Raw genomic sequence first — 111,306 nt, 5'->3', positions numbered from 1 at the left:
CGTCGACAACCTCGGCGGGGCGACCGTGTGCACGGACCGGCCCCTCAAGGACGAGAACTCCGGTCTCGACATCGGCGCCGGCGTCCACCACACGGACGGAAACAGCACGCTGCGCTACGTCCGGGCCCGGCACGTCAACCTGCGGCCCGGGGACCTCGGCCGCGTCCGGCGCCAGCAGCGCGTGGTCACCGACCTGCTGGGCCGCCTCACCGCCGAGGGCGCGCTGGACGGCCCCGTGAACACGGCGCGCACCGCCCGGGCCCTGCTGAAGTCCGTACGCACCGACGAGGGCACGGACCTGCGGGACCTGGTCCGCATCGGCTGGGCGCTCGGCCGTCTGCGTGCGGACCGTACCGAGTTCGCGACCGTCCCGATCCGGCTCTTCGACCACCGCGTACCCGGTGTGGGCTCCACCCTGGTGTGGGACGAGCCGCGATCCGCGGCGCTGTGGCAGGCCCTGGGCGCGGACCGCCCCATCACCGGCGACGCCCGCATCCAGCCCGTCCCGGAAACCGCCGCCGCGACCAATCCGACCGGGATCGCGGTCCGTGTGGACGACGCCGCGGTGGCCGCGGCCCTGCGCGGCAGCGGGTTCGTCGTCACGGACACCTCGAAGTCCGCGCCGGCGGTACGTCCCGCCGGCCCGCCCGTCATCAGCTACCCGGCCGGCCGCGAGGAGGACGCCGCCACGCTCGCGGCCGCCCTGCCCGGCTCCCGCCTGCGAGCCGTCCCGAAGGACGACAAGTTCTTCGACGTCACCGTCGGTACCCGGCCCGTCGTGGTCAAGACCGTCACCTACGACCGCAACGTCGCCGACGGCGCTCCCGTCACCGCCGATCGCCTCCGCTGCGCCGGCACACCGGCCCGGCCGGAGCCCGCCCTCGCATCTCAGACGGGGTCAGTGGCGAAGAGCTCCAGGTGACCGCACCGCTGACAGCGGTAGGCCTCTATCTGCCGGCGCGGCTTCCCCAGCCGCTTCGCCCCGCCGAACAGCCCGCGCTCCAACGGCCCGGCGATCCAGCGGGCATAGCCGCGGGCCCCCTCAGCGTTGTCCTCCACGAACCCCGGCTCAAGGCCGACGGTCCCGCAGTACGTACACTTCACGTCGCTCACCGTACGAGTGTACGAGTGCACGTGCGGCCCGTCCCCGGCCGGTGTCCGGAAGGGTCCGGGGCCTTCTCCCGGCCGCCGGGGAGGTCAGGAAACCGCGGAGTCGCCGGCGCGGACGATGCCGTCGAGTTGCTTCTCGATCCAGACCCGTTCGGCCTCGCGCGCCTGGTGGGGGTGGGTGTTCTCCACGACGGCCCAGCCGCGGGCGCCGTCGGGGGCGGCGAGTTCGACCAGGCGGTGATCGAGGTGGCCCGTGATCATCACCGCCATCAGGGACAGGTACTCGCGTTGCAGGTCGGGGGCGAGCTCGCCCTCTCCGGGGACCTCGAGCACGGCCTGGTGGCCGTCCCCCAGCAGCGCGCAGGTGATCTGGACCGCGCGGATGAGCGCTTCGAACCGCTCCCCGTTCAGGCGCGCGCGCAGGACCTCCAGGTAGGGACCCAGGACATCGGCCTCGCAGTCGTCGCCCGGGCCCGCCGGATCGCTCTCGCGCATGCTCCCACCCCTGCCCGGACTGCCGTGTCCAGTCGCAGTGTAGGCAGCGCCCGGCACCTCCACGGCGCTCTTCGGCCACCCGCCCGCCCCTCCGCGTGCCCGCTCGCCTCGATGCCCACGCTTCTCATCCCGTATGCGAACAGCGGTGTTCTTCGGGCGAGTTAACACCCCGGGACGGGCAACACCCCCTGACCGCACCGTTTCTGGCGTGAGCCAGTGGCCGGAAGAGGCCTACGGCCAGTCGGTGGCGTGGGGCTTCGCCCCCGACTCCCCTTCCGGGGAGGGCTCGCGTGCCCGTCGGCAGCCGCCCTGGAGGGCCCGCATGGCACCGACTATGCCGACCGCATATTCTGAGCGAATACACTTTCGGAATTTTCCGGATGAATTCAGTGTCTCCTCCCGTCCTACATTGACAGTGCGCTGCGCCCTGAGAGTTAATTACTTCACGGGTGGCCTGATGTGGTCGCGCGTCGGCGGAATCTGGTCGCTCCACGACCGGTTCATTCCGAGAGCCGTAGCGTACCGCTGGGACGAAGCCGCAGCAGAGGGGTGTGTGACGAGTCGTCGCGACAATCGCGATTGCGAATTGAGCGGGTATTGGCGAAGCAGACTCTTTACGGGGGATCAATGACCCAGCTCAACTCTTTCTCTGTTCCCGACTTTCACCTTCCGTTCGGGAACTCGAAGCATCCCCGGGCCGCGCAGGCCAACTCCGAGGCCACCGCGTGGGTGGTCCGCCACGAACTCGTGACCGACGCCGTGGAGCAGTTCGCGGGGATCGGATTCGGCCACCTCGCGGGCCGGGTGAGCGGCGAGGTCCCGTACGAGAGGATCGTCCTGCTCGCCGAGTGGATGGCCTGGTCGTTCGTCCTGGACGACCAGCACGACCACCTCATCAGGACCGGCGAGCTGGCGGCCTGGGGCCCCGTCGCCGACGCGATCACCGAGTATCTGGAGACGGGAAGGGCCGACAGGGCGTCATCGCAACCGAACCCGCTGGTGACCGGGTTCATCGACCTCTGCGACCGCATCCTGGCCGGGATGTCCGAGGGAACCGCAGCCCGCTACCGGTCCCACGTGCCCCCCATGCTGCGCTCCTTGGACCAGGAGGCGGGCAACCGCGGGGCCGGCGGACGTCCGGCGGTCCAGGACTACGTCCTCATGCGCCGGCACAGCTCCCAGCTGCTGCCGATGATGGACATGGTGGAGGCCGGGCTGGGCATCGACCTGCCCCAACGCATCCATGACCTCCCCGAGTTCCAGCAGCTCATGGCGAGCGCCGTGGACGTCATATCATGGGGGAACGACGTGTTCTCCCTGCCGAAGGAGCACTCCTGCGGCGACAACAACAACCTCGTCTCCCTCATCTCCTCCTGGGAGCGATGCTCGCTCGCCGACGCGGTCCGCGCGGTCGAGGGCCGCATCCAGGTGCGCATAGAGGAGTACCTGGCCGACGAGCGGAGCCTGTTCCAGGCCTTGGACGCCCGCGGGGAGACGGACCCGTCGCTACGGACGGCGATATCCCGCTGTGTGCGGAGCTACGAAGACTGGATGATCGGCGCGGATCTGTGGCAGCGTTACGAGTGCACGCGGTACAGCGACGAACGGTTCGCGGCCGGGCTGGAGTCTGCGTACATCCGCCCGGGCCTCGTCTCAGTGGCATGACAGGGAGTCGGTCCATGGAGCAAGCGGAACACCCCGGCCCCGTGGTCCACGCCCCCGTGGCACCGGGGCGGTTGCCGCTCCTGGGCCACGCGCTGCAACTGTGGCGGCAGCCGATCGCGTTCCTGGAGTCCTTGCGGGACCACGGCGAGGTCGTACGGCTCGACATCGGCACCTGGCCGGTCCACGTCCTCACGAGCCCGGACCACGTCCACACCGTACTGGTCCAGCAGGCGCAGCGGTTCGGCCGCGGCCGGGTCTTCGACAGGCTCCGCCCCATGTTCGGCAACGGCATCGTGACGACCGACGGCGACTTCCACCGCAAGCAGCGCCGGATGATCCAACCCGCCTTCCACCGGAACCACATAGCCGAGTACACCGAGGTGATGTGCCGGCAGGCGGAGGCGATGTCCGCGTCGTGGACCTCGGGCCGCGAAGTCTCGATGGTCACCGAGACACGGCAGTACGCGCTGTCCTCGGTCGCCGAGATGATCTTCTCGGGGGACCTGAGCCGGCCCGCCGTCGCCGAGGTGCACCGCTCGCTGCCCATCGTCCTGGAGGGCATGCTCCTGCGCGCGGTCATGCCCAAGTCCCTGGACCGGCTGCCCATCCCGCTCAACCGGCGGTTCGACACGGCCGCCGCACGCCTGCGCCAGATCATCGACCAGGTGATCGCGCAGTACCCCACCGCGGAGGAGGGCCGTACCGCGGAGGAGGAGCGTCACGACCTCCTCTCACTGCTGCTGTCCAGCGTGGACCCCGAGACGGGCGCGACGATGAGCGCCGAGCAGGTACGGGACGAGGCGATCGCCATCATGTTCTCCGGTACGGAGACCTCGGCGACCACCCTGGCCTGGATCTTCCACGAACTCGGCCGCCACCCCGAGGTGGAGAAGCGCGTGCACGCCGAGGTCGACGCGGTGGTGGGCACCCGCCCCGTCCGCCCCACCGACCTCTGCGAACTGACGTACACGAACCGCGTGTTCCAGGAGGCACTGCGCCTGCACTCGCCCCTGCTCTTCACCCGGCGCGCCCTGGTTCCCGTCACCCTCGGCGGCGTCTCGATCCCGGCCGGAGCCGAACTCGCCTACAGCCCGTACGCGTTGCACCGGGACCCCGCACTGTTCCGCGACCCCACGGTCTTCGATCCGGACCGGTGGCAGGAGGGCGCGGAGCGGCCGCGCGATCACAGGTACGTCCCGTTCGGCGCCGGCCAGCACAAGTGCATCGGCGACTCGTTCGCGGTGGCGGAGCTCCTGACCGCGGTGGCGAGCGTGGCGTCCCGGTGGCACCTGGCCCCCGCGCCGGGCGTCACGGTGCGCGAGGTTCCCGCGGGCATCCCCCAGCCCAGCGAGCTGCCGATGATCCCCGTCGCGCGCCGTTGATTCCTTAGCACCGCGCCGCGATGAAGTCGACCGAGGGTACAGCATTGTCCCCGTACGAGTGGCGAGATACCCCAATATCATCTTTACTCGGCGACATCCCAGCCCCGGCCCGTACACTCGGCCGCACGCGCAGGAGGGGGCAGGAATGTCACATGGCACGGAATCGCGGGGATGGGCTTCCCAGCCTCCGCTCGAACGGGAAACCGAAATTCTGGCGATCCACCGTGCGGTGGACGATCTCTGCGGGGCCTCGGACAGCGGTGCGGTCACCCGCCGCGGGGGCGTACTGACCTTCGCGGGGTCGGCCGGCATCGGCAAGACCACACTGATCACCGAGGCCCGTCGGCTCGCCGCCGAGCGGGGCTGCACCGTACTGTTCGCGCGGGGCGGCGAGCAGGAGAAGCAGGTGCCGTTCCATGTGATGCGGCAGCTCATACAGCCGACCTTCGCCGCCATGAGCCAGGACGAGCGGCTCGACGTCCTCGGCAACTGGTACAGCATCGTCGCCCCGGCGCTCGGTCTGACCGCCGCGCCGAACGGCCCGACGGCACCCGACCCGCAAGGCGTGCGGGACGGACTGGACTGGGTCGTCACGCATTTAACGGTACGGAGCGCCCCCGTCGTCCTGGTCCTCGACGACGCGCACTGGGCGGACGCGGAATCCCTGGCGTGGCTGACCGCCTTCGCCGCACGGGCCGAGGAACTGGCCATGCTGATCATGGTGGCCTGCCGGCCGGACGAGATCCCCGCCGACGCCGCCCCGCTGCGCGCCCTGATGGGGCGTCAGGGGACACGTCCGCACGAGCTTGCTCCCCTCACCACGAGCGCGGTGGCGCGCATCGTGCGCGACGCCCTCGGTGAGAGCGCCGACGACATGTTCTGCCGGGAGTGCTGGGCGATCACCGGCGGAAACCCCTTCGAGGTGGTCGAGTTGGCCATGAAGGGCCGCGACCGCGGGCTGAAGCCGCACCAGGACAACATCCCCCAGCTGCGCGATCTGGCCTCCGCCGTCAAGGGCAGCGGCCTGATCGACCGCCTCGAACAGCTCGGACCGTCCACCGTCCGGCTCGCCTGGGCGGCCGCGGTACTGGGCACGGCGGTCCCGACCGGCATCGTCGGAAGCGTCGCGGCCCTCGGCGAGGCGCAGACCGCCGACGCCATCGACCAACTGCGCGCCGCGCGCATCCTGACGGTCCTCACCAGCGTGCGGCGCAAGGAGGTCGTGGAGTTCTTCCACCCCCTCATCGCCACCGCCGTGTACCGGTCGATTCCGCCCGGTGTGCGCGTCGCCATGCACGGCATGGCCGCGCAGGCCCTGGTCGACGACGGGCACGGCCCGGCTGCCGCCGCCCGTCACCTGCTGGAGATGCACCCCGAGGGCGACCCCTGGGTGGTGCAGCAGCTGCGCCAAGCCGCACGGGACAGCTTCTCCGCGGGAGCGCCCGACGCCGCACGGCGCTATCTGGCGCGGGCGCTGCGCGAACCGCCGGAGGTGGAGGACCGGGCCGAGGTGCTCTTCGAACTCGGCTCCGCCAACCTCCTGCACGATCCCGTCACCACCATCAACCAGCTCAGGACCGCCCTGGAGGAGCCCAAGACCGAGCAGGGCCTGCGGGAAGCGATCACGTACCGGCTCGCGCAGGCCCTCGCCCACACGGGCCAGCTGGCGGAGGCCGCCGGGCTGCTCGCCGACGAGGCCCGACGTGCCACGAGTTCCCGTACCCGGCTGCGCATGCAGGCCGAGCAGTTCAAGTGGAACTCGGTCCGGGTCGACGAGGACAACTCACCGGCCCGCTCCCGGCTCCTCGCCCAGTTCGCCAAGCGGCTCGCCGGCCGCGGTCTGGCCGAGCGGCACATCCTGGGCCTGCGGGCCTGGGACGCCGCCCTGCGCGGCGAACCGGCTGCCACGGCACTGGAGTTCGCAGAGCAAGCGCTGGACGGAGGCATGAGCTGGACCGACCAGGACTTCGGCTTCGAGGTACCGGCCGTCGTGGCGGTCACCCTCATGTACTGCGACCAGCCGGGACGCGCCGAGGAGCTCTTCAACACCGGCATCGTCGAGTTCGAGGCGAAGGGCTGGCGCGGGGCGCACCTGTCGTTCGTCTACACCCTGCTGGCCTACGTCCGTTACCGGCGCGGACGTCTCGCCGAGGCCGAGGACCTCGTACGCAACGGCCTGCAGATCGCCGACCGCATCGGACACGGCATCCCGGCCCAGTGGTACGCGATCGGCACCCTCATCGAGACACTGCTCGCCCGCGGGAACGTCACCGAGGCCAAGCAGGTCGCCCGTACCTACAAACTGGCGGAGGGCTTCCCCAACGCCGTCGTCTACCCGGACCCCCAAGCCGTATGGGGCAAGCTCCTGCTGGCCCAGGGAAGGATCAAGGAGGCGGAGCAGCACCTCGCCGCGGCGGGCAAGCGGCTCGACCTCCGCGGTACGCGGAACCCCTCATGGAGCCCTTGGCAGCTCGACCTGGCCCTCTCACAGGTCACGCACAACACCGAACTGGCACGGGCCACGGCGGCCGAAGCCGTGGCGCGCGCCCGCGCGTTCGGAGCGTCCAGCGTGATCGGTCACGCCCTGCGCGTCTCGGCGGCGGCCACGGACCCGTCCCAGGCGGTCGGCCTGTTGCAGGAGGCGGTGGACCACCTCGAACAGTCCCCCGCCGCCTGCGAACTCGCCCACGCGCTCATCGACCACGGCACCGCCCTGCACGCCATCGGTGACCCGCACCAGGCGGCCCAGCAGCTCTACCGGGGCATGGAGACCGCCGCGGCCTGCGGCGCCGACGCGCTCGCGAGCCGCGCCCGCGCCCAGCTGGCGTCGGCCGGCCTGCGGCCGCGCCGTCTGCACACCTCCGAGCAGGACACCTTGACGGTCGCGGAGAACACGGCGGCGCGTCACGCCGCGCTCGGCCTCGACAACTCGGCGATCGCCAAGGAGATGCACACCGACATCCAAGGGGTCTCGGAACTGCTGTCCGCGGTCTTCACCAAACTGGGCACCGACCGGCTCGGGCTCCGCAGGGCCCTGGGAATCTGACCACCGGCCGCGCCGCGCGGGCCGTTGCGAACGCCGCAGCGGCCCGCGCGGTGTGCGCGGGCGCGTCTCAGGCGCGGCGGTCGGTCGCGTCGAAGCGGGCCAGGGTCAGGGCTCCGGCGCGCAACGACCCTTCCAGCGCACGGTGCGTGGCCCCGTCCAGACCGCCCAGCGTCTCGGCCGCCTCCTCGGCGGCGTCTCGGGCGATCTCGGCGGCCAGGTCCTCCGGAGGGGTACGGGGACCCAGCTTGCTCACGGCCGACGCGGCCCGGGCCGGGGTGAGCAGGCCGGTGCCGTGGGCGAGCAGCCAGCCGGGGACGCCGGCCGCGCCTCCGGCGGGCGCCTGGTAGGGGCGTGAGCCGTTGAACCGCTCGTCCTCGGCGAAGGCGGGCTGCTTGAACTTGGCCATGTGCCGTGCGGGCCCCCGGGATTCCCCGGCAGGTTTGACGACCAGGCCCTCCGCGAGGTTGTCCGGCAGCGCGGGCAGGCCCAGCAGGCCGGGCAGCCGGGTGGGGAACACCACCGGCAGCTCCTGGAGCCTCGCGATCGGGCCTTCGGCCAGCAGCGGGGCACAGAGCAGACCGGCCGCGTCCGCCGCGGCGCGCAGGGTCCGGTCGGAGACCCAGCAGGGGCCGCCTTCGGCGGTGACGGTCGCGTCGAAGGGCAGCCAGAGCAGCTCGGGGGCGTACCAGACGCCGGTCTGCACGGGCTCCGCTCCCGGGGACGGCGCCACGTCGGGGTGGGGGTAGCGGCCGCCCGCGAGTTCACCGTAGACGGTCACGACCGCCGAGGCCGCGGCCCCGGTGTGCTCGCGCAGGGTCCGAGCGCATCGGGTCGCCGCGACCGCCAGGGCGGGCCAGATCCGGCCGACGCCGAAGAAGTCGTCCAGTCCGCCGTCTCCGAGCAGCTCGCGCCGTTTGGCGGGGTGCGCGCCCGCCTCGTCGCACACGACCGCGAAGTTGGCCCCGTGGATCTTCTCGTGGGCGACCCAGCTCCGCCCGCCCACCTCTCCCAGGCGGCTGTTCGCCGGGATCTTCGGATACGGGGACCAGGGACGGGGTTCGGGGTGCACCGGGCGATGGTAGCGGGCACGACGGGCACGGAGCAGCGGGTTTCCGCAGGGCACATCAGACGTCGACTGTCCGGATGCGGGGGTGGCCCGTCCCGCCGGGAGGTACCGGGATTCCCGACGGCACGTACACCGCGCCCGCCCGGACCGCGGTCCAGGCGGGCGGAGCCCGGTCAGTCGACGCCCAGCAGGCGCCTCCGGTCGTCGGGTCGGGACCGGAATTCCGTACACGTCGCCCGGTGGACGACGCGGCCCTTCTGCATGACGGCCACGTCCTGGGCGACGGAGAAGGCGAGCGCCAGGTTCTGTTCCACGAGGACCACGGACATCCCCTGAGCACTCACCTCACGGATGACCTCCCCCACTTGGGAAACGATGGCGGGAGCGAGGCCGTCGGACGGCTCGTCGAGGAGCAGCAGGCGCGGATTGCCCAGCAGGGCCCGGGCGATCGCGAGCATCTGCTGCTCCCCGCCGGAGAGTTCGTCACCCCGGTGCCCGAGGCGCTCCCCCAGCCTCGGCAGCAGGTCGAGGACACGGGCCGGGGTCCACGGCCCCCGTGTGGGGCGGCGGGAGGCGATGGCGAGGTGCTCGGCCACCGTCAGCGGCGCGAACACCCGGCGCCCCTGGGGCACGATGCCCACCCCGGCCCGGGCGATCACGTCGACGCGCGCGCCGGCGATCTCCCGGCCGTCGAGGGTGACGCTGCCCCCGTACGGCCGGACGAATCCCATGACGGTCGACATGAGGGTGGTCTTGCCGACCCCGTTGCGCCCGAGGACGGCGACGATCCCGCCCGCGTCGAGGTCGAGGTCGACGCCGCCCAGGACGACGCCGCCCGCGTAACCGGAGCGCAGTTCGCGCACGCTGAAGAACGGTTTCACGAGGGGACCTCCGCACTGCCCAGGTAGGCGCTCTGCACTGCGGCGGACGCCCGCACGTCGTCCGGGGAGCCGGTCTTCAGATGTCTGCCGAGGTGCATGACCGTCACCGTGTCGGCGAGCTCGAAGACCATGTCGAGATCGTGTTCGACGAGGAGTACGGTCACCTCGCGGGGCAGCGCGGCGACCAGTTCCGTGAGCCGCGCCGTCTCCGCCGGGGACATCCCGGCGGCCGGCTCGTCCAGCAGCAGCAGCCGGGGTTCGGTGGCCAGCGCCACGGCGACCTCCAGCTGCCGGCGCTCGCCGTGCGAGAGCTCGGCGGCCACGACCTCGTGCCGGGTGGGCAGGCCCACGCGCTCCAGCAGGCTCCGCGCCTGCTCGATCGCCCCGGCCCGGGCGCTCACCTTCCGCCGGCCGCCGAGTCCGGTACCGGCCCGGCGCAGCGCGGCGAGCAGAACGTTCTCCAGCACGGTCTCGCGCAGGAAGAGACTGGAGTGCTGAAAGGTCGCGGCGACACCGAGCCCGACCCGCCGGTCCACGGACAGCCGGGTCACGTCCCGCCCGTCGACGAGGACGGATCCGGCGGTGGCAGACAGCGTTCCGGAGATGAGGCCGAACAGGGTCGACTTGCCCGCGCCGTTCGGACCGATGACCGCGTGCCGCGCGCCCGGCCGCACGGTGAGGGAGACGTCTTCCACGGCCGTGAAGGACCCGAACTTCCGTGTCACCTGGCGTAGTTCCAACAGGTCTCGTTCTGTCACGCCGTCCTCTTCCGGGCCAGCTGGGGCGGGAGCCGTACGCCGGCCAGCCCGCGGGGCAGTGTGTACACGGCGATGACGAAGAGCAGTCCGAGCAGCAGCGGCCCGCGTCCGGCGACGGCTTCGAGGTTGCCGAGGTAGTCGCGGGTGAGCCAGACGAGCGCGGCGCCGGCACAGGCCCCCCACATCGAGCCGGAGCCGCCGATGACTACGGCCAGCAGAGCCAGGGCGGCGATCTCGAATCCGGCGTCGCCGGGCGAGACGAACCGCTGCACCGAGACCCACAGGGCCCCGGCGGCGCCGGCCAGCGCTCCGGCGCCGCAGTACACGGTCAGGGCGTACCGCCGGGTGGGATACCCGATCGCCCTCATCCGGGGCTCGTTGTCGCGGATCCCGCGCAGGGCGAGGGCGAACGGTGTCGAGCCCAGGCGGGTGACGGCCGCGAAGAGCAGCAGGAACACGGCCAGGACGTAGAGGTAGACCAGTCCGTCGAGCTCCAGCGCGGGCATGCCGGGCAGCGGTACGACGGGCGGGATCCCGGACACCCCGTCGGTGCCGTTGGTGAGCGACTTCCAGTTGACCGCGGCGCTGTAGACGATCTCGCCGATGGCCAGCGTCAGCATCAGGAACACCACGCCCCGCGCCCTGACCGCCAGCCACCCGGTCGGTACGGCCACCAGCGCGGAGACCCCCGCCGCGATGAGGAGTTGGAGTATCCCGATGTCGGTGAGCCGCGTCGCCACGATCGCCGCCGTGTAGGCGCCGACCCCGAAGTACGCCGACTGGCCGAGGGTCGGCAGTCCGGTCAGCCCGGTGAGCAGGTTCACGCTCAACGCGAGGAGGGCGAACACCAGGATCCGCGACAGGGTGCCGACGGCGTACGGGCCGAGGGCGAAGGGGGCCGACACGAGCCCGACGACCACGGCGGTCACCGACAGCCGCCGGGCGGCGGATCCGGCGGTCGTACGCGGGCTCATGTGCGCACCGCCGAAGAGACCAGGCCGTTCGGGCGGACCACGAGCACGGCCAGCATGGTGCCGAACAGGAGGAAGGGCGCGTACTCCGGGAGCAGCGCCACTCCGAGCGTCTGCACCTGACCGATGAGGAGCGCTCCGGCGAGTGCGCCGCGTACCGACCCGAGACCGCCCACGACCACGACCACGAGCGAGAGGACGAGTACGGTCTCGTCGACACCGGGCCCCGGGCCCAGGATCGGAGCGCCGAGGACGCCACCCACCGCCGCCAGGGCCGCGCCGGACGCGAAGACCCCGTAGAGGACCTTGCGGATGTCGACACCCAGCGCGCGGACCATGTCCCGGTCGGCGACGGTGGCCCGTACGAGTGCTCCGAGCGAGCTGCGTTCGAAGACGAGGTACACGGCGAGCGCCAGCCCGGCCGCGACGCCGATGAACACGAGCCGGTAGACCGGATACGCGTGGCCGAGGAGGTCCACCGTCCCGCGCAGCGAGGTCGGCGGGTCGGTGGGCAGCACCTCGCCGCCGAACGCCGCGGCGAGGAGATCGGCGACGACGAAGGTGATGCCGAGCGTCAGTACGGCCTGGTCCAGGTGCCCGCGCCGGGCCAGCGGCTGGGTGAGGAACGTCAGCGCCGCCCCGCCCATCGTGCCCACCAGGGCGCCGGCCAGCAGCGCGAGGAGCAGACCCGGCAGGCTCCCGTCGGACAGTGCGTAGGCGACGTAGGCCCCGGCGAGGTAGAGCGTGCCGTGAGCCAGGTTGAGCACGTCCATCATCCCGAAGACCAGGGAGAGGCCGACCGCGATCGTGAACAGCAGCAGACCGAAGGCGACCCCGTCGACGACGCTGACGAAGTTGCCGTCCAACCATCCGGACATGTCAGCCGCCCAGTCTGCCGAGCTCGGAGCTGACGGTGTTGGCACCCTGCTTGACCTCGCGCAGGTACCAGGGCTGGACGGGGGTGCCGCCGGCGTTGAAGCGCCACGTACCCCGCGGGCTGTCGATGTCCCCGACCGTGGAGATGGCGGCGTTGACCGATTCGGAGGTCACCGTGCCTCCGGCCGCCCCGGCCGCCTTGATCGCCTTGTCCAGGACCTGCGCCGCGTCCCACGACGCCATCGCGTAGGTGGTCGGGGCCGACCCGTAGGCGGAGGTGTAGGCCGGTGCGAACTGCTTGTTGGCGGCGTTGTCCAGGTCCGCGCTGTAGTTGAGCGCGGTGAGGATGCCGGTGGCCGCCTCGCCCTGCCCCTTGAGCACGCCGCCCTCGGTGAGGAAGCCCGGCGCGTAGAGCGGGATCTTGCCCGCCAGTCCGAAGTCCCGGTACTGCTTGACGAAGTCGACGGCCGCACCGCCGGCGTAGAAGCAGAAGACCGCCTTCGCGCCGGACCTCTCGATCTGCGCGAGGTACGGCTGGAAGTTCTTGGTCCCGGGGAACGGTGTGTAGACCTCCTCCCCCGCGATCTCGCCACCCGCGGGGAGGAACGTGGACTTGAAGCCTTCGATCTCGTCCTTGCCCGCCTGGTAGCCCGCGGCGACGAGGAAGACCGGGCCGCCGGCCTTCTCGGCCACGTGCTTGCCCAGCGCCTTGCCCGGCTCGTCGTTGACGTACGAGGTGCGCCAGACGTACGTGGTCCCGGTCAGGGTCGTCGGTGAGGCGTTCGAGCCGACGAGCGGGATCTTGCTGGTATCGAACAGGTCCTTGACCCCGTTGATGGTGGCCGAGCTCACCACCCCGCTCACCGCGAGCACCCGGTCCTGCTTGACCAGCTTCTCCGCGGCCGCCTTGCCGGAGTCGGCGGTTTCCCCCTCGTCGGCGATGACGATCTCCACCTCGCGACCGCCGAGTGTGCCGCCGTGCTGCTTGAGGTAGAGCTCGAAGCCCTGCTTCATGTCGTCGCCGAGCGCCTTGTAGGTGCCGGACTGCGGAACGAGGAGCCCGATCTTCACGGGCCCGCTCTGCTTGTCTCCGTCGCCGGTCCCGAGGCTGGCACCACCGCATGCGGTGGCCAGCAAGAGGCCGGTGGTGACGGCTATCAGACCAACGGGACGAAACCGACCTGCCATGGAAACTCCGTACGTAGTCGACCGGCCTTGAGGTGACACGTGTCTATCGCGTCATTCCGACGCTCGTCAAGGCTTCGCGAGATCGCTTGTTCTACGCCGGCCGCACCCCTTGACCCGGTCGCGAGATATGCCGTAACACTGACCCTCGTCAATTTCACGCTATACCAGCCGGGGAGTGAAGGCACGATGACCGACGATCCATCACGGCGCAAAGTCCTCAGGAACAGCGGGGTGTTGGCCGGCGCCGCACTGCTCGCCGGCGTGCCGGGCGGGCACACGGCACAGGCCGCCCCACGAGCGGACCAGCCCTCGCCCGTCGTAGAGCTGCCCGCGGGCCGGCTGCGCGGAGGCATCGAAGGCGGCCTCGCCGTGTTCAAGGGTGTGCCGTACGCGGCTCCCCCGGTCGGCGCTCTCCGGTGGCGGCCCGCCCAGCCCCACCCCGGATGGCAGGGAACGCGCGACGCGACCGCCTTCGGGCCGAGCGCGCCACAGCCCTACCGGGAAGGCGGCGACCAGGTCCTCGGAACCCACGGCTCGCCCCCCTTCGACGAGGACTGCCTCACGCTCAACGTCTGGACCCCGGGAACCGGCGACGCCAAGCGACCGGTGATGGTCTGGATCCACGGCGGCGGCTTCATCTCCGGATCCGGATCGATGCCCAACTACTCCGGCGAGACCTTCTCGCGCGACGGCGACCTCGTGGTCGTGACCGTCAACTACCGGCTCGGACCGCTGGGTTACCTCTACTTCGGCGAGGACGGCGCCGGGGGGAACTTCTGGCTCACCGACCAGCTCGCCGCGCTGCGCTGGGTACGGGACAACATCGCCGCATTCGGCGGCGACCCGGACGACATCACCGTCGCCGGCCAGTCCGGCGGCGCACTGTCGGTCGCGGCGCTGGCCGGCGCCCGGCCCAAGGGCCGCCCGCTGTTCCGGCGCGCCATCCTGCAGAGCCCGCCGCTCGGACTGCAGATCCCCACCCGCGCCGAATCGCTTCAGCGCACCGCCACCTTCCTGGACGTCCTCAAGGCCAAGGACGTGTCGGAGCTACGGACCGTCCCCTGGCCACGGCTGATCGCCGCCACCTTCGAGATGTTCGGGCGCACCGGCCGGTGGGGATACTGGTCCACCCCGTTCCTCCCCGTGCTCGACGGGGTCACGCTGGACCGCGACCCGGCAGATCTGCTGCTCGGCGGCGCCGGGGCGGACATCGACGTCCTGATCGGCTGGACCCGGGAGGAGGCCAACTTCGCCTTCGCGCTCAATGAGCCGTACGCCGCGGCGACCAAGGACCAGGTGCTCGCGCGAGCCCGGGACACCTTCGGGAACCGGGCGGCCGAGGCCTACACCGCTTATGCGGAGGCCCGGCCGGGCGCCCGCCCGGTGGACGTGCTCATGGACCTGATCACCGACGACCTGTTCCGCATGCCCGCCCTGGCGCTGGCCGAGCGGCGGGCGGCCCGCGGGCGTCCGGTGTGGGCGTACCAGTTCAACCTCCCGACGCCCGCCCACAACGGTCGGCTGGCGGCGGCGCACTGCCTGGAGCTGCCGTTCGCCTTCGACAACTTCGACAAGTGGTCGCACGCACCCTTCCTCGCCGGGCTCGATCCCCGGGTCCGGGACGGTCTCGCCGCGACCATGCACGCGTCGTGGATCTCCTTCATCCGCACGGGCGACCCCAACCACCACCCCATGCCCCGCTGGGAGCGCTACGGCCGGGACTCCCGCACCACGATGACCCTCGACTCGGTCACCACCGCCGTCGACGACGTCGCCGGATACTGGCGCCGGCTGCGCCATCCGGCCTCGTAGCCGGTCCACCGGCCCCCGGGGGCGCTCCAGGCCGGTCCGGCGGCCTCGGGGCGCCCCAGCTGGATCCCGGACCAGCCGTTTCGACTAGGGTCGTCGGGACAGCGCACCACCCGCCACGAACGACCACGAGGAGCAGCAGTGAGCCAGCCGGCGTCCACCGCCCTGCAGCAGGAGATCGCCCTGGAACTCCAGGTGACGCAGACCTTCGACGCACAGCGGGAGATCGAGCGCCGCGTGGCCTTCCTCGCCGAGCGGCTCACCTCCACCGGCCTGCGCTCCCTGGTGCTCGGGATCAGCGGCGGCGTGGACTCCACCACCGCCGGCCGGCTCTGCCAGCTCGCCGTGGAGCGGGCCCGCGCGGCCGGCCACGACGCGACCTTCTACGCCATGCGGCTCCCCTACGGTGTCCAGGCCGACGAGAAGGACGCCCAGCTCGCCCTCGGCTTCATCGACGCGGACCGGGTGCTGACCGTGGACGTCAAGCCCGCGAGCGACGCCGCGCTGGAAACCGTCCTGGCCGGCGGCGCCGTCTTCCGGGACGCCCACCACCAGGACTTCGTGCAGGGCAACATCAAGGCCCGCCAGCGCATGATCGCCCAGTACGCGGTGGCCGGCGCGCACGACGGCCTGGTCGTCGGCACCGACCACGCGGCCGAGGCGGTGTCCGGCTTCTTCACCAAGTTCGGCGACGGCGCGGCGGACCTGGTCCCGCTGACCGGCCTGACCAAGCGCCGGGTGCGCGCCGTCGCGGACGCCCTGGGCGCCCCCGCCGAGCTGGTCTGGAAGACCCCGACGGCCGACCTGGAGACGCTGGACCCGGGCAAGGCCGACGAGGACGCGCTCGGTGTCACGTACGACGACATCGACGACTTCCTGGAAGGCAAGCCGGTCGGTGAGCGGGCCTTCGACACGATCGTGCGCCGCTACCGCCTGACCGACCACAAGCGCCGGCTGCCGATCGCGCCGTAGGTGTCACGCCGCCGGTGTCCGGCGGCGTGGCGGGGTCGTCTCCAGCAGCGCCCACACCCGGCGCCCGTCCGGCCCGGCGTCCGTACCGCAGCTCGATACACCCGGCACGGCCGCGAGCCGGACGAGGACGTCCTCGTCCGGTTCCGCCGCCGTGTGGCTGAGGACGACGACGAGCAGCATCTCCTCCTGGTCGGCCACGTGCAGGCTGATCCGCTTGCCCTCGTCGGCGACGGCCGCGCCGACGAGCAGCCGCACCGTCTGTTCCATCGCCACGTCGTCGGGCCGGGTGTAGCCCCAGCTCCGGGCGGTCTCCAGGACACGGCTCACGGCCTTCTGCGCGGCCCAGCGGTCCCCGGTGAGCGACCAGTTGGCGACGCGCCGGTTACGGATGGCCATGCGCCCCCGCGTGAGCGTCCCGACCTTCCCCGCGCCGGGCGGGGGCAGTTGGAGCGACGGTGGCAGCTTCGGGCCCTTTGCCTCCATCGGTTCTTCCACTCCGGCCTCCTCGTCGCGGGCGCACATCAGGACGTCCCCGTCCCTCTACCCATCCTGGCAGAGCCGAGTGCTTTCTTAGCGGAACGTTAGATCTGGGTGGCGGACCTTGTCCGGGTGCGGTGGCGGACGCATGCTCTGGGAGCTTGCCCAGCGCCGGAGCGCGCCGGGGCAATTCCCCTTCCCTCACCAGGGACTTCCGTCTGGAGCCGCCATGACTTCGTCCGCCGCCCTGCCCGGATCGCCGCCCGCGGAGGAACGCGGGAAGCGCCGTCTCGCCCTGATCGGCGGATCGCTCGGCAATCTCGTCGAGTGGTACGACTGGTTCGTCTACGCCAGCTTCGCGATCTACTTCGCCGACTCCTTCTTCCCCGGCGACAACCCGACCACGCAGCTGATGAACACGGCGGGGATCTTCGCGGTCGGCTTCCTGATGCGGCCCGTCGGCGGATGGATCCTCGGCCGCGCCGCCGACCGGCACGGACGCAAGAGCGCGCTCACGCTCACCGTCACCATGATGTCGGTGGCGGCCCTGCTGATCGCCGTCGCCCCGACCTACGGCCAGGCCGGCTACTTCGGCGCTCTGGTGCTGCTGCTCGCGCGGCTGCTCCAAGGGATGAGCATCGGCGGCGAGTACGCGGCCAGCGCCACCTATCTCACCGAGGCGTCGGCCCGCGACCGGCGCGGCCTGGGCTCGTCCTTCCAGTACGTGTCGATGACCTGCGGGCAGCTGCTCGGTCTGGGCATCCTGATCACGTTGCAGCACACGCTGACCACCGCCCAGCTGGAGAGCTGGGGGTGGCGGATCCCGTTCGTCGTAGGGGCGTTGTTCGCTGTGGTCGTGTTCTGGCTGCGGCGGCGGCTTCAGGAGACCGACGCGTTCAAGGAGGAGTCGTCGGGCGAGGACGCCCAGGACGACAGCACGCGCGGCACGCTCAAGGTCCTGTGGCAGCACAGGCGGCAGGCGGGCCTGGTCATGGCGCTCACGCTCGGCGGCACGGTCGCGTACTACACGTACACCACGTACCTCACCAAGTACCTGGTCGGGAGCGCGGGCATGGCGAAGACGACCGCCACGCTGGTCAGCTTCACCGCTCTGACCCTCTTCGCCGTGCTCCAGCCCTTCGCCGGAATGCTGTCCGACCGGATCGGCCGCCGTCCCCTGCTGATCACCTTCGCGGTGGGCTGCACCGTCGGCACGTACCCGATCATGACCGCCCTCGGCTCGGCGTCCTCGTACTGGTCGGCGCTGGGGCTGTCCCTGCTGGCGCTGGTGATCGTCACCGGCTACACCTCGATCAACGCGGCGGTCAAGGCCGAGCTGTTCCCGACCCGGGTGCGCGCCCTGGGGGTGGCGCTGCCGTACGCGATCGCCAACGCGCTCTTCGGCGGTACGGCGGAGTACGTGGCGCTGTGGTTCAAGAGCAGTGGCCACGAGACGATGTTCTTCTGGTACGTCTCCGGGTGCGCGCTGATCTCCCTCGTCACGTACGTGCTGATGCCGGACACACGCAATGCCGCGCTCAGCCGCGCCGAGGCGGACGCGGACGCCGCCCGGGAGCAGCCCGAGGCGGCTCCCGTAAGCTGATGCCCCGGGTCACAGGTGGCGAGGGAACTGTCTATGCACGCGCTTCTCGTCGAGGACGACGACCGCATGGCCCAGGCCCTCGGCACCGCGCTCGCCCAGCGCGGGCACACCGTCCGCAGGGTGGGCCGCGCCCTGGACGCCCTGCGGTTCGTCCGCGAAGCCGAGTTCGTCCTCCTCGATCTGGGCCTGCCCGACCTGGACGGGCTGGAGCTGCTGCGGCGGCTGCGTACCGTCTGCGACGCGCCGCTGATCGTGGTGACCGCGCGGTGCGAGGAGCGCGACATCGTGCAGGGGCTGCGGGCGGGCGCCGACGACTATGTCGTCAAGCCGTTCCGGATGGCCGAGCTGATGGCCCGCATCGACACCGTACGCCGCCGGACGGGCGCGTCCTCCGCCCGTCCGGACGCCCATACGGCCGACTCCGCCGCCACCGGGGGCCGGCCCGTGCGCAGCGGGGACGTCGAGGTCGACCTGGCGGGGCGTACGGTCACGGTGGCGGGGGCCGAAGTCCGGCTGACCCGGCGGGAGTTCGACGTACTGGCCTTCCTGGCCGCGCGCCCGGACGAGGTGCATTCCCGCGAGGAGATCCTGGACCGGATCTGGGGTGACGCCTTCCTCGCCGCCTCCCGCTCACTGGACGTGCACGTGGCGGGCATCCGCGCCAAGACCGGCCGTTCCGGCCTGGTGCGTACCGTCCGCGGGTTCGGTTACCAGCTCGGATGCCCGACCGGGCGGGGCGGCGAGCGGGACGGCGAGCGGTGAGGCGCAGGCTGCTCGCCGTGCTGATGGTGCTCATGGGGGCCGCGGCGCTGCTGCTCTGCGTCCCGCTGGCAGACGCCTACGCGCGAGGGCGGACCGAGCACCTGCTCCTGCAACGGCGGTCGGAGGCGGCGAGGTTCGCCGATCTCGCCGACCGGATGCGCACCGACGCCGACCGGTCGGAGCTGTCCGCCGAGATCAGCCGGTACGCCCAGCTGTACAGAACCGGAGTGGTCGTGGTCGACACGGCGGGAGCGACGGTCGCGCGGGCCGGAGCGGGGCCCTCCGCCGACGTGGCGGAGGCCCGCAACCGCGCACTCACCGGCCGCTCCACGGACCGGCTGCCCACCGTTCGCCCCTGGGGCCCGTCGACCGTCGTGCTCGCCGAACCGGTGGGCCGGGACGAGCGGGTCAGCGGGGCGGTCCTGATGGCCGTACCCACCGACGCCGCGCGCCGGGACGTGACGGTCCGCTGGTCGCTCATCGCCGCCGGGGCGGCCGCCGCCTTCGCGGCGGCGGCCCTGGTCGCGGCGGGGATCGCGCGCTGGCTGATGCGTCCGGTCCTCGATCTGGACCGGGCGGTGGAGGGATTGACCGCCGGCAGCCTCCAGGCCCGGGCCGTCTCCGATACCGGACCGCCGGAACTGCGCCGTCTGCGGCGGCACTTCAACACCATGGCGGAGGCCATGGCCGACTCCATCGGCCGCCAGCGCGACTTCGTCGCCGACGCCTCCCACCAGCTGCGCAATCCGCTGGCCACGCTGGTACTGCAGCTGGAGAACGTCGAACCGCACCTCGCCCCCGGGCCCGGCCGGGCCGAGCACACCCGCGCCCTGGACGAGGCGGAACGCCTGGAGGAGCTGCTCGACGGCCTGCTGGCCCTGGCCCGGGTGGAGTCCGGCACGGCGGAGCTGACGGATCAGGACGTGTCGCGGGCGGTACGGGAACGGGTGACGGCCTGGACTCCGGTCTTCGGCCACGCCGGGCTGGAACTGACGGCGACCGGCCTCCCGGAAGGCCTGCGGGCCCGCGCCCTGCCCGACGCGGCGGGCCGGATCCTGGACGCGGTCCTCGACAACGCCGTCAAGTTCGTGCCGCGCGACGGCCGCGTCGAGGTGCGCGCCACGCACGGCGCGGACGGGACTGCCGTCGTCCGGGTCGCCGACGACGGCCCGGGCGTGCCCGAGGACCAATTGCCCCTGCTGCTACGGCGTTTCACGCGTTCCCCCGAGCACCAGAACGTGCACGGCAGCGGTCTGGGACTGGCCATCGCCGACGAGATCGCCCGCATCAGCGGCGGCCGGCTCGACCTCAGCGGCAACACGCCGCACGGCCTGGTCGTGGAGCTCCGACTCCCGCCCCCGTGACCCGCTCCCGTGACCCACCTCCGTGACCCGCCGACAACTCGCTCAGCTGATCAGCCGGTCCCGATCAGCCGTACACCGACCGGTAGTGCGCGACCGCCCCCGGGTGGAGCGGTACCTGCCCGGTCGAGATGGCGAACCGGGGCTCCAGCCGCGCCCCCGCCGTCACCTCTCGCAGCAGGTCGCGCCACCGGTCGAACACCACCTGGAGCAGTTCGCGCACGGCACTGTGCGGTACGTCGTCCCGGGCCAGGAGGTAGTTGCCGACCCCGATGGTTCCCACCGGCTCCGTCAGCCCGTACACGGCGGCCGGAAGCGTGACCTCCGTATAGACCGGGCCATAGCGCTGCCGCAGCGGGCCCACGTAGCCGTCCAGCGGCAGGAACCGCAACGGCAGCTCGCGCGCCAGCTCCGACACCGCGGTGGTGGGCACGCCTCCGGACCAGAACAGCGCGTCGACCGCGCCCTCGCGCAGCGCCCGCGCCGACTCGGCGAGGCCCAGTTGCCGCTCGTCCGCCGCCGAGGGGCCGCCGCTCAGCCCGGCCGCCTGCAGCACCCGCCCCGCCACCACCTGCACGCCCGACCCCGCCGCACCTGCCGCGACCGGTCGACCGGCGAGCTGGTCGACCGACTTCACCGGTCCGGCCGCCGGGACGAGGAGGTGGGTGTAGTTCACGTAGACCCGTGCCAGCGCCGTGACCGCGGCCGGGCGGGTGAACGACTCGCGTCCCAGCACCGCGTCCTCGGCCGCGTCCGCCATGGCCAGGGCCAGCTCGACCGATCCGTCATCCAGCTTCCGCAGGTTGTTCACGCTCGCCGCGGTGCTCACCGGAACGATCTCCAGCCGGCGGCCGCTCGCGGCGACGGCCTGTGCCAGGGCCTTCCCGAACGCGTTGTACGGACCGCCTTCCGGCCCCGTCGCGAGCCGCAGCCGCCGCACCGGGGCCGAGCCCCCCGAGCAGCCGGCCGCCAGGGCCACCGCGCACGCGTGGAGCCCGGCGCCCATCACCCGTCGACGGCTCACCTCCACACTGGTCACGGCGGAAGCCTAACCAGCGCCGGGGGCCGCCTGCTCACCCACCCGTGATACCCGCCTACACTCATTCAGCCCGGCTGCGGGCACCGGCCCGAGAAGGGGAGCCAGACCTTGAGCACTGCCAATGAAGCACCGATCTACGCCCAGTTGATAAGGGAACGCGGCGACGTGCCCGGTCAGACCCGCCGGGAGGCGGAGCAGATCCACCGGGAGCTGGCGCGGGTGCTCGGTCCAGCACCTTGGACGGCGGCCGGCGGCGGCCTTCGGTAGGCCACGACGCGGAACTCGGCGACGGATGCCCGCACCTCAGCGTTCGGAGGGCCCGTCAGCCGGCTTCGCCGTGCCGGGGCCGTCGGCGGCGGCAGGTGCCTCGGCCGCCGCCGGGTCCAGGACGCGGTCGAGGAAGTTCCGGGTCCGCTCATGCAGCGGACGGGCGATCACCTGCGCCGCCGGCCCCTGCTCGACGATCACTCCGCCGTCCATGAACACGACGCGGTCCGCGACCTCGCGGGCGAAGCTCATCTCGTGGGTCACGACCATCATCGTCATGCCCTCGCTCGCCAGCACCCGCATCACCGACAGCACTTCGCCGACGAGTTCCGGGTCGAGCGCCGAGGTCGGCTCGTCGAAGAGCATCACCTCCGGCCCCATCGAAAGGGCACGGGCGATCGCCACCCGTTGCTGCTGACCGCCGGACAGCTGCGCCGGAAAGGCGTCCGCCTTCTCGGCGAGGCCCACGCGCTCCAGGTTCTCCCGGGCGATGGCGGCCGCCTGCGCCTTGTTCGTGCCGAGCACCCGCCGCTGGGGCAGCGTGAGGTTCTCGGTGACGCTCACGTGCGGGAACAGATTGAACTGCTGGAAGACCATGCCGATGCGGCGGCGCACGGCGTCGATGTCGACGTCGAGGTCGGTGACCTCCGTACCGCCGACGAAGACCTGGCCCTCGTCCGGCTCCTCCAACAGGTTCACGCAGCGCAGCAGGGTCGATTTGCCCGAGCCGGACGGCCCGATGACACAGACCACCTCGCCGCGGGCGATGTCCAGGTCGATGCCCCGCAGGACATGGTTGGCGCCGAAGGACTTGTGCAGCCCCCTGATCTCGATCTCCGGGCGATCTGCCGCCGTCATGTCCACCGCTCCCGTTTTCTGTGGCATCTCGTCCTCACGTGGCCTTGTCCGCGCGGGCCTCCAGACGGCGCACCACGAAACTCAATGGCACGGTCACGAGGAGATAGCACAGACCCGCGACCAGGATCGGGGTGGAGTTGGCGGTCTCGCTGGCGAGGTCCCGGCCGAATTTCGTCAGTTCCCGCTCCTGCAGCGTCACGCCCAGGAACAGCACGAGTGAAGAGTCTTTGAACAGCAGGACCAGTTCGTTGGTGAGCGGGGGGATGACGATGCGGAATGCCTGCGGAATGACCACCGAGACCATGGCCCGGCCGTGCGAGAAGCCCAGCGAGCGGGCCGCCTCCATCTGCCCTTTGGGCACCGCCTGGATGCCGGCCCGGATGGTTTCCGCCATGTAGGCGGCCGCGACGAGGCCCAGACCGAGCGCGACCTTTCCGTACGTACCGCCGGGGATCTCGGTGCCGGGGAACGCCAGTGGCACCGCCACACCCACGAAGATGAAGATCAGCAGGGCGGGCAGGCCCCGGAACAGTTCGATGTAGACACTGGCGACCCACCGGTAGGGTGCCACCGACGACAGCCTCATCATGGCGATGACAAGACCGAGCACCAGGCCGAAGAGGAACCCGGACGTCGTGTACACCACCGTGTTGCGCAGGGCGACGGTGATGATCCTCGGGAAGAGCCGGAGGGCCAGATCCGTCTGTGCGAACTGGTTCTGCAGCCGGTCCCAGTCGGCCAGGACACCGATCAGGACCAGCACGGCCACGAAGATCGCGTACTGGATGCCCTGCGAGACGCGGCGTCGCTGGCGCCGGGTCAGCCGAGAGGTCACGACGTGGCCTGGGGCAGTGGCCCGATCCACTGCTCGTAGATCTTCTTGTAGGTACCGTCGGCCTTGGCGGCCGTGATCACCTTGTCGATCTCGGAGAGGAGGGCGGTGTTGCCCTTCTTCACCGAGAAGCCGTACTTCTCGCCGGTCTCGATGTTCTGCCCGAGGACGAACTCCGAGGCGTTCGCCTTGTCCTTGAGCCAGCCCTGGACGACCGGGTAGTCGATGACGACCGCATCGACCTGACCGGTGCGCAGCCCGTTGAGCACCGCGTCCGAGCTCTCGAAGGCGACCGGGTTGAAGCCCTGGGCCTTGGCGTAGCTCTCGCCGGTGGTCTCGGCCTGCGCGCCCAGCTTCTTCCCCTTCGCCTTGACGTCGGCGAGCGAGGTGACACCGCTCTTCTTGGTCGCGAGCAGCGCCTGGGTCGCGTCGAAGTAGGGGACGGAGAAATCGACGTTCTTCTTGCGCTCGTCGGTGATCGTCATGCCGGCTGCGGCGAGGTCGCACTGGCCCGAGTTCAGGAACGCGCCGGTCTTGAAGTTCTCGAACGGGGTATCGAGGATCTCCTGTTCGACCTGCAGTTTCTGCGCGACCTGGTCGATCAGGGCCACGTCGAAGCCGACGACCTTGCCGCTCTGCTCGAACTGGAAGGGCGGGTACGGCAGATGGGTGCAGGTGGTCAGCTTGCCCTTCTCAACGACAGGGACACCTCCGGCCGCCTCTCCCGGGCCGTCGTCGCCGGAGGAGCAGCCGGCGGCGAGGAACATTCCCGCGGCGGCGGCAGCGCCGACCGCGGCACGGATGCGGTGGCTGCTGCGGCGAGTGCTGCGTCCTTCGGCCGTCCAGAACACGGTTGACCTCCACGGTTGCGGGGCTGGCGGCGGTCGCGGGACGAGACCGTCCGTCGCGATCGTAAGCCCCCGGTGGCGCGCGCCGACGGATCATCGGCAATGCGGCGCAGCCGCCGCCCCACTCCGGCCGGATCCCGTCGCCCGCCACCCCCGCCTGATCGAATCTTGAGGGTCCGCCTCCGATGCTCTGTTTCGAACAACGCCTGTGTCAAGAGCAACAGTTGGGAAACCTTCCCATTGCGCCAAGTTGGTCCAGACCAGTTGACGGCGGTGCATCCGGAGGCATAAGTTCCCGGCCACGCCGCACGTCACGTTCCGGGCTGCTCACCTTCCCCCCACGATGGAGGCACTCCCATGCCCAACCGCACCGGCACCACCCGTACCCGTATGACGACCCGTACCCGTACCAGTACCCGCGTGGTCTGTGGCCTCGGCGCCACCCTGCTCGGCGCTGCCGCCGTGCTGACTGCCCCCGGAGCCGCGTTCGGCGCCAACCTCCTCACGAACGGCGACTTCGAGGGCGGCACACCGGCCGGCTGGTCCTGCAGCGGTGGCCTGGGCTCCGTCGTGGGTTCCCCCGTACACAGCGGCAGCAAGGCGCTGGCCGGCGCGGCCAGTGCCTCCGACAACGCCAAGTGCACCCAGAGCGTCGCGGTCCGGCCCAACACCTCGTACACGCTCTCCGCATGGGTCCGCGGCAGCTACGTGTACCTCGGAGTCACCGGCGGCGCGTCCACCTGGACGCCCTCCGCCACCTCCTACACCAAGCTCACCGTGGCCTTCACCACCGGCCCCTCCCAGACCAGCGCCGAGATCTACCTCAACGGCTGGTACGGGCAGGGAACCTACTACGCCGACGACGTCACCCTGGAGGGCCCCGGCGGCGGGACCGACACGGTCGCCCCGACCACACCGGGCAGCCTCACCTCCACCGGCAAGACCTCCTCCAGCGTCTCGCTCGCCTGGACGGCCTCCACTGACAACGTTGCCGTCACCGGCTACGACATCTACCAGGGCGCCGCCAAGGTGGCCACGTCCACCACGACCGGCGCGACGGTCTCCGGGCTGGGCCCCAACACCGCGTACACGTTCACCGTCCGCGCCCGTGACCTGGCGGGCAACACCTCACCGGCTTCGAACGCCGTCACCGTCACCACCGACAACGGGACCACGCCGACCGGCTTCAAGCAGGCCGCGCCGTACCTCTACCTCGGGTGGGGCAACCCGCCGAGCGCGACCACGGTGATGAACGCGACCGGCGCGAAGTGGTTCACCATGGCCTTCATCCTCTCCTCCGGCGGATGCAGCCCGGCCTGGGACGGCCAGCGCCCGCTGACCGGCGGGGTGGACCAGAGCACCATCAGCTCGATCCGGGCGGCGGGCGGCGACATCGTCCCGTCCATCGGCGGCTGGCAGGGCAACAAGCTCGGCCCCAACTGCTCCACCCCCGAAGCGCTGGCCGGTGCGTACCAGCAAGTGATCGACGCCTACGGGCTCAAGGCCATCGACGTCGACATCGAGAACACGGACGAATTCGAGAACGCCGTGGTCCAGGACCGGATCCTCGGCGCGCTCAAGATCGTCAAGCAGAACAATCCCGGCCTCAAGACCATCCTGACCTTCGGGACCAGCACCACGGGCCCCACCTCGTGGGGCAACCGCCTCATCGACCAGTCGAAGGCCCTCAATGCCGGCATCGACGTGTACACCATCATGCCGTTCGACTTCGGCAACGCCTCGACCGACATGTACGCCAGCACCGTCAGCGCGACCGAGGGCCTCAAGACCAAGCTCAAGTCCACCTTCGGCTGGGACGACGCCACCGCCTACTCCCACATCGGCATCTCCGGCATGAACGGCGTCAGCGACACCCAGGAGACCACCACCGTCCAGAACTGGACCGACATCCGCAACTGGGCCAACTCCCACCACATCGCCCGTCTCGCCTTCTGGTCCGTCAACCGCGACCGCGGCTGCGCCGGCGGCGGGCTGCAGGAGACCTGCTCCGGCATCGCCCAGAACGACTGGCAGTTCACCTCCATCACCGCCGGCTTCACCGGCTGACGGGCGCGGCCCCGGAGGCTGCCGACGGCTTGCGGGCCCGGACGGCGAGGACTCCCAGGGGGAAGGAGACACGGTCCGGGTCTCGCAGTGCCGCGAGGGCGGAGTCGATCCCGGCTCCGGTCATGGAGCCGTGCTCCCGCAGGCGGGGAGCGAGGGCGGCCACCGTCCGGTACCAGAAATCGGTGATCGGGGCGCCCTGCCGGAAGGCCGGCAGGGCGATCTCGGCGGCGATCTGCTCGTACCCCTGCCGGTGGAGCACATCGGGCGCGCGCAGGCCCCAGTCCGGCTCCATTCCGTAGGAGTCGGCGAGCAGGGCGCAGATCCCTTCGACGGAGCGGCGGACGGGATCGCCGGGCGGGAGGCCCGTGTGGGGGAAGTGGACCACGTCCTCCAGCAGGAGGGTGCCACCGGGAGCCAGCCAGTCCGTCATCCGCTCCACCACGCGCTCGCGTTCGGGCAGATGCAGCAGGACGCAGCGGGCGTGGATCAGGTCGAAGGATCCCGTGGGAAACGGGTCGCGGGTCACGTCGTGGCGGAGCACCCGCACGTGGCCGGGCAGGCCGGCGGGCAGGTGGGTGGTGTCGAGGTCGGTGGCGGTGACCAGTCCCCGCGGGCAGCGCCCGGCCAGCCACGCGGCGACCGTGCCGGTGCCGGCCCCGACTTCCAGGACCCGCGCGTCGGGCGCGGGGAGGGCGGCGTCGAGGCGGCGCATCGTATCGGCGTCGAGGGCGTCGGTGAGTGCCCGCAGCCGGGCCGTCTCCGACGGGTTGGTCCGGCCGAGCTCATCGGCGTAGCGGCTGTCCGGGGCGGTCGGCACGTCGTGCCTCCTCCTGTCCAGGGGCGTGAACGGGCGAAGGTGACGATACGTCAAACGCACAGCCGTCACGAGAGGGCGCCGCCTTCGCGGCGGTGAGCAGCCGCCGACACCCGCGCCGCAATGCCGCACCGCCGCCGCCGCGCGCCGGATGTTCGGGCCGGATGATCGGGCCGGACAACGGGGCGGGGCGACGACGGACTCGGAGAGCCGATGCGACAGCGAACCGCATTCCTGGCCCGGGAAGCGCCTGGCAAGCCAGACCCCGCATCTGCCGGCCACCGGAAGCGATCACTACGTACAGGTTCACGACCCCGGCCTGACCATCAGCGCCGTCCGCCTCACCGTCGGCCGCGTCAAGGCCTGGTCGTAGGGCGGACCCGCAGGGCTCACAGGCAGGCGGACAGGACGGCCGCAGCCGGTTTCCCGAGGCGGGTGCACGGGGCCGGGCCGCTGACGTGGCCGCCGCCCGGTTCGGCGTCGGCTCGGGCCCCGGCCGCGAGCGCCGCGCTGACCAGGGTGGCCAACAGGTCGATGTCGGACCCGATGTCCAGGCGCAGTGTGACCCATTCGGATCCGGCTCGCAGGCGGATCGCGGAGGACCCGGCGAGCGCCGGCCGCAACTTCGTGATCATCTCGTGGGTCAGGTGGACATCGGCTTCGTGATCGCCGTGAAAGTGAACGATCTCCCGCAGACCGGCGTTCAGTCCGAACCCCGCGCCGCAAAGGGCCCGGCCTTCGCTCAGGGCGGACCAACCCATCAGCTGTTCACTGGCGAGCCTAGCTGTGTTCATCCCCCGAGCCTGCCCGCCTCCCGACCGGCACCACAAGGCCCTTGACCGAATCACACCCTCCGGTCTTCCTGGGCTGACCGTTACCGCCCGGTGGAGGAACGCTGTTCGGTCACCTTTCGTCGTCATCGTCCGAGGGCGGCGGGTGATCTTCGCGATCGGCTTCATCCAGTTCGCGCATGCGGCGTTCGACGCCTTCCTTCAGGCTCTCCCCCTCCGGCGGCTCGTCGTCCGCCTGGTCCGGCCCCGACGAACCGGGCGCGGGCCGGCGGAACCTCTGGCGCATTCTTTCCGCGCGAGCCTTGCGCTCCTGAGCGTCATCGCTCACGACGGCCTCCCTGACGGGCGGGCTGAGGGCCGTATCCGCTGACGGCCAACGTCACTTCCCCTTGCCCTTGCCCTTGCCCTTGCCCTTCCAGGCCTTTTCCGCGGGGTTCGAAGATTTCAGGCTCTCGATCTGGGCGCGCCACGCTTCGGCCCGGGCGCTGGTGGACTCCTTGACCTGCGCCGTAAGTGCCTTCGCTCTGCTGTAGGGCTTGGAGGCCGGACCGCTGGCGGCGAGGCGGCTGACCGTCTTGGTCTTGGCGTCGATGGCCGCGCGGAGGCTGCCGCTGCCGGTCAGCCGCCCCAGGTTGCGGAACTTCGGTTCGTTGCCCGTGAACCAGGTCTGCTGCCACCACTCGTCCGAGACCGGCTCGCGCCAGCTGATGTATCCGCCGCGCAGGACCTGCCTGGGCTTCTTGATGTGACCGCCGAAGCTGTAGCGGGCACCCTCGACAGCCACCGGATCATAGAACCTCGGGGTGAAGAAGTCCGAGACGAGCAAGCCGTTGATGGTGTAGCCGAACTCCTCGGCCTCCGAGGGGTCGGAGACCTCCACCAGGAACTCGACCTGGCCTTGGTCGGGATGAAGAGACTTGCCGGACACCAGACGGTTCCCGAACGGGTCGGCGCACATCTCCAGCATTTCGTGGCTCGTCGTCAGTGACCAGCTGTCGCCGAACTCGATGAGGGAGAACGGCTGTCCGTTCTCATCCGTGTGGAACCCAGCCGCGCCGGGGACGTCGTCGACCACGATCATCGGCCAGTACCCGACGGGAACGTCCTCCAGTCTGTCGAAGGCGTCCACGGTCGCGTTGACGTCCCAGATGGGCCCGAAATCGCGGGTCGCCTGTTTTTGCAGGGCAGCGGCGACCCGGGTGAGCTGTGAGGGGCTGATCTGGTTGGATTGAGTCTCTGAAACGAGGGCGAGCTGGACGATCAACATGGACGTTGCCGACCTTTCGTTGCGGGACAGCGGCGGCTGCCGGACGCCACGAGCTTCACCAAGAAGCGGCCCGATCATGCGCTTGTAGGTCCAGACGTGTGTGTATGCCAGTCGAACGGTGGACACGCATCCACCACCTGCCGCCGCGTGCCTCCCTGTGAGCCGCCACCCGCATAATCGTTTCTTCGAATCAGGCCAGCCAGATCGGGTTGGTCAACGCCGCGGGGGGTCCCGGCAGGGGCGGGATCTGGGGTGGACGGCGGACCTCCGCGCGGACGTAGCTCGCACGGGAGGCCGTGGTGCGCCACTCCAGGGACGTGGCCGCCGGAGCCGTGAAGGCAACGCCCTGGTGCGTGACCAGCCGCAGGTCGCATCCGTCGGCTCCGGTCACGCTCAGCCGGATCAGGATCTCCGTGTCGTCCGGGACCTGGAGCCGGTCGCCGATGCCGGCGTGTGCCCCGCGCGCGGTCACCGCGTCGAACGCCACGGAGACGGCCGAGGATTCGGCGGCGTAGCTGTGGCCGGCCCGCAGCCCGGCCAGGATCGCCTCGCGGGACAGGTCGTCGGCCAGGACCACCGTCTGTGGTGTGCCCACCCGGTCCGGATCCCGGTGGTAGTCGCTGGAGGCGATGGCCGGGAGCCACCGCTCTGTGCCGCCGCGCAGGGTCGCGTCCCACGACGCGAGGGCGACCTCGTCGTCCGGGGTCCACGGACCGTTCCACACCTCCACCGCGTCGGCTTCGCCGAAGCCGAACTTCCAGGCACAGCCGATGCACGTGGCGTGCGGGTGGGCGGGGACGACCAGTCCTCCGGCCTTGTGTATCGCGTGGGCGAAACGGCCGAAGCGGTGGTCACGGGCCCGGTAGCGCCAGTCCACGAAGGTACCCGGTGCGGTACCTACCGCGAGGACGTGGCCGGTGCGGGTGGTGACCTCCTCGCCGGTGAGTACGAGGAGTTCTGGCGCGGCCTCGGCGACCGGGCCCCAGACCGCGTGCGCCGAGTGGGTGTTGTGCTCCGAGGAGTTGATGAAGTCCAGGCCAGCCGCCCGGGCGAGCCCGGCGAGTTCGGCGGGGGTACGCCGGCCGTCGGAGTGCACGGAGTGCAGGTGGCAGTCACCGCGGTACCAGGCCCGGCCGCGGCCCCGGACCCGCTGCGGCGGGTAGGCCGGAACCGCGGGCGGGGCGGGGTCGCCGGAGGTGAAGGTGGCGGTGATCTCGTAGTCGAGGCCCCCGGGCGCGACCGTGTACGGGCCGAGCGCCACGTGCCAGCGGCCGGGCTCCATCGGGCCGGGCAGGTAGCCGGGGGTGGCGTCGTCCGCCCGGAGGAAGAACTCTGTGCGGGCGCCGCCGGACCAGCCCCGGAAACCGCGGCCGCCGACCGCGGTCCCTCTCTGGTCGAAGATGCCGATGTCGAGTGCGTTGCCGGGGGTGCCGGACGGCACGGGCGGCTTGTCGTACGCGTAGGAGATGCGTAACTCACGTATGCCTGGCGGGACTTCCAGGGGGACGTACACCCAGTCCGGGGCGCCGGGCGGGATCGTGCCGCGCAGGGTGCGGGTGGCGGTGTCCTGCCCGGTGGGGGTGAGGGGGCCGGCGGCCGCGGCCGCTCCGGTTGCCAGCAGTTCTCGTCTACTGATAGCCATCCGGCAACGGTGACAGCCGCTGGTGAACGGCGCCTGAAGCCCTGACGGCCACCTGGGCCGCTCGGTGGACCCGGGCCGCACGGGCCGCACGGGTCCACCGGGCGGCCCGGACGCGACTCACGGATAGCTGACCGAGTTGGCCACGTTGGTGGACGAGTTGGAAGGCCCTCCCCTGTCGTTGATGACGTGCCGGATGGTCCCGGTGCCGCCCAGCGAGACGGTCACCATGCTCTGGAAGCGCACGTTCGGATGGTGGGGGACCTCGAAGGCACGCTCGGCGGTCACACTGCTGTTGACGTTGAAGAAGCAGTAGCTGCCGAGCCCGAAGGCCTGATGGCTGGTCACGTGGTCGGCGACCTTGTACGCGGCGTAGCCCTGGGTGGAGCCGTTCATCCAGGCGGCCTGGTTCGGCGGGTCGTAGGGCATCTCGTTCTGGTAGAAGTACGTGCGCCCGCCGTTGCCGTTCCAGATGGTCTGATACTTCTGGTAGTGCTCGACGAACAGTCCGTACATGGTCACGTCGTCGCCGTTGACCACGAGTCCCGTGTCCGCCGTGTTGCTGTTCCATCCGATGCCGCTGCCGTGGTCGCCGCGCCAGATCCACATGTGGTCGCCGATGACGTGGTCGCTGTTGACGACGAGGCTCGTCGTCGCCTTGCCGACGGCGGCTCCTCCGACCCGGAAGAAGACGTCGTGGAGCGAGGTGGGGTTGGCCGAGTGACCGGCCGCGGATCCGGCCGGGCCGACCTCCATCAGGGTCTGCGAGTTGGTGGTGCCGGCGTCGAAGAGCACGCCCGCGACCTTGACCCCGTCGACGTCGGCGACCGTCATGGCCGTGACACCGTTGTCAGGGATGAAGGTGGCGAGGCCGAGCCCCAGGACGACGGTGTCCGGACGGGTGACCCGCAGGGTCTGGTTCAGGTGGTAGACCCCTGGCGTGACCAGCAGGTTCTTCCCCTCCGCCAGAGCCGCGTTGATCTGCGCGGCAGTCGCTCCCGGCTTGACGACGAAGAACCGGTCCATGCCGAGCGAGCTGCCCGCGGCGTTCCCGTTCGCCCAGCTCGTCGCCGAGGAGTTGGTCCGCAGCGAGGGTACGAACACCTGGTAGGCGCCCGCACCGTCCACGTACAGGAAGGGCTTCTCGCGGACCGTGGGGGTCTGGTTCACCGTGGTGTAGGGCGGATCGGGGAAGCTGCTGCCGGGCACGCCCTGGCTTCCGACGAAGACCATGTTCCAGTTGGCGCCGTTCCAGCTGCCGAGCTGGGAGTTGCGGGTCAGCCACTGCTGCTGGCTCCCTGACCGCACCTGGCCGTCGACCTTGCTGTCGGCCATGAACCCGCCGCTGGCCCAGCCGCCGTCGTCCAGCGCGAGATCGCCGCGGACGTGCATGCGCCGGTAGGGCGCGGCCTGGGACACCGCCCACCGGTCGGTGCCGCCCGTCGGGTTCACCGACAGGTTCTCGGCGCCGCGCCAGAAGTTCTGGGTGGCGTTGTGCGGCGGGAACCAGTCCGCCTCCACGTGCACGGCGCCGTTGATGGTGACCGCGTCGGGCGACTGCCCGAGGCCGAGGACCTGGGTGTAGAAGCCGACGTTGACGTCGTTGCCGTACGTACCCGGCTTGAACATCACGGCGTAGCGCTGCGCGCCGAACTGGTTGGTCTCCTGCTGCTGGAAGATCGAGTCCAGTCGGCTCTGGATCGTGGCGGAAGGCATCGACGGGTCGAAGACGACCACGTTCGGGCCGAGATCGACGTCCCCGGGCCCGGTGCTCACCGGCGCGACCTGAAAGCGCTGGGCCGCCGTGCCGTTGCAGGTGTACTGCACCAGCTGGACGCTGTCGGCGGTCGAGGCGGCGGGTACGTCCAGGCACTTGCCGCTGTGCCGGCTGACGAAGTGGTAGGCGCCGCCGCCCTCGTCGACGGCCTGCCACTGCTGGTTGTGGCCGCCGCCGTACGTCCACAGGTGCACGACGGCGTTGTCGGCTGAGGACGTGTTGCTCACGTCCACGACCTGGCTGGCGTCGTTGCGGTTGTCGATACGGACGAAGCCGTCGCCGGTCGGCGTGAAACTCCACTGCTGTGCGGTGCTGCTGTTGCAGGTGTACTGCTGCACCGCCGTGCCGTTCGCGGTGGCTGCCGACCGCGCGTCCAGACACTTGCCGCTGCCGGCGTTCACCACGGTGGACCAGCCCGCGGGCAGGGCGGCGGCCGCCGCCTCGGCCGCGGCCCGCGGGGTGGCCGGGGTGGCTGCCTGGGTGGGCTGGACGGCGGTGAGGACCGAGGCGGCCGAGGCCGCGGCCACGAAGGCCGTCACCCACGGTCCGGCGATTCGGGTCATCGGGTCACCGTCCACTTCTGGTTGGCGGCTCCGGTGCAGGTCCAAATCTGCAGCCGCGTACCGTTGGCCGAGCTGTTGCCCGCGGCGTCGAGGCACTTGTTCGCCTGTGGATTGACGATGTCGCGTGCGGCGGGAACGGCCCATTGCTGGGCGGCTGTTCCGTTGCAGTCCCACAACTGGACCTTCGTACCGTCGGCCGTGCCTCCCGATGCCACGTCCAGGCACTTGCCGAGTGCGCGGATCGTGCCGTCGCCCGCGACGCTCCACTTCTGGGCGGCCGTTCCGTTGCAGTCGTAGAGCTGTACTGGCGTCCCGTTGGCGGTGGCGGCCCCCGCGACGTCCACGCACTTGCCGCCGATGCCGGTGATGGCGCCGCCGCCGGTTTGGCCGCCGTCGGTGGTGACCCGGACGTAGTCGACCAGAAGTTGCTGGGGGAAGGCGGTGCTGCCGTCGGGGTCACCGGGCCAGTAGCCGCCGACCGCGAGGTTGAGGATCAGGAAGAACGGCTTGTTGAAGACCCACTGCCGTCCGCCGAGGTCGGCGGGGGTGCGCCGCTGGTACACGGTGCCGTCCACGGACCAGGTGATCGCATCCTGGCTCCATTCGACGGCGAAGGTGTGGAAGGCGTCGGCGAACGCCTGCCCGCCGGGCAGGGTGTAGCCGGCGCCGATGCCACCGGAGCCGGAGTACCCGGGGCCGTGGAGGGTGCCGTGGACCGTGGACGGCTCGAAGCCCACGTTCTCCATGACATCGATCTCGCCCGAGGCCGGCCATCCGACCTGGCCGATGTCGTCACCCAGCATCCAGAAGGCGGGCCACATGCCCTGCCCGCGCGGAATCTTCATACGGGCCTCGACGCGGCCGTACGTCGTGGTGAACCTGCCGGCCGTGTTCAGGCGGGCAGAGGTGTACTCGCATTTTCCGTACCAGCACTGGTAGTTGCCCGGATTCTCCCGACGGGCGGTGACGACCAGATGCCCCTGGCCGTCGAGGGCGGCGTTGCGGTTGTCCGGGGTGTAGTACTGCCGCTCGTGGTTGTTGACGTTGTCGCCGGTCTCGATCTGCCATTTCGCTCCGTTGACGGCGGCGCCCGCGGGCCCGTCGAACTCGTCGGAGAAGGTGACGGCGGCCGATGCGGACGGCGCGGCCGAGACGGCCGCGGGCGCGGGAGCGCTCCCCGCGGGCAGACCCTGCGCCGGTCCGGTGGACAACGACACGAGCGCGAGAACCGGGACAAGGGACAGCAGCGAGCGCCGGGTTAAGCGCGGGAAGTCCATGAATCTCCCTTCCTAGACATGTGCATGACAATCCATGCCACAGACCGGCATGCGGGGGTTCGAGGGGCCGACGGGCACTTAGTTCATTACGTGATTTAAGAAGTGAACAAATTCCCTGTCAAGAGCTCGCACATGGCTCACGTTCGTGAAGGCGCAGGAAATGGGTGGCTCCGGGCCACGCGCCACTGCCGTCAGGGCGGCTGACAGACCGTCCGAGGGGGGCGCAGGGGTGAAGACGTATCCATCATGACAGCTCAGACGGCGTTTTCGTAGGACGAACAGCACAGCCGAATGCCCTTGTTTGGGCACCTGTGCGGCTTTCAGAATCACCCTCATGAATCACACGGCGCACATCAATCACGACGCGGTACTGCGGGCCCGGGTGGCCCTCCTCGGATCGGGGACGCTGCCCATCCGGGAGCAGGTCGCAGCCTTTCGCGTTCTCGTCCAGGTGAGTCCGTTGGCGTACCTGCCTCTCCTGACGGTCGCTCTGTACGACTACAGCCGCCAGGAGTTCGCCCATCGGCCCGAGACGGCACTCGCCCTGCGGGCCGAGTCCGTCGCCGCCGCGCGCCGCATGCACGCGCTGGAGCCCGAGCGGGCGTCGCTGCTCGAAGCCGCGTTGATCCGCTGCGCGGAGCAGCTGAGCCTCATGGACCGCCACGACGAACTCGCCGCCGTGGAGCAGGAGATCGCCCTCCTCAGGTCGGGTCATGGCCCCGGCCTCGGCCGCTGACCCCGGCCTCGTGCGGCCCTGACCGCGCGCGGAATCCCTTCGCCGTTGATCAAGGTTCCTGAAAGGCTGACCGGCATGAACGCTGATCCTGTCGACCAAGCGCGACGCCTCGCCCGCGACCGTTTCCCCGACGCCCTCTCCGTGATCCTCGCCGGATCGACGGCCGCCGGACGGGCAACCGCCGGCAGCGACCTGGACATCGCCGTGCTCATCGGGGACGGCGGCGAAACAGGCCGGGAGACCATCCGGTTCGAGGGACGTGTCGTCGAGCTCTTCTTCCACACCCGCGCCGGTCTCGCGGAGCTCTTCGCCGCGGACGTCGCCACACGCCGTGCGGTCATGCAGAGCATGTACGCCACCGGGCTCGTCCTGGTCGACACGGACGGCGAGGCCGGGCGTGCCCGGGCGCTGGCCGAAGCGGACCTCCACCAGGGGCCGCCGACGCTGGATCAGCAGACGGTCGAGACCAAGAGGTACGGACTGACGGACGCGCTGGACGACCTGGCCGACGCGGACGACCGCATGGAGCGTCTCGCGGTGGGCGGGTACGTGCTCACCGCCGCGGCCGATCTGCTCTGCGACCACCACCACGCGTGGATCGGCGGCGGGAAGTGGATGCCGCGGCGGCTCCTGGAGGCGGACGCACGGCGCGGGGCCGACCTGCTCGAAGGGCACCTGTCCCTGTGCGCATCGGGAGACCCGTCACTCATGACCCGCGCGGCGTCGGAGGTCCTCGACCTCGTCGGCGGGCCGGTGCGGGAGGGGTACCGCCGGACCTGGCGCGGTGTCGTCGAATCGGCGGCCGCCCTTACCGGGCGTTGACGGGCCGCACAGTCCGAGGGACCCGGCCCGGCCGCGCAGGCGGCGGGGCCGGGTGCCGGGCCACCCCACCCGTACGCACTACGGAGGGGCTTCGCGGCTGCGGCTACTTCTTGACCTCGTTGATGCAGAGCACGAACTGCTTGCCCGAGCTCCGGCGGGAGCCCCGGGTCTGCTCGTGGTAGCCGATGTCCGACTTGCCCTCGCACTTGGAGGTGTCCAGCGTGTCGGGGATCACCGAGACCACCTTGTACTTGGCGTCGGCGCCCCCGCACTTCACCACCTGAAGGTCAGGAGTCACGGTGGACCCGTTGTTCTTCAGACAGTCCCCGACCTTCGCCTTGTCGGCGTCGTCGCGGCTCAGGAAGTAGCCCACCGCGCAGGCGATGAGGACGACCACGACGCCGATGATCTTGAGGATCTTCATGAAACCCAAGCCCCCGCTCCGGGACGGCGGCGCCGGTGCGGGCGCGGGCCCGGCCCACTGCTGGTGCTGAGGCGGCGGCGGCTGCATCGGCATCTGCTGCTGGGGCGGGTACATCTGCTGCTGCTGGTACCCAGGCGGCGGCCCCGGCTGGGGCGCATACCCCTGCGGCGGCTGCTGTCCGTACGGACCGGGCTGGCCGTACGGGCCGGGGCCCTGCTGCGGCGGATAAGTCATATGGGAAGTCCCCTGTGAGCGTGTACATGTCTTGTTGACGTGATCACGCTATATCAACAGGTCGCCGTGACTGAAAACGCTCAGATCAGCGCGTCCTTGTACGCGATGTTGACCCGGCGGTCGCCCGACTCTCCCGAGGCGAAGCCGAAGGTCAGCCGGGGCAGGAAGCTGCCAGGGCTGCCCGGATCAGGGACGAGCATGATGTTCATGCCCTCCGGCTCCCGGTAGACGAGGCTCTTCAGAGCGCGGGTGAGGGCGCGTTCGGAAACCCCGGTGTTCAGGTCGACCCGGGTGATGTAGGTGGTGCCTTCGTCCGAGGTGTCGGCCGGCCCGCCACTGGAATAGCTCTCGCCCTCCAGCATGTACATGTACGAGCCGTACAGGCAGAAGCCCTGCGCGTCGTACACGGACTTGGGCAGGTTCGCGAAGTGGTGCAGCGGAGCGCCCAGCGGGGCACCGACGGCGGTGTCCAGGTCCCAGACCGCGCACTGCAGCTGCCCGTTGCGGTTGAACCGCACCAGCAGTCGGCGGTGCTGCATGTCGACGACCGGCCGCGGCGCGGTCAGCGTGCTCCCGGCCCCCGGCAGCTTGAGCGGATCGGGCGTGCGGTCCTTGAAGTTCATCGCCGTACGGTCCGCCGGGTCGTCCCAGTGGAAACTGCGCGGCGACTCACCGGCTGCCGCCCCCGCGTACTTGATCCTGCACACCTTGGTGCCGAAGCCCGTCTCGTTCTTCGCGTCCGGCTCCGAGGCGTACTCGACCCAGATGTACGGAGCCGCGCCGACCGACGTCGCCTCGACGCCGAGCTGAGCGCCGTGCCCGAACCCGCGCAGGTACATCCGTCCCAGCTGGGTCGAACCGTCCTCGCTGAGCTTGGTGATGGCGATGTCGCCTTCGAGCTTGCGCGTGGCGTACGGCACTCCGTCGCTCGGGTTGTACATGACCTGGGCCACGTACCAGTGCTTGTTGAGGTGGTCGTACCCCGCGCACTGCATCACGGTGGGACACCAGGCCTGCTCGTGCATGAACAGCGCGTCCGACGAATCGGCCAGGTCGAAGGCCTTCGATCCGGGCAGCGCCGCGGCCCCGACGCTCCCGGTCACGGTGAGCGCCTGCGCGCTCGATGCGGTGGCGGCGCCCAGTACCAGTCCCGCCGCGGCGCCACCGCCCAGCCGTATGAGCCCCCTCCGACTGATCGGATCCACACGGAAGTCCCTCATGATGTCCCCTTCGCAAAAAGGCCCGTTGAAGGGAACAACCTACGACGCCGGTGGAACCGTCCCTAGACCGGCGTCACGTGCACGGGGTGATGTCGAGGCGGTCGCGCTGGAGCCGGCAGGCGAGGGCGCGACGCACCGGCGCCGATGCGGTGGTGGTCGCCTTCGAGGGGATGTCCAGGCCGCGGCTGATCTCGTCGTACGCGTCCCGGTAGCCGCCGGGGAGCTCCGAGTGGTGCAGCCTCAGGTCTTCTTCTACGAGCCGCCGCAGCTCGTCGACGTTCTGGGGCGTGAACCGCTTCCTGCCCCGGGCAATGGCGTTGAGGTAGGAGGTGCAGCGCGCGGTGTCGGGGAAGGACTCGGAGATCTCCTCGGCGAGGCCCCACAGGCGCCCTTCGAGCCACGGGGTGTCGCGCTGGTCGAGGGAGAGACCCATCGCGGGCTCCGGGTCGGCCGTCCGGTACTTCGCCACCTGCTTGGACACGGCGGGCTGACTCATGTCGGTGAGCCGGGCGATCTTGTCCTGGGTCCAGCCGAAGCCGGTGAACAGCTTGATCATCTCAGCCCGCAGCGCCCGCATCTCGTCGCCCGCGCGGATGATGTCGTTCATGCCGGCGAGCATCCGCGCGGCCTGTTCCTCGGTCAGCGCCTCGGGGTTTCCGGGCACGTTCTCTTCGGCTGCCACCACTCGGTTATACACCCGGACACCCCTTCACCACAACCAGGTTATACAACCTGGTTATAGATGCCCTGACCTGGCGATTCGCTTCTAATTTTCCACTTGTCCCGCGGGCGTGCGACTGACACCATCCACGCCATGCCCACCTTCACCGCACCTGACGGAACCCTGCTCGCCTACCGCGTCCACGGAGACGGGGACCCGGTCCTCTGCATCCCAGGGGGTCCCACGGACTCCCGCTATCTCGGCGACCTCGGCGGCCTGTCCGCGCACCGCCGGCTGATCGTTCCGGACCTGCGCGGCACCGGCCGGTCGGCGGTACCCGAGGACCCCTCCTCCTACCGCTGCGACCGCCTCGTGGAGGACGTCGAGGCGCTGCGGGAACACCTCGGGCTCCCCGTGACGGACCTGCTCGCCCACTCCGCCGGCGCGAACATCGCGACGCAGTACGCGGCCCGCCATCCGGGGAACGTCGGCCGGCTCGCCCTGATCACCCCCGGCACCCGGGCCGTCGGCATACCGGTCACCGCGGAGACGCGACGCGAGCTCGCGCTGCTCCGGAAGAACGAGCCGTGGTTCCCGGCGGCCTTCGCCGCCCTGGAGGCGATCACCGACGGTACGGGCAGCGACTGGGACGCCATCGCCCCCTTCTTCTGCGGCCGGTGGGACGCTCCGGCGCAGCGGCACCACGCCGCCGGCCGGCCGAGCAACATGGAGGCCGTCGCCCAATTCGGGGCCGAGGGCGCCTTCGACCCGGAGAACACGCGCGCGGCGCTCGCCGCCTGCGAGGTCCCGGTCCTGCTGCTCGCCGGGGAGTTCGATCTGAACAGCCCTCCTGGGACGGTCACCGAGTTCGGCCGGCAGTTCCCCGACTCCACGCTCGTCGTGCAGCCGGGGGCCGGTCACTACCCCTGGATCGACGACGCAGGCCGGTTCGTGGCGGCCACCACGGCGTTCCTCGGCGGCTGAGACCCGATCACGCCGCCGCGGGACGCACGTCTCATCCGACGTCGAGGACGAGATCCGCCCGGTCTCGACCGGGGGCGACGAGGCGGGCGTTGGCCTCGTCCGAGCGGGCCACCCAGGAGCGTGCGTCGGCGTGGTCCTTGCCGTGGCGCACGTGCCGGTCGACCAGCCGCCGGATCCGCAGGGTGTCGTCGGGGGCGAGGTACCACGCCTCGTCGAGCAGGGGGCGCACCCGCGCCCACTCCCCCGCGTCGTGCAGCAGGTAGTTCCCCTCGGTGATCACCAGGGGTACGGCAGGACCGACGGCGATGCTTCCGGCGATCGGCTCTTCGAGCGAGCGGTCGAAGGCCGGCGCGTAGACCGTACTGCCGCCCGGTGCGCGCAGCCTGCGCAGCAGGGCGGTGTACCCGGCCGCGTCGAAGGTGTCGGGGGCGCCCTTCCGGTCGGCCCGGCCGAGCCGTTCCAGCTCGGCCCGGGCGAGGTGGAACCCGTCCATCGGCACCACGACGGCCAGCGCCGGCCCCAGCGCCGCGGCCAGCCGCTCGGCGAGCGTCGACTTACCGGCCCCCGGCTGCCCGGCGATCCCGAGGATCCGCCGGTCGCCCCGGTCGGCCCCACCGGCCAGGGCGCGGGCCCGTGCTACGAGTTCCGTCGTGTCCACACCCGTATCCTGCCCCAGCGCCCGTCCGGGCGAGAGACCGGGCGTGGTTCAGTCGGAAGGCTGCCAGCCGGGATCCCGGCCGGTGGCGGCCAGCAGCTCCTCGAAGCGCGAGGCGTCCGTCGCGACCTGCTTGGGCTCGTCGAACATCCCCGCGTCGCGTGCGGCCGGAGCCAGGTCTCCGATCACCCCGGAGAGCACCTCAACGCCGGCCGGGTCGGGGGTGAAGTCCTGCCCCGTGGCTCGCGCGAGGTCCCATACGTGCACGGTCATGTCGAGCAGCACCATGGTCCCGACGGTGCGGGCGGGCTGGTGCATCCCGCCCGTGGTCCCCTCCTCGGCGCCCGGCTCGCCCCAGGCCGCGACCAGCCGGTCGACCTCTTCGACGAACAGCCCGCGCCAGTCGCCCGTACCCACGTAGTGCGGTTCCTCCTCGAAGCGGCTGGGCTGCTTCCGGGCGAGCCGGGTGAAGTTCACGACGACGTCGAAGAGGTGGTCGGCCAACTCCCGTACGTCATAACCGGCGCAGGGCGTCGGATCGCCGAGCTGCTCCTCCCGCACCGCCCGCACGACGGGCACGGCCCGCGCGGCGGCCGCGCCGAGCAGGGAGCTGATGCTGTTGTTGTCCATGCCCCGACCGTAGGGCTCCGCCCGGTACCCGACAGGGAGCCTCGCCCATCCGCGGACCGGGGCCGTCCGGGCCGTCCCGTCCTCACCCCCGGCACAGCCGGGCGACGCGCTCCAGCTCGTCGGCGAACACCGCCGGATCCCGGGGGCCGATGTGGGACGCGGCTACGGACCGCACGCGGAAACGGTTGCCCGGGGTCAGCTCGTCGGCATCCCTGATCATCAGGTCCTGCAACGCGGGCGGAATCGCGCGGTCCGCGGTGAAACGCAGGAACGTCCGCGGCACCCGGCCCCACGACTGCGGCAGGCCGCGGGCGTCACTGGCGGCGATCGCCGCCGATTCGTCCGGCTCCAGGATGTTGAGCAGCGCGCGGACCTCCGCGTCCGGCAGGTCGGCCCCCAGCACCTCCTTCGCCGCGCGGAGGAGGTCCGGGTCGCCGGAGCGCCAGTTGACCCGGGTCACCCCCAGCTCAGGGGACGTACGGACGACGGGGATCAGGGCGACGGCACTGGACGCCGCCTCGGGAGTCGACATCAGTTCCAGCATGGTGGCGCGCTTGGTGGGGCAGAACGCCGAGGCGTACACGAGGTGCGCGATCAGCTCCGGCACCGCGTTGGCCACGGCATTGAGGGTGACCCCGCCCATGCTCTGGCCCACCAGTACCACCGGTCCGTTGCGGTGCGCCCGCCGTACCACGGCGGTGACGTGCGCGGCGAAGTCGGCCAGGGTCACCTGGGAGAGCGGCGAGGGCTCGGTGCGCAGCGCTTCCAGATCCTGCGGGGCCTGGTAGGAGACCGGGAAGTACGCTCCGAGGCCGTGTCCGGGCAGGTCCACGGCCACCGCGCGGTGGCCGCGCAGGCCCAGCTCGCCCAGCAGCGCCGACCAGCCGAAGGAGTTGCTTCCCGCGCCGTGGACGAGCACGAAGGTCACCGCCCCGCCCCTCGGCCGCTCCCCCGCCACGGCCGCACCCGCTCCGGCTCCGGCTCCGGCTCCGGCTCCGGCTCCGGCTCCCACCATCGCGGCGGCCCCCGCACCGGCCACAGCGGCCCGCAGCACGCCCCGCCGCGACTGCTGCCGTCCCCGGCCGTCCTGCCCGCTCGTTCGCGTGTCATCCATGCTGTGGAGCCTAGGAGTCGGCGCAGCCGTGATCGTCCGGATTCGGCCGCCACCTGTGTGGCTGCCGTGCCCCCATGCGGTACGGCGCACCCCGGCCGTCAGATTGCCGTCGATCGCGGGATACGTGCCACACTCCCCGCATGCCGCCCTTCGTGAGTGTCGCCGCCTACGCCCCGCCCGGTGTCGGCATGCTCGCGGTCGGTGTCGTCACCGAGGTGTTCGCCGAGCGGGCGGGGCTGCCCCGCTTCGACTTCACCCTGTGCGGCGACCGGCCCGGGCCCGTTCCCACCGACGTCGGCGTAGCGGTCACGGTCGAACACGGCCTGGAGCGGATCGCCTCCGCGGATCTGGTGATCGCCCTGCCCTGGGCCGACTTCCGTACGCCGCCCTCGCCCGCCGTGCTGGAGGCGCTGTCTGCCGCCCACGAGCGCGGTTCCCTGGTCGCGGCGCACTGCGTCGGCACCTACGCGCTCGCGGCAGCCGGGCTGCTCGACGGGCGGCGGGCCACCACGCACTGGCGGTTCGCGGAACTCCTGGCCCGTCGCCACCCGGAGGTCACCGTCGACCCCCACGCCCTCTACGTCGACGAAGGCCGCGTCATCACGGGCGCCGGGGCGGCCGCGGGCTTCGACCTCTGTCTGCATCTGCTCCGGCGCGAGTACGGCGCCGCGACGGCCAACGCCATCGCGCGCGACCTCGTACTGCCCTCGCACCGCGAGGGCGGGCAGGCGCAGTACCTCGCCGCTCCCGTCCCCGAGGACTCGCAGGACGAACGCCTCACCGAGGTCCTCGCCTGGGCCCGCGAGCACCTCCACGAGCCGCTTCCCGTCGCGGAGCTGGCCCGGCGGGCCGTGATGAGCAAGCGCTCCTTCGCCCGCCGGTTCACGGCCGCGACGGGCACGACCCCGCACGCCTGGCTGGTCAACCTGCGCCTGAGTCGCGCCGAAGAGCTGCTGGAGACCACCGACCTGCCCGTCGAGGAGATCGCCCGCACGGTGGGTTACACGAGCGCGGCCGTCCTGCGCGAGCAGTTCGTACGCCGACGCGGGGTGCCGCCCCGCTCCTACCGCCGCTCCTTCACGCGCACCCCGTAGCGCGCCGCCCTCACCCGGGTCCTTCACCCGGGTCCTTCACCCGGGACCTTCACCCGGGACCCTCGCCGGGGGCTGCGCCTGTTTGTCCGATTCCATTGATTCTTGCATGAGCAAGCAGATAGCTTGACGCCATGGATGTGCCCCTGGAATCCGGGGAGTTGACCCCTCCCCCCGCCAGCGACGCCGAGGATGACCGCTGGTGCATGGCGGTACGGCTGCTGGGCCGGATGGAGCGTCAGCTCGACGAGGTGCTGCAACGCCGCCACACCCTGCCGCTCTCCGAGTACCGGGCCATGTGCGCGTTGAGCCGCCCCGAGAGCGGCGGTGCGCTGAGGATGGGCGAACTGGCCGAGCGCATCGGGATGAAGGACAGCTCGACCACCCGGCTGATCGCCCGCCTGGAGGCCCAGGGACTGGCCGAACGGACTCCCGGCGCCGGCGACGGCCGGGCGGTGACCGCCGCCATCACCGACGCCGGACGGGAACGCTACGCGGCGGCGGCGTCCACCTACCGGGCCGCCCTGGGCGCCGCGCTCGACGCGGCCCGGGCCAACGCCTACCTCGCCGACCTCGCCGACTGGGTCCGTACCGGAGAGACCCGACCGCTGCCCCACCACGGGAGTTCGTATGGCAACAGCGACCGACCACTATGAGGACCTGCTCGCGGACCAGTACACCTGGATGCTCGGCGGTGACATCGCCCCGCTCGCGCAGGAGCAGGCCGCGCTGCTGCGCGGCCTCGGCATCTCACCCGACGGACCCCCGGGGGACACCGCCATCGACCTCGGCTGCGGTCCCGGCGCCCAGTCGCTGGCTCTGGCCGGTCTCGGCTTCCGTTCCGTCACCGCGTACGGTCCACGCCGACATCCGTACCGCCCTGCCGCACATCGCCGCGCCTGGAACGGTCGGCGCGATCGTCTGCATGGGAGACACGCTGCCCCACCTCCCGGCCGCAACCGATGTGACGGCGCTGCTCGATGACGTCCGGAGCGTTCTCGCTCCGGGCGGGCACCTGGTGATCACCTATCGCGACCTCACCCGGCCGCTGGAGGGAACCGACCGGTTCCTGCCCGTGCGCAGCGCCGAGGACCGGCTGCTGACCTGTTTCCTGGAGTATGTCGACGAGGACACCGTGATGGTCCACGACCTGCTCCACACCCGGGTGGACGGCGAGTGGTCCCTGCGCACCAGCAGCTATCCGAAGCTCCGGATCGGCGCCGGCCGGCTGGCCGCCCAATGCCGTTCCGCGGGGCTGGAGGTCACCCACGAAGCCGCGGGCGCCCGGGGCATGCGCGTGCTGCACGCCCGCGGTTAGGCCGATCAGGAATGGAGCAACACATGGCGAACATCAACCGTACCGCGCTGGTCGAGGACCTGATGGGGCGCTTCCCGCACGTCCCGCGGGAAGCCGTGATCAAGGAGGACCTCCTGCGCGGTGGCATGGCCTTCGACGAGTCCGCGCTCAGCGGCACCGCCGACGGGGGATCCGGCGACGTCAAGCCGAAGTCGTACTTCATCTTCTCCTTCGACCACCGCACGCTGCCGGAGCTCGGTGCGGCCGCGCTGAACCGGCCTCCCGAGGAGATCGTGCTCACGGGCGGACCGTACGGGCTGCGCCGCACCGTCGTGTCCGTACGGGTCAATCCGGACTCCCCGTACGTCGTACGGGGCGGCGAGGACGGCACGCTCGGCCTGTACCTGGACGGCGTACGGATCTCGGACGTCGGGCTGCCGCCGATGCCGGAGTACTACCGGCACACGCTGTCGAACGGCAAGTCGGTGATGGAGGTGGCACCGACCATCCAGTGGGGCTACCTCGTCTACCTGACGGTCTTCCGGGTGTGCCAGTACTTCGGGGCGAAGGAGGAGTGCCAGTTCTGCGACATCAACCACAACTGGCGCCAGCACAAGGCCGCCGGACGGCCGTACACCGGGGTGAAGCCGGTGGAGGAGGTGCTGGAGGCCCTGGAGATCATCGACCGTTACGACACCGCGGGTACGTCCCGGGCCTACACCCTCACGGGCGGCTCGATCACCTCCCAGGTCGCGGGCCGCGACGAAGCCGACTTCTACGGCCACTACGCGAAGGCCATCGAGGAGCGGTTCCCGGGCCGCTGGATCGGCAAGGTCGTCGCCCAGGCCCTGCCCCGGGACGACGTGCGGCGTTTCCACGACTACGGCATCCGGATCTACCACCCCAACTTCGAGGTGTGGGACCGCCGGCTGTTCCAGCTGCACTGCCCGGGCAAGGAACGCTACGTCGGCCGCGACGAATGGCACCGCAGGATCCTGGACTCCACCGAGGTGTTCGGTCCGCGCAACGTGATCCCCAACTTCGTGGCGGGCATCGAGATGGCCGAGCCCTTCGGCTTCACGAAGGTGAGCGAGGCGATCGAGTCGACCGCCGAGGGCCTGCGGTTCTTCATGTCGAACGGGGTCGTTCCGCGCTTCACGACCTGGTGCCCGGAGCCGACGACGCCCCTGGGCAAGGCCAATCCGCAGGGCGCGCCGCTCGAATACCACATTCGGCTGCTGGAGACCTACCGGGCGACGCTGGAGGAGTACGGCCTCAGCTCCCCGCCCGGCTACGGCCCGGCCGGTCCCGGCCGGGCGGTGTTCTCCGTCAGCTCGTTCATGGACAGCCTGGAGGGGTTGGAGGAGACGGCTTCCTGACGGGCCCCCTCCTCGACCGGACCCGGCAGGGGCGCTCCGGCGGTACGAAGCGGACCGAATGGGCTTCGGCCGGGTCTAATGGGGGAGGCAGGTCATCACCGACGGCTTCTGTGGAGGGCCGGTATGCGGAAGATCATCGCAGGGCTGTTCATCTCGCTCGACGGCGTCGTGGAGGCGCCCGACCAGTGGCACTTCCCCTACTTCGACGACGAGATGGGGGCAGCGGTCGACGCCACTTTCGGCGGGGTCGACACGATGCTCTTCGGCCGCAAGACCTACGACAGCTTCGCGGGGGCCTGGCCCGAGCGGGAGGCGGCCGGCGGGGAGGACGCCGCCTTCGCCAAGGCCCTCGGCGATGTGCGCAAGATCGTCGTGTCGCACCAGCCGCTCGCGTTCACGTGGCGGAACTCCGAGCAGCTCAGGGGCGATCTCGTCGAGGCGGTCACCGCCCTGAAGAACGAGCCGGGCGCCGCCGCAATCGGGATGAGCGGCTCGGTCTCCGTCGTACGTCAGCTGCTGGCTGCGGGGCTGCTCGACGAGCTGCACCTGCTGGTGCACCCGATCGCCGTCCGCAAGGGCCTGCGGCTCTTCGAGGAGGACGGCGCTCCGATCCCGCTCAAGCTGATCTCCTCCGAGACGTTCCGGACCGGCGTGCTCAACCTCCACTACGCCCCTGCCGAACCTCCCCGCCAGGCAGGTTACGACGACGCCAAGACCCACCTGTCGCCGTCCGATCACTAAGGGCTGTCCCGTAATCCCCGGCGGGCGCACGACGCCGGCTACGGCACCTCGCTGCGCTGTCGGAACGCCCGAATACGCCCAGTATGGGGGCGCCCCTCCGCCTTGCGATGCACCGCATCTGACGCCGTGCGCTGATCCACCGGGGATTACGGGACAGCCCTTAGGCCGGTTCGACACCGACAACGGCCGGGCGGCTGCGGCCTCACCTTCGGCCTGTCCGGCGCCCGGTCCAGGACCGCTCCGGACCTGGCGCCGGGCGCCTGACGGCCAGGGCTTCGGGTTGAGGCTTCGCCCCGGCGGCGTAGCGTGGGAATCGAGGCAGTCCGGCGGCGGGCGAGGCAGCATGAGGCCGGCCGTCCGAGCAGGATCGGGCAGAGTCGGCTGCACCTCCACCACGCACACGAGGAGCGATCGCCATGGGCAAGCCCTCGATCGAGCAACTGCGGGAACGCGCACGCGGGGCCGTCGTCACCCCCGAGGACGATGCCTACGACGAGGCGCGCACGGTCTACAACGCGATGATCGACCGGAGGCCGGCCGTCGTCGTGCGCTGCGCCAACGCGGGTGACGTCATGGCTGCGGTCGACTTCGCACGGGAGAACGGGCTCGACCTCTCGGTCCGTGGCGGCGGGCACAGCGTGCCCGGCTTCGGTACCTGCGACGACGGCGTCGTGGCCGATCTGTCCGGGATGCGAGGGGTCCGTGTCGATCCCGCGCGGCGGACGGCGCGGGCGGAGGGCGGGGCGACCTGGGGCGACTTCAACGCGGCGACTTACCCCTTCGGCCTGGCCACGACCGGCGGGATCATCTCCACCACCGGTGTCGGCGGGCTCACTCTCGGCGGCGGCATCGGCTACCTGTCCCGCGGACTGGGCCTCAGCTGCGACAACCTGATCTCGGCCGACGTGGTGACCGCGGACGGCCGGCTCCTCGTCGCGAGCGAGGAGGAGAACCAGGACCTCTTCTGGGCCCTGCGCGGCGGGAGCGGCAACTTCGGCGCGGTGACGTCCTTCGAGTTCCGGCTCAGCCCCGTCAAGGACATCTACGGCGGGCCGATCCTCTACGAACTGGACGACGCCGGAACCGTCCTGCGTTCCTTCCGCGACCTCATCGCCGACGCCCCGGAGCAACTCGGCGGGTTCCCCGCCTTCCAGATCGCCCCGCCGCTCCCCTTCATCCCGGAGAACCGGCACGGCGAACCCTTCATCCTGATCGTGTCGTGCTGGTCCGGACCCGTCGACGAGGGACAGCGGGCCCTCCAGGCCTTCCACGACATCGCGCCGGTGGTCGCCGAGCACGTCGGCCCCATGCCGTATCCCGCGCTCAACAGCGCCTTCGACGCGCTCGTACCGCCCGGCCTCCAGCACTACTGGAAGGCCAACTTCGTGACCGAGCTGAGCGACGCCGCGATCGAGGCGCATCTCGTGCACGGGCCGCGGCTGCCCGCCGTGAACTCGACCGTGCACATCTACCCCATCAACGGCGCCTGCCACCGCGTCGCCCAGGACGCGACGGCGTTCGCCTACCGCGACGCCACGTTCGCCACCGTCATCGCCGGAATGTGGCCCGACCCCGCCGAGAACGAAGCCAACACGGCCTGGGTCCGCGACTACTACGAGGCGACCGCCCCGCACTCGGAGGAGGGCGGGTACATCAACTTCATGGCGGACGACGACCAGGACCGCATCCGGGCCAACTACAAGAGCAACTACGACCGGCTCGTGCAGGTCAAGCGGACGTACGATCCGGGCAACCTGTTCCACCTCAACCAGAACATCAAGCCCTAGTCAGCGGGCCGTCAGCAGCCTCTGACACCAACTTCCCCTGGACCCCGTCGACTTCACAGGTGCCGTCCATAGTGGCCACTGTGCGTGATGATCGTCGTGCCGGTCGTGACCATCTGTGTCAGGCTGGTGGCCCCGACCCTGTGAAGGAGCCTCTGCCGTGCTGGAACGCAAGCTGCGCAAGGACCGTACCGAGGTCACGTTCGTCCTACCCGCCGACCGGCCCCCGGGTCCGGTGAGTGTGGTGGGCGACTTCAACGACTGGCAGCCCGGCACCCATACGCTCCGGCCCCGCAAGGACGGCAAGCGCGCGGTGACCGTCGAGCTGCCGAGCGAGCGGACCCACTCGTTCCGATACCTGGCCGCCGGCGACTACTGGTTCAACGACGAGACCGCCGGCGACCAGGACGGCCCCAACAGCCGCCTGCACACCTGAACCTGATCCCTCAGCCATGCTGCACGCGCCCGTTGCCTCCACCGGGATGCAGCCGCTTCTCGGCTCTCCCAGGCCGCGGCCGGGCCAGTGCGGCCAGGGCGGCCGCGCCCGCGAGGGACAGGGCGGCCGCCACCCGTAGGACCGCCTCGGTCGCCGGCCCGTCGGCGGCCGCGCCGGCGGCGGAACCGCTGACCGCTTCGAGCGCGGTGGCTGCCACGGCGACCGCCACGGCGCCCAACAGCACCATCGAGGTGAGGACGAAGCCGGATGCCGCCGCGAGGCGGGAGGCGGGGACGTAGGACTGGGTCGCCACCTGGGTCAGCGCCCAGCCGAGGCCCACCCCGATGCCGACGAGCGCGAAGATCGCCGTGTACAGGGCGAGGGGTGTGGCCCAGGTGAGGGCGAGCAGGCTGACCCCGCTCAGCAGCATCCCGGCGGCCATGAGCGACTCCGGCCGCCACCGCCGGGCCAGCGGTCCCGACCAGTAGCTGGCGGCCCCGGCTCCGCAGGACAGCGCGAGGAACACCAGCCCCGACTCCAGCGGCGAAAGCCCCCGGACCTGCTGCAGGTACAGCGCGGACAGCACCGCGACCAGGCAGTACACGACGTTGGACACGGAACCGGCCGCCGTGACGAGGACGAACGGGCCGTTGCGCAGCAGCCCGAGGTCCAGCAGGGGCTCGGCGGTCCGGCGCTCGATCACGGCGAAGGCGGCCAGCAGCGCGGCGCCCCCGCCCAGACAGAGCAGGGTGGGCGGCGAGGCCCATCCCCAGTGCGCGCCCTGGTCCACGGCGAGCATGATGCCGGTGATGCCACCCGCGAGGGTGACGACGCCGGGAACGTCGAGCCCGCGCACCGCCTGCTCGTCACGCGTCTCCGTCACAAAGCGCAGCATCAGCACGGCTGCCAGGACGCAGACGGGCACGTTCAGCAGGAAGACGGCGCGCCAGCTCACGTGCTCGGCGAACGCGCCGCCCACGAAGGGTCCCAGCGCAATCCCGATGGCACTGAACGCGAGCACCGTGGCCACCGCCCTGCCCTGGCGGTCGTCCCGGAAGTACGCGGTGACGACGGCCACGGCCACCGGGAAGACGAACGCAGCGGCGGCCCCCTGGACGACCCGGCCGGCGATCAGCCACCCCACGTCCTGGGCAGCGCTGCACACCAAGGACAGCGCGGCGAAGCCCACCAGCCCCCACACGAGCACCCGGCGCCTGCCCAGCAGATCGGCGGCCCGCCCGCCGACGATCATCAGCGCGCCCAGTGCCAGCATGTAGCCGCTCACCAGCCACTGCAGGTCGGTCGCCGGTGTGCCGAACTCGTCGGCGATCACCGGGAGCATCAGGTTGAGGGCGAACCAGTCCATCTCCACCAGCAGCATGGAGAGGGCGGCCGCGGCGATGACGGCGCGGTCCCGCGCGGTGAAGAGGCCCGGGCTTCCCTTGCTCACGGAGGTCATGGCGGCCCGTCCGTTCGATGCGGTAGGTACTCATGGTCCCCCGCGTCTCCCATTTCGGCATCGGGTGACCAAAAGGAGCGTGCGGCTGCCTTCCGTGTCAGCGTGGTGGAGCACGACCCCTTCCACACGCATCCGAGGAGTGACCTTCATGGGCGGTAGCAAGGCCAAGCGCCAGGAACCGGGCAAGGGCCGCGAGGAGCAGGAGCGCTTGATGCGCCCCGGCCAGGACCCGGTTCACCCCGAGCCGAGCCGGCCCTCCCCCGGTGGGAAGGGCCCCGACGAAATGAAGCGTCGGCGCGAGGAAGACCAGATGCGCGACAAGGAGGACCTGAGCGACGAGGAGCTCTGACCGGAGCTCCCTCGCCCACGCACGCAGCGCGCCCGGCCGGGCGGCAGTCGACCGGCCGGGCGCGCGCGTCCGTCCGTCGTCCGGCCCGGCCGCTCACGCCGCCGCCCGACCGCCGCCCGACCGCCGCTCACACGCCTATCGCTCCGTCGATCCGCTCGCGCAGCAGGTCCGCGTGTCCGTTGTGCCGGGCGTACTCCTCGACCAGGTGGATGAGTACCCACCGCAGCGACACCCTTCCGCGCCACGCGTCGTCGCCCTCGACATCGAGGTCGGGCGCTTCGGCGACGAAGCGGTCGGCGAACGCCACTTCGGCCCGCCACGCCTCCCAGGCCGCGCGGACCGCCTCGGCATCCCCGGGCTCCACCCCGTCGAAGTCCCCGTCGGGATCGGCCTCCGAGGAGAAGCGGGGAGCCACGTCCTGACGGGCCAGAACCTGCCGGAACCAGCGGCGCTCCACGTCGGCGAGGTGCCGGACCAGGCCCAGCAGCGAGAGCGTCGACGGCTCCACCGACCGCCGGGACAACTCCGCCTCCAGCCCGGCGCACTTCATCACCAGGGTCGCGCGCTGATCCGCCAGGAAGCCGACCAGCATGCTCCGCTCGTCACCCGTCGCGGGGCCGCGGAACCGGCCGTCCTCCTCGGGGCCGACAAAGATCTCGGCTCTACTGCGTGGGGTCGTCATGGCGGGAGGTTATCGACGCCGTGATCGACGACTCCTCCCGGGTCCGTCCCGGGGGCCGCCGCCGATTTGCGGAGAACCCGTATCTGGGGTTGTTTCGAAGTAGGTGCGTACGTGGTTCCCGTCTCCCCTCGTCTGGGGGTGCACCACCGTGTTCTTCGCCGATCGCGCGGACGCCGGCCGGCGCCTTGCCGAAGTGCTCCGTCACCTGGCGCGGGAGGGCCCCGTCGTCCTGGGCCTGCCGCGCGGCGGGGTCCCGGTGGCCTTCCAGGTGGCGCGGGCCCTCGGAGCCCCGCTCGATGTGATCGTGGTCCGCAAGCTCGGGGTGCCCTACCACCGCGAGCTGGGATTCGGCGCCATCGGCGAGGGCGGCGTGCGGGTCATCAGCGAGGACATCGTGGCCCGCAGCCGGGTCCGGAGGGAGGACCTGGCGGCGGTGGAGCGCGCCGAGGAGGCGGAGCTCGCACGGCAGGCCGGAAGGTTCCGCGCCGGCCGGACGCGCGTGCCGCTCGACGGCCGGACCGCGGTCGTCGTCGACGACGGGATCGCGACCGGCGCCACGGCCGCGGCAGCCTGCCAGGTGGTGCGGGCGCTGGGCGCGGCGCGCGTGGTGATGGCCGTGCCGGTGGCGCCACCGGACGCGGTCGCCTGGCTGCGCACCGTGGCGGACGAGGTGGTGTGCCTGTCCACGCCCCGCGGGTTCTCCGCCGTCGGCCAGTGGTACCAGGACTTCTCCCAGACCCCTGACGAGGAGGTCGTCTCCCTGCTGGCACAGGCAGCACAGGCCGCGGACCGCCCCGCACCCCGCGGGCCGGAGGTGGAGTCGGAGGTCGAGGTGGACGCGGGCGGCGTCGGGCTGGCCGGTGATCTCGTCCTGCCGCCGGACGTCGGCGCGGTCGTCGTCTTCGCCCACGGCTCCGGCAGCAGCCGCCGCAGCCCGCGCAACCGGTCGGTGGCGGCGGCCCTGCGGCAGGCGGGCCTGGGCACCCTGCTCTTCGACCTGCTCACACCGGCGGAAGAGGCCGACCGGGCGAACGTCTTCGACATCGAGACCCTGGCCCGGCGTCTGACGGAGACCACGGCCTGGCTGCGGCGCCGCGAGGCCGACCTCCCCATCGGCTACTTCGGGGCGAGCACCGGGGCCGCCGCGGCGCTGTGGGCCGCGTCCGCCGACGCGGACGCCCGAGCCGACGTGGGCGCCGTGGTCTCCCGCGGCGGCCGTCCCGACCTCGCCGGCACACGGCTCGCAGGCGTACGGGCGCCGACGCTCCTCATCGTGGGCGGCCGCGACACGACCGTGCTCGACCTCAACCGGCAGGCCCAGGCTCAGCTGCACTGCGAGAACCGGCTCGAGATCGTCCCCGGCGCCACGCACCTGTTCGAGGAGCCGGGAACGCTGGACGCGGTGGCCGGCCTCGCCCGCGACTGGTTCACGACGCACCTCATGTCACCGGGCGGCTAGGGGGTGTCTTGTCGGTCGGGCCGGATCAGGGAGCGGTGTCTGGTGCCGTGCATCGCAAGGCCGAGGATGGGGGTCCCCCCGGACGGAGTCTGGGGGAGAGTCGACGCGGTGGGGGCACCTCCCAGCGGTAGCTGGGGGACGTCGGCGACCGACGAGAACGCGGCGAGGCGCGGTGCCGGACACCGCGATCCCGGCCTAATCGGCAAGACACCCCCTGGGCCCTGAGGGGGGCAGGTGTTCCACGGCGACGGGCCCGAAGGCGATCCGGGTCCGGGATCCGTCGTCCGCCCACCGCACCTCGATGACGCCGCCGTCCACGCCCGCGTCCGCGCTCGCCTCCGTGACCGCCGCGGCCGGCTGGCCCGGCTCCGGCCCGGGCTCCGCCGTGAGCGTGGCCAGCGCCGCGTACAGGGCGGTTCCCTCCGCCTCGGCCGTGAGACGCGGCACGCGGGCCCACGGTGTGAAGGCCGTGCCCGCGGGCGCCCGGGCCTCGTCCTGGGTGTCCCAGCCGTGCAACGGGTGGAGCGCGGACCGGACCGGTTCGTCGGGGCCGGTGGCCCAGCCGGTCTGCTCCACGCGGGACCCGGCCGGAGCGCCCTGGACCCGGTGCGCCCGCAGTTCGTGGCGGCCCCTGACCACGGTGACGCTGTCCACGCGCAGTCCCGGCACGGAAGGGGTCGCGCCCGTGAAGACCGGCCGGTGCCAGGAGGCCGCCCAGCCCCAGCCGTCGCCGTGCCCGGCCCCGAGCGGGTGGATACGGCGCCGGGCACTGCGTACCCCGGCCACGACCACGGCGAGATGGTTGTCCGGCGGGTTGCCGCGCGCCGTGGGGCCGGTACGGGTCGAGTAGGCCTGGCGGGCGTAGAGCGGGTCCTCGTCCGCCGCCGACTCGGCCTGGTCCGGGCCGACGTGGTCGCTGCCGTGGTTGTGCAGACGTACGATCCCGTCGGCGCGGGTTGCCTGGACCAGCAGGCCCGGTCCCGGCAGGGCGAGGACCCGGTCCTCCCGCTCACCGGGAGCGGCCTCCTCCGTCGCCGTCCACAGGGGATGGCCGGCGGGGGCGAGCAGGCAGACGAAGGCCTTGGACGCCCAGTACGGGGACGCCGGCCCGGAGTAGGGCTGCAGCGTCGCCGCGTGCGCGCCGTGCCAGCCCAGGCTGAGCAGTCCGTCGGCGCCGACGGCGCCCCGGTCGAGGAAGTAGCGCAGCGATCCGCTCAGCAGCCGGCGTGAGGTGCCGGGCGGGAGCGGGGTGTGCCCGGTGACCGCGCCGAGGCCGACGGCGGCCGCGGCGGCGAAGCGGTAGGTCAGGGAGCGCCCGAAGTAGAGGGGTGCGCCGTCGGCGCCGAAGAGCAGGGAGAAGCTGTCCAGGTGCGCGTGCAACCGGTCGCCGTGCGGCGCCCGCGGCTCGCGGCCGGCCGGTCCGGTGGCTCCGGCGAGATGGGCGTCGAGTACGGGGTACAGGTGCAGGGCCCAGCCGTTGTAGTGGTCGAAGGAGCGGCCGTCTCCGTCGGCGTACCAGCCCTGGCCCCTGTACCAGCTCTCCAGGAGGTCGAGGCCGCGGCGGCGCGCCCGGGCTGTCTCCGCGTCGCCGCGCCCCACCGACTCCAGGAATCCGGCCACGGTGAAGGGGAAGAGGTACCAGTTGTTCGGGGAGGGCACATGGCGCAGGGCCCCGCGCAGCCACTCCTCGGCCCGGTCCTGTACGCCGCTGTCCAGGCGGTCCCACAGCCAGGGCCGGGTCAGCCGCAGTCCGAGGGCCACGGATGCCGATTCGACCATCGGCTGGCCCTGGACGTGCAGATCGCGGATGACCGGCCAGGATTCCGCGTCGTCGCGGCCCGGGGTGCGGGTGCCGGCCGCCAGCCCGTCCGCGTAGCGGTCGAGCAGGCCGTACGGGTCCTTGCCGTCCGCTCCGGCGACGCGGAAGGCGGCGGCGAGGAAGGTACGGGCGTACCCTTCCAACCCGTCGGAGCGTGATCCGGAGGCCGAGGGCGGTCCCGGCAGGTCGAGCAGGGCCCCGCCCGGGGTGGCCCACCGCCAGGCGGCACGCAGCAGTCCGTCCGCGGCCGCCTCCCAGTGCTCCCGCGTGTAGCCGGTGTAGGGGCTCGACTCACGGTTGTCGGCGGGGAGTCCGGAGATGGCCATGCGAGCATGCTGATCGACTGACGACCAGGGGTCAACAAGCCGATCGCGACAGCCGGTTCTCGTGGCTGGCCCTCACCCCCTGTCGCCCGGCGGGTCCGGGCGACAGGAGGCGGACGGTGGTCAGCGCCCGCCCGGGAACGGCGGCGCGGCCGGGATCAGGCGCACGTGGTGAAGTTCGGGCTGGTGTTGGCGATGTAGAGGGTCGCACCGCCGGTCGGGTCGTCCTTCACGGGGACGGTGATGGTGTCGTCGGCCTTCCAGGGGAATCCGCGCGCGTCGAACGTCCAGTTGCCGGTCACTTTCTTCGCCAGCACGGACAGGGTCACCCATCCGTACTGCGCGGGCGGGACGGACACCTGGATGGCGTCGCCGACGCTCGTGGAGCCCTGCCAGACGTTGGTGAACGACAGGCTGGAGCTGATCCTCGTCATCAGTGCCGGGGCGACGCCCGCGCTGAGGTCCGTCGACAGCTGGGTCGTGATGCTGCTCTGCCAGCCGGTGGTCTTGGTGACCGAGAAGGTCTGGGCGACCGGGGAGCCGGAGTTGTTGTACCAGACCGCGGAGGCGCAGACCTTCGGCAGGGGCGCGGCGGGGGCCTCGCTCTTCACCGCCCAGGAGCAGCTGGAGGGGTCCTTCTGGCAGGTCCGGGCGCCGTGGTCCACGGCCAGGTTGAAGGCGGCCGCTGAGTTCGTGCTCCACCGCTGGTTGACGCCGGCGTGGCAGTTGGACTTTCCGGTCCAGGCGTCGTCGTACTGGGCGTTGCCGATGAGGTCGAGGCAGGAGTTGTCGCTCTCGTTGCGGATCATGAAAGCGGTGGTGGAGCCCGCCACCGGCTGGAAGTACCACTTCTGGCTCTTCTGACCGCGGCAGGTCTGCTGCCGCAGCGCGGGCCAGCTGAGGTCGATGCACTTGCCCGTGGTGCCGTTGACGATGGTGAAGCTGAAGTCCGCCGGGTCGACGTTCAGGTTCCAGGACTGGTGGTAGCCGGGCGCGGAGTTGGTGACGATGTACGCCCCGTCGTCACGCGAGCCGTTCTGTACGTCGAGCTGGCGACCGTTGCTGACGGACGTGAGGCTCACGCACTGGAGCGGGGAGCCACAGGTCTCGTCCGCGTGGGCGGTGGCCGCCGCCAGGGGGGAGGCCATGATGCCCAGGGCGACGCAGCACGTCGCCAGGGCGGCGGCGAGCATGCGCAGGAAGGCCGTGGAGCGTTCCTGCGCCCGGGCCGGGGTCGAGGTCATGGGTGGGACCTTTCGTGTCGGTCGCGAAGGGGTGGCCGGAGTGGCCGGAGTGGCCGGAGTGAGGCGGACCGTCATGCGGCCGCGCCTGCGGCGAACGCCGCCTCCAGGCGCGGGACGTAGTCCACGAGGTCCTGGCTCCAGCAGCCGCTGGTGTGGCCGCCTCGGCAGTTCTCGCCCCAGCCGGAGCCGTTGCCGTAGTTCACGTAGTGGTACGGGAATCCGAGCGCGTCCAGGCGGTCCTTGGCGTGCCGCGCCGCCGACTCGGCCCAGAACTCGAAGTCGGCCTGGTTGCCGTTGCCGTTGCCGGTGTAGACGGCGATGCCCATGCCTTCCAGGGCTGCCATGTGCGCCGTGGGATCCGCCGCGTTCCAGCGCCAGTCGGCGTCGAACACCGGGTACGGGGTGCCGAATATGGCGTCGCTGGAGACCGCGGGCCCGAACTCGAGGTTGCAGCTGGAGTCGGAGCTGGAACCGCACAGCGGGGCACCGATGTTGGTCAGGGTGGCGACGACGGCCGCGCGGGTGACCGCGTGGTTCCTGGACAGGTCGTTGGCGCCGGAGAGGGTGGCGACCTGGCTGAACAGGTCGGGGTGGCGCTGGGCGTAGTGCAGGGCGCCGAATCCGCCCATGGAGATGCCCGCGACGGCGCGGCCCTGCTTGCCGGTGACGGTGCGCAGGTTGGCGTCGATGAAGGGGATCACCTGGTTGATGTGGAAGTTCTCCCAGTTCTGCGCCCCCGCGGCGGTCTTCTGGTCGAGCCAGTTGGCGTACCAGCCCCGGAGGCCTCCATCCGGGATGACCGTGATCATCGACTGGGCTGCAGTGAGCGCGGGGTAGGCCAGTGCGGGGTTCCCGGGGTCGTCGGACGCGCCGTGCAAGAAGTAGAGGACCGGGTAGCGCTTGGCCGGGTCGGCCGCGTAGTCGCCGGGCAGCAGGATCCGGATGCGGTGCTCGCCCGCGACCTCGGGGGTGGAGACGGTGACCACGAAGTTGGTCCCGGTCCCGGTCACGGCGGAGACCTGGGTCAGGCCGGACCCGTCCGTCATGACGGGCGGGCCCTGGGGGGCGGCGTGTACGGGTGGTGTGCCCAGCAGGAGCACGGCGGCCGCCAGGGCGAGGACCGCCGCCTTCGCGCGCAGCAGCCGGGCGGATAAGAGCGGTCTCGTCGAGGATGCTCGGAGCGGATTGTGGTCCATGGGCCGAGTGTGGACCAGGCGCCGCGTCGATTTGGAGTCTAGTTCTAGAAAATTTCTCCGCTTTGTATGGCCGGAACCACGTCATCCCGGCGGCGCCGGCCGACGCGCTGCGGAGCCGGGGCCCGGGGCCGCGGGCAGGAACTCGCGCCCCCGGCCCCGGTGTTGCCGGCTACTGCTTGTTCTTGGCCAGGTCTTCCTGGAACAGCTTCTCGCAGGCGGGGCCGGTGTCCGTGGCCATGAACGAGACCATCAGCATGGCGCCCGCCTTGCCGTGGTGGCTCGCCTTCATGCTCCAGCCGCTCTTGTCCAGCGTCTTGATGACCGAGACCTGCTGGTCGAGGGTCCGCGATTCCTTCCATCCGCCCTTGGTCAGGGCGGCGACCGTGTCGTCGTAGGACTTCTTCGAGTCGGTGACCTTCTTGGTGTCCGCGGCCCAGGAGACCATGCAGGACTTGAGCGCCGCCGGGACGTCGTCCCCGGCCTTCTCGGCGAATCCGGCCGCCGTGGCCGCGCCCTCGATCTCCTTCTTCACCGCCGCGGCGTCCAGGGTGCCGGCCGACCCCGTCTTGGCCGGGGCGGAGGAGCCGGACGCTGGTGCGTCACCCGCCTTACCCTTGTCCGAACCGCCCTCGCTGCCACAACCCGCGACCAACAGCACCACACCGGCAGCCGCAGCCGCCCACCTCGCCTTGCGCACTTCATCCCATTCCCGTGTGCACGCGGGCCCGTTGCCCTCGTGATCAAGGAAGAAGTCTGCCACGGAGGTTCGGCTGCGACCCGGCCGCGCGGAGCGGACACCGCAGGCTGCCGGACGGGTACGGACCGTACACGGCCGCGTGTGCGGAATTCCGAAGCGGCGCATTCCCCCGCCGAAACGGGGCAGGAGCCGATTGCGAGATTGGAGAGAACATCATGATCGTCCTTGGCGTCATACTGCTGATCATCGGCTTCCTCACCGGCATCTCGATCCTCTGGACCATCGGGGTCATCCTGCTCGTCGTCGGCGCCATCCTGTGGATCCTGGGAGCCGTCGGCCACTCGGTGGGAGGTCGACGCCATTACTACTAGCGGCACCGCTCGTCTTCGCCGGCCGGCCGGCGTGATCCCCTGCCGTGCAGCGCCCGTCAGGGCCGTGCGGCAGGTGCGCCGGCGCGGCCGAGGAGTTCGGCCAGGCCGCGGCGGGTGGCGGCCAGCACGACCCGGTCCTCGGGCTTGAGCACGTAACCGGGGTGCAGCTCCCACACCAGCCCCTGACCGCGGCCCGCTCCCTCGCGGGGGAGGGACGCCAGGTCGGGGCGGCGGTCTTCGGGGGACGCGGTGTCAAGGGCGATCACCCGCCAGGCACCGGGACGGAAGGACTCGGTGATCGTCCGGCCCTCCAGTCGCGGGTGCCCCGCCACGTCGACGACAGCGAAGAGCAGCACCCGGCGCTCCACCGCGATGGCGCCGAGGATCTGCCGGCCCATCATCGCCCCGGCGAAGGCGGGGGCGGCGAGGTGGGTCACGCTGCGGCTGCGGGTGAGGGCGTCCGGGTGGGCGACCTTCAGGGTGCGGTAGACGGCGGTCGCGAAGTCGTCCTCGTACAGGCGCATCACGACCCGCAGATCGGGCTTGACCCCGCGGGCGTACAGGGCGGCTTCCAGGTTGGTGGTGTCCGAGCTGGTCAGGGCGAGCAGCGCGTGCGCGCGGTGGACGCGGGCGGCCTCCAGTACGCCCTCGTCGGTGACGTCGCCGACGACCACTGGCACCCGCAGGCGGCGGGCCAGTGCCACGCCTCGGGCCTGCGGGTCCGATTCCACGCACACCACCGGGATCTCCAGCTCCCGCAGCCGCGCCAGCACCCGGGCGCCGATCTTGCCCAGCCCCAGCAGCACCACGTGCCCGGACAGCCCGCGGGGCGGCCGGCGCAGCACGGTGGCCGTGCGGAACGCCCCCAGCGCTTCGAGCGCGGCCGCCACCAGGACCGGCAGGAGGAGCAGGCCGACGAATCCGGCCAGGATCTGCAGCACCTGCCGCTGTGTGGGGTCGCCGACCGCCGGATCGTTGATCGCGAAGATGTCGAGCAGGGTGATGTACGCGGCGTGCAGGGGATGATCGCCCGTGGTCAGCCAGGACGCCACGGCGAGTGCGGTGACGGCCGCCACGATGCCGCCCAGCGACCAGCGCAGTCGTCGGGAGAACAAGGAGGCCACCGGCAGCGAAGCCGCTCCGAGCCGTGGCGCCGCCGGCGCCGGGCCCGTGTGGGCCACCGCTTCCAGGGCCACGGTGCCGCGTCCCGTGGCGGCCGCCACCGCGCGGTCGTCGGGGAGGAGTTGGAGCCCCCGTTCGCCGCCGAGCACGGAACTCTCGCTGCCGGCCGGGTCGGTGGACGTCGCGGACAGCAGCGCGAGGGTGCACAGGCCGGGGTCGGCCGTCTCGCCCCTGCCCGGAGGCATCCGCTCGACCGCCCGCAGCAGCAGACCGTCCGCCTGGACCACCTTGCTCGTCCCCGCGACCGCGCTCGCGGCCAGTGCGGGCGCGGCCGTGTCGGCGTCGGACAGCACGGTCGTGGCGGAGTCCCGCTTGCGCGGATCCAGCCCCGGTTCGGCGACGATCGCCGCCTGGTCCAGGAGGTCCTCGAGGTGCTGGCCGAGCTTGCGGTTGTAGAGCCGGATCACCAGCCGCAGCCCCGGGTTGAGCCGCCGGGCCACCAGGGCGGCCCGTACGTTCCTGTCGTCGTCCTCGTAGACGAGCGCCAGCGCGGCGGCGCCGGCCACCCCCGCGGCGGCGAGCACCTCCTCGTCCGGCTCCGCGGCCTCCACGACCTGCGGCTCCTCCGGAAGCCGCTCGTCCGCCGCCGCGCGCAGCGCCCTGGCCGACGGGATGCGTCCCCAGCGCACGCGCCGCGAGGGCCGTCCCACGGCGAGCGGTGGCTCGCTCGCGGGCGGCACCACCAGCGTCACCCGCTCCCCGTACACCTCACCGAGCTCGGCGGCCAGCCTGCGGGCCAGCCCGTCGTCGCCGCACACCACCATCCGGCCCGCTGCGCCCGGGGGTTGAAGAACCTGCTGCGGAATCTGCACCGCCCCAGCATGCCGTGCGCTCCCGGCGGCGATCCCGGCGGACCCGCCGTGCCCGGCCCGCCCCTCTCGCGACGCTCCGGCCGCGGGTCCAAGCTGGAGTGGAGGTATGTGCTCGCGCTCGACCGCCCAAGCAAGGGAGACGGCCCCCATGACAGCAACCACACGCGAGGACACGCCTGTCGCAATCGAAGGCGGAGGCGTAGAACTACGGACTCGGGAGATCGGCGGCGACATGTCGGTCGCCTTTGTCCGCTTCCCTGCGGGCACGGACATGGGTCCGGCGCTGAAAGGTCTGCGGCCCGACGGTCTCTGCCCCTGTCCGCACTGGGGCCACCTCGTCAAGGGGCGGCTCAAGATGCGCACGCCGGACGGCGACGAGATCTACGAGGCGGGACAGGTGTTCTACTGGCCCCCCGGCCACACACCCGTGGCCCTCGAAGACTGCGAGTACATCGATTTCTCCCCCACCGAGGCCTTCACCGAAGTCATCGACCACATCAAAGGCCAAGGCTGAGTCGACCCCCGTTCACCGGTACCGGCTCAGGGCAGCGGTGAACCACGTGAACACCGGGGCGAGGCTCGGCGACACCGGCCAGCCGTTGATCGTGGCGATGAGCTCCCAGTAGCGCTCGGCGCGCGGGTCGGCGGCGGTCTCCAGCCGGGCCAGGAGCCAGCGGCGCAGGTCGCCGTCGTCGGCGCGCTCGAACGCGTGGGCGTAGAGGGCGGCCAGGGAGTCCGTGATCGGCGCCGCCTCGGCGGAGGTCGGGAGGATCCCGGCCGCGAGGGCTTCGTCGATCCGCTCACGCACGGCTTCGTTGAGTTCGTGGTGCAGGCCCCCGGTGTCCCCCTGGGAGCGCTCTTCCGCCTGGTACTCGGCCATGCGGCGTACGGCCTCACGGAAGCCGGTGTCCTGGCAGAGTTCGGCGAGTTCCACCCAGGCCTCGACCTGTTCGGGCATGGGGTCCTCGGGGAGCATGGGCATGGCCGATCGCATCATGGCCACGAACTCGGGGTTGGCGTCGAGGCTGCCGAAGGTGTCGTCGATGAAGTCGCTGACCAGCCGGTGCCGTTCGGCCTCGGAGAGCTTGGCGAGTCGGTGCATGAGGTTCAACTCCATGGGGGTGGGGCCGCGTCGGGCGACTGCTCGCAGAACTGCCCGCCGCAGGCGAAGGGTCTGGATCTGGACGTCCAGGGCGTCGGCATGGGCCCGTGCGACGTCCGGTACGGAGACCTCCCGGTCCAGTACCTTCCGTACGGTGCCCAGGTCGAGCCCGAGATCGCGCAGGGTCCGGGCCAGGTCCAGCCGGGCGAGCGCGTCGGCGTCGTACAGCCGGTAGCCCGCCGGGCTCCGGTCGGTCGGCGGCACGATCCCCTCGTCGGAGTAGAACCGGACGGTCTTCACCGTCAGGCCGGTCCGCCGGGCCAGTTCCCCGATGGAGTAGAGCGCGTCGCTGTCCATGCCCCCACCTTGCCGTCTCCCCCTACGGGAGACTCAACCCCGCGGCGGCCCCGCGGCACGCAGGTCGGCGAGGAGTTCGGCCTGGCCTTCCAGGACGCCGGAGAGGATGCCGCGGGCGACCCGCAGCAGCTCGGCGATCCGGGGGCTGGTGAGCGCGTAGTAGACGGTGGAGCCCTCGCGGCGGCTGGTCACCAGGTTGGCCTTGCGCAGGACGGCCAGCTGCTGGGACAGGCTCGCGGCCTCCACCCCGACCTCCGGCAGCATCTCGGCGACGGCGTGGTCCCGTTCGCTGAGGAGTTCCAGGACGCGGATGCGGACCGGGTGGCCGAGCGTCTTGAAGAACTCCGCCTTGAGCTGGTACAGCGGTGCGCTCACCTGGGCCCCCTGCCTCGACTGCGACCGTGGGGACGGTTCGCGTCCCCTCACACCTTGCGACCTCCACAATTGCAGATCCGTGCAACTCCTGGGACCCCGGTACCCACGGGCATCGCGCCCACGGAAATCACCTACGGGAATCACGTCCACGCGGCGCGCAGCTCCTCGCCGTGGGCGGCGAGCCAGGTCCGGAAGTCCTGGAGGGCGGGATCGAGGTCGCGGACGGCGGTGAGGTCGCGGGCGGCGGTGAAGCGGTCCTCGCAGTCGGCGTAGAACTGGAACATGTTCCCGGTTTCGTCGGCGCCCGGGAAGCCCAGCGCCCGGAAGGCGTCCGCGGTGACCGGCCGGTACCGCACGGTCTCGCCGAGGGTCTCCGAGAGCGCCGAGGCCATGTCGGCGACCTTGAGGTGTTCGCCGGCGATGCTGACGGTGGCGGCGATGAGGTCGGTGTCGCGCTTGAACACGGCCAGGGCGATCCTGCCGATGTCGTCCACCGCGATGCCGGAGAGCCTGCTGTCGCCCATCGGGAGGACCAGCTCGAAGGCGCCGTCCTCCGCGCGCTGCGGGGGGAACATGCCGAGCAGGTTCTCCCAGTAGAACGTGGACCGCAGGAAGGTCGTCGGTACGCCCGCCTCGGTGAAGTAGTGGTCGGCCTCCGCCTTGCCGTCGAAGTGCGGCACCTTGTAGTGCTCCTGGAGCGTGGGCATCCGCGTGTCCTCCAGCGGGATGCACTCGCGCGTGTCCTCCAGCGTGGACCAGATCGCGTGCTGGACCCCGGCATGCGAGGCGGCCTGGGCGAGCGCCAGCGCCTGGGCCTTCTCCCGCTCGGCGGACATGTGGTCCCAGAAGTTGGTGACCAGGTAGGCGCCGTACGCGTGCTCGAAGGCCGGTCCCAGGCTCGCCTCGTCGTCCATGTCGGCCTGGATCACCTGCACGCCGAGCCGTTCCAGCTCCCGGGCCTTCCCGGACTCCGGGTGGCGGGTCACGGCCCGGACCGCGAAGTCGCTCTCCCGATCCGCCAGGATCGCCCGTACCAGGCCACCGCCCTGCGCGCCGGTCGCACCGAACACCGTGATCGTCTTCTTCTCTCCCATGACACCTTTCTTCGCACACTCTCCGCGTCCGGATCGTCACGCCACGCGGATCCGGTGGCGTCGACCCCGTAACCCCACCGGCGGCGGATCGTTTCTCTGGATGTCGCAGATACACACCCGCGTCCCCCGCGGTGTACGCGGCCCCGGGCCCGGGGAATCCATCACCCCCGGGCCCTCGGTCATGCCATGGCCGCCCGCACGGTCGCGGCCACGCGCTCGGAGTGCGGGCCGCTGACGGTGATCCGGGCGAAGGGCGACGGCGACCGCAGGTCGACGAAGACGACGTCGGGATGCGTGCGCCGGACCGCCACGAAGTCCTCTCCGGTGGCGTGCCGCCACCTCCCCAGGCACAGCGCGCCGGGAATGAGCGTGCCCCGTGCCCGTACGCCGCGCAGGGCGCGCCACCAGTCCCGCGTGGCTTCCACATGGGTCAAGGTCGCCAGCGGGACCCGTACGTCACCGCGCCGGGCAGCCGGCCTCTCCCACCAGGCCAACCGGACCACCAGGTCGTCACCGTCGACACACAACCGCGCCATGTCACACCCCTTGCAGCCGAGGACCTGAATCACCTACCCGGAGTGTGCCCATTTATATGGATATGGGCGCAGCTTCCGGTCCCCGGAAAATGCCGTGCCCTCGGCCGGACCCGCTCACTACACTCGCCGTACGCGCCGCCGACAGAGCGGTGTCGCACGCCTCATGCCGAGTGAAGAGAAGGGGAGCCGGGCCATGCGCATCCACCGCACCGCAGCCGCCGTCGCTCCCCCGTCCCGGTACGACGTGATCCCGGTGTCTCACGGCGCGCGGTGCCGGCTGCGCGGCCGTCATCGTATGCCCGTGACGCACTGTTAGTTCCCTTCTCCCCCGCTTCCTTTACGCCGCCTGCCCGGGCCTTGTGCCGGGCAGGCGGCGGCGCAGCCGCGCGGGGCGGGACGAGGCGGGACCGCGTCCGGGAATCGCGCTGCCCTCTTCCTCATCTTCGAAATCCTTCGAAAGGCCTCGGGCCATGCGCACCAACCGGCGACCTCTCGCCACCGCTTCCCCCGCCACCACCGCCGTCCGGAACCTGGGCATCCTCGCCCACGTCGACGCCGGCAAGACCACGATCACCGAGCGCATCCTGTTCGCGACCGGTGCCATCCACAAGCGGGGCGAGGTGCACGACGGCACGACCGTCACCGACTTCGACGCCCAGGAACGCGACCGCGGCATCACCATCTTCGCCGCGGCCGTCAGCTGCACCTGGGACGGACATCGCGTCAACCTGATCGACACCCCGGGCCATGTCGACTTCTCCGACGAGGTCGAACGGTCCCTGCGGGTGCTGGACGGGGCCGTCGCGGTGTTCGACGCCGTCGCCGGAGTCGAGCCGCAGAGCGAGTCGGTGTGGCGGCAGGCCGACCGGCACGGTGTGCCGCGGATCGCCTTCGTCAACAAGCTGGACCGGGCGGGCGCCGACCTCGACACGGCCGTCGCCTCGATCCGGGAGCGGCTGGGCGCGGTTCCCCTGGTGGTCCAGCTGCCCATCGGGAAGGAGGACGCCTTCACCGGCGTCGTCGACCTGCTGGGGATGCGCGCGCTGATCTGGCGCGCCGGCCACGACTCGTACGAGACGGCGCCGGTGCCCGAGCCGCTGCGCGAGGAGGCGGACCGGCGCCGACGGCTCCTGGAGGAGACGGTGGCCGAGCTCCACGCGGACGCCCTGGAGGAGTTCTGCGCGACGTCGGCACTGACCGGACGGACCCTGGCCCGCGCCCTGCGGGAGCTGACGCTCCGCGGGGACGGCGTGGTGGTGCTGTGCGGCTCGGCGTACCGCAACCGCGGTGTCGAGCCGCTGCTGGACGCGGTCCTGGCGTACCTGCCGTCGCCCGCCGACATGCCGCCGGTACGCGGCACGGCCGACGGCGCGGAGCAGGAGCGCGCGCCCGATCCGGCGGAGCCGTTCGCGGCCCTCGCCTTCAAGGTGACGGCGACACCGACCGGGCGGCTCACCTACCTGCGCGTCTACGCGGGCACGCTCCGCAAGGGCGAGTCCGTACTGGACGCCGCTACGGGCCGTACGGAGCGGGTCGGCCGGATCCTGCGGGTGCAGGCCGACCGGCACGAGGAGCGGGAGGAGGCGGTCGCCGGTGACATCGTCGCCGTGATCGGGCTGAAGGCCGCCCGGGCGGGCACGACCCTGTGCGCGCCGGGCGCGCCCGTGGTCCTCGAACCGCCCTCGGTGGCCGATCCGGTGGTGTCGGTGGCGGTCGAGGCCCGCCGCAGCTCCGACACCGGGCGTCTGTCGGCCGCGCTGGCGCGGCTCGCCGAGGAGGATCCCTCGCTGGTGGTGCGGTCCGACCCGGAGACCGGGCAGACCGTGCTGTCGGGGATGGGTGAACTCCATCTGGAGGTCGCGGTGGAGAAGATCCGCAGCGGCCACGGGGTGGAGGTCGTCGTCGGGCGGCCGCAGGTCTCCTACCGGGAGACCGTCGTACGCGGGGTGACCGGCCTGGTCTACCGGCATGTCAAACAGGACGGTGGCGCGGGCCAGTTCGCGCACGTCGTCATCGATGTCGAGCCGCTGGAGGAGGTGGGCTTCGAGTTCCGGTCGGCGGTCGTCGGCGGCCGTGTGCCGCAGGAGTACGCGCGCGCCGTGGAGGCGGGCTGCCGGGACGCCCTCGCGGAGGGCCCCCTCGGGGGCTTCCCGGTGACGGGGCTCCGGGTCACGCTCACCGACGGGGCGACGCATTCCAAGGACTCCTCGGAGATGGCGTTCCGGGCGGCGGGCCGGTTCGCGCTGCGCGAGGCGCTGCGCGTGAGCACGGTGGAGCTGCTGGAGCCGGTCGTCGAGGTCACGGTGACCGTTCCGGAAGACGGTGTGGGCGGAGTACTCGGTGATCTCGCGGCGCGCCGCGGCCGGGTCTCGGGGTCCACGTCCGAGTCCGGCAGCGCGGTGATCACCGCGGCCGTGCCGCTGGCCGAGCTCTTCGGGTACGCGTCCCGGCTGCGCGGCCGTACCCAGGGCCGGGGCGCCTTCACCACGCGCCCGGCCGGCCTGGCGCCGGTCCCGGCCTCGGTCGCGGGCACCCTGCTGACCCGGTAGCCGCCGGGCCGGACCGCCCCGCCCCCACCACTGGGGCGGGGCGGTCCGGGGCCCTGACGGCAGCGAACGGCCTAGGCTGCAGACCCTGGTGGTATCCGCAGACAGGCAAGGCAAGGTGCACATGTTCGAGTCGCCGCAGGACAATCCGTACCCCGACAGCCACGTCCTCGGCGAGGGCCCCGATCCGCACCCCCTGCTGCGGCCCGTACTGCCCCTGCTGGGGCGCTGGCACGGCCGCGGCCGCGGCGAGTACCCGACCCTGGAACAGGACTTCCGGTACGAGCAGGAGATCACCTTCAGCCACGACGGGCGCCCCTTCCTGCGGTACGAGGCGCGCGCGTGGCTGATCGACGAGTCCGGGACCCCGGTCCGCCCGGCGGGGCGCGAGGCCGGGTGGTGGCGGGTGACGCCGGACGCGTCCCTGGAAGTCGTACTCGCCCACCCCACCGGCATCGTCGAGACGTACGTCGGGCGGGTGTCCGATACGGAGATCGAGATCGAGACCAAGGACGTGGCGCTGACCCCCCTGGCCAAGGAGGTCACCGGCACGCGGCGCCACTACGCCCTCCAGGGCGAGGAGATGACGGTCACTCACGACATGGCCGCCGTGGGGCAGCCCCTGCAGCACCACCTGACGACCCACCTGCGCCGGCGCCTGTCCTGACCCGGAGATCACCCGGGTGCCCGGCCCGGTCCGCGCGGCGGTTCATCGCTCCCTCTCGCATAGTCGTGGCATCGGAGAGGGAGAGACGATGGCCGATGTGGGACGACGCGCCGCGATGACCGCACTGCTGGCCGCCGGGCTCGCACCGGGTTCCGGCGCGCAGGCGGCGCCGCGGCGCGGGGCGCGGTCCTCCGGCGCGCTCACCGGACCGGGGGCGGGAACCGGACCGGAGGCGTGGGCCGTACCGGAGGCGGGAGCCGGACCGGAGGCGTGGGCCGGCCCGCGTCCGCCGGCGGCGCTGCTCGGCAGCGAGATCCGCCGGTTGCCCACGTCCCGCCGGGTCGTGGCCCTCACCTTCAACGCCGCGTGGGACGAGAGCGGGATCGACACCGTGCTCGGCGAACTGCGGCGCCGCGAGCTGCCCGCCACGTTCTTCCCGACCGGGCAGTTCGCCGATGCCCACCCCGCGGCGGTGCGCGCCATGGCGGCGGCGCACGGCCTGGGCAACCACTCGTACAGCCACCCCTACTTCGCCGACCTGAGCACCGCGGACCGGGCGGACGAGGTACGCCGCGCCGACGCGGCGATCCGTACCGCATCCGGGGCCGAGCCCCTGCCCTTCTTCCGCTTCCCCTACAGCGCCACCACCGCGGACTCCGTCGCCGACGTCAACGGCCTCGGCTACGCGGCGATCGAGTTCACCGCGGACACCAAGGGGTACCTCGGCCCGGAGGGCGGCATGACCGTGGACGAGGCGGTCGAGCGGGCCGTCGACGCCCTGTCCCCCGGCGCGATCATCCAGATGCACGTGGGCAGCAACGGCGACGGCGTCGTCCTCGACGCCCAGGCCCTCCCCCGGATCATCGACGCGGCCCAGGACGACGACTACGAGATCATCGACCTCCGCCGGTTCCTCACGCGCGTCGTGTGAGGGCGCGGCCTCCCACCGCGAGGGCGAGCGCGACGGCGACCAGTACCGCCGCGACCGCGAACGTGACCCGCATACCGGTGGCAACGGCCTCGGGACGCCCCGTCGCCACGTCGGCCGTCGCCGAGGCGAGCGCGAACACGGCGCCCATCACCGAGGCGCCGGTGATGAGCCCGAGATTGCGCGACAGGTTGAGCATGCCGGAGACGACGCCCCGCTGATCCGGGCGGACGTCGGACATGACGGCCGTGTTGTTGGCCGTCTGGAACACGGCGTAGCCGGCGGTGACGACCGCGAGGGGGGCCACGTAGCCGAGGACGCCGAGGGTCTCCGGGATCACGGACAGCAGCAGGCAACCGGCCGCCATGGCCGTGAGCCCGGCGAGGGCCATGCGCGGTGCGCCGAGACGGTCCACGATGCGACCGGCCGGCATACCGGTCAGCGCGGCCACGAGCGGACCGACCGACAGGACGAGTCCGACCAGGGCCTCGCCGAGCCCGAGCGTGCGGGAGAGGTAGAACGGCCCGACCACCAGCGTGGCCATCATCACCGTCGAGACGAGCGCGCTCGTGGCCAGGCTCGCGCTCAGCGCCGGCTCACGGAAGATCGCCGGTCGGATCAGCGGTGATGCCGCCCGCGCCTCGGCGCGTACGAAGAGGCCGACTCCCACGGCGGCGGCCGCCAGCAGAGCCGTGTTGAGCGGACCGAAACCGCCGCGCCCCATGGTCATGGCCAGTGCGTAGGCCGCGAGCGTCAGGGCGAGCAGCAGCGTGCCCAGGTGATCGAAGCCGGCCCGGTCCTTGTCGGGTTCGCGGCGGTCGGCGGGCAGGTGGCGGTGGGCGAGCAGCAGGGTCAGGATGCCCAGGGGTGCGTTGACGAGGAAGATCGCCCTCCAGCCGGGTCCGGAGATCAGGACGCCGCCCAGCGAGGGACCGAGGGCGGTTCCGATCGCGGACATCGTTCCGAGCAGCCCCATGGCGCTGCCGGTCCTCGCCTTCGGAACCGTCTCACCGACGAACGCCATGGTGAGGGCCATCATGACGGCCGCCCCGACGCCCTGCGCCGCGCGGGCGGCGATCAGCCACCAGAGCGTGGGCGCGCATCCGCACAGCACCGAGGAGGCCGTGAACAGGGATGTGCCGGCCAGCAGCAGCCGTCGGCGGCCGATGATGTCGCCGAGGCGTCCGACGCTGACGATGAGGGTGGTGACGGCGAGGAGATAGGCGAGGACGATCCACTGGACCTGCTGGAAGGAGGCGGTGAACGCCTGCGCCAGCGTCGGCAGGGCGACATTGGCGCTGCTGGTGCCGAGCGAGGACAGCAGCATGGACAGGGAGAGTCCGGCGAGCACCCACCGAACGGAAGGTATCTCGCGGGCACTTGTGGCTGGGGCCCCGTCCTCTCGTACGGTGATCGGCTCGGGTCCGGAATCGCGGTGTGGGCTCATGCGCGGGAGCGTGCGCCCGCCCGGCGGTCGCGGCAAACTTTGTTGCCGATTCCGGGACGGCGGAGTGGAATGTCGGCATGGACACACCACCGCCCTACCGAGCGGTCCTCGATGACGTCGGCCCCCGGCTCAAGCGGCTGCGTGCCCAGCGCGGGCTCACCCTGGCCGCGCTGTCCGAGGTGACCGGCATTTCCAAGAGCACCCTTTCCCGGCTGGAGTCCGGTCAGCGCCGCCCGAGCCTGGAACTGCTCCTGCCGCTCGCCGGCGCGTACCACGTGCCCCTGGACGACCTGGTCAACGCCCCCGAGGTGGGGGATCCCCGGGTCAGGCTGAAACCCGGCACCCTGGCGAGCGGCGGCACGTTCCTCCCCCTCACCCGGAGCACGGGCCCCCTCCAGGCGTACAAGATGATCATCACCGACCGGGGTGGCGAGCCGGACCTCCGTACCCACGAGGGCTACGAGTGGCTGTACGTGCTGGACGGCCGCCTGCGCATCGTCCTCGCCGAGCACGACCTGGTCCTCGGCCCCGGCGAGGCCGCCGAGTTCGACACCCGGGTGCCCCACTGGTTCAGCAGCGCGGACGGGCGGCCCGTCGAGATCCTCAGCCTCTTCGGGCGACAGGGCGAGCGCATGCACGTCCGCGCGAAGCCCCGCGCCTGAGCTTCCGCGTCGGCGCCGTCCGCGCGTCGGCGCCGTCCCGTACGGATCCGCTCATCCCTCGTCAGCCGCAGGCGGGGCCGCTCGCGTCTGCGCCCCGGCGCGTTTGGCGACCACGGCGGCGGCCGCGAGGGCGCTGCCCGCGAAGGCCAGCATGACCGTCCACCGCCGGTCGAAGCAGTGTCCGGTGGCGTGGTCGACGGAGTAGCGGCCCGGTCCGGCAAGGCCGATGGCGGCCGCGGTGAACCCTAGGAACGCGGGGTACTCGAATCCGCCGCCCTGGTTGAAGAACCCGGCGGGCGCGTGCACGGACACGGCGCCCGCCATGGCCCCCGCCGCCGCGGCGCCGGCAGCCGGGGTGGCCAGACCCAGGACCAGCAGCGCCCCACCGCCCGCCTCACCCAGACCGGCCGCGATCGCGCTCTCCCGCCCGGGGTGGAAGCCCATGTGCTCCATCGCGGCTGCCGTTCCCGCCAGGCCCGCGCCGCCGAACCACCCGAAGAGCTTCTGCGTGCCGTGCGCCATCAGCACCGCGCCCGTACCGGCGCGTAGCGCCAGCAGGCCGAGGTCACGTCGGTTGATACGGCTCATCGGGGTCTCCTCGCGGATGGGTGGCTGCGCACGCGTCGATACGCACCACATCCGTAACCGCTCCGGCCGCCGACACCCCCGCATCCGCCCCCAGATCCTCCGTACGGGTCTGAGACAGGACCTAGCCTTCACCCATGTCCGTCAACAGCATGCAATTCGAGCAGGTCTTCACCTACGCGTGGGAGCGCGAGCGGGGAGAAGGGGGCAGCTGCGTCCTCTCGGTCGCGTACGAACCGGCGGAGGCGGGCCGGCCGCGGGGCTGGCTGCTGCTGGCGGGACTGCCCGACTTCACCGAGCTGCTGACCTTCGACGATGCGGCGCACGCCCGGGAGTTCGCCCGGGCGGTGCTCGAACTGCCGCAGGCGGCCGAGTCCTACGAGCGGGAGGTCCAGCTCGGCGAGACCAGCACGCGGACCCTGCTGTCGGGTCCCGTGACGGAGGAACGATTCGCCACGCTGTCCGTCGGCCGCGACCCCACCGACGAGCTGCGCGCCTACTTCGCGTACCAGTCGTACTTCTCCTTCCCCGGCCGGCCGGGGCTCTCGGCGCTCGGCCTGCAGGTCGTCTGCGAGGACGTCGACGTGGCCCGGGCGCACGCCGAGGCCCGGTCGCTGCTGGCAGCGCTGGACGAGGGGCCCGCCTAACATGTGCGCATGAGCGCAAGCACGCACCTGGCAGGTGCAGACGGCTCGCAGGAGCACGGGCAGGGCGAGCGGCTGGCGGTCGCCGTGTCGGTCCTCGCGCTGCTCGCGGACGCCACCCGCCTGGCGGTGCTGGACGAGCTCGGCCGCGGCGAGGCCGACGTCAGCACGCTCACCGAGGCCTGCGGGGCCGCCCGGCCCTCCGTCAGCCAGCACCTCGCCAAGCTCCGCCTCGCCGGGCTGGTCACCAGCCGCAAGGACGGGCGCCGTGTGGTCTACGCGCTGCGCCACGGGCATCTGCGGCGCCTGGTGGACGAGGCCCTGAACGTCGCCGACCACGAGCTGGGCTCCCTTCCGCCGCACGACTGACCGTCACACCGTCCCGTTTCCCGTACGCAACATGTGCACGGGTACGCACATGTTGGTTATGGTGGTGGAGTCAGGGGTCTCCCATGCCGCCGACCGGGACGGGACCGATGCTGTCCGTACTGCGCAATCGCACCTACCGGCACCTGTTCACCGCCCAGGCCGTCGCCCTTGTCGGCACCGGGCTCGCGACCGTCGCCCTCGGTCTGCTCGCGTACGACATCGCCGGTGACGACGCCTCGGCGGTGCTCGGGACGGCCTTGGCGATCAAGATGGTCGCCTACGTCGCCATCGCCCCGCTCGTCGGCGCGGTCGCCGACCGGATCCCCCGCCGCACCCTGATGGTGGCGACGGACCTGACCCGCGCCGGCGTCGCGGCGGCCCTGCCCTTCGTCACCGAGGTCTGGGAGGTCTACCTGCTGATCTTCCTGCTCCAGGCGGCCTCGGCGGCCTTCACGCCCGTCTTCCAGGCGACCATCCCCGAGGTGCTGCCCGCCGAGGGCGACTACACCCGGGCCCTGTCGATGTCCCGGCTCGCCTACGACCTGGAGAGCCTGTTCAGCCCGGCGCTGGCCGCGGCCCTGCTGACCCTGGTGTCCTACGGCTGGCTCTTCGCCGGGACCACCGTCGGCTTCGCCGCCTCCGCCGCCCTCGTCCTCGCCACCGTGCTGCCCCGGCCCGCGCCCGTCGAACGCACCGGCGGCGCCTACGCCAAGGCCGCCTTCGGTGCCCGCCTGTTCTGGGCGACACCCCGACTGCGGGCCCTGCTCGCCCTCGACCTCGCGGTGGCCGCCGCCGGAGCCATCGTCTTCGTCGACACGGTCGTCCTGGTACGGGACCACCTCGGCCGCCCCGCGGGCGCCGTCTCCCTCGCCCTCGGCGCCTACGGTGCGGGATCCATGCTGACCGCGCTGCTGCTCCCGCGCCTGCTGCGCCGCGTCCCCGACCGCGCCCTGATGCTCCCGGCCGCCTTCGCCCTCCCGGTGGTCCTGGCCGCCGCAGCCGCGCTCACCTCGACGTCACCCGGCACCTGGTCATGGCCCGCGATCCTGCTGGTCTGGGCCGCGATCGGCGCCGCCTCTTCCGCCGTACTGACCCCCGGCGGCCGCGTCATCCGCCGCTCCACCGCCGACGCGGACCTGCCCGCCGCGTTCGCCGCGCAGTTCTCCCTCTCGCACAGCTGCTGGCTGCTGACCTACCCGCTGGCCGGCTGGCTCGCCGCCGGAGCCGGGCTTCCGGTGACCGCACTGGCCCTCGGCGCCGTCTGTCTGGCCGCCGCCGCGGCCGCTGCCGCCATCTGGCCCGCCCGTGACCCGTCCCGGCTCGAACACGTCCACCCCGACCTGCCTCCCGGGCACCCGCACCTCGCCGACGCCCGCCCCGCGGCGGGCGGCTGGCGGCACGGGCACCACTACGTCATCGACCGGCACCACCACCACTGGCCGGCCACCGGTCTCACATCGGTTTCGCGCGGGCGATGACCAGGGCGACGTCGTCGTGGTCGTCCGGGCGGCGCAGCGTGTCCAGGAGCCTGTCGCAGGTCTCCTCCAGCGGGCGGCTGGTGTCGGCGAGCAGGTCCAGGAGGAGGCCGAGGCGCTCGTCGATCGGCTGGTCCCGGGTCTCGACCAGCCCGTCGGTGTACAGGACCAGCTGGTCGCCGGGCTCCATGGGGACGGTGGTGGCCTCGAACGGGATGCCGCCCACGCCCAGCGGCGTCCCGGTGGGCAGGTCGAGCAGCCGGGGCGCCTGCCCGGAGCGGATCAGGACCGGGGGCAGGTGTCCGGCGACGGCGATGCGGCACTCCGCGCGGTGGGGGTCGTAGACGGCGTAGACGCAGGTGGCGATGGTCTCCTCCAGGGCGCTGGTGGTGTGGTCCAGCTGCTGGAGTACGCGGGTGGGGTCGAGGGCCAGCTCCGCGAGGGTGCGGGTGGCGGTGCGCAGCTGTCCCATGCCGGCGGCGGCGTTGATGCCGCTGCCCATGACGTCGCCGACGACGAGGACGGTGGTGTCGTCCGGCTGGGCGATGGCGTCGAACCAGTCTCCGCCGATCTCGCTGGTCGCCGCCGCGGGCCGGTACCGGTAGGCGACTTCCAGGCCCGGTGTGGGCGGAGGGTGGTGCGGGAGGAGGTGGTGCTGGAGGGCCAGGGCGGTGTGGTGGGCGTTGCGGTACCAGCGGGCGTTGTCGATGCACACGGCGGCGCGGGCGGCCAGCTCGCCCGCCAGGACGATGTCGTCGTCGTTGAACGGCAGCGGGTTGCGGGTGCGCTTGAGGTCGAGGGCGCCGAGGACCTCGCCGCGGGCGATGAGCGGCACGGCCAGGTAGGAGCGAAGGCCGGCGCGGGCCAGCAGGGCGGCCGCGTCGTCGTCGCGGGCGATGCGCGAGATGTCCCGCGCGTGCACGTGGGCCACCAGGACCGGGTGGCCGGTCGTCACGGACTGGGTGACCAGGCGGTCCGCCTCGTACCGGGCGATGTCACCCGGGGGGTCCGCGGCGCGCACGGCTTCGCTGGGATAGGCGGCCGCCACGGCCAGGGCCCGGAACACCGCCGGTTCGTGGGCGGCCGACTTCAGGCTGGGGCGGCCTTCGAGGACGGAGTCCAGGATGTCGACCGCGGCGATGTCCGCGAGCTCGGGCACGACCACGTCGGCGAGCTCGCGGGCGGTCTGGTCCAGGTCGAGGGTGGTGCCGATGCGTACGGTGGCGTCCGCGATCAGGGCGAGGCGGCGGCGGCTGCGGGCGATCTCTTTGGCCGCCTGGTGACTCTGGGTGACGTCCACCACGGAGGTCGCCAGGCCCAGGACCCGCCCGCCGGCGTCCTCCAGCCGGTAGTACGACACCGACCAGGCGTGTTCGTGATGCTGATCGCCGTGGGTGTGCCCGGCGGTGAACTGCTCGACCAGCGGTGTCCCCGTGGCCAGGACCTGGCGCATCGCCGACTCGACGGCTCCCGCGTCGTCGAGGAAGGACAGGGCCTCGCGGATACCGCGTCCGATGTGCTCGGAGGCGGGCAGCCCGTTGATGCGCTCCAGCGACGGATTGACCAGGACGTAGCGCAGGTCGGTGTCCAGGACCGCCAGCCCGATCGGGGACTGGGCCACCAGACGGGCGGAGAGGGCCAGGTCCCGCTCCAGCTGCCGCAGCCGTGTGCGGTCCGTGGCGATCCCGAGGGCGTACATGTCTCCGTGCTCGTCGAGCAGCCGCATGTTGCGGAACTCGACCGGGCGTGTGGAGCCGTCCTTGTGCCGTATGGGGAACGCTCCGGCCCAGTCCCCCGCACCGCCCATGACCCGCGCGAACAGTTCCAGGACCAGGTCCACGTGGTCCTCGGCCGCCAGCAGGCGGGCGGCGGGCCGGCCGAGGGCCTCCTTGGCCGTCCACCCGAACAGCTGCTCGGCCTGCGGGCTCCACAGGGCGATGCGCCCTTGTGCGTCGAGGACGACCGCAGCGACGTTCAGGACGTCGAGCAGCCCGCTCGGCGGGGACACCCCGGCCTCGGCGCGCCTCACGCCGCCCGTACCGCGAGCATCGGTCGCATCCATCAAGGCGCTCCCTTCCCGGCTGGCTTTCATCGTCCCTCCAAATCGGCCCCACAGCGTCCGGGCGGACGGCGCGGGGCGGGGAGGACGTGGGCCGTACGGCCTACGCTCGGCCCATGGCACTGGAGTGGGAGCAGACCGTCGTGGACGCCCGGGACCCGGCCGCGCTGGGCAGCTGGTGGGCGCGGGCCCTGGGCTGGGTGGTCGTGAACGACTCCCCGGAGGAGTACGAGGTCCGTCCCGGGCCCGAACGGCTCCCCGGGGTGGTCTTCGTACCGGTACCGGATCCCAAGACGTCGAAGAACCGCCTGCACCTCGGCTTCCGCCCCGACGACCAGGCGGCGGAGGTCCGGCGCCTGGTCGGGCTCGGGACCCGCCACGCCGATGTCGGCCAGGGCGCGGACGCGACGTGGGTCGTGCCGGCCGATCCCGAGGGCAACGAATTCTGCGTCCTGGCCTCCCGGTAGGCCCCGCACGCCGTCACACCGGCGTCAGGTCAGCGCCGGCAGCACCCGGTCCGGGGTGAGGGGGAGGTCGCGCATGCGCTTCCCCGTGGCGTGGCACACGGCGTTGCCGATCGCGGCCGCCGTGCCGACGATGCCGATCTCGCCGATCCCCTTGCTGCCCATCGGGTTGAGGTGCGCGTCGTGCTCGTCGATCCAGTGCACCTCGATGTCGGGCACGTCGGCGTGGACCGGCACGTGGTAGGCCGCCAGGTCGCTCTCGGCGAAGCCGCCGAGGACCGGGTCGAGCGTGCTCCGCTCCGTCAGCGCCATCCCCATGCCCATCACCATCGCGCCGGTGAACTGGGAGCGCGCCGTGACCGGGTTCAGGATGTGCCCGGCGGCGAAGACGCCGAGCAGGCGGCGTACGCGTACCTCTCCGGTGACCGTGTCGACCTGGACGTCGGCGAACTGGGCGCCGAACGCGTGGCGGGCGTACGGGGACTCCTGCCGGACCGGCTCCGTGGTGTCGGCCGTCGCCGACAGGCCCTCGGCGGGCAGGCCGCCCCGCAGGCCCGCCATGCGGGCGGCCAGCGCGGTGCAGGCGTCGTGCACCGCCCAGCCCCAGGAGGCGGTCCCGGCGGACCCGCCGGCCAGCGCGGCCCGCGGCAGGTCCGTGCTCCCGACGGCCACCGTCACGGAGTCCAGCGGGACGGCGAGGGCGTCGGCCGCCACCTGGGCGAGCACGGTACGGGCGCCCGTCCCGATGTCGGTGGCGTTGATCTCGACGAGGTGGCTCCCGTCGGGCCGGGCGTGGGCCCGGGCGGTCGAGGGCGCGATGTACACGGGATAGGTGGAGGCGGCCACTCCGGTGCCGCGGAGGAACGGTCCTTCCCTGCGCGGCGTACGCGATGTGGCCCAGCCGAAGCGGGCCGCGCCCTCCAGGAGGCACTCCACGAGGTGCCGGCTGCTGAAGGGCCGGCCCGTATCGGGTTCGCGCGCGGGCTCGTTGCGGATGCGCAGCTCGACGGGGTCCGCCCCCAGCGCTTCGGCCAGCTCGTCCATGGCCGACTCCAGGGCGTACATGCCGGGCGCCTCCCCCGGGGCCCGCATCCAGGACGGCGTGGGTACGTCCAGGGCGACGGCCCGGTGGAGGGTGCGGCTCGCCGGGACGGCGTACATGACGCGGGCGGGGACGGCCGCCTGCTCCACGAACTCCCTGACGCGGGAGGTGTACGTGGTGACCTCGTGGGTGAGCGCGGTGAGGGTGCCGTCGGGGCGGGCACCCAGGCTGATCTCGTGCAGGGTCTGCGCGCGGTGCCCGACCACGGCGGCCAGGTGGCGCCGGGGCAGGGCGAGTTCGACGGGGCGTCCGACGTGGCGGGCGGCCATGGCGGCCAGCACCGCGTGGGGGCGCGGGGTGCCCTTGGAACCGAAGCCTCCGCCGACGTGCTCGCTGACGACCGTGATGTCCTCCTCGGGCAGGCCGAACAGCGAGGCCAGCGCCGTCCGGACCGCCCCCGCGCCCTGGCTGGAGTCGTGGACGGTCAGGTGGTCGTGGCCGCCCGCGGCGTCCCACCGGGCGGTGGCGGCGTGCGGTTCCATGGGGTGGTTGTGCAGGGGCGGCACCGTGTAGAGGCAGTCGACGCGTACGGGGGCGGCGGCGAGGGCCGCGTCCGGGTCGCCGTGCTCCCGGAGGGCGGGGTACCCGCCGTTGACCTCCTCGGGCGTGTAGCGGTCTGGGTGGTCGGTGCGGAGGCCGACGTCGTGTTCCTCGGTCGCGTAGGTGATCCGCACCGCTCCGGCGGCGGCCCTCGCCCCTTCGGGCGTCTCGGCGACGGCCAGGGCCACGTACCAGCCGCGGTGCGGGACCCCGGTGCTCTGGAGGACCTGGAGGGTGGGGTCGTCCGAGGGGCCCAGGCGGGGGGCGTCGTACGGGGTGAGGACGGCCAGTACACCCGGAAGCGCCAGGCAGGGGCCGGTGTCCACGGCGGTGACGCGGCCGCGGGGCACGGTGGCGGGCACGGGCCAGGCGTAGGCGAGGTCGGACGGCGTGCGGTCGGTGGCGTAGCGCGCGGCGCCCGTGACCTTCTGGGGGCCCTCGGCCCGGACGGCGGGGGAACCGAGGGCGGCGGCAGGGCGGTCGGGACGGTCGGAAGGGTCTGGACGGTCGGGGCGCATTCCTGCTCCTACGGGGTGCGGGGGTGTCCGTCCTCCGCCCGCCGGGCGAGCGTGGCGAGTGCGTCGCACGCGAGGTTGCGGGCGAGCGCGATCTTGTAGGCGTTGTCGCGCAGCGGCCGGGCCCGGGCCAGTTCCGCTTCGACGGCCTCCCGCACGGCCTCGGCGGTCGGCTCGGCGCCGGTCAGCCGTTCCTCGGCCGTGGTGGCGCGCCAGGGCCGGTGGGCGAGGCCGCCGAAGGCGAGGGCGACCCGCCGCACGCGACGGGTCCCCGGGTCGAGGTCGAGTACGACGGCCACCGAAGCCAGCGCGAAAGCGTAGGAGGCCCGCTCGCGGGCCTTGCGGTAGAGGGAGACGGCGCCCGGGGCCGGGACGGGCAGGAGGACGGCGGTGACGATCTCCCCGTCCCGGATGACCGTGTCCTGCTCGGGCCGCTCGCCCGGGAGTCGGTGGAAGGCGGTGGCGGGCACGGTCCGGGTGCCCGCTTCGCCGTACAGCTCGATGTCGGCGTCGAGCGCGGCGAGGGCCACGGCCATGTCCGAGGGGTGGGTGGCGACGCAGTGCTCGGAGTGTCCGAGTACGGCGTGATCGCGGTGGACCCCGTCGAGCGCGGCGCAGCCGGAACCCGGGTCGCGTTTGTTGCAGGCCGCGGACACGTCCTGGAAGTACGGGCACCGGGTGCGCTGCAGCAGGTTGCCCCCGGTGGTGGCGGCGTTGCGCAGTTGCGCCGACGCTCCGGCGAGCAGTGCCTGGGCGAGGGCCGGGTGGTGCGTGCGTACGAGGGGGTGTGCGGCCACGTCGCTGTTGCGGGCCGTGGCGCCGATACGGAGCGTCCCCGCGGGCAGCAGCTCGATGCCGGCCAGCGGCAGCCGGGAGAGGTCGACGAGGGCGCCGGGGCTCTCGACGCCCAGTTTCATGAGGTCCACGAGGTTGGTCCCGCCGGCGAGATAGCGGGAGCCGGGCAGCCGGGCGTGGGCGGCCGTCGCCTCCTGGAGGGTGGCCGCGCGCACGTAGGCGAAGGGTTTCACGCGATCACGTCCAGCACGGCGTCGACGATGCGGGGGTAGGCGCCGCAGCGGCAGAGGTTGCCGCTGAGCCGTTCCCTGATCTCCTCGGCGGTCAGCGCGACGGGGCGGCCGGGCCCGGCGAGGGCCTCGGCGGGTGTGACGTGCGAGGGGTGGCCGTTGGCGGCTTCCTCGATCGCCGCGACGGCGGAGCAGAGCTGGCCGGGCGTGCAGAAGCCGCACTGGAAGGCGTCCCGGTCGATGAACGCCCGCTGGAGCGGGTGCAGTGCACCGTCGGTGGCATCGGTGCCGTCGGGGTCGGCGAGTCCCTCCACCGTGGTGACGTGCGCGCCGTCCTGGGCCACCGCGAGCAGCAGGCAGCTGTTCACCCGCCGCCCGTCGACGAGCACGGTGCAGGCGCCGCACTGACCGTGGTCGCATCCCTTCTTCGCACCGGTCAGGCCGAGACGCACGCGCAGGGCGTCGAGCAGGGTGACGCGGTGGTCGAGCGGGAGGACGTGCTCCGTGCCGTTGACGCGGAGCGTGACGCGGGAGGCATGGGGCTCTGTCGCACTCGCCACCGTCGGCTCCCTCCGTGTCCGTTACCCCGTCGACTATGCCGTCGCGGACCCGATCGGCGGCGTGCCACGCGGAGAGGGTGCCGACCGCGGAGGCGATCTTCCATCGGTCGGCCCCGTCGGCACCCGCCCGGACAGGGCCTAGTGCTGTGACCGGCAAGGTTCACCGGGTCGCGACGCTCCCCCGGCTACCTCCCCCAGACTCCGTCCGGGGGACCCCCAGGGAGGTACCCCCAAGCACGGCACCTCGCCGCGTTGTCGGACCGCGCAAGTGCGTCCAGTACGAGCCGCGGCCCTCCGCCTTGCGATGCACCGCACCTGGGGGCACCTCCCAGCGGTAGCTGGGGGAGCCGCGCCCCGGCAAACCTTTCCGGCCACAGCACTAGCGGAGCGCGGCCAGGAGTTCGCGCTCGCGGGCGGCGCTCAGGCCCGCCCGGCGCGGTCGGTCCAGGCCCGCCTCCCGCTCCCAGCGCAGGGTGTCGGCCAGGAGCTCCGCCCGGGGGCGGTGGCGCAGACCGGCCTCGAGCGCCGCGGCGCCGGGGCGCGCGCTGAAGCCGCTCCATTCCGCGTCGGTCATCCACATCGCGAGCGACTCCCCGCCCATGAACTGGCCCACCTGCTGCCCGAGCAGCCACTCCGTGGCCGCCTCGACCACCGGTCCGGTGTGCCCGCCGATCTGCCGCGACAGGGCGACCCACTCCCCGAAGGGCACGACCGGGCCGACCGCGTCGTAGGTGCCGGTCGTCCGCTTCTCCGCGCAGTCGAGCAGCCAGGCCGCGAGGTCGCGTACGTCGACGGCCTGCGTCGCGACGTCCGGGGTGTCGGGCACCAGCAGCGGGGCCAGCGGTTCGCGGGCCGCGCGGCCGACCCAGTACCCGGTGCGACCGCTGTGGTCGCCGGGTCCGCCGATCAGTCCGGCCCGCGCGATGAGGAACCGGTCGCCCACCGCGGCCGTGGAGGCTTCCTCGCAGGCCACCTTGGCCTCGCCGTACAGCTCGCGGCCGACCTCGTCCCGCTCGGCCGCCGGCAGCAGTCCGGCCGTCTCATCCGCGCCCGGGGCCGCGTGGGAGGCGTACGCACTGATCGAGGACACGTACGACCAGTGGCCCGCCCGCGCGCCGAGCGCCGCCAGCGCCCCGCGGACGAAGCCGGGCTGCCAGGACACCTCGACCACGGCGTCCCAGTCCCGGCCCGCCAGGCCCTCGTACGCCGACGGGTCGCGCCGGTCGGCGGTGACCAGCCTCGCGCCCTCGGCGACGTCGCCGCTCTCCCCTCGGGCCAGGCAGGTCACCCGGTGTCCGCGTGCCCCTGCCTGCCGCGCGACCTCACGGCCCAACCATGCCGTACCGCCCAGTATCAAGATCTCCATCGGGCCACCGAAACACGGGCCGTGGGCAGCCGCCCACCGCTTCGCCGAGAGCGGAGGGCAGCGAGAAAGAAACGGCGCGCGGTCAGGCCGCCGACCCCGTGGTGATCACCAGCGGTGGTCTGGCCCGCTCCGCCGACCAGGTGCGGCTGTTCACGAGTTCCGGGTCCGCGAGGTCGACCGCCTCCTCCACCGACGGGCGGTGCTGGACCACGTCCCGGAAGCCGGTGCGCTCCAGCAGAGCGGGGACGACGGCGACGGGCCACGCGTGGTTGCGGACCTCCTGCCAGGATCCGTCCGTGCGCCGGAGCCGTACGGTGAGCGGCTCGCCCGGCCTGTACACCTCACCCGTCCCGCCGATGCGCAACGAGGCGTAGTCCATGCCGCCGCAGTCGGGATCGGTGGCGAGCAGCACGAACGGGGCGCCGGGCCGCAGCAGCCGGTGGACCTCGGTGAAGACCGCGAGCACCGCGTCCTCGGTCGGCAGCGAGGCGAGTACGTGGTTGCACATCACCGCGTCGGCGCAGCCGTCCGGCAGGCCTGTCGCCCGCCCGTTCTCGACCAGGTGGTACTCCGCCACGGCCGTGCCCGCACCGCGCGCCAGCGCGAGCATCTCGGGCGAGGTGTCCACCCCCACCACCCGCGCCCCCAACCGGCGGGCCGCCTGGTCGGCCACCTTGCCCGGCCCGCATCCGTAGTCCACCAGGACCTGGTCGGCACGGAGCCGGCGGGACAGGGCCCGGAAGACGAACGGATATCCGAGGAGCCAGTCCGTGGCCGCCTCCACCGCCGCGAAGGCCTGCGCGCCCTCGCGGCCGGACCAGGCGGCACCCGCTCCGACACCGGGTCGCCCGGCTTGCTCCGACGAGTCGCTCACAGCCTCACTATCGGCCCGCCACCGCCTCATCTCCACCTGCCACGCCGCCGCCCACGCCTACGCCTGCCCCCGCTCCGCCTCCGACACGAACGGCTGGAGGAAGCCTCCGATGAGCTGCTCCACCTCGGTGATCCGCTGCTCGTGCGTGTACAGCCGGTCCCGCTTGCCCGACTTGGCCTGAGTGTCCTCCCGGGCCTCCACGATGTTGCGCTGCACTATGCCGATGAGGTCCTGCAACTGGCCGTGCAGCGTCTCGCTGATCCCGCCCCACACGGCACGCAGATCGGCGGCCCGGCTGTCGGCGTACTGGCGCGCTGCCAGGTTCGCCGACTCCTTCACGTGGTCGGAGAACTCCTGCGCCACACGGGAGTGCACCTTGCCGTCGGCGAAGACGACCGCCCCGGTCGCCATGAGCGGTCCGATGGCCGCGCCGATGGCCACCGCGATGCCCACCGGGGGCATGGCCAGTCCGAGGCTGATCAGCCCGGCGGTGGCGGCCGCGGCCGTACCTCCCGCGAGCGCCGCGCCGGTGCCCGCGCCGATGGCCATGAGCGAGCTGGGGCGGAAGAGCAGCGGTACGTCGTCGCGGGTGCGCCGGCCGCTGCGGCCGTCGCCCTTCCCCGCGGCGATGGCGAGGGTGTAGAGGAGGTGGTTCTGGTCGCGGACGGACCGGGTGCCGGTGAGTTCGGAGCGGAGTTCGTCCAGGAGGTCGGCGTGCGCGCGGATCAGCGGTTCGATCTGGCGCAGTAAGTCCTCCTGCCGCGACTGGATGAGCTTGTCGAGGATCTGGGAGCAGAAGATCTGCATCCGGCGCTGGAGTTGGGCCGTGTACGCGTCCATCAGCTCGTGCTGGATGGCCACGCGGCCGCCTCGGGTGAGGGCCAGGCGGGCCCGCCGGATGCGCCCGCGCCGCGGGATGTGCCAGTCCGGGATCTCGCCGCTCAGCTTCGCCAGGAACGCGGCGAACTTCAGCTGCAGCTCGCCCTCGACGTCGAGGATCCTGCCGTTGACGATGTCCCGGATCGCGCTGGCGCTGGCGCGGAGTTGGTCCTGAGTGGCCTGGCTCCGGTCGAGCAGCTCGCGCAGTTCCGCCGTGGACCTCATCAGGATCGCGCCCTCGTCGTGCAGCCGCAGGCGCAGGTTCACGGCGTTGTGCCGCAGGAACTCGGCGAGCCGGACGAACTTCACCCGGGCCGCGTCCCGCATGCAGAAGACCTCCAGGGCGGCCTCCAGCTGACCGATCCCCGAGGCCCGCAGCCCGTCCTCGTCGTCGGCGATCCGGGACTTCAGGGCCTGGAGCGCGCTGACGAAGAACACGTTGGAGGTGGCGGGCGAGCCGGTGCCGCCGCTGAGCTCGGCCACCGCGTTGCGGCAGCGGCTCATCACCTCCGCCCGTTCCTCCTCCTCGATGCGGTCGAACTGGTTGACCACGAAGAAGATGTCGCGGTGGCCGAGCTTCTTGACGTGTTCGAGGTAGTTCTCGGTCTCGTGGAGGGTGAAGGGCCGTCCCGCGTCGGTGACGAAGACGACGGCGTCGACCTCCTCCAGGTACCGCAAGGTCACCAGCTCGCGGTCCGGGCTCTCGTTGATGCCCGCCGAGTCGACGATCTCCACGGACCGGCGCAGCAGCTCCAGCGGCTGCTCGACGACGGCCAGCGCGAACGAGGGGGCCCGCGGCGCCCCGTGCGCGTCGATCTGGAGGGAGACCTCTCGTTTGAACTCCTCCGTCGTGACGGCCGTCTCGCCGCCCCGCCGGTCCGCGTCCCGGTACAGCCAGGCCCGCTCGGTCTCGCCCCAGCGCAGGACCGTGGTGAACGCGGTGGCCGGGTTGGCCTTGGTGGGCAGCAGCTTCTTCCCCAGCAGGGCGTTGATCAGGGTGCTCTTGCCGCTGCTGAACTCGCCGAGGACCATGATCCGGAAGGTCTCGCGTTCGAAGACCGCCCCGTTGATGCCCAGCCCCAGTGCCTGCGCCCCGCCCTGCTCGCCGGGCGCGGTGACGACCTCCGCCGCCTCGTCGGCCACTTGCTGGAGTTGCTGGTAGTACGAGCGCAGCGTGCCTATGTTGTCGCTCCAGCCGCGGAAATGCGTGGCCGGCGATTCCCGGGCGGACGAGGACTGCCTGCTCTCGTGGTCCGTCTGGTGGTCCATCAGGCCCCTTCCAGGGGGGAGAGGTGTGCGTGCACGGACCGGCTCAGCGACCGCGCCGTGCTCTGGAGTGAACGCCAGTGTCCGATCGAGTCGGGCTGGGCGGCGACCGCCGTCGTGTGCAGCCGCCACCACTGTTCGTCGCGGTCCCGCGCCTGGCTCAGCAGGCGCTCGTACACCTGGCCGATCCGTGCGTCCGTACGGGCCACTTGTTCGGTGAAGGCCGCTTCGACGATCCGCTCCAGGTCGTCGATGGTGCGCTCGCGCCGCTCCGCCTGGCCGTGTTCGAGCGCCTCCGTCACCAGTGCCGTGCCGGCCGCGCCGGCGATCTGCGCGACGACCTCGGTGGAGACGGGTGTCAGCACGCTCTCGATGGCGGTGCCGACGAACTCCGGCAGCCAGGAGGAGTCCCAGCCGGTCGCGTTCTGCGACTCCGCGGCCGCCGCCGTGCCCGCGACCCCGGGCAGCGCCGCCGTCGGCACGACCCGCTGGGCGCTCGGGGCGGCCAGGCCCTGGAACAGCTCCTCGCCGGGCCGGTTGCGCAGCAGGACGTCGCGCAGCCGGCCGGTGTCCTGTTCGAGCACCCGGTCGACGGTCACGGTGATCCAGGATTCGAAGTGCTGCAGGGCCTCCGCGGTGTACGGGATCGTGTGCAGCCGGATGAAGTGCTGTTCCTCGGGGGTCTCCAGCATCTGGGAGAACCGCGCGGCGAGTTCGCGCGCCGCGGCTGCGCGGCGCCTGCGCGCCTCCGCGGCGATCGTCGTCACGAGCGCGGCCCGCCACTCCCCCACGTCGGCGCTGAGCACGATCCAGTGGAAGCGGGCGCTCTCGTGCGCCATGTGCCAGATCTGCGCGGCGCGGGCCCTGACCGGGTCGGTCCAGTGCGCGTCCGCCAGCGCCCGGCCGGCGGCCTCCGCCACCAGGTCGCAGGTGGCCGCGAGCAGGTACAGCCGGCGGATCGTCCGCATCGCGCGGCGCAGTCGGACGCCGGCCAGCCGCGCCAGTGCCGAGCGCAGCTGGTCGATCCCGTCCAGGGCCCCCTCGGCCCCGGGTGTCGTGCCGGGCGTGCCGGAAGTGCCGGGCGTGCGTACCGGTCCGGGCAGCACCAGCGCCTCGGGGGCCAGCCTCCCCACGAGGTGGTTGACCCGCCGCAGGATCTCGGCCGCCTCGTCCTCGACCTCGGAGAGCTTGGTGACGACGATCGCGAGCGGCGGCGTGTGCGGGGCGGCGGCCAGTGCCTTGATCCGGGCCTGTTCGGTGGCGAGCATCGCCCGGCGCGCCTCGGTCACGACGACCACCACGTCGCAGTCGGCCACGATCCTGGCGAGGGCGGCGCTGTCGGGCTGCCGTACGCCGGACCAGCCCTCCCAGCCCGGCGTGTCCACGAGTTCCACGCCGACCCGGGCCGGCCAGGAATCGGCCGGCACCCGGAGGCGTACGGTACGGGGCTCCGCCGGTGCGGCGTCCGCGCGGTCGGCCTCCTCGGGACCGGCGGCACCGGTCGGGCGTACGACGACGGGCGGCCCGTTCGTCGGGTGGACGGACACCGGCAGGCAGTCCGTGCCGATCAGTTCGTTGACGAGGCGTGACTTGCCGACGTTGCTGCCGCCTATGACGCAGATGCGGGCCAGTGGTGATTCGGACCGGCGGGCGGCGCGGCGGATCAGCGAGGCCGCCGAATCCGCCCCGGCCCGGTCCGCGAGCAGGGCCACCTGTTCCGCCAGTTCGCCCTGCGACAGATCCCGCGCGTGCATCCCCGTACCGCCCACGGCGCCGCCACCCCACCCCGTCCACACCGACCCGGCGCGACCATGATGCCAACGGACGGCATCCGGCGCCGCCTATTCGGCGTTCCCGGATCAGGTGGTCGGATGCAGACGGGACGGGGAGAGGGGTGAACTCTGCGGCCGCGCCTCGTCGGTGGCCAGGGCGCTGCCCTCCAGCCAGGTCCGCCAGTCCATGTTCCAGTCGCCGAAACCGTTGTCGAAGGGAGCCATCTTCGGGCCGCCGCTGTTGACCACTTCGACGATGTCCCCTACGCGCACCGTGTCGAAGAACCACGCGGCGTCCTCGGTGCTCATGCCCGTACAGCCGTGGCTGACGTTCTCCTCGCCCTGCGCCTCGACCGACCAGGGCGCGGCGTGGATGTACTCGCCGCTCCACGTCACGCGCGTCGCGTAGAGCACGGGCAGGTCGTAGAACTCCTTGGTGCCGCGCTTGATGCCGACGGTGTCCCCGCGCATCCGGACCTTGGGTTCCTTGCGGAGCACCACCTTGATGCCGGCGCGCGTCCTGAAGCCGGCCTTTCCGGTGGTGACCGGGATCGTCCTGATGATCCGTCCGTTGCGGCGTACGGTCATCTCGTGGGCGGCGGCGTCGGTCACGGCCTCGATCCGGTCCCCGATGGTGAACTCCAGCGGCTCGGAGGGGCCGCCGTAGCCGAGGTCGCCGACCTCGACCCCGTCGAGACCGCTGCGCACGCGGACCACGGTGTGGGCGGGCCAGTACGTACGCGGCCGGTAGTGCAGAGTCGATGCGTCGACCCAGTGCCAGGCACCCTCGACGTGGGGCTCCGAGGTCACCTGCAGCGCCTGCTCGACCCGGGCGCGGGCCAGCGGGTCGTCGGCGGGCACCGGCCGGCTGAGGTCCGCCGTGACGATCTCCCCCGCGCCGTACGTGCCGGGGCGGGGCCCGAACCCGGCCGTCAGGCGGCCCCCGTCCGCGGGCGGCGCGGTACGGAACGCCATGGTCACCCCGACCGGTGTGCCGGCCGCGTCCTGGGCGCCGACCTGCACGGTGTACGTCTCCCCCGCCCGCAGCGGCTCGGTGTTCATCCAGTGCCCGCCGGCCGCGCCGAGTTCGCCGGCCAGGTGGCGGCCCCGACCGTCGGTCACGGTCACGTCGGTGAGCCGTCCCGGGTCCGCGAGGGCGATCTCCAGCGGCGCGCCGGCGTCCGTGGGCAGCGCGTCCGCGCCGGCCGCGCGCGACGCGTCGCCGAGGGCCGGCATCCGCAGCAGGAATCCCGTGCCGCGGGAGGTGGCCTGTACCCGCTGCTCCCGCCAGCCGCCGCACAGGCCCGGCCGGAAGGTGCGGACGGCGCACCGTCCCGCGGCCGCCGCGACGCCCTCGTCCACCGCCCGGCCGACCAGCAGGGTGACCGCCGCGTCCTTCGGCCGGCTGCCCGCCGTGGACTCCGCGGTGTCCGCGTCGTGCGCCCGGCCCGGCGCCGCGGCGACCACCAGCATGGCCCCCGTCACAGCGGCCACCACGCCCCACGCCTTGGTCGGTTGCTTGCCTCGCGTCTGTGACATGGCCACACAGCCCTCCCAGATCTCACACGGCCGGATGGCAGCATCAAAACGATCGGGAGCCAAAATGATGATCATGAACTCGGCTCTGCGGCCGAACGGGCACCCCAAGAGAACTCGTACGGAGCACAGTTCGGGCTCCGGACCCGTCCCCGCGGCGTCCGGGAGCCTTGCGTAGCATCCGGGCATGTCCTCTCCTCACGACCAGATCCGGCTCCGATTCCAGCTCCAGCTCCTGCGCTCCGACCACGCCGAGGCCCTGCTCGCCTTCGAGCGGGACAACCGGGCCTACTTCGCCGCGTCGGTGCCCGACCGCGGCGACGGGTACTTCGCCGACTTCGACGCGCGCCACCGTGCGCTGCTGGCCGAGCAGGACACGGGGGCGTGCCTCTTCCACGTCCTCGTGGGCGGCGCCGGCGAGATACTGGGACGCGTCAACCTGGTCGACGTGGCGAACGGTTCGGCCGAGCTCGGCTACCGGATCGCCGAGCAGGCCGCCGGCCGGGGACTGGCCACCTCGGCCGTCCGCGAGATCTGCGCCCTGGCCGGTGCGGAGTACGGCCTGACCACGCTGACGGCCGTCACCACGCTCGACAACGCCGGCTCGCGCGCCGTACTGGCCCGTACGGGGTTCACGGCGGCCGGTGAGACGGAGGTGGACGGCCGCCCGGGCCTCCGTTTTGTACGGAACCTGTAGGAGCGGGACCATGGGGGCATGGAGGCGTCCCTGAGCGATGTCAGCACGCCGGCGCGGGTGGCGGACCCCGGTGAGGGCCTCAGCCACGAGGAGCTGGCGCTCGCGGCCCGCAACCACGGCCTTCCGCTGGAGGCCCTGCGCTACGAGGTCACCCCGGCGGGCCTGCACTACGTGCTGGTGCACTACGACATCCCCGCCGCGGACGCCGACGACTGGCGCCTCGTCGTCGGCGGCCGGGTCCGTACGCCGCTGACCCTCACCCCGGCGTCGCTCGCCGCGCTCCCCGCCGTGACCCGGCGGGTCACCATGGAGTGCGCGGGCAACGGCCGGGCCCGGCTGTCCCCGCGCCCGGTCAGCCAGCCCTGGCTGGTCGAGGCGGTGGGCACCGCCGACTGGACGGGCGTGCCGCTCCGGGCCGTCCTCGCCGAGGCCGGTGTGGAGCGGGACGCCGTCGAGGCCGTCTTCACGGGCGCCGACCACGGTGTGGAGCGCGGGGTCGAGCAGGACTACCGGCGCAGCCTGCCGCTGCCGGTCGCCACCGGGGACGATCCGGAGGTGCTGATCGCCTACGCCATGAACGGCCTGCCGCTACCGCCTCAGCACGGGTACCCCCTGCGCCTGGTCGTCCCCGGCTGGTACGGGATGGCGCACGTGAAGTGGCTGCGGGAGATCACCCTGGTCGACGCCCCGTTCACGGGATTCCAGCAGTCCGTCGCGTACCGCTTCCGGCAGGATCCGGACGACCCGGGCGAACCTGTGACCCGGATCGCCCCGCGCGCCCTGATGGTCCCGCCGGGATTCCCGGACTTCATGTCGCGCGTCCGCGTCGTGCCCGCCGGGCCCGTACGGCTGGAGGGGCGCGCCTGGTCGGGATACGGGCCGGTGGCCCGGGTGGAGGTGAGCGCCGACGGCGGCGGTTCCTGGAGCGAGGCCGATCTGGCGCCGCCGGGCGCGCACCGGTGGGCCTGGCAGGCCTGGCACGGCACCTGGACCGCCACGCCCGGCAGCCACACCCTCATCGCCCGCGCCACGGACGCCGAAGGCCGCACCCAGCCGCTGGAACAGCCCTGGAACCGCGGCGGCTTCGGCAACAACCTCGTCCAGCAGGTCCCCGTCCTGTGCCGCTGACCGCCCCGTCAGCGGGGCGGGTGCTCAGCGGGGCGGATTCGCGCGGAGCAGCAGCGTGAGGAAGCCCCATGACTCCCGGTAGACGCCCAGCCATTCCCGCCGGTGGAGCGCGGACGCGGCCAGGGCGTCGGCGGCGGCGGGATCCTCGGGGTGGTCCAGCGCCCAGGCGGCCAGTGAGCCGGTCCAGGACCACTCGTAGGCGTCGAGTTCCTCGCGGCTGCTGATGTGGCCGAAGACCGGCGTCCAGCCGGCTGCGGTGACGTCGTCCAGCGTGGCCGCCAGATCGGCGAAGTCGCCCAGCGTCTCCACCGCTTCGGCGGAGGGTGTCTGCTGCCAGTAGCCGTCGCCGATCAGTATGTGCCCGCCTGGGGCGAGGTGCTTCCCGGCGGCTTCCAGCGTGGGCAGCAGGCCGCCGAAGGCGTGGGCGGCGCCGACGCTCAGGACGAGGTCGAAGGGGTCCGCGGAGGCGTACTCCCCGGCCGGTCCGTGGTGGAGCGACAGGCGGTCCGCCACGGCGAGCCGGTCGGCGGCGGACCGGGCGCGGTCGAGGGCCGGCTCCGAGATGTCGACACCGTGGGCGTGGACGCCCTCGTGCATGCCGAGGCAGCGCAGCAGCCACTCACCGCCGCCGCAGCCGAGGTCGAGGACCCGTTCGTCACCGCGCGGCAGGCCGCGCTCCAGCAGACCGTGCACCGCGCGGTCCGACAGCGGTGCGGCGATGGGGTGGTGGGTATGGGCCAGAAGAGACATCAGTTCACGATTCACTGCGGCATGCTGTCAGCCGTGCGCGGACGGCGCACCCGCTTTTCGATCACAGGGCCCGGCGCATGCAGACCCGGGGCCACCGGTCCAGGCCGTGCCGCGCCTCCTGTTCGCGGATCTCCCGCAGACCGGGCGTGAGCCCGCCCTCGTCCAGCAGCCGGAAGCCGCAGCGCTCGTAGTACGGGGCGTTCCACGGGACCTCGGTGAAGGTGGTGAGGGTCAGCGCGGGCAGGCCGTCGCGCGCGGCCCGGTCCGCCAAGTGGTCCAGCAGGGACCGACCGACACCGCGGCGCGCGCTGTCCGGGTGCACCGACACCTGCTCGACGTGGAGGCCGCCGTCGACGCGGTCGGCGATCAGGTACGCGACGGGGGCGTCGGAGTCGTCGGCGGCGACCCAGGCCAGCCCGGCCCGCTGGTAGCGGGCGAGCTCATCGAGCGGGAGCGGCTCGTCGTCGGCGATCTCCGGCATGCCGATGTCCCGGAAGCACAGCCCGGCCGCCCTCTCGATGTCCTGGAGGAGGGGCAGTTCGTCGAGGCGTGCTGCTCGTATGCGCATGGACGCATTGTCGCGGCCCGGCCGGGCGGTGACATCCTATTTGGGCCGCCCCGTGCCGGGGGTGGTCGGCTGCGGGCCCGCAGTGCCGTAGGGTGAGGTCTACCGACGCGGGGTGGAGCAGCTCGGTAGCTCGCTGGGCTCATAACCCAGAGGTCGCAGGTTCAAATCCTGTCCCCGCTACTGAATGGCGAAGGGCCCGGATCCTCACGGATCCGGGCCCTTCGCCATTCAGTGCCGGTCCAGTACGGCGTTCAGGGCGTCCATGACGTAGCCGCGCCAGCCGCCGCCCATGATCTTGCGAGCCGTCATCTGCGCGGGGTCGTCCGGGTCGAAGCCCTCGTGGACGAGGAAGAGCCTGGTGCCGCGGCCCTCCGGTTCGAGCGTCCACGTGATGGTCCAGTCGGCCGCGTTGGCGGCGGAGGCGTCGGTCCAGCGGACCGAGAGCATCCGCCCGGTCTCGTAGGCGAGCACCTCGGCCGCCGTCGTACCGGAGTAGCCCGTGTTCGGGCGGGGCAGCGAGGTCATCGTGTAGCGGTGGCCGACTTCCAGGCGGAAGTCCGACGGCATGAGCCACTGGGCGATCAGCTCGGGCTCGGTGAGGGCGCGCCAGACCTTGGCCGGCGGGTGCGGCAGGAACCGGTCGACCCGGACCGTGGTGAGGTCTTCGTCGAAGTCCTGGTCGGAGGCTGAGGTCATGTCTCATCGTCGGGCATGCGCTCGAGGAGCTCGCCCAGGCCCTTGAACCTGTCGCGCCAGAACCGCTCGTACGGATGCAGCCAGTCCTGCACATCGGCCAGGGGCGCGGCCTCGAGGCGGTAGATGCGCTGCCGGCCGGCCCGCTCCTCCGACACGAGCCCGGCCTCCCGCAGCACCTTCAGGTGTTCCGAGAGGCTGGGGCGGCGCATGTCGAAGTGGTCGGCGAGGGACTGGACGGGCTGCGGGCCGCGCTCGCGCAGCAGGCGCAGGACTTCACGGCGGGTGCCGTTGGCGAGAGCGGCGAACACACGGTCCTCGGCGACACCCGTCGTGACCATGGCGCTAGAAGCCTTCCTTCTCCGTGAGCAGCATCAGGGCGTTGCCGTCGAGGTCACGGAAGCCGGCCGTCCGCCCCCAGGGGGCCTCGTCCGGACCGTTCACCTCGACACCGGCCGCCGCGAGCCGCGCGCAGTCGGCGTCGACATCGGCCGTGACCAACATGATCCCCCGGGCGGAGCCGGGCGTGAAATCGCCCATCCCCGGGCCGGAGAGCGTGAAGACGGTCTGCGCGCCACGCGGTGCGACCTGGAGCCAGCGCATGGGACCGACCTGGCGGTCCGCGCGGACCTCGAAGCCGAGTACGTCGGTGTAGAAGGCGAGGGCCCGGTCCTGGTCGGCGACGGGGAGGGTGACGAAGGATGCGTGCGTGATGTTCATGCCCCCACGATAGGTAGGCAATTACCTACGTGTCAAACGTAGGGAGTTTCCTACCTATGACCGGCGGCAGCCCGTCGTTATGATCACCGGCGGCAGGGCCGTAGCGCAGAGGTCGTCGCACCTGGCCTGCACAGCCGGAGGACGTCGGTTCGAATCCGACCGGCCCTGCCACCCTCCCGCGCCCCACTCCCGCCCCGCTCCCGCCTCGGATGGTGATGACCTGTGAGCAGAAAACCGCTGGTGGGCGGGCTCCCCGTCGAGGAGGTCGCCCTGTGGCACCGGGTGCGGCGCTTCGCCGTGCCGCGCTGGATGATCGAGGGCGCGACCGAGGCCCGGCTGGCCGGTGACTGGCGCGCGGCCTGCGCGGTCGCGGCCGTGGACGTCGCCCTCGACCTGGCGTGGATCGGGGCGCGGCACGGCGCCGCCGTACGGGACTCGGTCGCGGGCGACCTCGCGCACCTGGCGCCCGACCTGCTGCGCTGGCACCTGCCCCGGATGCTCGCGGCGGGCACGATGCTGGCTCCGCGCCGGGTGGTCCTCCTCGCCCGCCACGGCGGCGGCAGGCGCTGGTTCCGAGCGGATGCGCAGGCGTCGTACCTGGTCGCCCGCACCCCTGGCGCGTGGGACGCTCCGCAGCGGCTGGTCCTGGACTTCCTCGCCGCCGACCACCCCGACCTGCGGCCCGACTACCTCGTGGAGGACTGGACCGCGGCCCGCCACTTCTGGGACGCCCGGCACGCCCCGGAGCTCCGCGCCTGGTGCGGGGGCGGCGGGCAACGGCTCCCGTTCTTCCGCACGGACGGCACTCCGCTCGAGCCCCGGGAGCTGCCCGACACCGACCCCGGCTCCAGCGATCAGGCCGCGCGGGAGGAGTGGATCGCCGTCCTCCAGGCCCGCGGGGACGTCGTGGGCGCCTTCGCGGCCGCGGGTGTGGACGTCGATCCGACCGCCGTGCCGCTCAACTCCGGCTGGGGCCCCGGGCAGCCGGAAGCCGCCATCGCGGCGCTCCCCCTGGACCTGCCCCGGACCGTCCGGGAAGTACGGCGTCTGCTCGCGGCGGGGGTCGCCGACCGGTTCCGGATACCGGGTGCGTACCGCGGCGACGTCCTGCTCGAACCGGTCGGCCGCGGCCCGCACGCCGCTCTCCGGGCCCGCGCCGAGGGGCCGCACCGGAACGCCGGACTGTCCACGATCCCGGGGATCGTGTGGCGGCGGCTGCCCGACCTCCAGGTGGTCCGCAGCGGGCGCCTCGCGCCGCAAGAGCTCCACCCGCTGGTGGCGGCCGCCCTCTTCCCGGCATCGGGCCCGGCCTGCGGGCCGCCCGGCCCGCCCGCCGTCCTGGAGCCGGTGCGGGTCAGATGCCAGGGCGAGTGGCACGTGGTCGGCTTCCGCGACGGGGAGCTCCGCCTCCCGCACAGTGCGCGGGAGCAGCAGCGCGAGCAGGCCATGCTGGCCTTCGGCGGCGCCGTCTCCGGTTGCTTCGCCGTACAGCGCGCGTGGACCTCGGGGCGCGGGCGGCTGCCGCGCGCCCTGCGACCGCTCCGGCGGGAAGTGTTCGAGCGGGCACGGCACGGCGACACCCCCGGGATCGCCGCCCTGCTGGCCGCCGGACTGGACCCCGCCGTCCGGGACAACGAGACCGGGCAGAGCCTTCAGGACGTGCTGTGCCGGTTCGGCCCCGAGGCAGGCTGACGCCGCCGGGAGGAGGATGGGAAAGGGACCCTGCGACGGACAGGAGTGATCATGTTCCAGGACACCAAGGCATTCAGCGGGTTCTCGGTGGACGACGTCAAAAAGGCCAAGGAGTTCTACGGCGGGATCCTCGGCCTGCGGGTCTCGGAGGAGCACGGCATGCTCTTCCTGCACCTCGGGGGCGGCGGGAACGTTCTGCTGTATCCCAAGGACGACCACCGGGCGGCGGACTTCACCGTCCTCAACTTCCCGGTGGCCGATGTCGAGAAGACCGTCGACGACCTCACGGCGGTCGGCGTGACCTTCGAGCGCTATCCGGGCTTCGACCACGACGCCAAGGGCATCGTCAGGGAGCAGGGGGAAGGCATGCCGTCGATCGCCTGGTTCAAGGACCCCGCGGGCAACGTGCTGTCCGTGCTCGACGAGTCGCCCTGAACTACGGCGGAGCGGCCGCGAGGAGGGACTCCGCGACCGAGGTGCGGGCGTAGAGCACCGAGCGCCCCGCCCGGTGGGCGGTGACCAGGCCCGCGGCGCGCAGCGCCGTGAGGTGCTGGGACACCCCGGCCGCGGAGAGCCCCGTACGGTGCGCCAGTTCGGTGGTGGAGGCCGGGTTCTCCAGTTCGGTCAGCAGTACGGTCCTGGAGCGGCCGAGTACGGCGGCGACGGCGTCGGTCCTGGCGACGGGCCGGGGTTCCCACAGGGTGCCGACCCCGCGCGCCGGGTAGGCGAGCTGGGGAGGCTCCGGCAGGCTCACCCGGGTGAGCACGCCGGGTCCGGTGAACGCCGACGGGATGAGCAACAGCCCCGCCCCCGCGGTCTTGCGGGACATGGCCCACCGGCGGCGGATCAGCCGGAGTTCGTCGGCGTCCCAGCTCAACGAGGGGTGCAGGTCCTTGAACAGGCCGGCCGTGCCGTACTCGGCGACCTGCCGGGCCCGGTGGAAGAGGTCGGCGTCGAGCACCGACCGGATGCGCGCCCAGTACGGGGCGAGCGCCAACTCCCAGTACGTCTCGATCTCTTCCACGACCCGGGGCAGGCGGGCCTCCGGGTCGGCGTACAGGCTCCGCGACCTGGGTCCCTGACGTCCCTGGTCGCGGCCCAGGCGATCGAGGTCGTGTCGGACCCGGGCGGCGGGAGCGACCAGGATCCCGGCCAGCTCGCCCGCCAGCGTGGGAGCCGGACCGGCGGGGGCCGGGTTGAGGAAGTCGGCGACGTAGCCCGAGGGCGGGATCAGTTCGGCGAGCCAGCCCCGGTCGAGGCCGGCGGCCGCCAGCCTGGGCCGGACCTGCTCGGCCCAGGTCCGGTGCACGGGATGGGCGGAGCCGGAGCTCAGCAGCCGGAAGCTGGTCCCGACCTCCCACATCGGCGAGACGGCGAACCGCGTCTGGGCCAGGTCGCTCGCCGAGAAGGCCAACTCCTGCAGGGCGACCACCTCATGAGGATTCGGTTGGAGCTGAATCAATGGTGGCGAGCCTACCTCGCGGCGATCATTCCGGCATGACCTCAGAGACGATCACCGCAGCGGCATCGGGTCGTTGGAAGCTCGGCGACCTGGAGATCAACCGGATGGGATTCGGGACGATGCGCCTGCCGCAGAAGGGCGAGGCGTTCAGGACCGACGCCGAGCCGAGCGACCGCGGCCGGGCCATCGGCGTACTGCGCCGCGCCGTCGAACTCGGCGTGAACCACATCGACACCGCCGCCTTCTACTTCTCCCCGCTGCGCTCCGCCAACGAACTGATCAACCGGGCCCTGGCTCCCTACCCGGACGACCTCGTCATCACCACCAAGGTCGGGCCGGCCCGGGACCCGTCCGGCGAGTGGGCGGCCCACGCCGCCACCCCGGAGCAACTGCGCGGCCAGGTCGAGGAGAACCTGCGCCAGCTCGGCCGCGACCACCTCGACGTGGTGAACCTGCGCGTCCTCGGAACCGCTTCGATCGCCGAACGCTTCGGCGCGCTGGCGCGGCTGCGCGAGGCCGGGCTCATCCGCCACCTGGGCATCTCCAACGTCACTCCCGAACACCTCGAAGAGGCGAGGGCCATCGCGCCCGTGGTGTGCGTACAGAACCCGTACGGCCTCGGCGTGCGGCCCGAGCAGGACGAGTTCGTGCGTACCTGCGGTGAGCTGGGCGTGGCGTTCGTTCCCTTCTACTCGATCGCGGGCTCCGGAGGCCAGGCGGGCGTGACCGCCCCCGACAGCGAGGAGGTGCTCGCGGTGGCGCGGGCGCACGGGGCGAGCGCGGCGCAGGTGCGCATCGCGTGGACGCTGCACCGCGGTCCGCACGTACTGACCATTCCCGGCACCGGCAACCCGGATCACCTGGCCGCCAACGTGGCCGCGGGTGCGCTGCGCCTCTCCGAGGCGGAACTGTCCGTCCTGGAGCGGCTCCACCGGGGCGCGCTGTAGCCCCCACGGTCTGCCGGGAAAAGCGAGAGCCGCCGCCCGGACGCGTATCCGGGCGGCCTGCCTGTGACGGCACTCCGAGGGTGGGGGCCGCGAACGGCCGCGCACCGGGCCCATCCGCCGCGCCGCTGGCCACCACGGTCGCCGTCACCTTCCTCAGCGGACGCTGGCCCGGCTGAGCGATCACGGCATAGAGTCCGCGTGTGGACAGACACATATCCTTCGAGCGCCTGCACAACTACCGTGATCTGGGCGGCTATCCGACCGCGGACGGCGGGCACACGGTGCGGTGGGGGCGGCTGTTCCGCTCCGACTCCCTGGGCAAGCTGCGGGGCCCGGACTGGGAACGCTTCCTGGAACTCGGGGTCGAGGCGGTCATCGACCTGCGGTACTCCTGGGAGATCGACGCGAAGGGGCGGGTGCCCGAGCACCCGTCACTCTCCTATCACCACCTGAGCATCGAGCACCGGCCCTACGATCAGCCGTCCCTCGGCCCGGAGGTCGAGACCGGGCCGTACCTCGCCGAGCGGTACGTGGAGGTCGCCCACGACGGCGTCGTGGAACTGCGCGCGGCCCTTGAGGTGATCGCCGGCCAGGACGGGCCGGTGGCCTTCCACTGCGCGTCGGGCAAGGACCGCACCGGCCTGCTGGCGGCTCTGGTCCTGGCCCTGCTGGGGGTACCCGAGGACGTCATCGTCGAGGACTTCGCCCTCACCGGGCTCGCGACCGACCGGCTGCTCGCGGACTGGCGGGCCGACCACCCCGGCCAGGAGCCCGCCTGGCCGGGATACGGCCGGGCGCCCGCCGAGGTGATGAGCCTGTTCCTGGCGGCCCTGACCCGCGACCACGGGTCGGTACGGGACTACGCGGCAGATCTGCTCGGCGTGGACGACACCCTCGTCGCCGCCCTGCGCGAGAACCTGCTCGAACCCGCCCGGCAGACCACGGCCGACACGACCTAGAGGAGGCCGTGGTCGCGGGCGTAGATGGCGGCGTGCGTGCGGTCGCGCAGGCCCAGGCGGGACAGCATCCGGGAGATGTGGTTCTTGACCGTGCCCTCGCTGAGGAAGAGGCGGCCCGCGATCTCGCGGTTGGTCGAACCCGTGGCGATCAGGCGCAGTACGTCGGTCTCGCGCGCGGTCAGGACTTCGGGCCCCGGACCTTCCGGGACGTGTGGCGCGGGCTCCGGGGACACCGGCCGGACGTGGCCGGCGGCCAGGCGGCGGGCCACCGCCGGGTCGAGCTGTGCCACTCCGGCGTGTGCCAGGCGTACGGCCGCGGCCAGTTCGGCCGAGGGCAGGTTCTTGAGGAGGTAGCCGACGGCGCCCGCCGCCAGCGCCTGGACCACGTACGCGTCGTCGTCGAAGGTCGTCAGCATGATCACCCGGCAGTCGGGGGCGCGCCCGGCCAGTACGCCGACGGCGGTGACCCCGTCCATGACGGGCATCCTGACGTCCATGAGGACCACGTCGGGACGGTCGGCGACCGCCGCCTCGACGGCCTGGAGGCCGTCCGGGACGGCGCCGACGACGGTGATTCCGGGCTGGATGGCGAGCAGGGAGGCGATTCCCTCGCGTACGAGTTCCTGATCGTCGACGACCAGGACCCGCACCGGTTCCGCCGTCATCGGACCGCCTCCTGTCCGGGCGCGGCGGCTGGTTCGGCGGTGCGGGGCACCGTCACGGTCAGCACGGTGCCGCGGCCAGCTGCGGCTTCGACCTGGACCCGGCCGCCGAGGAGGGCGAGCCGTTCGCGCATCGCGCGGAGGCCGAATCCGCTCCGGCGCGTACTGCTGTCGGCGGGGAAGCCGCGCCCGTCGTCGGCGACGACCAGCCGGGCCTCGTGGTCCCCGTACACCGCCGACAGCTCGACGCGGGTGGCGTCGGCGTGCCGGCGCGCGTTCGTGATTCCCTCCTGGGCCGCGCGGTACAGGGCCGTGAGTGCCTCGGCGCGGTAGCCGTGCTCGTCTCCGGCGAGGCTGAGCGTGACCGAGGGCGGCCCGCCGTCCACGTGGTGCACCAGGTCGGCGAGGGCCGTGGACAGTGAGAAGGGTTCGTCCTCGTCGCGCATCGCCCTGACGGACTGTCGGACTTCGTCGAGGGCGCGGTTCGCGGACCGGCGGGCGTCGGCGACGGCCTGCCGCGCGACGTCGGTGTCCGTGGTCTGGAAGGCGGAGGCCTTCTCCAGCTGGATGGCTATCGCCGTGAGGTGGTGGCCGAGGCCGTCGTGGAACTCGCGGGCGAGCCTGTTGCGTTCCCGCGCCGTGGAGAGCTGGGCGACGCGGGCGGCGTACTCGGTCAGCTGCGTGTGCGAGTCGCGCAGTTCCTCCAGGGTGTGTTCGAGCCGCAGGCGTGCCTCCTGCTCGCCCATGGCCACCGCGGCCGTCGAGACGGCCAGTACGAGGCCGAGCCCGGACATCAGCAGGTCGGTGACGGTGCCGGGCCGGAAGTACCACTCGGGGACCCACAGGGTGTTCCCCGCCAGGATCACCGCGACGCACGCCACGCCGAGGGCGACCGCGGCCCGGCGGCCGAAGGCGAAGTACGCGGTCAGCGGCACCAGCACGAACAGCGCCCGCGACACACCGGACGGGTCCAGGCCCGCGGCGGCGGCGAAGAGCGCGAGACGGGCGAGGAGCAGCACCAGGGCCGGGCGGACCGGCGTACGCCGCGGGTAGCGGCGCCGCTCGCCCCCGTCGAGGGCGGCGAGGAGCGCCAGACAGGCGGTGAATCCGCCGAGCACGGGCAGTTCGGCGGGGCCGGGCGCCACGGCGCCCGCGTAGAGCCCGCCGGCCAGGACGACCCCGTAGACGAGGGGCGGCAGCCACGGCAGCGGGCGCGGGGGCCCGCCGGACGGGGTCGGCGGCGCGGTCATGAGGTCCCTCTCGTGGGGTGCGGACTGCGCCGAACGATACGCGCGGACGGGGCAGCGCGACCGCTGTCGGGGGAGGTCGTGACGGACCTTGGCCGAAGGTCATGTGCCGTTCGGACGGGCGTGCCGGGGCGGTGTGGCCGCTCGGCATCTGGGGCCCGCCGCCCGGGTCTTCCTAGCCTCGGGGGGCCGGACCGCGGGACTTCGGCTCCCCGCAAACCGATCCAGATGAATCCACATGAGCGGACAGGAATGCCTCTGATGAGAACGGTACGACCGGTCGCCGCCGTCGCCGCGGCGCTGTTGGCCGCGACGCTGGCCCCGACCAGTGCGAGCGCGACGCCCGGGTCCTCCTCGTGCACGGTGCGGGTCCCGGGCGCCGAGCGTGTGACCGGTGCCTGCCTGGCCGACCTGACCACGGCCGGGACGGTGGCCTCCGGGCACACCGACCCGGCCGACTGGGCCGGGCTCGAAGCGCCCGGCACGGTCAACCCGTCGGGGGTCGAGGGGATACAGCTCGACGGCTACTTCCCCGACTCCTCGACCACCAACACCAACCACGGCTGGAACCACGACAGTCAGTTCGTGATCCGGCTCCCCGACCACTGGAACGGCGGTCTGGTCGTCGCCGGTCCGCCCGGGGTGCGCGAGCAGTACGCCAACGACCGCCTGATCTCGGACCACGTGCTCGCGCGGGGCTACGCGTACGCGGCCACCGACAAGGGGAACACAGGTGCGCAGATCTACACGGACGGGCGGCGCCCAGGCGACGCCGTCGCCGAATGGCACGACCGGGTGGCCCAGTTGACGGTGGCCGCCAAGCGCACCGTCTCGCGGCACTACGGCCGGTTGCCGTCCGCCACCTACGTGGCGGGCGCCTCGGCCGGCGGCTACCTGGTGCGGTGGCAGCTGGAGAACCGTCCCGAGCTGTACACGGGCGGAATCGAGCTGCACGGCCTGCTGTTCACGCCCGACAGCCCCAACATCCTGGACACCGCTCCCGCCGCGCTGCGCGCCTATCCGCGCTATCGCGCCGGGGAACCGGGCGCCTTCGAGGAGATGGTGGCCGCCGGGTATCCGGCCGCGTCCGAGCCGATGTGGGAGTTCCACTACAAGAACCAGTGGGATTCGCTCCAGCGCGTCATGCGCGAGGAGATCGACCCGGGGTACGACGGCGACCGGGAGGCCGGAACTCCCTTCTGCCCGGCGGATGTTCAGCAGGGCTGCGACACGGACTACGTCTACGCCGACCGGCCTCGGCGCGTGCACCGGACGGTGGAGCGGCTGTCGCTGACCGGCCGCATCGGCAAGCCCCTGATCACCCTCCAGGGCACGCTCGACACCCTGCTGCCGATCACCAGGAGCGGTGACGTCTACGCGAAGATGGTCGAGGACTCCGGGCGCGGCGGCCTGCACCGCTACTACCGGGTCACCGACGGCACCCACTCCGACGGCCTGTACAAGGCGTTCCCGTCCCTGGTCCGGCCGATGTCGCCGTGTCTGAAGACGGGCTTCGACGCCCTGGCCGCGTGGACGGCACGGAACGGCGGCGCCACCCCGCCGCCGAGCCGCACGGTTCCCTCGGCCCCGGCCGGGAGCGACACCGTCAACACGTGCTCCCTGTGACGCTCCGGATCCGCCGCTGATCCCCGTGCCGGCGTCCCGGCCGTGTCCGCAAAGGCGGTGCGGCCGGGGTGTCAGGCGCGGTGGTCACCGCCGAACGGACCGCTGAACGGGCCGCCGAACGGGCCTCCGATGCCGTAGTACGTGGACAGCTCGTCGCGGTAGCCCGTGTCACCGAGGTGCTTCTCCCGGTGGAACTCCGGGGAGGCCTTGATCTGTTCCTTGGTGGCGTCCACGTGGACCGTCTCGTTCACCAGGTCGACCTCTGTCACGGCGCCGGCCGGGATGAGGACTTCCTTCCCGAAGATCCAGACACCGGTGTCGACCACCAGGTAGGCGTCGCCCACCTCCTCGTTGTGCTTGTCGACCTTGCCGATGGTGCCGTCCGTGGCCTCGACCTTCCAGCCGGTCAGGTCGGTGCCGGCCAGATGGCCCGAGGTCGGCCGGTAGCTCCACACGTGCTCAGTCACGCGAAAACAACTCCTCCGGTCGAGCGGACAGCGGGGCCTTCCCGCCGCACAGCGCGCCTGCCCCGTAACCGAAGCCGTAACCACCCCGCCACCGCCGCGGACCGCGCATACTCGGACCATGGCTGACACCACCACAGTCGAGGTCGACACCGATGTCCACGACCGGCTCGCCGCCCTCGCAGCGGCCCGTGGACTGAGCCTGCGCGCGTACCTGGCCGAACTGACCGCCGCCCAGGAGAACGAGGCCGCTCTCGCCCGGGCCGCCCGCGCCTTCGACGAGGCGGTCGCGCGGCCCGGGTTCCGCGAGGGGTTCGAGCGCGACTTCGGCCCCGGTCCCTCCGGCTCCCGGGCGGCGTGAGGCGCCCCCGTCAGACGGGAGGCGCCAGCGGCGCGAGACCGAGCCGGAGCGTCGTCCGCCGTGCACGCAGCGTGTGCTCCGGAAGGGGGCCCGGGCCGCACGAGGCCGAGCCGATCCCGTGGTGCGCGGCGTCGAGGTGCACGTGGACCCGGTCGCCCGGCGTCAGGTCCGTGGTGTGCCGGGCCGCGGCGAGGTCGGCGGCGCTCCAGCGGCGGACGGTGAGGTCGTACCAGGGGTCCCCGGTGACCAGCAGCCCGCCGCCCGCCCCGGTCAGCCGGGCCCAGCGGACCTGGTGCCGGTTGCCGTTCTCCTGGGGGCGCACGTACGGGGTCTGCAAGGCGTCGACCGTGCGGCGGTGGCGTCCGACGCGCGCGGCGGCCGCCGTGTCGCGGTACGCCTCGCCCGGGCCGCGTCCGTACCAGTCCACGGTGTCGATCCAGCCGGGCAGGGCGGTGCGCAGGCCGATGCGCGGCAGCGGGCCGGCCCAGTCGCCCTCCGGGACGACGGTGAGGTCGAGCCACAGGGTGGGGCCATCGGTCTGCCAGTGGTACGTGGTGCGCATCGCGGCGTCCGTGCCCGCGGGCGCCACCCTCGTGGTCACGGTCAGGCTGTCGCCGGAGGTCTCCAGCCCGGTCACCCTGGCCGTGAGCCGGTGCGGTCCCAGGGCGTGCAGGATGCCCGAGCGGTCGCCCAGCCGGTCGTTGTCCGTGGGGGCGCGCCACAGGTCGAGGACGGGGTGGTCGAGCGGGAGGCCGCCGACGGACCGGAGCATTCCGGTGGCGGCGTCGAACCGGCCGGGGCCGAGCAGCAGCCCGTCGCCCTGCCGTGACAGGGGTGCGCGCCTGCGCGGCGGCGGCCCGGGGGCCCGTACGGCCTGGCCCCAGGCGATGTCGTGGCCCGCTTCGGCCCAGGGCTCCTCCCGGGCGAGCCGGGCGGTGACGGTGAGGACCCGTTCGCCGCCCTTCGCGGGCGGCAGCGCGGGCCACGGGAGGAGGGTGTGCTCGCCGGGTCGCAGTACGGGGACCTCCAGCATCCCCTGTGCGAGCGGTTCGCCCTCGTCCTCGGCCCGCCAGTCGAAGCGCAGGTGCGCGGTGTCGCGGAAGTCGTACCCGTTGCGGATCAGGACGCTCTCCCCCGCCGGGTCCAGGTCGATCGCGACCGGCTCGATCACCTTCTTGTACTCGGCCAGGCCCGGGGAGGGTGTGCGGTCGGGGAAGAGGAGGCCGTCGGCGACGAAGTTGCCGTCGTGGACGGGCTCGCCGAAGTCGCCCCCGTACGCGAAGTACGTGCGGCCGTCGCCGGTGCGCCGGGCGATGCCGTGGTCGATCCATTCCCACACGAAGCCGCCGTGCAGGCGCGGGTACCGCTCGAAGAGGCGCTGGTACTCGGCCAGTCCGCCGGGTCCGTTGCCCATGGCGTGCGCGTACTCGCAGAGGATGAAGGGCAGGGCGCGGCGGTGCGCGTCGAGCGCCGGGTCCGTGGTGGCCGGCTCCTCGCCGCGGCCGATCAGCTCGGTCTCGGCGTGGTCGGCGTACATCCGGCTGTGGACGTCCACGTACCCGCTGTTCGCGTCCCCTTCGTAGTGCAGGAGCCGGGAGGGGTCCCGGCGCCGCGTCCACTCGGCCATGGCGGCGAGGTTGCGGCCGGTGCCGCTCTCGTTGCCGAGGGACCACAGGATGACGCTGGGGTGGTTCTTGTCGCGCTCGACCGTGCGGCGCATCCGGTCGAGGTACGCCTCCTGCCAGCGCGGGTCGTCGCTGGGGTTGGCTCGCCAGCCGAGGGGTTCAAAGCCGTGTGTCTCCAGGTCGCATTCGTCGACGACCCAGAGCCCGAGTTCGTCGCACAGGTCGAGGAACTCGGCGCTGGGCGGGTAGTGGCTGGTACGGACGGCGTTGATGTTGTGCTGTTTCATCAGCAGGACGTCGCGGCGCATGGTCGCGCACGTGAGGGTGCGGCCGCTCTCCGGGTCCCATTCGTGGCGGTTGACCCCGCGCAGGAGCAGCGGGCGGCCGTTGACGACCAGCCGGCCGTCCTGGACGGCGACCGTGCGGAAGCCGATGCGGATCCGGACGCGTTCGCCGGCGGTGACGAGTTCGCCGTCGTAGAGGTGCGGCTGTTCGGCGGTCCAGGGGACGACGGCGGGAAAGGTGTGCGGTCCGCACGGGTCGGCGCCGCGCAGGCCGAGCGCCGGGACGTCGAGGCGGGCCGGGGCGCCCGAGGTGTCCACGGCGAGGGTGCCCCGGCCGGTGGTGTGGTCGTAGTCCGCGTGCACGAAGACGTCGTCCAGGGGCCGTTCGGGCCGGGCGAGGAGGCGTACCGGGCGGAAGATCCCGGACAGCCACCACATGTCCTGGTCCTCCAGGTAGCTGCCGGCGGACCACTGGTGGACCCGGACGGCCAGCACGTTGCGCCCGGGGCGGAGCGCGCCGGTGGCGTCGAACTCCGTGGGCAGGCGGCTGCCCTTGCCGTCGCCGAGCCGCTGTCCGCCCAGCCAGACAGCGAAGCAGGAGTCGACGCCCTCGAACCGCAGGACGGTGCGGCCGGCCGGCCAGGCTTCGGGGAGGGTGAACGCGCGCCGGTACTCCCCGGTCGGGTTCTCGTCGGGGACGTGGGGCGGGTCCACGGGGAAGGGGTAGGTGACATTGGTGTAGGCGGGCGCTCCGAAGCCGTGCATCTGCCAGCAGGAGGGCACGGGCAGCTCCTCCCAGCCGCGGTCGTCGAAGCCGGGGGCCTCGAAGCCGGCGCTGAGGTCGTGGAGTCCGGCGGCGAGGCGGAAGCGCCAGGGCCCGTCGAGTTCGAGGCCCGGGGCGTCCGAGTGGAGGGCCGCCCGGGGTGCGAGCCGGCCGCTGCCCGGGGCGCGGTCCTCGACGTAGGCGGTGTCGGGGGTCATCCGGGCTCCTCAGGCGGAACGGGACAGTTCGTCCGGGCCGATGCCGTGGGCGAAGGGCTGCCCGTGGGCGTAGCGCTCCACCTCGTCGATCGCCCAGTGCGCCATGCGGGTCAGCTCGTTGCCGAGCGAGCCCGCGATGTGCGGGGTGAGGAGCACGTTGGGCAGGGTGTAGAGGGGTGAGTCGGCCGGGAGTTCCTCGGGGTCGGTGACGTCGATGACGGCGTGGATGCGGCCGCTCTCGAGCTCGGCGACGAGGGCCTCGGTGTCGACGAGTGAGCCGCGCGCGGTGTTGATGAGGGTCGCCCCGTCCGGGAGCCGCCGGAGCAGCCTCGCGCCGAACATGCGCCGGGTCTCGGGAATCGCGGGCGCGTGGATGGAGACCACGTCGCTGAGGGAGACGAGTTCGTCCAGCGGGAGCGGCCGCACGCCGAGGGCGGTGGCCTCGTCCGGGTCCACGTACGGGTCGTAGAGCAGGACGTCGAGGTCGAAGGGGCGCAGCAGTTCGATGACGCGGCGGCCGATCCGGGAGGCGCCGACGATGCCCACGGTGCGCCGGTAGTTGCCGTGTCCCGTGTAGTAGGGCAGGAGTTCGTACGCCGACCGCTCGTGGCGGTAGCGCCGGGAGCTCTCCAGGACCCGCTTGTTCGCGAACAGGATCGCGGCGAGGGTGAACTCGGCGACGGGCAGGGCGTTGGCGGCCGCGGCGGAGGAGACGGTGATGCCCCGCTCCCAGACGGCCGGCGTGACGTGGTGCTTGACGGAACCGGCGGCGTGGACGACGGCCTTGAGCGCGGGCAGCCGGCGCAGCGCGTCCTCGTCGAGCAGCGGGGAACCCCAGTGGGTGAAGAGGACTTCGGTACGGGCGAGCAGCTGCGGGTCGGCGGCCCGGTAGTCGGTGACGAGCAGCGCGGTGTCGGTGTCCGCGACGCGGGGCAGCCGGTCGAGCGCGGCGGTGTCGAGGAGGGCGCGGTGGATGGCGGGTCCCATGGCCAGGAGGGTGCGCGGCCGTCCGGCCGCGGCCGGGGGCCGGGTTGCGCGTACGGGCACGCGGGTCGTCGTGGTCACTTCACCGCCCCCGCGGTCAGGCCCGAGCGCCAGAAGCGCTGGAGGCAGAGGAAGGCCGCGGCGAGCGGCAGGACGGAGACCAGGGAGCCGGTGATGAGCAGGGCGTACTGCTCGGGGTACTGGGTCAGCGTGGCGTTCCAGTTGAACAGGCCCAGTCCCACGGGGTACAGCTCGTGGTCGTTGAGCATGACCAGCGGGAGGAAGAAGTTGTTCCAGCTGCTGGTGAAGGCGAAGAGGAAGACGGTGACGAAGGCGGGCGCGAGCATCGGCAGGGCGACGGAGCCGAAGATGCGCAGTTCGCCGGCGCCGTCCACACGGGCGGCCTCCAGTGTCTCGCCCGGGACGTAGCCCTCGGAGAAGATCCGCGAGAGGTAGACGCCGAAGGGGCTGACCAGGCCGGGGACGAGGACGGCCCAGTAGCTGTTGACGAGGCCCGCCTTGGAGGCGAGCAGGTACATGGGCAGGGAGATGACGGTGGCCGGGACGAGCAGGCCGAGGAGGAGGAAGCCGTAGAGCTTCTCCTTGCCCGGGAAGTCGTACGAGTCGAAGGCGTAGCCCGCGCCGAGGCTCAGCAGGGTCGAGGCGAGGGAGCCGAGGACGGAGTAGACGAAGCTGTTGAGGAGCCAGCGGCCGAAGATGCCGTCGTTGTACGTGAAGAGGTCGCCGAGGTTGGTGAACAGGTTGAAGTCGCCGAGGCCGAAGCCGGGCCTGCCGAACAGGTCGGCGTTGTTCTTGGTCGCGGCGAGCAGCAGCCACGTGAGCGGCATCAGGGTGTAGAGGGCGACCAGGACGAGGAGGCCGTTGACCGCGGCTTTCGAGGCGAGGATCCGGCCGCCGGTGCGCGGGCGGGCCCGGCGCGGGCCGGGGTGGCGCGGTGTGCTGTCGGGCGCCTGCCGCGTGGTCTTGTCCACGGTGAGCGTGCTCATGCTTCCTTCCACCGGTTTCCGAGCCTCGTGACGACGAAGGAGATCAGGGCGCCGAGCAGGGCCAGGATGAGCGAGGCCGCGGCGGCGATCCCGTAGTCGTGCTTGGAGAAGGCTGCCTGGTAGATGAACATCGTCGGGGACCACTCGGGCGACAGGCCGGTGGCGTCGTAGCGGAAGGTCTCCGGCTCGGTGAACAGCTGGACGGCACCGATGCAGGTGAAGAGCGTGGTGAGGACCACCGAGGAGCGGATCATGGGGAGTTTGACGGACAGTGCGGTGCGGACGGCGCCGGAGCCGTCGACGGTGGCGGCCTCCAGCGTCTCGCGGGGAATGGCCTGCAGGGCGGCGTAGAAGATCACCATGTTGTAGCCGATCCACTGCCAGGTGGTGGCGTTGACCATCGAGAAGAGGATCGCGTCGTCGCCGAAGAAGTCGACCGTGGCACCGGCCCGGTGGAGGAGCTCGTGGACGGGGCTGAGGCCCGGGGTGTAGAGGAACACCCAGATGATGGCGGCGATCAGGCCGGGTACCGCGTGCGGCAGGAACACGGCGAGCTGGAAGAACCGTTTGGCGCGGGCCAGGGCCGAGTCGATGAGCAGGGCGAGGACGAGGGCCCCGCCGATCATGATCGGGATGTAGACCGCGCAGTACGCGGCGATGTGCAGGAAGCCCGCCCGGAGGGCGGGTGCGGTCAGGGCCCGGACGTAGTTGTCGACGCCGCTGAAGACGGTCTGTGTGCCGCCGAAGCCGAGGCCGGAGGACTGTTCGCGGAAGAGGCTCAGGTAGGCCGCGTACCCGATGGGCAGGACCATGACGGCGAGGAAGAGCAGGACGAACGGTCCGATGAGCAGGGCCGCGGCGCCGTGTTGACGGCGCCTGCCGCTGTCCGGGCGCCGTGCGCTGCGGGGGACGAGTGGTGCTGCCACCGGGGCACCTCCGGGCCGAAGGAAGGATGGGGCTGGGGGGATGGGGCCGAGGGGATGGGGCCGGGAAGCGGGCGGGGGTCTGGGCCCGGCGTCGTGGTCGAGCCCGCCGGACCTGTCCGGCCGCCTCCCTGGCCGACTATTCGGCAAGTTGCTCGGCGAGTTACTCGGCCCGCGTTATTTGGCGAGTTACTTGGCGAGCTTCAGACCGCGGTCGTTGATCAGCTTCTCGGCCGTGGCCTGCGCCGTGTCGAAGGCGGCGGCGAAGTTGCCGTCCTGGGTCTTGGCCAGGGCGGCGACGAGCTCGACCGAGGTCGCGTTGTGGACCGGGCTCCAGACCCAGCCGGTGGCGATGTTCGGGACCTGGGCGGCGGCGGTGGCGTAGATGTCCTGGCCGCCGAAGAACCTGGTGTCGAAGGAGGCCTTCGCGGTCTCGCGGAGCCCCTCGTCGGCCGGCATGGCGCTGGAGGTGCCCAGGCTCAGGCGGGCCTTGACGGCCTCCGGTGACGTGGTGGCCCACTTGACGAACTCGGCGGCGGCCTCGGCCTTCTTGCTGCCCTTGATGAGGGCGAACGAGGAGCCGCCCACCATGCCGACCTTGCCGTCACCCCAGCCGGGGAGGGCGACTGAGGCCCACTTGCCCTCCTGCTTCGCCTGCTCGGTCTTCAGGCTGCCCGCGCTCCAGGAGGCGCCGAGGCGGGTGTACACCTTGTTCTCGGAGGCCGCCTTGGTCGACTCGGGGCTCCACGCCTTGTGATGGAAGACCAGGTCGTTCTTGACCAGGTCGCCCCAGTACGCGGCGACCTTCCTGGTGGCCTCGTCATTGATGTTCACCTTCCAGGCGTCGCCCTGGGTGCCGTACCACTTGGCGCCCGCCTGCTGGGCGAGACCCGCCCAGGTCGCCGACTCGTCGCCCCAGAAGGACGTGATGCGGGCCTCGGGGTCGGCCTTCTTGATCTCCTCGGCGGCCGTTCTGAACTCCGCCCAGGTCTTGGGGACGGCGATCTTGTGCTGCTCGAAGAGGTCCTTGCGGTAGTAGAGCATCTGCGGTGCCACGTCGAAGGGCGCCGCCCACTGCTTGCCGTCGAGGGTGACGAGGGCCTGGACCTGCTCGGGCTGCTTCTCGACGGTGGGGCCGAGCAGCTTGGAGGAGTCGGCGAGCAGGCCCTGGGTGACGAGGTCGGGGACGGCCTGGTACTCGATGTTCATGACGTCCGGGCCGTTGCCCGCCTTCACGGCGGCGGCGAGCTTGTCGTAGCCGCCGGCCAGACCCGCGGGCACCTCGGCGAACTTGACCTTGACGGTGTCGTGGCTCGCGTTGAATGCCTCGGCCGTCTGCTTGGTGCCCGACATCCATGACCAGTAGGTGATCTCCACCGGCTGGGCGGCGGTACCGCCCGCCGCGGCCTTGCCCGAACCCTCGCCGCCACCGCAGGCGGTGGCCATCAGCCCCAGGGCGGCTAGGCAGGCGGTGACGGCGGCTGTCCGGAACGAACGTGAAGTGCGCGACATGGCACGGCTCCTACGGGACGTCGTACGGAAGGAGTGGGGTGAACGGGCACCATCGTTTGTCCGAAACCGATCGCCGTCAAGGGTGAACGCACATAACAATCGGATCAGAAGAGAATCCAGCAGGAATCGATCGATACGATCAATCCATTCATTTCGAGGGATGGACGCCGCCTCGCATCACATTGACGAAAACCCGACGCTTAGGGCAGCCTTACCTCGCTCGCGCCGTCGAAGGTGTGGGCCCGCCCTCACGTCCCCCGCCATCGGAGCACCATGTCCACCGCAGATGCCGCCGCGATCCGACGAAGACCCGGACAGCCGTCCGACCTCCTCCGGGTCCCGCGGTGGTGCGCACCCGCCATGGCCTCGCTCGCCGTGTCCGCCGGATGGGGAGCCAGCATCTGGGTGGCCCTCCACCTCCGGGCCGACGCCGCACTCCACACCGTGGCCCTCTTCGTCCACCTCGCCTCCCTCGTCATCGGGTTCGGCGCGGTCCTCGTGATCGACTACTACGGGGTTCTCTGGCTCAGCGGCCGCAAGTCACTGCGCGATGTGGTGGAGTACGCGGCCCCCCTGCACCTGCCGGTCTGGGCCGGCCTGGCCGGACTCATCGCCAGCGGGGCCTTCCTCCACCCCGACCTCTCCTCGCCCCTCACCTGCGTCAAACTCGGCCTCGTCCTGCTCCTGGCCCTGAACGGCGTGCAGGCGGGCGTCCTGCACCGGCGACTGGCCGCCCTCGACGGCCGGCCCGCCACCCGCGCGCTCCTGATGCGGGGCGCCGCGACCGCGACCGTCTCGCAGGCCGCCTGGTGGGGCGCCGTCGCCATCGGGTTCCTCAACAGCCGCCGCTGACCGTCACGGCCGTGCCGCGTCACCCTCCAGGAGGCGGCCGTCGTCCATGCACGGCGGGTACGGGACGGTCCACTTCGAGATCCCGCTCCCGAGCCCGGCCCGCGTCACAGACGGGCCACTGGCGCGAAAGGTACGTGTGCGCGGACAAGCGGCGGTCATGGAGTGGGAGCACCTGATCAGGCGCCCCGGCCTGCTTGTTGCCGTCGGCCCACCGCCGGGCCGACGGCGTCAGTCGAGGGCCGGATGCACCTCCGGATGGGCGTCCCACCACTCCTTGTGGAAGGCGTTGTTGCCGACATCGGCCAGATACGCCCGGGCCGCGGCGCGGTAGAGCAGCTCCGCCTGACCGGCGGAGACCGCCGAGCGGTTCCAGGCCAGGCGGATCCGGCCGGAGACCGGGGCCCCGACGAGCGGGCGCATCACCGTGCCCTCCGCCGCCGGGGCCGTGGGCTGGCTCAGCGAGATCGCGCGGCCTGCGGCGATCAGGTCGTAGTGCATCTTGCGGTCGGTGATCCGGTAGCGCAGTGACGGGCTGAACCCGGCCTTCGCACAGGCGGCGACGAGGGCCTCGGGGCCGCCGTCGTCGTCCACCACCAGCGTCATCCACGACTCGCCGGCGAGGTCGGCCAGCTCGATGCGGTCCGCGCCCGCGAGAGGGTGCTTCGCCGACAGCCTGATGCAGAACGGCTCCTTCGCGATCAGCGTCCTGGCCACGGCCCCCTCGGGGAGCGGCACCTCGTGATCGTTGACCTCGCCGTACACGATGGCGTCGTAGCGGCCGGCGCCGAGCATCCGGGCCAGCACGGTCACCGAGTCCTCCAGGTCGACCGCGATCTCCCGGCCGGACATGAACAGGTCGGTCTGCGCCAGCAGTCCGTCGATCAGCACGAGCAGGATGCAGCCCAGCCGCAGCGGGGTGCCGGTGTCGATGGCCCGTGCCTCCGCGCCCAGCGCGTCCATCTCGCTGAGCACCCGGCGCGCCCTGGCCAGCACGAACTGGCCCAGCGCCGTGGGCTCCACCCCGCTCCGGCCCCTCACGAACAGCTCCCCGCCCGTGACCCGCTCGATGCGGCGCAACTGGGCCGAGAGCGCGGGCTGGGACACCCCGAGGCGCCGCGCCGCTCCCCCCAGACTGCCCGCCTCGGCGATCCGGCAGACGGCTTGCAGATGCCTCAGCTCCAGCTGCATCCGGGCAGCGTACGCAGCGCGCCGCCACCGCACCATAACGCGGGCCTTATCCCCGCCGGGATGTCCCAATCCCGTCATGTACACGCTCATACTCGGCCGCGAACGTGCACGCACACCCCCCACCCACCCCCCACGATCGGAGTGGACGTTGCAGCCCACCAGATGGACGGCGGCCGTGGCAGCGATGGCGCTGACCGCGAGCCTCGCCGGAACCCTGGCCGGGACGGCATCGGCAGCGCAGCAGGCGCAGCCCACACCGTCCCGGCAGGACACACCGGCCGCACGCGCGGTCGCCGCCGCGGACCAGGCCGTCGACAGCGGTCTCGACTCCCTGGTCAACTCCTCGCAGGAGCGGTACGAACGACGCCTGGTCACCCCCTGGGTGAAGGACCTCTACTCCGTCGCGTACGAGCGCAGCTACCGCGGCCTGCCCGTCGTCGGCGGCGACGCGGTCGTGCTCGCGGACGGCGCGGGCAAGGTACGCGCCCTCCAGTCGGCCTCCTCCGTACGGATCGACGTGGCGACCCGGCCCTCGGTCACCGCGAAGGACGCCGAGGCCACGTCGCGGGCGAAACTGGCCTCGGTCGACAAGGTCGAGAGCAGCCGGCTCGTCGTCCGGCTGAAGGACGACAAGCCGCTGCTGGCCTGGGAGACCGTCCTGACCGGCCGGACCAGGACCGCGCCCAGCAAGCTGCACGTGTTCGTGGACGCCCGCAGCGGCGCGTTCGTCGACAGCTACGACGACGTGGTCGCCGGCTCCGGCAACAGCAAGTGGAACGGTCCCGGCCCGATCACCATCGACACCACCAACTCGGGTTCCACGTACACGCTGCGCGACCCGAACCGGACCGGCCTGAGCTGTGCGGACTACAGCACCGGCACGGTCTTCACGAAGTCGTCCGACTCCTGGGGCACCGGCAACCCGACCAGCAAAGAGACCGGCTGCGTGGACCTCATGTTCGCCGCG

General features: G+C 72.1%; 107 protein-coding genes and 2 tRNA genes (2 of these 109 cut by a window edge). 46 read left to right on the top strand and 63 right to left on the bottom strand.

Translation table 11 applies throughout. The features are described from left to right. Nucleotides 1–922: the 3' portion of an LCP family protein gene (locus tag ACGFYQ_RS13235; RefSeq protein WP_393743100.1), read on the top strand. Its footprint begins 467 nt before the window's first position; the window shows 922 of its 1,389 coding nt (coding positions 468–1,389); its start codon lies off the left edge, out of view; it ends in the stop codon at nt 920–922. Here the strand turns inward: ACGFYQ_RS13235 and ACGFYQ_RS13230 are convergent. Further along, entirely contained in the window at nt 889–1,113 is a 225-nt protein-coding gene (locus tag ACGFYQ_RS13230) for a hypothetical protein (RefSeq protein ID WP_393743098.1), read from the bottom strand. The genes ACGFYQ_RS13235 and ACGFYQ_RS13230 overlap by 34 nt on opposite strands. A gap of 84 nt (nt 1,114–1,197) precedes the next feature. After that, nucleotides 1,198–1,605, bottom strand: a complete 408-nt coding sequence (locus ACGFYQ_RS13225) for a hypothetical protein (RefSeq protein ID WP_393743096.1) — start codon at nt 1,603–1,605, stop codon at nt 1,198–1,200. A gap of 627 nt (nt 1,606–2,232) precedes the next feature. On the opposite strand from ACGFYQ_RS13225, the gene ACGFYQ_RS13220 reads away from it, so the two are divergent. The 3 genes from ACGFYQ_RS13220 to ACGFYQ_RS13210 all read left to right on the top strand — a co-directional run bounded on the left by ACGFYQ_RS13220 (nt 2,233) and on the right by ACGFYQ_RS13210 (nt 7,698). Further along, nucleotides 2,233–3,270 (top strand): lyase, encoded by a 1,038-nt coding sequence (locus ACGFYQ_RS13220; RefSeq protein WP_393743094.1) that lies wholly within the window; start codon nt 2,233–2,235, stop codon nt 3,268–3,270. 14 nt (nt 3,271–3,284) lie between these two features. Next, nucleotides 3,285–4,652 carry a cytochrome P450 gene (locus tag ACGFYQ_RS13215; RefSeq protein WP_393743092.1) on the top strand — a complete coding sequence of 456 codons (1,368 nt, stop codon included), beginning with the start codon at nt 3,285–3,287 and terminating at the stop codon, nt 4,650–4,652. A 145-nt stretch (nt 4,653–4,797) separates the two neighbouring features. Beyond that, the gene (locus ACGFYQ_RS13210; RefSeq protein WP_393743090.1) at nt 4,798–7,698 is read left to right on the top strand and encodes an ATP-binding protein; all 2,901 of its coding nucleotides are present in this window, start codon (nt 4,798–4,800) and stop codon (nt 7,696–7,698) included. A gap of 67 nt (nt 7,699–7,765) precedes the next feature. Here ACGFYQ_RS13210 and ACGFYQ_RS13205 read toward each other — a convergent pair whose 3' ends face one another. From ACGFYQ_RS13205 to ACGFYQ_RS13180, 6 genes are all read right to left on the bottom strand, one after another. After that, entirely contained in the window at nt 7,766–8,767 is a 1,002-nt protein-coding gene (locus tag ACGFYQ_RS13205; RefSeq protein WP_393743088.1) for an RNA ligase family protein, read from the bottom strand. Between the two features lie 170 nt (nt 8,768–8,937). Next, complete coding sequence (locus ACGFYQ_RS13200) at nt 8,938–9,645, bottom strand: ABC transporter ATP-binding protein (RefSeq protein WP_393743086.1); 708 nt, start codon at nt 9,643–9,645, stop codon at nt 8,938–8,940. Next, nucleotides 9,642–10,403, bottom strand: coding sequence for an ABC transporter ATP-binding protein (locus ACGFYQ_RS13195; protein WP_393743084.1), 762 nt, complete (start codon nt 10,401–10,403; stop codon nt 9,642–9,644). Before ACGFYQ_RS13195 ends, ACGFYQ_RS13200 begins: the two co-directional genes overlap by 4 nt. Beyond that, nucleotides 10,400–11,377: a branched-chain amino acid ABC transporter permease gene (locus tag ACGFYQ_RS13190; protein ID WP_393743082.1), complete on the bottom strand. Its 978-nt coding sequence runs from the start codon at nt 11,375–11,377 to the stop codon at nt 10,400–10,402. Before ACGFYQ_RS13190 ends, ACGFYQ_RS13195 begins: the two co-directional genes overlap by 4 nt. Beyond that, nucleotides 11,374–12,252, bottom strand: a complete 879-nt coding sequence (locus ACGFYQ_RS13185; RefSeq protein WP_393743080.1) for a branched-chain amino acid ABC transporter permease — start codon at nt 12,250–12,252, stop codon at nt 11,374–11,376. The genes ACGFYQ_RS13190 and ACGFYQ_RS13185 overlap by 4 nt, the downstream gene beginning before the upstream one ends. Nucleotide 12,253: 1 nt before the next feature. Then, nucleotides 12,254–13,438 (bottom strand): ABC transporter substrate-binding protein, encoded by a 1,185-nt coding sequence (locus ACGFYQ_RS13180; RefSeq protein ID WP_393743078.1) that lies wholly within the window; start codon nt 13,436–13,438, stop codon nt 12,254–12,256. A 186-nt stretch (nt 13,439–13,624) separates the two neighbouring features. Here ACGFYQ_RS13180 and ACGFYQ_RS13175 point away from each other — a divergent pair, with 186 nt between their 5' ends. Then, on the top strand, nt 13,625–15,250 hold the full coding sequence (locus tag ACGFYQ_RS13175; RefSeq protein ID WP_393743076.1) for a carboxylesterase/lipase family protein: 1,626 nt from the start codon (nt 13,625–13,627) through the stop codon (nt 15,248–15,250). A 138-nt stretch (nt 15,251–15,388) separates the two neighbouring features. Next, a complete protein-coding gene (gene nadE / locus ACGFYQ_RS13170) occupies nt 15,389–16,219 on the top strand; it encodes an ammonia-dependent NAD(+) synthetase (RefSeq protein WP_393743074.1) in 831 nt (276 codons plus the stop codon). A gap of 3 nt (nt 16,220–16,222) precedes the next feature. Here nadE and ACGFYQ_RS13165 read toward each other — a convergent pair whose 3' ends face one another. Next, entirely contained in the window at nt 16,223–16,714 is a 492-nt protein-coding gene (locus ACGFYQ_RS13165; RefSeq protein WP_393743072.1) for a hypothetical protein, read from the bottom strand. Between the two features lie 211 nt (nt 16,715–16,925). On the opposite strand from ACGFYQ_RS13165, the gene ACGFYQ_RS13160 reads away from it, so the two are divergent. From ACGFYQ_RS13160 to ACGFYQ_RS13150, 3 genes are read left to right on the top strand one after another with little or no spacing between them, the layout of a single operon-like run. Beyond that, a complete protein-coding gene (locus tag ACGFYQ_RS13160; protein ID WP_393743070.1) occupies nt 16,926–18,299 on the top strand; it encodes an MFS transporter in 1,374 nt (457 codons plus the stop codon). A gap of 33 nt (nt 18,300–18,332) precedes the next feature. Beyond that, on the top strand, nt 18,333–19,061 hold the full coding sequence (locus ACGFYQ_RS13155) for a response regulator transcription factor (RefSeq protein WP_393743068.1): 729 nt from the start codon (nt 18,333–18,335) through the stop codon (nt 19,059–19,061). Further along, nucleotides 19,058–20,425, top strand: a complete 1,368-nt coding sequence (locus tag ACGFYQ_RS13150) for an ATP-binding protein (RefSeq protein WP_393743066.1) — start codon at nt 19,058–19,060, stop codon at nt 20,423–20,425. The genes ACGFYQ_RS13155 and ACGFYQ_RS13150 overlap by 4 nt, the downstream gene beginning before the upstream one ends. Nucleotides 20,426–20,489: 64 nt before the next feature. On the opposite strand, the gene ACGFYQ_RS13145 is transcribed toward ACGFYQ_RS13150, so the two are convergent. Then, the gene (locus tag ACGFYQ_RS13145) at nt 20,490–21,461 is read right to left on the bottom strand and encodes a TAXI family TRAP transporter solute-binding subunit (protein ID WP_393743064.1); all 972 of its coding nucleotides are present in this window, start codon (nt 21,459–21,461) and stop codon (nt 20,490–20,492) included. A 108-nt stretch (nt 21,462–21,569) separates the two neighbouring features. Here ACGFYQ_RS13145 and ACGFYQ_RS13140 point away from each other — a divergent pair, with 108 nt between their 5' ends. Further along, nucleotides 21,570–21,728 carry a hypothetical protein gene (locus ACGFYQ_RS13140; RefSeq protein WP_393743062.1) on the top strand — a complete coding sequence of 53 codons (159 nt, stop codon included), beginning with the start codon at nt 21,570–21,572 and terminating at the stop codon, nt 21,726–21,728. Between the two features lie 36 nt (nt 21,729–21,764). Here the strand turns inward: ACGFYQ_RS13140 and ACGFYQ_RS13135 are convergent, their stop codons facing one another. The 3 genes from ACGFYQ_RS13135 to ACGFYQ_RS13125 are packed head-to-tail and all read right to left on the bottom strand — an operon-like array spanning nt 21,765 to nt 24,185. Beyond that, nucleotides 21,765–22,586 (bottom strand): amino acid ABC transporter ATP-binding protein, encoded by an 822-nt coding sequence (locus ACGFYQ_RS13135; RefSeq protein WP_393743060.1) that lies wholly within the window; start codon nt 22,584–22,586, stop codon nt 21,765–21,767. Nucleotides 22,587–22,620: 34 nt separating this feature from the next. Beyond that, nucleotides 22,621–23,421, bottom strand: a complete 801-nt coding sequence (locus ACGFYQ_RS13130) for an amino acid ABC transporter permease (RefSeq protein ID WP_393743058.1) — start codon at nt 23,419–23,421, stop codon at nt 22,621–22,623. Next, nucleotides 23,418–24,185 (bottom strand): ABC transporter substrate-binding protein, encoded by a 768-nt coding sequence (locus tag ACGFYQ_RS13125; RefSeq protein ID WP_393743297.1) that lies wholly within the window; start codon nt 24,183–24,185, stop codon nt 23,418–23,420. Before ACGFYQ_RS13125 ends, ACGFYQ_RS13130 begins: the two co-directional genes overlap by 4 nt. 438 nt (nt 24,186–24,623) lie before the next feature. Between ACGFYQ_RS13125 and ACGFYQ_RS13120 the strand changes: the two genes are divergently transcribed. Then, nucleotides 24,624–26,333 carry a carbohydrate binding domain-containing protein gene (locus ACGFYQ_RS13120; protein ID WP_393743056.1) on the top strand — a complete coding sequence of 570 codons (1,710 nt, stop codon included), beginning with the start codon at nt 24,624–24,626 and terminating at the stop codon, nt 26,331–26,333. Here ACGFYQ_RS13120 and ACGFYQ_RS13115 read toward each other — a convergent pair. The 7 genes from ACGFYQ_RS13115 to ACGFYQ_RS13085 form a co-directional block, all read right to left on the bottom strand. Further along, on the bottom strand, nt 26,323–27,150 hold the full coding sequence (locus ACGFYQ_RS13115; protein WP_393743054.1) for a methyltransferase domain-containing protein: 828 nt from the start codon (nt 27,148–27,150) through the stop codon (nt 26,323–26,325). The genes ACGFYQ_RS13120 and ACGFYQ_RS13115 overlap by 11 nt on opposite strands. Before the next feature lie 386 nt (nt 27,151–27,536). Continuing rightward, nucleotides 27,537–27,941: a luciferase family protein gene (locus ACGFYQ_RS13110; RefSeq protein WP_393743052.1), complete on the bottom strand. Its 405-nt coding sequence runs from the start codon at nt 27,939–27,941 to the stop codon at nt 27,537–27,539. A gap of 109 nt (nt 27,942–28,050) precedes the next feature. After that, nucleotides 28,051–28,266 carry a hypothetical protein gene (locus ACGFYQ_RS13105; RefSeq protein WP_393743050.1) on the bottom strand — a complete coding sequence of 72 codons (216 nt, stop codon included), beginning with the start codon at nt 28,264–28,266 and terminating at the stop codon, nt 28,051–28,053. A 51-nt stretch (nt 28,267–28,317) separates the two neighbouring features. Beyond that, entirely contained in the window at nt 28,318–29,283 is a 966-nt protein-coding gene (locus ACGFYQ_RS13100) for a hypothetical protein (protein WP_393743048.1), read from the bottom strand. Between the two features lie 112 nt (nt 29,284–29,395). Then, on the bottom strand, nt 29,396–30,847 hold the full coding sequence (locus ACGFYQ_RS13095; protein WP_393743046.1) for a CehA/McbA family metallohydrolase: 1,452 nt from the start codon (nt 30,845–30,847) through the stop codon (nt 29,396–29,398). A gap of 117 nt (nt 30,848–30,964) precedes the next feature. Beyond that, on the bottom strand, nt 30,965–33,184 hold the full coding sequence (locus ACGFYQ_RS13090; RefSeq protein WP_393743044.1) for an RICIN domain-containing protein: 2,220 nt from the start codon (nt 33,182–33,184) through the stop codon (nt 30,965–30,967). Next, nucleotides 33,181–34,461, bottom strand: a complete 1,281-nt coding sequence (locus ACGFYQ_RS13085; RefSeq protein ID WP_393743042.1) for a ricin-type beta-trefoil lectin domain protein — start codon at nt 34,459–34,461, stop codon at nt 33,181–33,183. The genes ACGFYQ_RS13090 and ACGFYQ_RS13085 overlap by 4 nt, the downstream gene beginning before the upstream one ends. A 334-nt stretch (nt 34,462–34,795) precedes the next feature. On the opposite strand from ACGFYQ_RS13085, the gene ACGFYQ_RS13080 reads away from it, so the two are divergent. Together ACGFYQ_RS13080 and ACGFYQ_RS13075 are read left to right on the top strand one after the other, a co-directional pair. Further along, complete coding sequence (locus ACGFYQ_RS13080; protein ID WP_393743040.1) at nt 34,796–35,197, top strand: hypothetical protein; 402 nt, start codon at nt 34,796–34,798, stop codon at nt 35,195–35,197. 75 nt (nt 35,198–35,272) lie between these two features. Beyond that, complete coding sequence (locus ACGFYQ_RS13075; RefSeq protein ID WP_393743038.1) at nt 35,273–36,019, top strand: nucleotidyltransferase domain-containing protein; 747 nt, start codon at nt 35,273–35,275, stop codon at nt 36,017–36,019. A 103-nt stretch (nt 36,020–36,122) separates the two neighbouring features. Here ACGFYQ_RS13075 and ACGFYQ_RS13070 read toward each other — a convergent pair whose 3' ends face one another. The 3 genes from ACGFYQ_RS13070 to ACGFYQ_RS13060 form a co-directional block, all read right to left on the bottom strand. After that, the gene (locus ACGFYQ_RS13070; RefSeq protein ID WP_393743036.1) at nt 36,123–36,677 is read right to left on the bottom strand and encodes a hypothetical protein; all 555 of its coding nucleotides are present in this window, start codon (nt 36,675–36,677) and stop codon (nt 36,123–36,125) included. A gap of 80 nt (nt 36,678–36,757) precedes the next feature. Continuing rightward, nucleotides 36,758–37,897 carry a hypothetical protein gene (locus ACGFYQ_RS13065; RefSeq protein WP_393743034.1) on the bottom strand — a complete coding sequence of 380 codons (1,140 nt, stop codon included), beginning with the start codon at nt 37,895–37,897 and terminating at the stop codon, nt 36,758–36,760. Between the two features lie 73 nt (nt 37,898–37,970). Further along, nucleotides 37,971–38,579 carry a sigma-70 family RNA polymerase sigma factor gene (locus ACGFYQ_RS13060; RefSeq protein ID WP_393743032.1) on the bottom strand — a complete coding sequence of 203 codons (609 nt, stop codon included), beginning with the start codon at nt 38,577–38,579 and terminating at the stop codon, nt 37,971–37,973. A gap of 132 nt (nt 38,580–38,711) precedes the next feature. Between ACGFYQ_RS13060 and ACGFYQ_RS13055 the strand changes: the two genes are divergently transcribed. Next, entirely contained in the window at nt 38,712–39,542 is an 831-nt protein-coding gene (locus ACGFYQ_RS13055; protein ID WP_393743030.1) for an alpha/beta fold hydrolase, read from the top strand. A 31-nt stretch (nt 39,543–39,573) separates the two neighbouring features. On the opposite strand, the gene ACGFYQ_RS13050 is transcribed toward ACGFYQ_RS13055, so the two are convergent. The 3 genes from ACGFYQ_RS13050 to ACGFYQ_RS13040 all read right to left on the bottom strand — a co-directional run bounded on the left by ACGFYQ_RS13050 (nt 39,574) and on the right by ACGFYQ_RS13040 (nt 41,941). Continuing rightward, on the bottom strand, nt 39,574–40,200 hold the full coding sequence (locus ACGFYQ_RS13050; protein WP_393743028.1) for a nucleoside/nucleotide kinase family protein: 627 nt from the start codon (nt 40,198–40,200) through the stop codon (nt 39,574–39,576). A gap of 48 nt (nt 40,201–40,248) precedes the next feature. Beyond that, complete coding sequence (locus tag ACGFYQ_RS13045) at nt 40,249–40,827, bottom strand: TIGR03086 family metal-binding protein (RefSeq protein WP_393743026.1); 579 nt, start codon at nt 40,825–40,827, stop codon at nt 40,249–40,251. Between the two features lie 82 nt (nt 40,828–40,909). Beyond that, nucleotides 40,910–41,941 carry an alpha/beta fold hydrolase gene (locus tag ACGFYQ_RS13040; RefSeq protein WP_393743024.1) on the bottom strand — a complete coding sequence of 344 codons (1,032 nt, stop codon included), beginning with the start codon at nt 41,939–41,941 and terminating at the stop codon, nt 40,910–40,912. Nucleotides 41,942–42,081: 140 nt separating this feature from the next. On the opposite strand from ACGFYQ_RS13040, the gene ACGFYQ_RS13035 reads away from it, so the two are divergent. The 8 genes from ACGFYQ_RS13035 to ACGFYQ_RS13000 all read left to right on the top strand — a co-directional run bounded on the left by ACGFYQ_RS13035 (nt 42,082) and on the right by ACGFYQ_RS13000 (nt 48,669). Next, nucleotides 42,082–43,035, top strand: coding sequence for a GlxA family transcriptional regulator (locus ACGFYQ_RS13035; RefSeq protein ID WP_393743022.1), 954 nt, complete (start codon nt 42,082–42,084; stop codon nt 43,033–43,035). Between the two features lie 131 nt (nt 43,036–43,166). Next, a complete protein-coding gene (locus ACGFYQ_RS13030) occupies nt 43,167–43,688 on the top strand; it encodes a MarR family winged helix-turn-helix transcriptional regulator (protein ID WP_393743020.1) in 522 nt (173 codons plus the stop codon). After that, the gene (locus ACGFYQ_RS13025; RefSeq protein ID WP_393743018.1) at nt 43,663–44,016 is read left to right on the top strand and encodes a hypothetical protein; all 354 of its coding nucleotides are present in this window, start codon (nt 43,663–43,665) and stop codon (nt 44,014–44,016) included. Before ACGFYQ_RS13030 ends, ACGFYQ_RS13025 begins: the two co-directional genes overlap by 26 nt. Next, nucleotides 43,958–44,350 carry a hypothetical protein gene (locus ACGFYQ_RS13020; RefSeq protein ID WP_393743016.1) on the top strand — a complete coding sequence of 131 codons (393 nt, stop codon included), beginning with the start codon at nt 43,958–43,960 and terminating at the stop codon, nt 44,348–44,350. The genes ACGFYQ_RS13025 and ACGFYQ_RS13020 overlap by 59 nt, the downstream gene beginning before the upstream one ends. 23 nt (nt 44,351–44,373) lie before the next feature. Continuing rightward, nucleotides 44,374–45,708: a radical SAM protein gene (locus ACGFYQ_RS13015; RefSeq protein ID WP_393743014.1), complete on the top strand. Its 1,335-nt coding sequence runs from the start codon at nt 44,374–44,376 to the stop codon at nt 45,706–45,708. A gap of 123 nt (nt 45,709–45,831) precedes the next feature. Next, nucleotides 45,832–46,449 (top strand): dihydrofolate reductase family protein, encoded by a 618-nt coding sequence (locus ACGFYQ_RS13010; RefSeq protein ID WP_393743012.1) that lies wholly within the window; start codon nt 45,832–45,834, stop codon nt 46,447–46,449. Between the two features lie 416 nt (nt 46,450–46,865). After that, complete coding sequence (locus tag ACGFYQ_RS13005; protein WP_393743010.1) at nt 46,866–48,236, top strand: FAD-binding oxidoreductase; 1,371 nt, start codon at nt 46,866–46,868, stop codon at nt 48,234–48,236. A gap of 157 nt (nt 48,237–48,393) precedes the next feature. Beyond that, entirely contained in the window at nt 48,394–48,669 is a 276-nt protein-coding gene (locus ACGFYQ_RS13000; protein ID WP_393743008.1) for an isoamylase early set domain-containing protein, read from the top strand. A 10-nt stretch (nt 48,670–48,679) separates the two neighbouring features. Here the strand turns inward: ACGFYQ_RS13000 and ACGFYQ_RS12995 are convergent, their stop codons facing one another. After that, nucleotides 48,680–50,119, bottom strand: a complete 1,440-nt coding sequence (locus ACGFYQ_RS12995; RefSeq protein WP_393743006.1) for an MFS transporter — start codon at nt 50,117–50,119, stop codon at nt 48,680–48,682. Between the two features lie 157 nt (nt 50,120–50,276). Here ACGFYQ_RS12995 and ACGFYQ_RS12990 point away from each other — a divergent pair, with 157 nt between their 5' ends. Continuing rightward, nucleotides 50,277–50,477: a hypothetical protein gene (locus tag ACGFYQ_RS12990; protein WP_393743004.1), complete on the top strand. Its 201-nt coding sequence runs from the start codon at nt 50,277–50,279 to the stop codon at nt 50,475–50,477. Nucleotides 50,478–50,604: 127 nt separating this feature from the next. On the opposite strand, the gene ACGFYQ_RS12985 is transcribed toward ACGFYQ_RS12990, so the two are convergent. Further along, on the bottom strand, nt 50,605–51,159 hold the full coding sequence (locus ACGFYQ_RS12985) for a DinB family protein (protein ID WP_393743002.1): 555 nt from the start codon (nt 51,157–51,159) through the stop codon (nt 50,605–50,607). A 148-nt stretch (nt 51,160–51,307) separates the two neighbouring features. Between ACGFYQ_RS12985 and ACGFYQ_RS12980 the strand changes: the two genes are divergently transcribed. Then, nucleotides 51,308–52,618, top strand: a complete 1,311-nt coding sequence (locus tag ACGFYQ_RS12980; protein WP_393743000.1) for an alpha/beta family hydrolase — start codon at nt 51,308–51,310, stop codon at nt 52,616–52,618. 195 nt (nt 52,619–52,813) lie between these two features. Here ACGFYQ_RS12980 and ACGFYQ_RS12975 read toward each other — a convergent pair whose 3' ends face one another. The 4 genes from ACGFYQ_RS12975 to ACGFYQ_RS12960 all read right to left on the bottom strand — a co-directional run bounded on the left by ACGFYQ_RS12975 (nt 52,814) and on the right by ACGFYQ_RS12960 (nt 57,897). Then, on the bottom strand, nt 52,814–54,763 hold the full coding sequence (locus ACGFYQ_RS12975; protein WP_393742998.1) for a DUF2264 domain-containing protein: 1,950 nt from the start codon (nt 54,761–54,763) through the stop codon (nt 52,814–52,816). Nucleotides 54,764–54,918: 155 nt separating this feature from the next. Further along, on the bottom strand, nt 54,919–56,004 hold the full coding sequence (locus ACGFYQ_RS12970) for an RICIN domain-containing protein (protein ID WP_393742996.1): 1,086 nt from the start codon (nt 56,002–56,004) through the stop codon (nt 54,919–54,921). A 71-nt stretch (nt 56,005–56,075) separates the two neighbouring features. Beyond that, nucleotides 56,076–57,200: an alpha/beta hydrolase gene (locus ACGFYQ_RS12965; RefSeq protein WP_393742994.1), complete on the bottom strand. Its 1,125-nt coding sequence runs from the start codon at nt 57,198–57,200 to the stop codon at nt 56,076–56,078. 169 nt (nt 57,201–57,369) lie between these two features. Continuing rightward, a complete protein-coding gene (locus ACGFYQ_RS12960) occupies nt 57,370–57,897 on the bottom strand; it encodes a hypothetical protein (RefSeq protein WP_393742992.1) in 528 nt (175 codons plus the stop codon). Nucleotides 57,898–58,112: 215 nt separating this feature from the next. Between ACGFYQ_RS12960 and ACGFYQ_RS12955 the strand changes: the two genes are divergently transcribed. Further along, nucleotides 58,113–58,268, top strand: a complete 156-nt coding sequence (locus tag ACGFYQ_RS12955) for a DUF6131 family protein (RefSeq protein WP_393742988.1) — start codon at nt 58,113–58,115, stop codon at nt 58,266–58,268. Nucleotides 58,269–58,324: 56 nt separating this feature from the next. On the opposite strand, the gene ACGFYQ_RS12950 is transcribed toward ACGFYQ_RS12955, so the two are convergent. Next, a complete protein-coding gene (locus ACGFYQ_RS12950) occupies nt 58,325–60,214 on the bottom strand; it encodes a potassium channel family protein (RefSeq protein WP_393743295.1) in 1,890 nt (629 codons plus the stop codon). A gap of 196 nt (nt 60,215–60,410) precedes the next feature. Between ACGFYQ_RS12950 and ACGFYQ_RS12945 the strand changes: the two genes are divergently transcribed. Next, the gene (locus ACGFYQ_RS12945) at nt 60,411–60,776 is read left to right on the top strand and encodes a hypothetical protein (protein WP_393742986.1); all 366 of its coding nucleotides are present in this window, start codon (nt 60,411–60,413) and stop codon (nt 60,774–60,776) included. A 12-nt stretch (nt 60,777–60,788) separates the two neighbouring features. Here ACGFYQ_RS12945 and ACGFYQ_RS12940 read toward each other — a convergent pair whose 3' ends face one another. The 4 genes from ACGFYQ_RS12940 to ACGFYQ_RS12925 form a co-directional block, all read right to left on the bottom strand. Next, on the bottom strand, nt 60,789–61,721 hold the full coding sequence (locus ACGFYQ_RS12940) for a MerR family transcriptional regulator (protein WP_393742984.1): 933 nt from the start codon (nt 61,719–61,721) through the stop codon (nt 60,789–60,791). A gap of 33 nt (nt 61,722–61,754) precedes the next feature. Then, nucleotides 61,755–62,096: an ArsR/SmtB family transcription factor gene (locus ACGFYQ_RS12935; protein WP_393742981.1), complete on the bottom strand. Its 342-nt coding sequence runs from the start codon at nt 62,094–62,096 to the stop codon at nt 61,755–61,757. 140 nt (nt 62,097–62,236) lie between these two features. Continuing rightward, complete coding sequence (locus tag ACGFYQ_RS12930; RefSeq protein WP_393742979.1) at nt 62,237–63,190, bottom strand: NmrA/HSCARG family protein; 954 nt, start codon at nt 63,188–63,190, stop codon at nt 62,237–62,239. A gap of 179 nt (nt 63,191–63,369) precedes the next feature. Next, entirely contained in the window at nt 63,370–63,726 is a 357-nt protein-coding gene (locus tag ACGFYQ_RS12925; protein ID WP_393742977.1) for a hypothetical protein, read from the bottom strand. A 470-nt stretch (nt 63,727–64,196) separates the two neighbouring features. Between ACGFYQ_RS12925 and fusA the strand changes: the two genes are divergently transcribed. The 3 genes from fusA (at nt 64,197) to ACGFYQ_RS12910 (ending at nt 67,870) form a co-directional block, all read left to right on the top strand. Then, the gene (fusA, locus tag ACGFYQ_RS12920) at nt 64,197–66,275 is read left to right on the top strand and encodes an elongation factor G (RefSeq protein ID WP_393742975.1); all 2,079 of its coding nucleotides are present in this window, start codon (nt 64,197–64,199) and stop codon (nt 66,273–66,275) included. Nucleotides 66,276–66,396: 121 nt separating this feature from the next. After that, nucleotides 66,397–66,939: an FABP family protein gene (locus ACGFYQ_RS12915; RefSeq protein ID WP_393742973.1), complete on the top strand. Its 543-nt coding sequence runs from the start codon at nt 66,397–66,399 to the stop codon at nt 66,937–66,939. An 88-nt stretch (nt 66,940–67,027) separates the two neighbouring features. Further along, nucleotides 67,028–67,870, top strand: a complete 843-nt coding sequence (locus tag ACGFYQ_RS12910; protein ID WP_393742971.1) for a polysaccharide deacetylase family protein — start codon at nt 67,028–67,030, stop codon at nt 67,868–67,870. Here ACGFYQ_RS12910 and ACGFYQ_RS12905 read toward each other — a convergent pair. After that, nucleotides 67,854–69,314 carry an MFS transporter gene (locus tag ACGFYQ_RS12905; protein ID WP_393742969.1) on the bottom strand — a complete coding sequence of 487 codons (1,461 nt, stop codon included), beginning with the start codon at nt 69,312–69,314 and terminating at the stop codon, nt 67,854–67,856. The two genes, ACGFYQ_RS12910 and ACGFYQ_RS12905, sit on opposite strands and share 17 nt — an antisense overlap. 77 nt (nt 69,315–69,391) lie before the next feature. Here ACGFYQ_RS12905 and ACGFYQ_RS12900 point away from each other — a divergent pair, with 77 nt between their 5' ends. Next, nucleotides 69,392–69,976 (top strand): helix-turn-helix domain-containing protein, encoded by a 585-nt coding sequence (locus ACGFYQ_RS12900; protein WP_393742967.1) that lies wholly within the window; start codon nt 69,392–69,394, stop codon nt 69,974–69,976. Nucleotides 69,977–70,027: 51 nt separating this feature from the next. Here the strand turns inward: ACGFYQ_RS12900 and ACGFYQ_RS12895 are convergent, their stop codons facing one another. After that, complete coding sequence (locus tag ACGFYQ_RS12895; RefSeq protein WP_393742965.1) at nt 70,028–70,564, bottom strand: DoxX family protein; 537 nt, start codon at nt 70,562–70,564, stop codon at nt 70,028–70,030. A 134-nt stretch (nt 70,565–70,698) separates the two neighbouring features. Here ACGFYQ_RS12895 and ACGFYQ_RS12890 point away from each other — a divergent pair, with 134 nt between their 5' ends. The 3 genes from ACGFYQ_RS12890 (at nt 70,699) to ACGFYQ_RS12880 (ending at nt 73,052) form a co-directional block, all read left to right on the top strand. Beyond that, entirely contained in the window at nt 70,699–71,208 is a 510-nt protein-coding gene (locus tag ACGFYQ_RS12890; RefSeq protein ID WP_393742963.1) for a hypothetical protein, read from the top strand. Nucleotides 71,209–71,217: 9 nt separating this feature from the next. After that, entirely contained in the window at nt 71,218–71,574 is a 357-nt protein-coding gene (locus ACGFYQ_RS12885) for an ArsR/SmtB family transcription factor (RefSeq protein WP_393742961.1), read from the top strand. A gap of 107 nt (nt 71,575–71,681) precedes the next feature. Next, nucleotides 71,682–73,052, top strand: a complete 1,371-nt coding sequence (locus tag ACGFYQ_RS12880; protein WP_393743293.1) for an MFS transporter — start codon at nt 71,682–71,684, stop codon at nt 73,050–73,052. Here the strand turns inward: ACGFYQ_RS12880 and ACGFYQ_RS12875 are convergent. Continuing rightward, nucleotides 73,027–75,111, bottom strand: coding sequence for a SpoIIE family protein phosphatase (locus tag ACGFYQ_RS12875; RefSeq protein ID WP_393742959.1), 2,085 nt, complete (start codon nt 75,109–75,111; stop codon nt 73,027–73,029). The two genes, ACGFYQ_RS12880 and ACGFYQ_RS12875, sit on opposite strands and share 26 nt — an antisense overlap. A 113-nt stretch (nt 75,112–75,224) precedes the next feature. Here ACGFYQ_RS12875 and ACGFYQ_RS12870 point away from each other — a divergent pair, with 113 nt between their 5' ends. Next, nucleotides 75,225–75,575 (top strand): VOC family protein, encoded by a 351-nt coding sequence (locus ACGFYQ_RS12870; RefSeq protein WP_393742957.1) that lies wholly within the window; start codon nt 75,225–75,227, stop codon nt 75,573–75,575. A gap of 24 nt (nt 75,576–75,599) precedes the next feature. On the opposite strand, the gene ACGFYQ_RS12865 is transcribed toward ACGFYQ_RS12870, so the two are convergent. The 8 genes from ACGFYQ_RS12865 to ACGFYQ_RS12830 form a co-directional block, all read right to left on the bottom strand. After that, entirely contained in the window at nt 75,600–77,732 is a 2,133-nt protein-coding gene (locus tag ACGFYQ_RS12865; RefSeq protein ID WP_393742955.1) for a xanthine dehydrogenase family protein molybdopterin-binding subunit, read from the bottom strand. An 8-nt stretch (nt 77,733–77,740) separates the two neighbouring features. Next, a complete protein-coding gene (locus tag ACGFYQ_RS12860) occupies nt 77,741–78,757 on the bottom strand; it encodes an FAD binding domain-containing protein (RefSeq protein ID WP_393742953.1) in 1,017 nt (338 codons plus the stop codon). Beyond that, on the bottom strand, nt 78,754–79,314 hold the full coding sequence (locus ACGFYQ_RS12855) for a (2Fe-2S)-binding protein (protein ID WP_393742951.1): 561 nt from the start codon (nt 79,312–79,314) through the stop codon (nt 78,754–78,756). The genes ACGFYQ_RS12860 and ACGFYQ_RS12855 overlap by 4 nt, the downstream gene beginning before the upstream one ends. 379 nt (nt 79,315–79,693) lie before the next feature. Next, the gene (locus ACGFYQ_RS12850; protein WP_393742949.1) at nt 79,694–80,680 is read right to left on the bottom strand and encodes an NAD-dependent epimerase/dehydratase family protein; all 987 of its coding nucleotides are present in this window, start codon (nt 80,678–80,680) and stop codon (nt 79,694–79,696) included. Between the two features lie 82 nt (nt 80,681–80,762). Continuing rightward, nucleotides 80,763–81,554 (bottom strand): class I SAM-dependent methyltransferase, encoded by a 792-nt coding sequence (locus tag ACGFYQ_RS12845; protein ID WP_393742947.1) that lies wholly within the window; start codon nt 81,552–81,554, stop codon nt 80,763–80,765. A 57-nt stretch (nt 81,555–81,611) separates the two neighbouring features. Continuing rightward, nucleotides 81,612–83,702, bottom strand: coding sequence for a dynamin family protein (locus tag ACGFYQ_RS12840; protein ID WP_393742945.1), 2,091 nt, complete (start codon nt 83,700–83,702; stop codon nt 81,612–81,614). Next, on the bottom strand, nt 83,702–85,468 hold the full coding sequence (locus ACGFYQ_RS12835) for a GTPase (RefSeq protein WP_393742943.1): 1,767 nt from the start codon (nt 85,466–85,468) through the stop codon (nt 83,702–83,704). Before ACGFYQ_RS12835 ends, ACGFYQ_RS12840 begins: the two co-directional genes overlap by 1 nt. Nucleotides 85,469–85,558: 90 nt before the next feature. Continuing rightward, on the bottom strand, nt 85,559–87,010 hold the full coding sequence (locus ACGFYQ_RS12830) for an Ig-like domain-containing protein (RefSeq protein WP_393742941.1): 1,452 nt from the start codon (nt 87,008–87,010) through the stop codon (nt 85,559–85,561). 184 nt (nt 87,011–87,194) lie between these two features. Here ACGFYQ_RS12830 and ACGFYQ_RS12825 point away from each other — a divergent pair, with 184 nt between their 5' ends. Both ACGFYQ_RS12825 and ACGFYQ_RS12820 read left to right on the top strand, forming a co-directional pair. Beyond that, nucleotides 87,195–87,704 (top strand): GNAT family N-acetyltransferase, encoded by a 510-nt coding sequence (locus tag ACGFYQ_RS12825; protein WP_393742939.1) that lies wholly within the window; start codon nt 87,195–87,197, stop codon nt 87,702–87,704. Nucleotides 87,705–87,722: 18 nt separating this feature from the next. Further along, complete coding sequence (locus ACGFYQ_RS12820; protein WP_393742937.1) at nt 87,723–88,832, top strand: sulfite oxidase; 1,110 nt, start codon at nt 87,723–87,725, stop codon at nt 88,830–88,832. 24 nt (nt 88,833–88,856) lie between these two features. Here ACGFYQ_RS12820 and ACGFYQ_RS12815 read toward each other — a convergent pair whose 3' ends face one another. Together ACGFYQ_RS12815 and ACGFYQ_RS12810 are read right to left on the bottom strand one after the other, a co-directional pair. After that, nucleotides 88,857–89,597, bottom strand: a complete 741-nt coding sequence (locus ACGFYQ_RS12815; protein ID WP_393742936.1) for an SAM-dependent methyltransferase — start codon at nt 89,595–89,597, stop codon at nt 88,857–88,859. 46 nt (nt 89,598–89,643) lie between these two features. Then, nucleotides 89,644–90,150: a GNAT family N-acetyltransferase gene (locus ACGFYQ_RS12810; RefSeq protein WP_393742934.1), complete on the bottom strand. Its 507-nt coding sequence runs from the start codon at nt 90,148–90,150 to the stop codon at nt 89,644–89,646. 106 nt (nt 90,151–90,256) lie between these two features. On the opposite strand from ACGFYQ_RS12810, the gene ACGFYQ_RS12805 reads away from it, so the two are divergent. After that, nucleotides 90,257–90,330 (top strand) — tRNA-Met (locus tag ACGFYQ_RS12805). A 48-nt stretch (nt 90,331–90,378) separates the two neighbouring features. On the opposite strand, the gene ACGFYQ_RS12800 is transcribed toward ACGFYQ_RS12805, so the two are convergent. From ACGFYQ_RS12800 to ACGFYQ_RS12790, 3 genes are read right to left on the bottom strand one after another with little or no spacing between them, the layout of a single operon-like run. Next, complete coding sequence (locus ACGFYQ_RS12800; protein ID WP_393742932.1) at nt 90,379–90,846, bottom strand: SRPBCC domain-containing protein; 468 nt, start codon at nt 90,844–90,846, stop codon at nt 90,379–90,381. Further along, on the bottom strand, nt 90,843–91,184 hold the full coding sequence (locus tag ACGFYQ_RS12795) for an ArsR/SmtB family transcription factor (RefSeq protein WP_393742930.1): 342 nt from the start codon (nt 91,182–91,184) through the stop codon (nt 90,843–90,845). Before ACGFYQ_RS12795 ends, ACGFYQ_RS12800 begins: the two co-directional genes overlap by 4 nt. A 4-nt stretch (nt 91,185–91,188) precedes the next feature. After that, entirely contained in the window at nt 91,189–91,563 is a 375-nt protein-coding gene (locus ACGFYQ_RS12790; protein WP_393742928.1) for a VOC family protein, read from the bottom strand. Between the two features lie 94 nt (nt 91,564–91,657). Here ACGFYQ_RS12790 and ACGFYQ_RS12785 point away from each other — a divergent pair. The 3 genes from ACGFYQ_RS12785 to ACGFYQ_RS12775 all read left to right on the top strand — a co-directional run bounded on the left by ACGFYQ_RS12785 (nt 91,658) and on the right by ACGFYQ_RS12775 (nt 93,690). Continuing rightward, nucleotides 91,658–91,734, top strand: a tRNA-Cys gene (locus ACGFYQ_RS12785). Between the two features lie 51 nt (nt 91,735–91,785). After that, nucleotides 91,786–93,255 carry an ankyrin repeat domain-containing protein gene (locus tag ACGFYQ_RS12780; protein ID WP_393742926.1) on the top strand — a complete coding sequence of 490 codons (1,470 nt, stop codon included), beginning with the start codon at nt 91,786–91,788 and terminating at the stop codon, nt 93,253–93,255. A gap of 51 nt (nt 93,256–93,306) precedes the next feature. After that, entirely contained in the window at nt 93,307–93,690 is a 384-nt protein-coding gene (locus tag ACGFYQ_RS12775) for a VOC family protein (RefSeq protein WP_393742924.1), read from the top strand. A 1-nt stretch (nt 93,691) separates the two neighbouring features. Here ACGFYQ_RS12775 and ACGFYQ_RS12770 read toward each other — a convergent pair whose 3' ends face one another. Next, complete coding sequence (locus ACGFYQ_RS12770; RefSeq protein ID WP_393742922.1) at nt 93,692–94,687, bottom strand: DUF5937 family protein; 996 nt, start codon at nt 94,685–94,687, stop codon at nt 93,692–93,694. Nucleotides 94,688–94,752: 65 nt separating this feature from the next. Here ACGFYQ_RS12770 and ACGFYQ_RS12765 point away from each other — a divergent pair, with 65 nt between their 5' ends. Further along, the gene (locus tag ACGFYQ_RS12765) at nt 94,753–95,664 is read left to right on the top strand and encodes an aldo/keto reductase (protein ID WP_393742920.1); all 912 of its coding nucleotides are present in this window, start codon (nt 94,753–94,755) and stop codon (nt 95,662–95,664) included. A 200-nt stretch (nt 95,665–95,864) separates the two neighbouring features. Next, a complete protein-coding gene (locus tag ACGFYQ_RS12760) occupies nt 95,865–96,623 on the top strand; it encodes a tyrosine-protein phosphatase (RefSeq protein WP_393742918.1) in 759 nt (252 codons plus the stop codon). Here ACGFYQ_RS12760 and ACGFYQ_RS12755 read toward each other — a convergent pair. Then, nucleotides 96,620–97,288, bottom strand: coding sequence for a response regulator (locus tag ACGFYQ_RS12755; RefSeq protein ID WP_393742916.1), 669 nt, complete (start codon nt 97,286–97,288; stop codon nt 96,620–96,622). The genes ACGFYQ_RS12760 and ACGFYQ_RS12755 overlap by 4 nt on opposite strands. Continuing rightward, the gene (locus ACGFYQ_RS12750; RefSeq protein ID WP_393742914.1) at nt 97,285–98,535 is read right to left on the bottom strand and encodes a sensor histidine kinase; all 1,251 of its coding nucleotides are present in this window, start codon (nt 98,533–98,535) and stop codon (nt 97,285–97,287) included. Before ACGFYQ_RS12750 ends, ACGFYQ_RS12755 begins: the two co-directional genes overlap by 4 nt. 258 nt (nt 98,536–98,793) lie before the next feature. On the opposite strand from ACGFYQ_RS12750, the gene ACGFYQ_RS12745 reads away from it, so the two are divergent. Continuing rightward, nucleotides 98,794–100,158, top strand: coding sequence for a tannase/feruloyl esterase family alpha/beta hydrolase (locus ACGFYQ_RS12745; RefSeq protein ID WP_393742912.1), 1,365 nt, complete (start codon nt 98,794–98,796; stop codon nt 100,156–100,158). Between the two features lie 71 nt (nt 100,159–100,229). On the opposite strand, the gene ACGFYQ_RS12740 is transcribed toward ACGFYQ_RS12745, so the two are convergent. Continuing rightward, complete coding sequence (locus ACGFYQ_RS12740) at nt 100,230–100,625, bottom strand: PRC-barrel domain-containing protein (protein WP_393742910.1); 396 nt, start codon at nt 100,623–100,625, stop codon at nt 100,230–100,232. A gap of 118 nt (nt 100,626–100,743) precedes the next feature. Between ACGFYQ_RS12740 and ACGFYQ_RS12735 the strand changes: the two genes are divergently transcribed. Further along, nucleotides 100,744–100,983: an antitoxin MazE7 gene (locus ACGFYQ_RS12735; protein ID WP_393742908.1), complete on the top strand. Its 240-nt coding sequence runs from the start codon at nt 100,744–100,746 to the stop codon at nt 100,981–100,983. A 10-nt stretch (nt 100,984–100,993) separates the two neighbouring features. Here ACGFYQ_RS12735 and ACGFYQ_RS12730 read toward each other — a convergent pair whose 3' ends face one another. The 5 genes from ACGFYQ_RS12730 to ACGFYQ_RS12710 form a co-directional block, all read right to left on the bottom strand. After that, nucleotides 100,994–103,873 (bottom strand): glycoside hydrolase family 2 TIM barrel-domain containing protein, encoded by a 2,880-nt coding sequence (locus ACGFYQ_RS12730; RefSeq protein WP_393742906.1) that lies wholly within the window; start codon nt 103,871–103,873, stop codon nt 100,994–100,996. Between the two features lie 9 nt (nt 103,874–103,882). Next, nucleotides 103,883–104,860 (bottom strand): hydroxyacid dehydrogenase, encoded by a 978-nt coding sequence (locus ACGFYQ_RS12725; protein ID WP_393743291.1) that lies wholly within the window; start codon nt 104,858–104,860, stop codon nt 103,883–103,885. A gap of 74 nt (nt 104,861–104,934) precedes the next feature. Then, nucleotides 104,935–105,864 carry a carbohydrate ABC transporter permease gene (locus ACGFYQ_RS12720; RefSeq protein ID WP_393742905.1) on the bottom strand — a complete coding sequence of 310 codons (930 nt, stop codon included), beginning with the start codon at nt 105,862–105,864 and terminating at the stop codon, nt 104,935–104,937. After that, a complete protein-coding gene (locus ACGFYQ_RS12715) occupies nt 105,861–106,709 on the bottom strand; it encodes a carbohydrate ABC transporter permease (RefSeq protein ID WP_393743289.1) in 849 nt (282 codons plus the stop codon). The genes ACGFYQ_RS12720 and ACGFYQ_RS12715 overlap by 4 nt, the downstream gene beginning before the upstream one ends. Before the next feature lie 267 nt (nt 106,710–106,976). Then, on the bottom strand, nt 106,977–108,299 hold the full coding sequence (locus ACGFYQ_RS12710) for an ABC transporter substrate-binding protein (protein WP_393742903.1): 1,323 nt from the start codon (nt 108,297–108,299) through the stop codon (nt 106,977–106,979). A gap of 273 nt (nt 108,300–108,572) precedes the next feature. Here ACGFYQ_RS12710 and ACGFYQ_RS12705 point away from each other — a divergent pair, with 273 nt between their 5' ends. After that, complete coding sequence (locus tag ACGFYQ_RS12705) at nt 108,573–109,151, top strand: hypothetical protein (RefSeq protein ID WP_393742901.1); 579 nt, start codon at nt 108,573–108,575, stop codon at nt 109,149–109,151. A 228-nt stretch (nt 109,152–109,379) separates the two neighbouring features. Here the strand turns inward: ACGFYQ_RS12705 and ACGFYQ_RS12700 are convergent, their stop codons facing one another. Continuing rightward, nucleotides 109,380–110,339 carry a LysR family transcriptional regulator gene (locus ACGFYQ_RS12700; RefSeq protein WP_393742899.1) on the bottom strand — a complete coding sequence of 320 codons (960 nt, stop codon included), beginning with the start codon at nt 110,337–110,339 and terminating at the stop codon, nt 109,380–109,382. A 175-nt stretch (nt 110,340–110,514) separates the two neighbouring features. On the opposite strand from ACGFYQ_RS12700, the gene ACGFYQ_RS12695 reads away from it, so the two are divergent. Beyond that, nucleotides 110,515–111,306, top strand: partial view of a M28 family peptidase gene (locus tag ACGFYQ_RS12695; protein WP_393743287.1) — the 5' end (the start) only. It continues 2,691 nt past the right edge of the window; 792 of the gene's 3,483 nt are visible here — the first part of the coding sequence; it begins with the start codon at nt 110,515–110,517; the stop codon falls past the right edge of the window.

The organism is Streptomyces sp. NPDC048258, from assembly GCF_043201995.1.
GTDB lineage: Bacteria > Actinomycetota > Actinomycetes > Streptomycetales > Streptomycetaceae > Streptomyces.
Note: the sequence above shows the minus strand (reverse complement) of the source record. Positions and strands in the feature narration are given on the sequence as shown.

Coding starts and splice junctions, on each gene's coding strand:
- ACGFYQ_RS13225 (WP_393743096.1), bottom strand. CDS start 1,605: ATGCGCGAGAGCGATCCGGCGGGCCCGGGCGACGACTGCGAGGCCGAT.
- ACGFYQ_RS13220 (WP_393743094.1), top strand. CDS start 2,233: ATGACCCAGCTCAACTCTTTCTCTGTTCCCGACTTTCACCTTCCGTTC.
- ACGFYQ_RS13215 (WP_393743092.1), top strand. CDS start 3,285: ATGGAGCAAGCGGAACACCCCGGCCCCGTGGTCCACGCCCCCGTGGCA.
- ACGFYQ_RS13210 (WP_393743090.1), top strand. CDS start 4,798: ATGTCACATGGCACGGAATCGCGGGGATGGGCTTCCCAGCCTCCGCTC.
- ACGFYQ_RS13190 (WP_393743082.1), bottom strand. CDS start 11,377: ATGAGCCCGCGTACGACCGCCGGATCCGCCGCCCGGCGGCTGTCGGTG.
- ACGFYQ_RS13185 (WP_393743080.1), bottom strand. CDS start 12,252: ATGTCCGGATGGTTGGACGGCAACTTCGTCAGCGTCGTCGACGGGGTC.
- ACGFYQ_RS13180 (WP_393743078.1), bottom strand. CDS start 13,438: ATGGCAGGTCGGTTTCGTCCCGTTGGTCTGATAGCCGTCACCACCGGC.
- ACGFYQ_RS13175 (WP_393743076.1), top strand. CDS start 13,625: ATGACCGACGATCCATCACGGCGCAAAGTCCTCAGGAACAGCGGGGTG.
- ACGFYQ_RS13160 (WP_393743070.1), top strand. CDS start 16,926: ATGACTTCGTCCGCCGCCCTGCCCGGATCGCCGCCCGCGGAGGAACGC.
- ACGFYQ_RS13155 (WP_393743068.1), top strand. CDS start 18,333: ATGCACGCGCTTCTCGTCGAGGACGACGACCGCATGGCCCAGGCCCTC.
- ACGFYQ_RS13135 (WP_393743060.1), bottom strand. CDS start 22,586: ATGACGGCGGCAGATCGCCCGGAGATCGAGATCAGGGGGCTGCACAAG.
- ACGFYQ_RS13125 (WP_393743297.1), bottom strand. CDS start 24,185: ATGTTCCTCGCCGCCGGCTGCTCCTCCGGCGACGACGGCCCGGGAGAG.
- ACGFYQ_RS13120 (WP_393743056.1), top strand. CDS start 24,624: ATGCCCAACCGCACCGGCACCACCCGTACCCGTATGACGACCCGTACC.
- ACGFYQ_RS13110 (WP_393743052.1), bottom strand. CDS start 27,941: ATGAACACAGCTAGGCTCGCCAGTGAACAGCTGATGGGTTGGTCCGCC.
- ACGFYQ_RS13100 (WP_393743048.1), bottom strand. CDS start 29,283: ATGATCGGGCCGCTTCTTGGTGAAGCTCGTGGCGTCCGGCAGCCGCCG.
- ACGFYQ_RS13095 (WP_393743046.1), bottom strand. CDS start 30,847: ATGGCTATCAGTAGACGAGAACTGCTGGCAACCGGAGCGGCCGCGGCC.
- ACGFYQ_RS13090 (WP_393743044.1), bottom strand. CDS start 33,184: ATGACCCGAATCGCCGGACCGTGGGTGACGGCCTTCGTGGCCGCGGCC.
- ACGFYQ_RS13085 (WP_393743042.1), bottom strand. CDS start 34,461: ATGGACTTCCCGCGCTTAACCCGGCGCTCGCTGCTGTCCCTTGTCCCG.
- ACGFYQ_RS13080 (WP_393743040.1), top strand. CDS start 34,796: ATGAATCACACGGCGCACATCAATCACGACGCGGTACTGCGGGCCCGG.
- ACGFYQ_RS13075 (WP_393743038.1), top strand. CDS start 35,273: ATGAACGCTGATCCTGTCGACCAAGCGCGACGCCTCGCCCGCGACCGT.
- ACGFYQ_RS13070 (WP_393743036.1), bottom strand. CDS start 36,677: ATGACTTATCCGCCGCAGCAGGGCCCCGGCCCGTACGGCCAGCCCGGT.
- ACGFYQ_RS13065 (WP_393743034.1), bottom strand. CDS start 37,897: ATGAGGGACTTCCGTGTGGATCCGATCAGTCGGAGGGGGCTCATACGG.
- ACGFYQ_RS13055 (WP_393743030.1), top strand. CDS start 38,712: ATGCCCACCTTCACCGCACCTGACGGAACCCTGCTCGCCTACCGCGTC.
- ACGFYQ_RS13045 (WP_393743026.1), bottom strand. CDS start 40,827: ATGGACAACAACAGCATCAGCTCCCTGCTCGGCGCGGCCGCCGCGCGG.
- ACGFYQ_RS13040 (WP_393743024.1), bottom strand. CDS start 41,941: ATGGATGACACGCGAACGAGCGGGCAGGACGGCCGGGGACGGCAGCAG.
- ACGFYQ_RS13035 (WP_393743022.1), top strand. CDS start 42,082: ATGCCGCCCTTCGTGAGTGTCGCCGCCTACGCCCCGCCCGGTGTCGGC.
- ACGFYQ_RS13030 (WP_393743020.1), top strand. CDS start 43,167: ATGGATGTGCCCCTGGAATCCGGGGAGTTGACCCCTCCCCCCGCCAGC.
- ACGFYQ_RS13025 (WP_393743018.1), top strand. CDS start 43,663: ATGGCAACAGCGACCGACCACTATGAGGACCTGCTCGCGGACCAGTAC.
- ACGFYQ_RS13020 (WP_393743016.1), top strand. CDS start 43,958: ATGGGAGACACGCTGCCCCACCTCCCGGCCGCAACCGATGTGACGGCG.
- ACGFYQ_RS13015 (WP_393743014.1), top strand. CDS start 44,374: ATGGCGAACATCAACCGTACCGCGCTGGTCGAGGACCTGATGGGGCGC.
- ACGFYQ_RS13010 (WP_393743012.1), top strand. CDS start 45,832: ATGCGGAAGATCATCGCAGGGCTGTTCATCTCGCTCGACGGCGTCGTG.
- ACGFYQ_RS13005 (WP_393743010.1), top strand. CDS start 46,866: ATGGGCAAGCCCTCGATCGAGCAACTGCGGGAACGCGCACGCGGGGCC.
- ACGFYQ_RS12990 (WP_393743004.1), top strand. CDS start 50,277: ATGGGCGGTAGCAAGGCCAAGCGCCAGGAACCGGGCAAGGGCCGCGAG.
- ACGFYQ_RS12985 (WP_393743002.1), bottom strand. CDS start 51,159: ATGACGACCCCACGCAGTAGAGCCGAGATCTTTGTCGGCCCCGAGGAG.
- ACGFYQ_RS12975 (WP_393742998.1), bottom strand. CDS start 54,763: ATGGCCATCTCCGGACTCCCCGCCGACAACCGTGAGTCGAGCCCCTAC.
- ACGFYQ_RS12970 (WP_393742996.1), bottom strand. CDS start 56,004: ATGACCTCGACCCCGGCCCGGGCGCAGGAACGCTCCACGGCCTTCCTG.
- ACGFYQ_RS12965 (WP_393742994.1), bottom strand. CDS start 57,200: ATGGACCACAATCCGCTCCGAGCATCCTCGACGAGACCGCTCTTATCC.
- ACGFYQ_RS12955 (WP_393742988.1), top strand. CDS start 58,113: ATGATCGTCCTTGGCGTCATACTGCTGATCATCGGCTTCCTCACCGGC.
- ACGFYQ_RS12950 (WP_393743295.1), bottom strand. CDS start 60,214: ATGGTGGTGTGCGGCGACGACGGGCTGGCCCGCAGGCTGGCCGCCGAG.
- ACGFYQ_RS12945 (WP_393742986.1), top strand. CDS start 60,411: ATGACAGCAACCACACGCGAGGACACGCCTGTCGCAATCGAAGGCGGA.
- ACGFYQ_RS12940 (WP_393742984.1), bottom strand. CDS start 61,721: ATGGACAGCGACGCGCTCTACTCCATCGGGGAACTGGCCCGGCGGACC.
- ACGFYQ_RS12930 (WP_393742979.1), bottom strand. CDS start 63,190: ATGGGAGAGAAGAAGACGATCACGGTGTTCGGTGCGACCGGCGCGCAG.
- ACGFYQ_RS12925 (WP_393742977.1), bottom strand. CDS start 63,726: ATGGCGCGGTTGTGTGTCGACGGTGACGACCTGGTGGTCCGGTTGGCC.
- fusA (WP_393742975.1), top strand. CDS start 64,197: ATGCGCACCAACCGGCGACCTCTCGCCACCGCTTCCCCCGCCACCACC.
- ACGFYQ_RS12915 (WP_393742973.1), top strand. CDS start 66,397: ATGTTCGAGTCGCCGCAGGACAATCCGTACCCCGACAGCCACGTCCTC.
- ACGFYQ_RS12910 (WP_393742971.1), top strand. CDS start 67,028: ATGGCCGATGTGGGACGACGCGCCGCGATGACCGCACTGCTGGCCGCC.
- ACGFYQ_RS12905 (WP_393742969.1), bottom strand. CDS start 69,314: ATGAGCCCACACCGCGATTCCGGACCCGAGCCGATCACCGTACGAGAG.
- ACGFYQ_RS12900 (WP_393742967.1), top strand. CDS start 69,392: ATGGACACACCACCGCCCTACCGAGCGGTCCTCGATGACGTCGGCCCC.
- ACGFYQ_RS12895 (WP_393742965.1), bottom strand. CDS start 70,564: ATGAGCCGTATCAACCGACGTGACCTCGGCCTGCTGGCGCTACGCGCC.
- ACGFYQ_RS12890 (WP_393742963.1), top strand. CDS start 70,699: ATGTCCGTCAACAGCATGCAATTCGAGCAGGTCTTCACCTACGCGTGG.
- ACGFYQ_RS12885 (WP_393742961.1), top strand. CDS start 71,218: ATGAGCGCAAGCACGCACCTGGCAGGTGCAGACGGCTCGCAGGAGCAC.
- ACGFYQ_RS12880 (WP_393743293.1), top strand. CDS start 71,682: ATGCTGTCCGTACTGCGCAATCGCACCTACCGGCACCTGTTCACCGCC.
- ACGFYQ_RS12875 (WP_393742959.1), bottom strand. CDS start 75,111: ATGGATGCGACCGATGCTCGCGGTACGGGCGGCGTGAGGCGCGCCGAG.
- ACGFYQ_RS12870 (WP_393742957.1), top strand. CDS start 75,225: ATGGCACTGGAGTGGGAGCAGACCGTCGTGGACGCCCGGGACCCGGCC.
- ACGFYQ_RS12865 (WP_393742955.1), bottom strand. CDS start 77,732: ATGCGCCCCGACCGTCCAGACCCTTCCGACCGTCCCGACCGCCCTGCC.
- ACGFYQ_RS12850 (WP_393742949.1), bottom strand. CDS start 80,680: ATGGAGATCTTGATACTGGGCGGTACGGCATGGTTGGGCCGTGAGGTC.
- ACGFYQ_RS12840 (WP_393742945.1), bottom strand. CDS start 83,702: ATGGACCACCAGACGGACCACGAGAGCAGGCAGTCCTCGTCCGCCCGG.
- ACGFYQ_RS12830 (WP_393742941.1), bottom strand. CDS start 87,010: ATGTCACAGACGCGAGGCAAGCAACCGACCAAGGCGTGGGGCGTGGTG.
- ACGFYQ_RS12825 (WP_393742939.1), top strand. CDS start 87,195: ATGTCCTCTCCTCACGACCAGATCCGGCTCCGATTCCAGCTCCAGCTC.
- ACGFYQ_RS12820 (WP_393742937.1), top strand. CDS start 87,723: ATGGAGGCGTCCCTGAGCGATGTCAGCACGCCGGCGCGGGTGGCGGAC.
- ACGFYQ_RS12810 (WP_393742934.1), bottom strand. CDS start 90,150: ATGCGCATACGAGCAGCACGCCTCGACGAACTGCCCCTCCTCCAGGAC.
- ACGFYQ_RS12800 (WP_393742932.1), bottom strand. CDS start 90,846: ATGACCTCAGCCTCCGACCAGGACTTCGACGAAGACCTCACCACGGTC.
- ACGFYQ_RS12795 (WP_393742930.1), bottom strand. CDS start 91,184: ATGGTCACGACGGGTGTCGCCGAGGACCGTGTGTTCGCCGCTCTCGCC.
- ACGFYQ_RS12790 (WP_393742928.1), bottom strand. CDS start 91,563: ATGAACATCACGCACGCATCCTTCGTCACCCTCCCCGTCGCCGACCAG.
- ACGFYQ_RS12775 (WP_393742924.1), top strand. CDS start 93,307: ATGTTCCAGGACACCAAGGCATTCAGCGGGTTCTCGGTGGACGACGTC.
- ACGFYQ_RS12765 (WP_393742920.1), top strand. CDS start 94,753: ATGACCTCAGAGACGATCACCGCAGCGGCATCGGGTCGTTGGAAGCTC.
- ACGFYQ_RS12755 (WP_393742916.1), bottom strand. CDS start 97,288: ATGACGGCGGAACCGGTGCGGGTCCTGGTCGTCGACGATCAGGAACTC.
- ACGFYQ_RS12750 (WP_393742914.1), bottom strand. CDS start 98,535: ATGACCGCGCCGCCGACCCCGTCCGGCGGGCCCCCGCGCCCGCTGCCG.
- ACGFYQ_RS12745 (WP_393742912.1), top strand. CDS start 98,794: ATGAGAACGGTACGACCGGTCGCCGCCGTCGCCGCGGCGCTGTTGGCC.
- ACGFYQ_RS12735 (WP_393742908.1), top strand. CDS start 100,744: ATGGCTGACACCACCACAGTCGAGGTCGACACCGATGTCCACGACCGG.
- ACGFYQ_RS12730 (WP_393742906.1), bottom strand. CDS start 103,873: ATGACCCCCGACACCGCCTACGTCGAGGACCGCGCCCCGGGCAGCGGC.
- ACGFYQ_RS12725 (WP_393743291.1), bottom strand. CDS start 104,860: ATGGGACCCGCCATCCACCGCGCCCTCCTCGACACCGCCGCGCTCGAC.
- ACGFYQ_RS12720 (WP_393742905.1), bottom strand. CDS start 105,864: ATGAGCACGCTCACCGTGGACAAGACCACGCGGCAGGCGCCCGACAGC.
- ACGFYQ_RS12710 (WP_393742903.1), bottom strand. CDS start 108,299: ATGTCGCGCACTTCACGTTCGTTCCGGACAGCCGCCGTCACCGCCTGC.
- ACGFYQ_RS12705 (WP_393742901.1), top strand. CDS start 108,573: ATGTCCACCGCAGATGCCGCCGCGATCCGACGAAGACCCGGACAGCCG.
- ACGFYQ_RS12700 (WP_393742899.1), bottom strand. CDS start 110,339: ATGCAGCTGGAGCTGAGGCATCTGCAAGCCGTCTGCCGGATCGCCGAG.